Here is a 113,479-nt window from a genome sequence, read left to right as displayed (position 1 = left end):
TGGTCGACACCTTGTACTGCAGGCCGGCGGCCTCGTCCCGGGTGGAGAAGACCATGAGCGTGCTCACGTCGGCCCGCCAGTCGCCGTCCACCTGGATCTGCCGGGGCGGGTACGGCAACGGCAGGAACGACAGCTTCACGATCTCGTCGCTCATCCGGATGTCGGTCACGACATTCGTCACCGGCACGCCCCGGGACAGGCCCGGCGGGGGCGGGAGCGGACCTTCGTCGGTCCGGTTCTCCGCCGAGCCCTTGCGCTCGGTCATGCCGAACTGCTCGCCGTCGAACGTGTCCAGCGCGTAGATGCGCAGGTAGCGGGGCTTGTCGTCGCTGTTGGTGTACGAGAGCACGACGCGCGGCTCGGGCAGGTTCAGCTGGCCCTTCAGGCTCGCGATCGGGTTGGCGATGCTGATCGAGTTCCCGGCGCCGGGGCCCCTGCCGCCGACGCCGAAGGTGAAGAACGACACCGGCTCCATCACCGGCAGCGCGGCCGGCACCAGCACGGCCAGCACCACCGCGGCGAAGCCGATCCGCTTGCCCGACAGCCGCAGGCCCCGCGTGTCGGCGGTCTCCCGCACCCGCTCCGGCTCCTGCCGTCCCCGGGCCGCCGCGCCCGATGGCCGCGGGGCGGCCGCGCGGGTGGTGCGGCGCACCAGCACCGCCCGTCCCCAGTGGCCCACCCGCTCGCGCCCGTCGGCCAGGAGCAGGCCGAGGAAACCGGCCGCGGCGATCACGAACGCCGGCCAGCTGATCGGGTCCGCCAGGATCGTCGCCGGCACCGTGGCCAGCGCCAGCAGCGGGAGCCCGGCCAGCGCCGCCCGCCGCATCCGCGCCGCGAGCAGGTCCACCAGCAGCGCGATGAGCCCCACGCCGCCGCAGGTGAGCAGCGTGATGCCGGTGTTGGCGGGAACCGGCGCGGCGAAGCGCTGGATGTCGCCCCAGCCTGACTCCAGCAGCCGGGCCAGGTGCACGACCGACGCCTTGGTCGGCACGACCCACGCCCACGCCTTGCCGGCGGCGAACGACGCGGTCAGGTAGATCCACAGCGCGACCGCGCCCACCGGGGGCGCCGCCCACAGGGGCAGTGACAGCCGTCCGCTCAGCATGCTCGCGGCGAGGACCGCGAGCACCGCGCCCAGCGTCCCCCAGAACCACGAGCCGCCCTCGAACAGCGGATAGAGCAGGATCGCCGCGCAGAACGAGGCGACCGCCGCCGCGACCGAGAGCCTCATGCCGCACCTCCCGCCGGGCTGAGGGTGTATCTGCCGCGGCTGCCGGCCGCCTGCCACACGGAGGCGATCGACGTGCCCGCGGGCAGCCGCACGATGCGCCAGCCGTAACCGCTGAGCACGGCCTGCACCGCCTGGTAGTCCTCGTTCGAACCGGGCTCGCTGCCGTTCCAGGTGTCCACGTCCAGCAGCACCGCCACGCCCGTGATGCCGCTGTGCCGCACGCGCCCCAGCTCCCGCGCCTCCTCCGGGTCGAGGGAGCCGAGCACGGCCACGACCAGCCCGTCGCCGCCGCCCTGCCGCAGCGCCGAGACCGCCATGTCCAGCGAGCGGACCGGGCTCTGCCGCACCACGGCCAGCGTGTCGAGCAGCGACCAGCTCAGCCCCGTGTCCGTCAGGTGCTCCGCGCCCTGGTCGGTGACCAGGCGCAGGCCGAGGCCCTCATGGGCCAGATGCACGCCGATGGAGGCCGCGGCCGAGACCGCCACCTCGAACGACGAGCGCGGCCCCTCGCCGCGGTGGGCGTGGCGGCGCGTGTCGAGCAGGAGCGCGCCGCGACTCTGCCACTGCTGCTCCTCGCGCCGCACCATCAGCTCGCCGCGCCGCGCCGTGGAGCGCCAGTGGACCCGGCGCAGGTCGTCGCCCTGCCGGTACTCGCGCGGGGCCACGTCGTCGTCGCCGGCCGCGGCCACGCTGCGCGTGCGGCTGTCGCCGCCGCCCGTCCACTCTCCGGACAGCCGTACGTGGGGCAGCGGCACGACCTGCGGCGTCACCACCAGCGTGTCGGCGATCGTGAACGAGCGCGACAGCTCCACCAGTCCGAACGGGTCGGCGATGCGCACCGACAGCGGCCCGATCGTGTAACGGCCGCGCAGGTCGGAGCGGACCCGGTAGTCGATCTCGCGGACCCCCCTGGCCTCGACCTTGTCCAGCACGAACCGGGGCCGCACGCCCAGCGCGTACGGCACGGTGTCCTCGATGAGCAGCAGCCCGGTGGGCAGCCGGGTGACGTTCTCCAGGCGCAGCGTCACGGTGGCCTCCCCGCCCACCTCGGCCCTGGCCGGGTCCAGCCGCCTGGCGCAGCTCAGCCGGTACCGGGTGCGCGCCACCACCATGGCGGCCAGCAGCGGCAGCGCCGCCACCAGCACCCCGATCCGGAACAGGTCGTTCTCCCCCAGCAGGATCGCCATCACCAGCGCCGCGACACCGGAGGCGAGGAACGAACGGCCCCTCGCGGTGAGCGCCCGCAGCCCGGCCCTCACGAGGCTCGTGTCTCCGGCACCGGCACGCGCCGGACGAGGTCGGTCACCACCTGCTCCGGCAGGCGGCGCTGGCCCTGGGCCTCGACGCTCGGCAGCAGCCGGTGCGCCAGCACGGGCACGGCCAGGTCCTGCAGGTCGTCGGGGATGACGTAGTCGCGACCGGCCAGCGCGGCGTGCGCCCGCGCGGCGCGCACGAGCTGCAGAGTCGAGCGCGGGGAGGCGCCGAGCCGCAGGTCGGGGGAGTGGCGGGTGGCGACGACCAGGTCGATGGCGTACTTCTTGACCGGCTGCGACACGTACACGCCGCGCACCGCCTCGATGAGCGCCCGTACCTCGGCCGTCGTCGCGACCGGCTGCAGCTTGTCCAGCGGGGAGGCGCCGCCGTGGACGTCGAGCATCTCCAGCTCGGCGTGCGGCTCCGGGTAGCCCATCGCGACGCGGGCGGTGAAGCGGTCACGCTGCGCCTCGGGGAGGGGATAGGTGCCCTCCATCTCGATGGGGTTCTGGGTGGCGATCACCATGAACGGGCTGTCGAGCTGGTACGTCACGCCGTCCACCGTGACCTGGTGCTCCTCCATGCACTCCAGGAGGGCCGACTGGGTCTTGGGCGAGGCGCGGTTGATCTCGTCGCCGACCACGATGTTGGCGAAGACGGGGCCGGGCTTGAACTCGAACTCGCGCGTCTGCTGGTTGTAGGCGCTGACGCCGGTGATGTCGCTCGGCAGGAGGTCGGGGGTGAACTGCACGCGGCGCACCGGGCAGTCGATGGAGCGCGCCAGTGCCTTGGCCAGCATGGTCTTGCCGACGCCCGGCACGTCCTCGATCAGCAGGTGGCCCTCGGCGAGCAGGACGGTGAGGGTGAGACGGACGGCGTCGCTCTTCCCCTCCACCACGGACTCGACGGCCTCGCGGATCCGGTGCGCTGTGGAGACCAGCTCGTCGAGCTGGGGAGGGACGTCATGGGTAACTGCCACCAGGCCTCCATGAGAAGAAGTGCGACGGTCGTCCCTAGTGGCGGGCAAGCCATTGCGGGAGCCATGCCGTTCCTTTTCCATTGTGTGTACGACCCTACGATGGTGCGGGTTGTGGGGCGACTTTTAACGATTTTCCAGAGAACTTGGACGATGTCCTGTTCTTGTGCCATAGCGGTGCGAATCCGGTGACATCGCGGCTACCATGCGCCCCCCACTTTTCCCCACGCCCGTCCCTCCGCGCGCCGGGCCCCCTTGCCTCCGGTTCTTCCGTGCGTCCCGACACGCCCGTGGCCGTCCACGCCCCCTCCACGCCCCCCACCGCCCCCCACCGCTGTGACCTGCGAAAACGCGAAACGATCAGGCTGTGACATGGGGTTGAATCAGTTGACGGTGGGGAGAAGTGGAGTATGGTGGTGCGCAGTGGAGGGCCGGTGCGCCAGCGTCGAGCGCTTCACTAGGCACGGGAGGTGGGGCCGATGTTCCTCGGCACCCATCAACCGCGTCTGGACGACAAGGGACGGCTGTTCCTGCCGGCTAAGTACCGTGAGGAGCTGGCGGAGGGTCTTGTGATCACCAAAGGCCAGGAGCGATGCCTCTACGTCTTTCCCGTGGAGGAGTTCCAGCGCATTACCGAGGCTCTCAGCACCGCCCCGGTCACCGCCAAGGCGGTGCGTGATTACAGCCGCGTCTTCTTCGCCAGCGCGTCCGACGAGACCCCCGACAAGCAGGGCCGCATCACCATTCCGCAGAGCCTGCGGCAGTACGCCGGCCTGCAACGCGACTGCGCCGTCATCGGGGCCAACACCCGGTTGGAGATCTGGGACGCGCAGGCGTGGGACACCTATCTCATGGCTCAGGAGCAGGCGTTCGCCGATCTGTCGGAGGAGGTGCTGCCAGGGATCTTGTAGAAGGCACGGTCGATCCGTCGGAGATGTCGTTCGGCGAGGTCTCCACCCGCAACCACTGCCGGCCAGCTGATGCACCTTCCCCGGTGTCAGATGGCGGGCGTCCACGAAGAGGGTGCGGATGGGGACCTGGCCGGGCGGCGCCGGGTGGGGACCCAGGAAGGGCCGATAGGATCGCCGACCGCGTCATCCGCGAGCAAGGACGCGAGAGGGGGGTTGGAGATGAGCGACGCCAACGGCACCGGCGGTCACGTTCCGGTCATGCTCGACCGCGTACTGGAGCTGCTGGCTCCGGCGCTGGGCGGTGAGCGTCCCGTGGTCGTCGACGCCAACCTCGGGCTCGGTGGCCACTCGGAGGCCCTGCTCGCCGCGCATCCGGCACTCCACCTGATCGGCATCGACCGCGACCCGTTCGCGATCGACTTCTCCACGCGCCGGCTCGCCCCGTACGCGGAGCGGACCACCCTGGTCCACGCCTCCTCCGACCAGCTCGCCGAGGTGGTCGCCACCACCGGCGCCGCCCTCGGCCGCACCACGGTCGACGGTGTGCTGTTCGACCTGGGGGTCTCCTCGCCGCAGCTCGACGAGGCCGAGCGCGGGTTCGCGTACTCCTATGACGCCCCGCTGGACATGCGGATGGACACCGAGCAGGAGCTCACGGCGGAGAAGGTGGTCAATACCTACTCGGCCGGGGAGCTAACGCGCATCCTCCGTGATTACGGCGAGGAACGGTTCGCACCGCGTGTCGCGGGCCTAATTGTCAAGGAAAGGGCCAAGGAGGCCATAACGTCGACGAAGCGGCTCGCGGAGATCGTCCGGCAGGCGATTCCCGCCGCTACCCGGCGCACCGGGGGCAACCCCGCCAAGAGGACTTTCCAAGCGCTGCGCATCGAGGTCAACGCGGAGCTCACCGCCCTGGAGGCGGCGCTGCCCGCGGCCCTCGACGCGCTGACGCTCGGGGGGAGAGTCGTCGTGCTCTCCTACCACTCCCTGGAGGACCGGCTCACCAAGCAGGTCCTCACGGCGCGAACCAGGGACACCAGCCCACCCGGGCTCCCCGTCCCGCTGCCGGCACACCAGCCGCGGTTCCGCCTGGTGACGAGGGGGGCCGAGCTCCCCGGCGAAGAAGAGCTGGCCCGCAACCCGCGGGCTGCCTCGGCCCGGCTACGGGCGGCAGAGAGGATCCGTGTTGACGACCACGACTGAGCAGGAGACCAGGCGGCGCGCGTCCGCCCGCGGCACCGTGCTCGAGCCCGCCGCGCCCGGCACCGCCACGCCCGGCGACGCGTCCGAGACCGGCGCGCCCGGGTCGGCCGCCTCCGGCGTCGGCGCGTCCGGCCGTGGCGCGTCCAGGTCCGCCGCGTCCGGCGGCGCCTCGGGTGCGGGCGCGTCGGGTCGCGGTGCCTCCGGTTCCGCCGGCTCGGACGCCGACACGCCAGTGATCACGCTGCCCGACTTCACCTCGCCCGACCTGCCGTCGGCCGGTCCGTCGCGGCCGGGCGCGGCGAGGGCCGGTGCGCGCGGCGGGGTCAAGGGCGGCGCCGCCGGCGCGCCCGGCACGGGCCGCCGCAGGCCCGCGCCCGCCCAGCAGCCCAAGAACGGCACCCGCACGCTCACCGGCCCCGCCGGCACGTCACCCGCCGCGCCGCCGGCGCGGCCGTCCGGCGAGCCCACGACGAGACCGGGTCCCGGCACGGTTCCCGGCCAGGAGCCGTCGCCCGCGGCGCGCCCGGTGCCGCGCCCGCGCCCGGCCGCCGAGTCCGCGTCCCGCCGGGACCGGAGCGAGCGCGCCGCCCGTCCCGCGGCCCGGGCCGTCCCGGCCCGCCGCCGTCAGCGGGCGCCGTTCGTGCTGCTCGTCGTCGGGCTGCTCTGCGGCGGCCTGGTGAGCCTGTTGCTGCTCAACACCGTGCTCGCCCAGGACTCGATCACCGCCTCGCGGCTGCGCGGCGAGATCGCCTCCGCCCGCCAGCACAACGACCGGCTCAAGCAGGTCATCGAGCAGGAGACCCAGGCGTCCGTCATCGCCAGGCGGGCCGAGGACCAGGGCCTCCACCTCGACAACAGCATCAACCCGCTCACGCTCGGCGACACGGGCAAGGGTGCCGCCAAGCCCGGCACGGGCACGGAGACCGGCACCCCGGCCACGAACGGCACCGGCACCCCGGCCACGAAGGGCACCACGCCCGGCACGGCCACCACCGGCACGGCCACCACCGGTACGACGACCGGCGGCGAGGCCAGGACGGGCACGGGCGGCACGGCCGAGACCGGCAGGACCGGCACCACGTCCGGCACCACGACGGGCGCCACGTCCGGCACGACGACGGGCGCCACGTCGGGCACCACGGAGGTGACCGGCCAGGCCCGTCCGGCCGGCACGTCCGGGCAGGGCGCCGACGGTGCCCCGGCGGGCACCGAGGCCGACGCCGGGCGGGTGGACCAGACCCGGTGAGGGACACAGGCGGCAGGGGCCAGGGGCCCGGCCGTGGCGGGGGCGGCGCCGGTTCTCAGGGAGGGCCCGGCGCCGCCCGTCGTACGCCCGGCGGTCCCGGAAGGCCGGGCAGAGCGACGGGTTCGTCCCGTTCGGAGGGGACGGGGCGCGCGTCGTCCGACGACCGGCGCGACCCCAGCAAGCGCCAGGACCCGTTCGACCTGCCCTTCGACCTGTCGTCCTCCGGCGGCTCGTCCGACGACGACCCGGACGACCGGCCGCGTGGCCGCACGCCCCGCGGCCGCACGCCCCAGGACCCGCCCCGCACCCGCACGCCACAGGATTCGGCGGGCAGCCGCGCGCGCCGCGACCGTGACGACGACGGGCGGGACGCCGGGTCGCGTGGTCGTGCGGGGCGTGACCGTGATGACGACCTTCGTGACGTGGGGGCGCGTGGCCGCCTGCGCCGCGTCCACGACGAGGACCTGCGGGACGCTTCGGCGGGACGTGTGCGCCGTGACCGCGACGACCTGTCCGCCGCCGCCCCGCGTGGCCGTGCGGGCCGTGAGCGTGACGACGACGGGCGGGACGCCGCTCCCCGGGGACGCCTGCGCCGTGACCCCGACGACGAACCACAGGGCCCCACTCGGGGCCGTACGCGCCGGGACTGGGAAGGTGACCCCCTTGACCTGCCACACGGCCGCGCGCCGCAAGATGGCGCGCGCGGGCGGTCGGGCGGCCGTTCGGCCGACGACCGGATGAACGCCCGCCAGGGCCGGTCGGGCGGCCGGCCCGAGCGCGATTCGGCGGACGGCCGCCGCTCCCGCGCGGACGACGGTGAGCCGTCGGGCTGGGACCCGATGGCCGGATCGGCCCGCTCCAGGCGCGCGGCCCAGGACCACGACGAGCTCCCGCCCTTCACGGGACGCGGCGAGAGCTCGTCGGCTCGCGCCCGCCGCCAGGACGACGGCGACGGTCCGCGTGCCCGCTCCCGCCAGGAGCCCGTGGGACGCGTCGTCCGCGGCCGTCAGGACGACGACTCCGAGCCCGGCCGCGGCCGCGCGGGCGGCGGGACCTCCGCCTCGGGCAGCCGTACGCGGAGCGAGACCGGCGGGCCGGGCGGCCGGGTGCGAGGCGGGAGGGACGACCGAGCGCGGAGCCGTACGGACGGCCGGGTGCAGAACGGGACGGACGGTCGGGGCCGGGGCGCGAGCGACGGCCGGGCCCGCGACGAGGCCGAGCGGCCGTCCGGGTCGTCCGGGTCGTCAGGGCCGTCCGGGCGTGGCCGCCTGCGCCAGGACGGCGCCCAAGGAGCAGGGACGCGCCGGGCCTCCCCCTCACAGGACCCCGACCTCCGCAGCTCCCGCAGCCGCGATCCCCGCGATCGTGACGCGCGTGACCGCGACCGTGACCCGCGCCGCGATCCCCGTGACCGCGATCCTCGTGACCGTGACCCGCGCAATAGCGATCCCCGCGATCGTGACCCGCGCGATCGTGACCCGCGCCGCGATCCCCGCGATCGTGACGCGCGTGATCGTGACCGTGACCCGCGCGATCGCGACTCCCGTGACCGCGACCCCCGTGACCGGGGCAGCGCGCGTGGCCGGGCCGCCGCGCAGGAGCGCGACCCCCGCGGACGCCCCCCCAAGGACGCCCCCGGACGCGCCACCGGCCCGCGCAGGAGCACCCCCCGCCGCGGGCCCGCGAGCCCGCTGGCCCGCGGTCTGGGCGCGCTGCTCTCCCGCATGCCCGGAGCCCCCGGCGCCTGGGGCCGTGACGGCTGGGACCCGGACGGCCGGGGCCCCGGCGGCCGCGACGGGGGAGGGCGCGACGGGGGAGGGCGCGACGGGGGAGGGCGCGGCGGTGGTCCCGGATCGGGGCGCCGGCCGCCGTCCCGTCCCGCCAGGCCGCCCCTCGTGCTGCGCCTCGGCAGCCCGCGCCGGCGCATCAACGTCGGCCTCATCGGCATGACGTTCATCATGTCGATCTTCGCCGGCCGCCTGATCCAGATGCAGGGCCTCGACTCCAAGGTGTACGAGGCGCGGGCCGCCAGTCAGCGCCTGCAGACCCAGCAGATCCCGGCCAGGCGCGGCACCATCACCGACGTCGCCGGCCACCCGCTGGCCGTCACCGCCGAGGCCCGCGAGATCGCCATCGACCCCAGCGTGGTGCCCCCCGCCGCGCGTCCCGTGGTCGCCCAGGCCCTGGCCGCGTACCTCGGCAGGTCCGAGCAGGAGATGGCCGCCAAGCTGGCGGTGACCGGCACCCGCTACCAGCTCCTGGCCCGGGACGTCGACCCCGGCGTGGCCGCCCGCCTGCTCAAGGAGGGCCGCGTGCCCGGCCTGACGTCGAAGAAGACCTACCGGCGCCTCTACCCGGCGGGCGACCTGGCGGGCAGCCTCATCGGGTTCGTCGGCGACGAGGGCAAGGGCCTCGGCGGCATGGAGGCGGCCAAGAACTCCCTGCTGGCCGGCCGCGACGGCGAGCAGCGGGCCGAGACGGGCCGCGACGGCCAGCCCATCCCGATGACCAGCACCCAGCGCACCGCCCCGGTCGACGGCCGCGACGTGCGGCTGACCATCGACCGCGACATCCAGTGGGCCGCCCAGCGGGCCATCGCCGAGCAGGCGAAGGTGGCGGGCGCGAGCAGCGGCACCGTCATCGTCATGGACGTGCGGACGGCGCAGATCGTCGCCATGGCCAACGCCCCCGAGCTCGACCTGAACAACTGGGGCAAGGCCCCGCCCGGCCTGTACGTCAACCGGGCCGCCGCCGACGTGTTCGAGCCCGGCAGCACCAACAAGGTCATCACCGCGGCGGCGACGCTGGAGGCCGGCGTGGTCAGCCCCGACACGGTCTTCCAGGTCAAGGACAACATCAAGTGCTACGACCGGGTGCTGCGCGACGCCCATCCGCACCCGGCGGAGGCGATGACGTTCCGCGAGGCCATGGCGCAGTCCAGCAACGTCGCCACCATCATGGCCGCCCGCAAGATCGGCAGTGAGCGGCTCTACCGCATGCTCAAGGCGTTCGGCTTCGGCGCGACCCCCGGCGGCGGCGTGCCCGGCGCCGGCGCGGGCCTGCTGCCCGACTACAAGACCTGGTCCGGGAGCCAGAGCTGCACGGTCGCCTACGGCCAGGGCGTGTCGGTGACCGCGCTGCAGATGGCCAGCGTCTACCAGACGATCGCCAACGGCGGGGTGAAGATCGAGCCGCAGATCGTGGCCGGCACGACGGACGCGTCGGGGCGGTTCGTCCCGTCCGCCCCGGGCAGGAAGACCCGCGTGGTCAGCGAGCGGACGGCCAAGGAGATCACCACCATGCTGGAGGCCGCGGTGAGCGCCCAGGGCACGGGCGAGCTCGCCGCCATCCCCGGTTATCGGGTGGCGGGCAAGACGGGCACCGCGGACCGCTACGATCAGCAGTTGGGCCGTTACGACGGATACACGGCCTCGTTCGTGGGCTTCAGTCCCGCCGACGCGCCCCGGCTGGTGGTGCTGTCGGTGCTGCAGAACCCGAAGAACGGACACTTCGGCGGGCAGATCGCCGCGCCCGTGTTCAAGGATGTGATGACGTTCGCCATCAAGAGCAGGAAGATCCCGCCCACGGGTTCCACCGCGCCAGCGGTGCGGACTCGCGCGGGACAGTGACCGGGGAAGGTACGCTGCCGCCGTGCGTCCCCCGTCGTCTATGCGTCCAACGACCAGTCCGCCCCGCCCGCTGACCGGGCTGGCGACCATGCTCGACGCCGAGTCAGGCTCGGCGAGGTCGCCCCATGCCGCGCTGACCGGTGTCACCCTCGACTCGCGCGAGGTCCAGCGCGGCGACCTGTACGTCGCCCTGCCCGGCAGCACCGCCCACGGCGCGGCCTTCGCGGCGCAGGCTCTGGCGCGCGGCGCCGCGGCCGTCCTCACCGACGAGGCGGGCCGCGAGCGGGCCGTCGCGACCGGGCTGCCGGTGCTGATCGTGCCCGACCCGCGCGCCCTGCTCGGGCAGGTCGCCTCCTGGGTGTACGGCCAGCCGGCCCACGACGTCCAGGTGCTCGGCGTCACCGGCACCAGCGGCAAGTCCACCACCACGTTCCTGCTGGAGGCGGGGCTGCGGGCGGCCGGCCACACCACGGGCCTGGTCGGCGGCGTCGAGATCCACGCGGGCGACCTGGAGTTCCAGCCGCGGCTGACCACGCCCGAGGCGTCCGACCTGCACGGCCTGTTCGCCCTGATGCGCGAGCGGGGCGTGACGGCGGCGGCCATGGAGGTCTCCAGCCACGCCCTGGCGCTCGGCCGCGTCGACGGCGTCTTCTACGACGTGGCGCTGTTCACCAACCTGTCGCAGGACCACCTGGACTTCCACAAGGACCTCGACGACTACTTCTCCACCAAGGCCCGGCTGTTCCAGCCCGAGATGTGCCGGACGGGCGTCACCAACTTCGACGACCCGTACGGCCGCGAGCTGCTGGCGCGGGCCAAGGTGCCGATGACGACGTTCTCGGCGCTCGGCGACCCGGAGGCGGCCTGGCGGGCGCTCGACACCCGGCTCGGCGCCGACGGCAGCGCCTTCCGCGTGGTGGGCCCCGGCGGGGTCGAGGCCGACGCGCAGATCTCGCTGCCCGGCCCGTTCAACGTCGCCAACGCGCTCGGCGCCATTGTCACCCTCGTCGAGGCCGGCGTGCCGCTCCAGACGGCCGTCCACGGCGTCGGCGCGATGACCGGGGTGCCCGGCCGCATGGAGCGGGTCACGGACGCCGGCGACGACTTCCAGGCCGTGGTCGACTACTCGCACAAACCGGGCGCGGTCGAGTCGGTGCTGCTGTCCCTGCGCGAGGTCACCGCCGGGCGGCTCACGGTGGTGCTCGGCTGCGGCGGCGACCGCGACACGGGCAAGCGGCCCCTCATGGGCGAGGCCGCGGCCCGGCTGGCCGATGTGGCGATTTTCACCAGCGACAATCCTCGTTCCGAGGATCCGCTGGCCATCCTGGCCGCGATGATGGAGGGAGCGCTCCGCGTTCCGCGGCACGACCGCGCTCATGTGATCATTGAGCCTGACCGCGCGGCCGCGATCGAGCTGGCGGTCGGCCGGGCCGGCCGCGGCGACGTGATCGTGGTGGCGGGCAAGGGCCATGAGCAGGGTCAGTACATTTCAGGCGAGGTGATCCCCTTCGACGACCGCGAGGTCGTCACCCGGGCGATCGACGCACGCAAGGAAAGCAGGAAGCACGCATGATCCCGTTGCCTCTGGCCAGGATCGCCGAGATCACCTCGGGGGCCCTGTCGGGCATGGCCGACCCCCGCGCGGTGGTGCGCGGTCCGGTGGTGATCGACTCGCGGGACGTCCGGCCGGGATCGCTGTTCGTCGCCTTCAAGGGCGCGCGCGTGGACGGTCACGACTACGCCGCCCAGGCGGTCCGGGCCGGAGCCGTCGCGGTGCTGGCGAGCCGGGCCGTCGACGCGCCCGCGGTCGTGGTGCCCGACACCGCCGCCGCGCTGGCCGCCCTGGCCACCGCGCAGAGCGCGGCCCTGCCCGGCGCCACCGTGATCGGCGTGACCGGCTCGGCCGGCAAGACGACCACCAAGGACCTCCTGGCCCGGCTGACCACCCGCATGGGGCCCACGATCGCGCCGGTCGGCTCGTTCAACAACGAGATCGGCCACCCGCTGACCGTGCTCAGGGCCGACCACGAGACCCGGTTCATGGTGCTGGAGCTGAGCGCCCGCAACATCGGCCACATCCGCGCGCTCACCCGCATCGCGCCGCCGCGCATCGGCGTGGTCCTCAACGTCGGCACCGCCCACCTCGGCGTGTTCGGCGGCAAGGAGGCCATCGCCAAGGCCAAGGGCGAGCTGGTCGAGGCGCTGCCCCGCGACGGCGTCGCGGTGCTCAACGCCGACGACCCGCTGGTGCGCGAGATGGCCGCGCGCACCGAGGCGCGCGTCACGCTGTTCGGCCGCGCGCCGGAGGCCGCGATCCGGGCCGAGGACGTCACCTTCGACGAGCGCGGCCGGGGCTCCTACACGCTGACCACGCCGTCCGGCTCCGCCCGCGTCTCGCTGCTGCTGTACGGCGAGCCCGCGGTCGAGAACTCGCTGGCCGCCGCCGCGGCGGCCTACGAGCTGGGCCTGCCGGTCGCGACCATCGCCGCGGAGCTGAGCCAGGCGACCCCGAGCAGCCGCTGGCGCATGGAGGTCACCGACCGGCCCGACGGCGTCACCGTGATCAACGACGCCTACAACGCCAACCCCGACTCGATGCGCGCCGCGTTCGCCGCGCTCGGCGCCCTGGGCGGCGGACGGCGGCGCTTCGCCGTCATCGCCGCCCTGCGCGAGCTGGGCGAGGACTCCACGGAGCTCAACACCGACCTGGGCCGCCTGGCGGGCGGCGCGGGCCTGTCCGGGCTGGTGGTCGCCGGCCCCGACGCCGACCCGGTGCTGGAGGGCGCGTTCGCCGCGGCCGGCCGCGCCGGGACCCCGGCCGCGTCCCGGGAGACCCACACCCACCCGGGCGACATGTCGGGAACGGGTGACATGTCCGGAGCGGGTGACCTGCCGATCGTGCACGTGCCCGACGCGGAGGCCGCCGCCGCGCAGGTGTCGCAGTGGCTGCGGCCCGGCGACGTCGTGCTCGTCAAGGGACCCCGCGCGATGAGCCTTGAGAGGACGGCCGAGCTGCTGCTCGGGGGTGCCACCCAGTGAACAACATCATCATCGCCGGCGCGGTGGGGCTCATCCTGTCGATGCTCGGCACCCCCCTGGCCATCCGGCTGCTCTCCCGTCGTGGCTACGGCCAGGAGATCCGCGAGGAGGGCCCGTCCGGCCACTACGACAAGCGCGGCACCCCCACGATGGGCGGCATCGTCATCGTGCTGGCCTCGCTGATGGCCTACGGCGGCTCCCACCTGGCCATGCTGTCGCCGCCCACCGTCTCGGGCCTGCTCGTGCTGTTCCTCATGACCGGCCTCGGCGCGGTCGGCTTCCTCGACGACTTCATCAAGATCTACAAGCAGCGCAGCCTGGGCCTGCGCAGCGGCGCCAAGGCGCTGGGCCAGCTCGTCGTCGGAGCCATCTTCGCGGTGATGGTGACGCAGCAGGCCAACGTCTACGGCATCACGCCCGCCGAGCCGCGCCTGTCGTTCCTGCGCGACTTCGGGCCGCCGCTCGGCATCGTCGGGTTCACCATCTGGGTGCTGATCATGATCGTCGGCTTCTCCAACGCGGTGAACCTCACCGACGGCCTCGACGGCCTGGCCAGCGGCGCGACCGGCGTCGTGCTCGCCGCGTACGTGCTGATCGGCAACTGGCAGCTGCGCAACAACTGCATCGACCAGCTCGGCCCCAACTGCTACTGGGTGCGCGACCCCCTCGACCTGGCCGTGGTGGCCGCCGCGGTGCTCGGGGCGCTCATCGGCTTCCTGTGGTGGAACGCGCCCCCCGCCAAGATCTTCATGGGCGACACCGGCTCGCTCGCGCTGGGCGGCGTGCTGGCCGGCCTGGCCATCGCCACCCGCACCCAGCTCCTGCTCATCATCCTCGCCGGCCTGTGCGTGATCATCACCCTGTCGGTGATCATCCAGGTGGGCTTCTTCAAGATGACCGGCAAACGCGTGTTCCGGATGGCGCCGCTGCAGCACCACTTCGAGCTGAAGGGCTGGGCGGAGACCACGATCGTGGTCCGGTTCTGGCTGATCGCCATGCTGTGCGCCGCCCTCGGCCTCGGCCTGTTCTACGTCGAGTGGATGCCGCGATGACGCACGCGGCGGACCTCGGGCTCACCTGCGTGGCCGGGCTCGGTGTGTCCGGCACCGCCGTCGCCGAGGTGCTCGCCGCCCGGGGGGAGCGGGTCGTGGTCGTGGAGGCCGTCGAGGGGGAGCGGCAGCGCCGCGCCGCCGGCGAGCTGGCCGCGCTGGGCGTCGAGACCCGCTTCGGCGCCATGGACCTGCCCGAGGGCGTCACCCGGCTGGTCACCACCGGCTGGGCGCCCCACCACCCGCTGATCGCCGCCGCGCTGCGGGCCGGCGTCGAGGTGGTCGGCGAGGTCGAGCTGGCCTGGCGGCTGCGTCCGGCCGGCGCCGCCCCCTGGCTCGCCCTGACCGGCACCAACGGCAAGACCACCGCCGTGCGCATGCTCACGTCCATCCTGCTGGCCGACGGCCGCGGCGCGGCGGCCGTGGGCAACGTCGGCGAGCCCGTCATCCGGGCCGTCACCCGCACCGGGGACGAGGCGTACGACACGCTGGCCGTCGAGCTGTCCAGCTTCCAGCTCCACTGGTCGGCCTCCCTGGCCCCGCTGGCCGCCGCGATCCTCAACGTCGCGCCCGACCACCTCGACTGGCACGGCTCCATGGAGGAGTACGCCGCCGCCAAGGGCCGCATCTTCGAGCGCGCCGGCACCGTCGTCTACAACGCCGACGACCCCGAGGCCACCCGGCTGGCCGAGCCGTACCCGCGGGCCGTCGGCTTCACGCTGCGCGTGCCGAGGCCCGGGCAGGTCGGCGTGGTCGAGGACCTCCTCGTGGACCGGGCGTTCGTCGCCGACCCGGTGGAGGCGGCCGAGGAGCTCGCCACGCTGGCCGACGTGCGCCCGCTCGCCCCGCACAACGTCGCCAACGCGCTGGCCGCCGCCGCCCTCGCCCGCGCCGCCGGCGTGCCGGCCTCCGCCGTACGCCAGGGCCTGCGCGACTTCACGCCCGACCCGCACCGCCTCCAGCACGTCGCCCGCCTCGGCGAGGTCGACTACGTCGACGACTCCAAGGCCACCAACCCGCACGCCGCGGCGGCGGCCCTGTCGTCCTACCCGTCGATCGTGTGGATCGCGGGCGGCCAGCTCAAGGGCGCCGACGTGGAGGACCTGGTGCGCCGGGCCGCGCCGCGGCTGCGCGGGGCGGTGCTGCTGGGCGCCGACCGCGGCGTGATCGCCGAAGCACTCGCGCGACACGCCCCGGATGTCCCCGTGGTGGACATCTCCTCCCAAGACACTGGTGCGATGGACGAAGTCGTCACCGAAGCCGCCCGTCTGGCCCGCCCGGGTGACACCGTGCTGCTCTCGCCGGCCGGGGCGTCGCTCGACATGTTCGCGGGGTACCCGGCGCGGGGGGAGGCCTTCGCGCGTGCCGTACACGGGCTGAAGGCCGCCACGTGAGCGCCACCAGCACCGAGGACCGGCCGCGCCGGAGCGCCGTCGAGGGGCCGTCGGGCTGGGCGCGCGAGCAGCTCGCCACGCTCAGGGAGCTGCTGGGCAAGCCGCTGACCACCTACTACCTGATCCTCGGGTGCAGCGCCCTGCTGCTCGCGCTCGGGCTGATGATGGTGCTGTCGGCCTCCAGCATCGAGGCGATGCAGAAGACCGGCAACCCGTTCTCCTGGTTCATCAAGCAGTCGTTCTCGGCCGCGCTCGGCGTGCTGGTCATGTGGGGCTGCTCCCGGCTGCCACACCGGTTCTTCCGGTGGGCCGGATATCCGCTCATGGCGTTGTCGATCATCGCGCTGGTCATGGTGCTGTTCATCGGCTCGTCCGAGCTGGGCGCGCAGCGGTGGATCTACGTCGGCCCGCTGACCATCCAGCCGTCCGAGCCGGCCAAGCTGGGGCTCGCGCTGTGGGGGGCCGACCTGCTGGCCCGGCGGGCCCGGCACGGCCGCATCGAGTGGCGGCACATGCTGATCCCGCTCATGCCCGGCACGGCCATCCTGGCCGTCATGGTCATGCTCGGCCGCGACCTCGGCACCACGCTCGTGCTGTTCATGATCTTCCTGGCGCTGCTGTGGGTGGTGGGGGCGCCGATCAAGCTGTTCGCCGGCATCCTGTCGCTGGCCGTGCTCGCCGCGATCATCATGATCAAGGTGGAGCCGTACCGGATGGCCCGCATCGGCGCCTTCCTCGACCCGTGGGCCGACGCGCAGGGCGCCGGCTACCAGGCGGTGCAGGGGCAGATCGCGATGGGCTCCGGCGGCTGGTTCGGGCTCGGCCTCGGCAGCAGCCGGGCCAAGTGGAGCTGGCTGCCCCACGGCGAGAGCGACTTCATCTTCGCCATCCTCGGCGAGGAGCTCGGCCTGATGGGCACCCTGGTCGTCGTGGCGCTGTTCGGCCTGCTCGGGTACGCGGGGCTGCGGGTCGCCACCCGGGTCAACGACGCGTTCGTCCGGCTGGCCGCCGCCGCGATCGTGGCCTGGATCGCCGGTCAGGCCATCGTCAACATGGGCGCCGTCCTCGGCGTGCTGCCCATCACCGGCATCCCGCTGCCGCTCGTCTCGTACGGCGGGTCGGCCCTGCTGCCCACGCTCGCCGCGCTCGGCATGCTGCTGTCGTTCGCCAAACGCGAGCCCGGCGCCCGCGAGGCCCTCGCGGCCCGTGGCCCCGGACCGGCCGTGCGGGCCCTAAGCTGGCTGGGCCTGGGACGCGCCGCCCGGGCCAGGTCCCGGGCCGGAAGCAGGGCCGGGGCCGGGGCCGGGAGCGGGGCCCGGCGCTGAGGCGCCGCGCGGCGGGGCATGACGTGAGAGACGGGACGCTGGGCACGACGTGAGGGAGTGGACATGAGGGTGGTCCTCGCCGGTGGCGGGACGGCCGGCCACATCGAGCCGGCGCTCGCCCTTGCCGACGCGCTGCGCCGCCTCGACCCGGGCGTCGGCATCACGTGCGTGGGCACCGAGCGCGGCCTGGAGACGCAGCTCGTCCCGGCCCGCGGCTACGACCTGGAGCTGGTGCCGGCCGTGCCGCTGCCGCGGGCCCTCACCCCGCGGCTGCTCACCGTGCCCGGCCGGCTGGCGGGCGCCGTCAACGCCGTCGCCGCCGTGCTCGACCGCGTCGCGGCCGACATCCTCGTGGGCTTCGGCGGGTACGTCGCCACGCCCGCCTACCTGGCCGCCAAGCGGCGCGGCCTGCCGATCGTGGTCCACGAGGCCAACCCGCGCCCCGGCCTGGCCAACCGCCTCGGCGCGCGGCTCGCCGACCACGTCTTCAGCGGCTTCCCCGAGCCGGCCCTGGCCGGCGCCGCCTACATCGGCACGCCGCTGCGCAGGGAGATCGCGACCCTCGACCGGCTGTCCACGGGCGACAAGGCCCGCTCCTGGTTCGGGCTGGAGAACGACCGGCCCACGCTGCTGGTCTTCGGCGGCTCCCGGGGCGCCAGGTCGCTCAACCAGGCGGCGCTGGCCGCCGCCCCCGCCCTGCGCGCCGCCGGCATCCAGGTGCTGCACGTGCTCGGGCCGGACAACGTCCCCGACCACGAGCCGCCGCCGGGCGACCCCCAGTACGTCCTGCTGCCGTACATCGACCGCATGGACCTCGCCTACGCCGCCGCCGACCTCGCCCTGTGCCGGGGCGGGGCGCTGACCTGCGCCGAGCTGACCGCGGTGGGGCTGCCCGCGGCGTACGTGCCGCTGCCGCACGGCACCGGCGAGCAGCGCGTCAACGCCGAGCGCATCGTGGCGGGCGGCGGCGGGCTGATGGCCGACGACGCGGAGCTGTCCGCCCAGTGGATCGTCCACCACCTGCTGCCCATCCTGCGCGACCCCGAGCGGGTCGCCGTCATGTCCGAGGCGGCCGCCCGGCTCGGGCGCAAGGACGCCGATATCATGCTCGCGAGGAAAGTCTTGGAGATAGCCGGATGAGTCTGGTCAAGCTGGTCGAGCCCATCGCCACCGAGGACCTGGGCCGGGTCCACTTCATCGGCATCGGCGGCGCGGGGATGTCGGGCATCGCCCGCATCCTGCTCAAGCGCGGCGTGCGCGTGTCCGGCAGCGACGCGCGCAGCAGCGACCTCGTCGGCGAGCTGCGCCGGCTCGGCGCCACCGTGCACATCGGGCACGCCGCCTCCCACATCAAGGACGTCGACACCGTCGTCGTCTCCACCGCGATCCGCGACTCCAACCCCGAGCTGGGGGAGGCGCTGAGGCAGGGGCTGCGCATCATCCCGCGGGCCGCCGCGCTCGCCTCGGTGATGGCCGGCCGCACGGCCGTCGCCGTCGCCGGCACCCACGGCAAGACCACCACCACCTCGATGCTCACCGTGGCGCTGCAGAAGTGCGGCGCCGACCCGTCCTACTGCGTCGGCGGCCAGCTCGTCACCACCGGGCTCGGCGCCGACGAGGGCTCCGGCGAGGTGTTCGTGGCCGAGGCCGACGAGAGCGACGGCTCGTTCCTCATGCTGGCCCCCGACATCGCCGTGGTCACCAACGTCGAGGCCGACCACCTCGACAACTACGGCGACCCGCGCGCCGTCCACGACAGCTTCGCCCGCTTCAGCGAGCGGATCGGCTCGCTGCTCATCGCCTGCGCCGACGACCCCGGCGCGGCCGAGATGGCCGAGGCCGCGCGGGCGCGCGGGCTGCGGGTGCGCACGTACGGCGAGGCGGGCGAGCTGCGGGTGACCGACGTGCGGCCCGACGGGTTCGGCACGCGCTTCACCGTCGAGGGGCGCGGCGAGGTCAGGCTGGCCGTGCCCGGGGCCCACAACGCGCTCAACGCCGCCGCGGTGATCGCCGTGGCCGACGAGCTGGGCCTGCCGTTCGAGGAGATCAGGGACGGGCTGGCGGCCTTCGGCGGGACCAAGCGGCGCTTCGAGGCCAAGGGCGAGGCGGGCGGCGTCGCCGTGTTCGACAGCTACGCCCACCACCCGACCGAGCTGGCCGCCGACCTGCGGGCCGCGCGCGACGTGGTGGCCTCCTACTCCGGCGACGGGCGGGTCGTCGCCATCTTCCAGCCCCACCTGTACTCGCGCACCCGGTTCTTCGCCGACGACTTCGGCACGGCTCTCGGGCTGGCCGACGAGGTGATCGTGCTCGACGTCTACGGCGCCCGCGAGGACCCCGAGCCGGGCGTGTCGGGGGCGATGGTCGCGGGCCGCGTGCCGCTGCCCGCCGAGCGGGTCGCGTACGAGCCCGACCGCTCCGCGGTCCCGGGCCTGGCGGCGTCCCGCGCGCGGCCGGGCGACATCGTGCTCACCATGGGCGCCGGGGACGTGACGGAGCTCGGCCCCCGGATCCTGGCGGAGCTCTCCGGCCGCTGACGCCCGCACGGGGCGCCTCCGGCCACGCCTCGGACCGCCCGGCAGGGCGGGGACTCCGGGCGGCGGGCGCGCCTCGGGCGGCGTGGGCGGCGCTCGGCGTAGGTTCGGTGCCGTGATCGGGTCGGATGGGCGTGCAGCCGGGAGAGTGATGAGGGCGCGGACGGCGTTGCTGGTGCTGCTGACCGTGGGCGTGGTCGGCGTCGCGGCGTGGCTGGTGTTCTTCTCGCCGGTCCTCGGCGTCCGCTCGGTGGAGATCGTGGGAAATCTCACAGTGCCCGAGGACCGGGTCAAGGAGAAGGCCGCGGTGCCCGCCCTGCATCCGCTGGCCACGGTCGACCTGGAGGGCGTCGAGGCCCGGGTCCTGACCCTGCCGCAGCTCGCCACGGCCAAGGCCGAGCGGGTCTGGCCGGGGACGCTGCGCATCCGGGTCAGCGAGCGGCGGCCGATCGCCTCCCTGCCCGTCGGCGGCCGGGCCGCGCTCGTCGACGCGCACGGCGTGGTGATCGAGGTCAGGGACCTGGCCCCGGCGTGGCTGCCGGTGCTCAAGGTGGACCGGCCGGCCGCGGGCGATCCGGCGACGATGGCCGCGCTCAAGGTCGTCCAGTCGCTGCCCGGCTCGCTGGCGGGCAGGGTGCGCCAGGTGAGCGCCACCACGGCCGAGGGCGTGTCGCTGGAGCTGACCGACGGCCGCACGGTCTTCTGGGGCGGCGCCGAGCGCGGCGAGGAGAAGGCGCGCATCCTGACGCGGGTCCTGGGACGCAAGGCCGACGTCTACGACGTCAGCTCGCCGGACGTCGTCACCCTCAAGTGATCTTATCGCGACGCATCTGGTAATGATCCTTACCGGCTGTCCGCCGGGCGCGTTTCCGCCGTCCGATCAGCGGGGGTGCGAGAGGTTCGCCGCGCCTGTGCGCGCCGGCGGCCCGGGCGTGAGAGCCTGTACGCGGGACGTGCGGCGGAGGAGTGCCCCCGACCTGGCGAGACCACAGAGCGAAACGGACAGCCCGCGACACGCCGGACGTGCTTGCGGCGCGGTTAGTTGACCCGCCCGGAGCGTAACTCCTACTGTCCGTATCAATCCTCAGGTTGACATAAATCTGAATCTCAACTTGAGGTTGAGACTTACCCGAACTGAGAACGCGGAGACATCCGCACCGAAATGGCAAGTAAACGAGCGGAAAGGCCCCTCGTCGTGGCAGCACCGCAGAACTACCTCGCGGTCATCAAGGTCGTCGGCATCGGCGGCGGCGGAGTCAACGCCGTCAACCGGATGATCGAGGAGGGACTCAAGGGCGTCGAGTTCATCGCGATAAACACCGACGCCCAGGCGCTGCTGATGAGTGACGCCGACGTCAAACTCGACGTGGGCCGTGAGCTCACGCGCGGACTGGGCGCCGGCGCCAACCCCGACGTGGGGCGCAAGGCGGCGGAAGATCATCGTGAGGAGATCGAGGAGGTCCTCAAGGGGGCCGACATGGTCTTCGTGACGGCCGGCGAGGGCGGCGGCACCGGCACGGGCGGCGCGCCCGTGGTGGCCAACATCGCCCGGTCCCTCGGCGCCCTGACCATCGGCGTCGTGACCCGGCCGTTCAGCTTCGAGGGCCGGCGCCGCGCCATGCAGGCCGAGGCCGGCATCGAGACGCTGCGCGACGAGGTCGACACCCTCATCGTGATCCCCAACGACCGGCTGCTGTCGATCTCCGACCGGCAGGTGAGCGTGCTCGACGCGTTCAAGGCGGCCGACCAGGTGCTGCTGTCCGGTGTCCAGGGCATCACCGACCTGATCACCACGCCCGGTCTGATCAACCTCGACTTCGCCGACGTGAAGTCGGTCATGTCCGGCGCCGGCTCGGCGCTCATGGGCATCGGCCACGCGCGCGGCGACGACCGTTCGGTCGCGGCGGCCGAGATGGCGGTCTCCAGCCCGCTGCTGGAGGCCAGCATCGACGGCGCCCACGGCGTGCTGCTGTCGATCGCGGGCGGGTCCGACCTGGGCCTGTTCGAGATCAACGAGGCGGCGCAGCTCGTGTCCATGGCCGCGGCGCCCGACGCCAACATCATCTTCGGCACGGTCATCGACGACGCCCTGGGCGACGAGGTGCGGGTCACCGTCATCGCCGCCGGCTTCGACGACGTGCCGCCGCCGGTGGAGAAGCTGCCGCGCCCGCAGAGCCGCCCCGCGGCCCAGGCGGCGCCGCCGGTCTCCTCCCCGGCGCGTCCCAGCGTCGCCCCGCCGACCGTGAAGGCCGAGCCCGCGCCCAGGCCGGAGCCGCGGCCCGAGCCGCGCGCGGAGGTGCGGCCCGAGCCGAGGCCCGACTTCCGGTCCGAGCCCCGTCCGGAGCATCGTCCCGAACTGCGGGCCGAGCCGCGGCCGGAGCTGCGGACCGAGCCGATGCGGCCGGTGGAGAGCGTTCCCGAGCCCGCGCCCGACCCCGAGCCGGTCGTCGTGGCCGAGGAGCCGCCGGGCCCCGTCTCGATCCCGCGGCCCACGCCCGAGCCGGCCACCCCGCCCACCCCGATCACCTCCCGCATGTCGGAGCCGGCCAAGCGCCGCCCGGTCGTCTTCGAGGAGCAGGAGGAGGAGCTCGACGTTCCCGACTTCCTGAAGTGACCGTCGCGCCCTCGCCGCTCCGCTCCCGGCCAACGGGACGGCGGAGCGGCGCCGCTGTGTGCGGGGCCGCACCGAGGGCGTCCCCCCGAGACGGTTGTCGCCGTACGCGCGGCGCCGCCCGTACGGGACGGGCGCGGTGATCGGCCCGGTCGGCGGGGACGGACGGGCACCGGGCATGATGGGGGCCTGCGGGAAGCCGCGAGAGGCCCCATGAATGAGGCGGGACGAACAGGGCAGTCCCGAAGTCCTGAGGGAAAGGGACAGGCGCGATGAGGCGGGACGAGATCGCGGCCGGGCTGGCCGACGTCGAGCGGCGGATCGCGGAGGCGTGCCGGGCGGCCGGACGCGACCGCGGCGAGGTCACGCTGATCGCCGTCACCAAGACCCGCCCCGCCGAGGACGTGCGGATCCTCGCCGAGCTGGGCGTGCGCGACGTCGGCGAGAACCGCGACCAGGAAGCCGCGCCCAAGGCCCACGAGCTGGCCTCCCTGCCCCTGACCTGGCACTTCGTCGGCCAGTTGCAGACCAACAAGGTGCGCTCCGTCGCCGGCTACGCCGACGTCGTCCACTCCGTCGACCGCCTGCGCCTGGCCGCCGCCCTCAGCAAGGAGGCCGGGCGGCTGGGCCGGGAGGTCGGCTGCCTCGTCCAGGTGTCCCTGGACGACGACCCGGCCCGGGGCGGCGCCCTCCCGGCCGACGTGCCGGCGCTGGCCGACGAGATCGCCGCGCTCGGCCACGTCTGGCTCGGCGGGGTCATGGCCGTGGCGCCGCTGGGCGAGGACCCGGGCAAGGCGTTCGCGCGGCTGCGCGAGGTGGCGCAGGCCGTGCAGGAGAACCACCCGCGCGCCACCATGATCTCGGCCGGGATGAGCGACGATCTGGCGGAGGCCGTCGCGCACGGCGCGACACACGTGCGGATCGGTACGGCGTTGCTCGGCCGTCGCAAGCCCTTCGTCAGGTAATGTCCCCTCAAGTGGGCTTCAGGCCCGCGCATCCAGTAGAGGTCGATCAGCGGTGAGCTTCAAGGGGGTACGGCTACCGCCTCGGGCGCTGCGACAGGCCCGAGCGAGTGCGACCATGAGCAGGAGGACGACGTAGCGATGGCCGGCGCGATGCGCAAGATGGCGGTCTACCTCGGTCTCGTGGAGGACGACCGTTACGAGAGGTACGACACCTACCCGGACGAGTACGCCTACGAGGACGAGGCCCCCCGCACCGGCGAGGAGCGGCCCGTGACGGTCCAGGACCGCGACGAGGAGACCGACCCGGGCGTCCCCGCGCCCCGGCCCGCCACGACCGTCCTGGAGCGCCGTACGACCGATCTGGCCCGCATCACCACGCTCCACCCCCGCACCTACAACGAGGCGCGGACGATCGGTGAGCACTTCCGCGACGGCACTCCCGTCATCATGAATCTGACCGAGATGGTTGACAGCGACGCCAAGCGCCTGGTCGATTTCGCGGCAGGTCTGGTCTTTGGCCTACACGGCAACATCGAACGTGTTACCAACAAGGTGTTCCTGTTGTCCCCTGCCAATGTCGAGGTGACCGCCGAGGACAAGGCTCGAATCGCGGAACGCGGGTTCTTCAACCAGAGTTAGAGTCTCTGTATGCCTATCGCACCCGACCGGGTCTCGCCGAGGCCCGCAGGGCACACCAGAAGGGGAGGCGCGGCCAGCCCGTGGCGATCGTAAGTCAGATCTTGGTCGTCGTCCTGTCGCTCTACCTGGTGCTGCTCATCGGCAGGATGATCTTTGAGACGGTCCAGGCGTTCGCTCGCCAGTGGCGACCCACCGGGGTCGTACTGGTGCTGGCCGAAGCCACATACACCGCAACAGACCCACCCCTCAAGTTCCTCCGCCGTTTCATTCCTCCGCTCCGGTTGGGTACGGTGGCCTTTGACCTGAGCTTCACAGTCCTCTTCATCGTGGTCCTGCTCCTGATCCAGATCGTGGGATGGATGGGCCGGTGAGAGGGACCGCGGGGCACCGGTCGAGATCCAACTCGTGTCCGCGCTGAAGTGATTCGGGATCCCCGTCCCTCCGGACAGACTCCAAGCGCGCCAAGGAGACCAAAAGATGCCGCTGACGCCCGCTGACGTGCGGAACAAGCAGTTCAGTACGACCCGGTTGCGACCGGGCTACGACGAGGAAGAGGTCGACGCGTTTCTCGACGAAGTCGAGGCCGAGCTCGACCGCCTGATCCAAGAGAACGAGGAGCTGCGCGCCAAGCTGGGCGAGTGCCTGCGCGGGAAGGTGCCGGGCGGCATGAGCATGCCCATGGCCTCCGCGCCGGTGCAGGAGCAGCCCAAGCCCGAGATGATGGCGCCCCCGCAGCCCGAGCCCATGCGGGCCCCGGAGCCGCAGCCCCAGCCCCAGCCGGTCCCCGTGGCCATGAACATGCCTCCCGCCGAGGACAACATGGACACCGCGGCCCGCGTGCTCGCCCTGGCCCAGCAGACCGCCGACCAGGCGATCGCCGACGCCCGGCGTGAGGCCGACGAGACCGTCACCCGCGCCCGCCGCGAGGCCGACGAGATCCTCACCAAGGCCCGCCGCCAGGCCGAGCAGGTCATCGGCGACGCCCGTGCCCGCGCCGAGACGCTGGAGCGCGACGCGCAGGAGCGCCACCGCCAGGCCATGGGCTCCCTCGTCCAGACCCGCGACGAGCTGGAGCGCAAGGTCGAGGAGCTGCGCAGCTTCGAGCGCGAGTACCGCAGCCGCCTCAAGCTCTACCTGGAGAACCAGCTCGCCGAGCTCAACGTCTCCGCCGAGGGCAGCGGTGCCTTCCCGGTGATGTCGGGTGGTCCGGCGGCCGTCGCTCCGGCCATGTCCCACGCCGTTCCCCAGGGCGCTCAGCAGCCGCTCCCCGGCGGTCCGAGCCCGTTCGGCGGCGACGGCCCGCAGGGCGCTTTCCCCGGCGGTGACGGTCCTCACAACGACCGCCGGTAAAGTAACGGGTCGACCACCAGGCCCGTCACTTCGAAAGAGCCCTCTGTGATCCTCATCAGCGCTGGTTTGGTGCTCGCGGCGGTCGTGTTGCTGATCGCGGGCTTCGTCCTGGCCAAGGTGTACCTCATCATGTGGTCCATCGTGGTCAGCGTGCTGTCCGCGCTGTTCCTGGTGATCGGGGCCTTCCTGCGGCGTCACGAGCTCTTCCCCAGTGGTGGGCGGGCCGCCGAGCCGGCCGCCCCTCCGTTGGGGCACGTGCCGCCCGGCATGCCGTACGGCCAGACCGGCCCGACCGGCGTGCCGCAGACCGGCCCGACGGGAGCGTCGCCGTCCCCGCGTCCGCGGGTGCAGCAGACGGCGACCGTCCCCGCGTCCGCCCCGCGCCGCGCGCCGGCGACGGGGATCACCCCGGACGCGCTCGTCCTGGTGATCCCGGGGCGCAAGCGCTACCACGTCGCGGGGTGCCGCCAGCTGGTCGGCCGGGATCACGAAGAGCTCACCTACGAGGAGGCACGCGAGGAGGGCTTCACGCCCTGCACGACGTGCCTGCCCGACGCCGCCCTCGGCGGACGGCAGCTCCCCCCTGTCGCCGACCCCGAACCGGCGGCCTCCTCCGGAACCACGACGTCGTCCGCCCCCCCGGCGTCGTCCGGTCCGGCGACCTCCAGCGGCTCCGTGGTCTCCACGGGCAGCCGCGCCGAGCCGGCCGGCTCCGAAGAGCCCGACGACTCCTCCGCGTCCACGCGGATCCTGCGCCCGCCGGTCCCCACCGGCACGGGCCGTCCGCCCGCCGCGCCGAAGCCCGCCGCGCCCCCCGCGAAGGCTTCCACCCCCGGCACGGACGCCGCCGACAATCGCGGCCCCGCACGCCCCTCGGAGCCCGCCTCGGGCTCCGCTCCCAAGCCCGGCGCGAAGCCCGGCTCGACCGCCCCCGCCGCCGCCTCCGGTGAGGCCGCCAAGGCGGAGGCCGGATCGGGCTCCTCCTCCGAGCCGTACGCGTGGTTCGCCCGTCCGGCCGATGACAAGGGGCCGACCGGCGCGGGCGCGACCAGCAAGGGCACGCCCAAGAAGACCTCCGGCGACGACGCCTCGGGCGCCTCGGGTGCCTCCGCCGAGGACGTTCCCGGCAAGGACACCCCAGGCGACACGTCCGGCAAGGACGCCACCGGTAAGAGCGCGCCTGGCAAGGGCGCGACCGGCAAGGGCGCGACCGGCAAGGACACGTCCGGCAAGAGCGGGCCCGGCCAGGGCGCGGGAGGCTCGGCCGCGGGCGGGCCGGCCGCGCGGCCCTCGGCCGCCGCTCCCGGCGCGGGCTCCGGCGACGACGAGGACGACGACCAGCAGACCTCTCCTTCGGTGGCGTTCACCCCGCCGGCCGCGCGCGCTCCCAAGGCGCCAGCCGGCCCGTCCGCTCCGGCGGGATCACGGCCGGGCGAGGCGACCCAGATCTTCCCGGTCCGCTCCGAGGGCGCCGCCAGGCCCGCCACGGGCGCGGAGGCCAAGGACCGGGCACTGGAACGGCCTTCGACGGCCGACGACGAGCAGGGGCCGGAGACGCGGCCGCAGCGCGCCGTGTCCGCCACCGGTGAGCCGGTCGAGCCTCCCGCCCGTAAGCCGGGGACACGGGACGTCCCGGTCCGGCCCGCGTCGGCCGCCGAGTCGTCCGCGAAGCCGAAGGGCCCGATCCCGGGCGCAGCCTCCTCGGGCGCGAAGACCTCCTCTTCAGGCGCCAAGAGCTCGACGACCACCGCCAAGAGCTCGACGACCACCGCCAAGGGCTCGGCGGACCGCGACGCCGAGGACTCCACCTCGGACGCGAAGGACTCCACCGCCAACCCCAGGAGCTCGGCCTCCGGCGCGGCCGAGGAGCCTGAGAAGTCGTCCAAGGATTCCAAGGCGGCCTCCGGCGGGTCCACGAACGCTTCCGCCACGGTCAAGGTGATCGAGGGCACGAGCCGCTACCACGCCACCGACTGCCCCCTCGTCCGCGCCGTGGGCGACTCGGGCGTCCTGGCCATGCCCCTCGCCGACGCCGAGGAGGCCGGGCTGACGAGCTGCTCGGTCTGCCGCGAGGACGACGACACCGACGACTGACCGTTCCCGGGCACACCCCGGGAACGCGGAAGGCGGGACACCCCCGAAAGGGTGCCCCGCCTTCGACGTCCGGTCAGACGCGCCGGAGCTGGAAGGTCAGGCCCAGGTCCGCGTCCTCGTGGACCGGCAGGCCGTCCTGCGCCCCCTCCGTGACGGAGGTGGCCAGGACCTCCTCCGCCACCAGCGACCAGCCCGACGTCAGGGCGGCCGCCAGGTCGGCGTTGGCGGACGTCCACCACAGCGCGATCCGGTCCGTGATCGACAGGCCCGACGCCTTGCGGGCCTCCTGCACCAGGCGGATCACCTCGCGCAGCAGCCCGGCCTGGCGCAGCTCGTCCGTGAGCTCCAGGTCGAGGGCGACCGTCTCACCGGTGCCGGTGTCGATCGCGCCCGTCTCCACGGCCCAGCCGGAGCGCGGCTGCTCGGTGACGATCACCTCGTCGGGGCCGAGCGTGACCTCGCCCAGCTCGCCGGCCTCCAGCGTGACGGTGCCGCCGCCGCGCAGCGTGCGGGCCACCGACGCGGCGTCGGCCGCGCCGACCGCCGCGGCCACCACCTTGGTCTGCGAGCCGAACCGCTTGCCAAGCGCCCGGAAGTTCGGCTTCACCGTGTACGACACGAGGTCGGCGCTGAAGCCGGACATGTCCTCCAGGGCCTGGACGTTCAGCTCGTCGGCGATGAGGTCGCGCAGCTCGGCCGGGAGCGCCGGCCAGCCGTGCGCGCCGACCAGGGCCCGCCGCAGCGGCTGCCGGGTCTTGACGCCCGAGGAGGCGCGGGCCGAGCGGCCCAGCTCCACCAGGCGGCGCACCAGCGCCATCTGCTCCGACAGCGCCGGGTTCAGCAGCTCCTCGCGGGTGGCCGGCCACGAGGCCAGGTGCACCGAGGCGGGGGCGTCCTCGCCGCGCAGCACGTCCCACAGGTAGTCGGTGACGAACGGCGCGATCGGCGCCATCAGCCGGGTGACCGTCTCCAGGCACTCGTACAGCGTCGCGAACGCCTCCCGCGAGCCCTGCCAGAAGCGGCGGCGCGAGCGGCGCACGTACCAGTTGGACAGGTCGTCGAGGAAGTCGGCCAGGCGGCGGCCCGCCCGCTGCGTGTCGTACTCGTCGAGCGACGCCGTCACCTCGGCGACCGTGCGGTGCAGCTCGGCCAGCGCCCACCGGTCGAGCAGCGGCCGCTCGGAGGCCGGCGGCGCGGAGGCCAGCATCGCGGGCGACCACGACTCGGCGTTGGCGTACAGCGTGAAGAAGGAGGCGGTGTTCCAGTAGGTCAGCAGGACCTTCCGGACGATCTCCTCCAGCGCGTTGTGGCCGACGCGGCGGGCCGCCCACGGCGAGCCGGAGCAGGCCATGAACCAGCGCAGCGCGTCGGCGCCGTGCTGGTCCATCAGCGGGATGGGCTCCAGCACGTTGCCGAGGTGCTTGCTCATCTTGCGGCCGTCCTCGGCCAGGATGAGGCCCAGGCACAGCACGTTCTCGTACGACGACTGGCCGAACACCAGCGTGCCGATGGCCATGAGCGAGTAGAACCAGCCGCGCGTCTGGTCGGTGGCCTCGCAGATGAACTGCGCCGGGTAGACGCCCTCCGGCTTGCCCCGCGCGCCCCACTGGGCGAACGGCATCGAGCCCGAGTCGTACCAGGCGTCGATCACGTCCGGGACCCGGCGCGCCTCGCCCCCGCAGTCGGGGCAGGGGAAGGTGACGTCGTCCACGTACGGGCGGTGCGGGTCGAGCGCGGAGACGTCGCGCCCGGCGAGCGTGCCGAGCTCCTCCATCGACCCGACGCAGGTGACGTGCGACTCGTCCTCGCCGCACACCCACAGGGGCAGCGGCGTGCCCCAGTAGCGGGAGCGCGACAGCGACCAGTCGACGTTGTTGCGCAGCCACTCGCCGAACCGGCCCCACTTGATCGTCTCGGGGAACCAGTTGGTCTTCGCGTTCTCGGCCAGCATCGCGTCCTTGACCGCGGTGGTGCGGATGTACCAGGACGGGAGCGCGTAGTAGAGCAGCGGGGTGTGGCAGCGCCAGCAGTGCGGGTAGCTGTGCTCGAAGTGGCCGCCGCGGAACAGCAGGCCGCGGGCCCGCAGGTCCTCGGTCAGCTCCTCGTCGGCGTCCTTGAAGAACCGGCCGCCGACCATGGGGACGTCGTCCAGGAAGCGCCCGTCGGGCCCGATCGGGTTGACCACCGGCATGTCGTACCGCTTGATCACCGCCAGGTCGTCGGCGCCGAACGCCGGGGCCTGGTGGACCAGGCCGGTGCCGTCCTCGACCGTCACGTACTCGCCGAGCACCACGTAGTGGGCGCCCGGGATGTCGACCAGGTCGAACGGCCGGGAGTAGGAGGTGCGCTCCAGCTCGCGGCCGGTGAAGCGGGCCACCTCGGTGGCGCCGTCGCCCAGCACCGACAGCAGCGGCTCGGCCACCACCAGCACCTCGCCGTCGGCGGTGCGCGCGGCGACGTAGGTCACGTCGGGGTGGACGGCCACCGCGGTGTTGGACACGAGCGTCCACGGCGTGGTGGTCCAGATGAGCAGCGAGGCGCCCAGCTCGGCCAGCCGCCCGGAGGTGGCGGGCATGCGGACGTACACCGACGGGCTGGAGACGGTCTCGTAGCCGCCCGGCTGGCCCAGCTCGTGGTCGGACAGGCCGGTGCCGCAGCGCGGGCAGTACGGCGTGATGCGGAAGTCGCGGAACAGCAGGCCCTTGTCGAAGACGACCTTGAGCGACCACCAGACCGACTCGATGTACGACGGGTCCATCGTCCGGTAGGCGGTGGACAGGTCGATCCAGTAGCCCATGCGCTCGGTCATCTGCTCGAAGGCGTCGACGTGGCGCAGCACCGACTCGCGGCACTTGGCGTTGAACTCGGCGATGCCGTACGCCTCGATGTCCTTCTTGCCGGTGAGGCCGAGCTCCTTCTCGATGCCGACCTCGACGGGCAGGCCGTGGCAGTCCCAGCCGGCCTTGCGCGGCACGCTGAACCCCTGCATCGACTTGTAGCGGGGGAACAGGTCCTTGAAGACGCGGGCCTCGACGTGGTGGACGCCGGGCAGGCCGTTGGCCGTGGGCGGGCCCTCGTAGAAGACCCAGGCGGGATTGCCGTCGTTCTGCTCGACGGAGCGCTCGAAGACCTTCCCGTCCCTCCAGCGGTCGAGGACCTCACGCTCGAGCGCGGGCAGGTCGACCTGCGCGGGAAGAGAGCGGAAACTAGGGGAAGACATCTGGGGCGCGCCTCCACGCGGTCACTGTCGGACAGGGCTGCGTGAAGGGACGAAGCCGTGCGGCTCCGCGGTACCACCCTTCTTGGCCCCAGGAGTGCGGGACCCACTTCGTTGGTCTGCTGCCGGGTCTAATGAGCTCCGCAGGAGCCGTTCTTCCGGCGGCTCCGGGGTGATATCCCTCACATTCGGGGGCCCCATCGACGCCTTGCAGATTCACACCATAACGCAGAGCGGGGCCCGGGTCTTCCCGGTTTCCCTGGTGAGGCCCCTGGCTCCGGTACTGAAGTCGTAAACGGCGACAAAGTTGCGGGAATGGAGTGCCCGGCGGAGGAGTTGAAGGCGCGCGGCGGGATAGTACGGGAGAGGTAAACGGGGCGGCGGGTCGTTTGCCGTTCCGTTATAGGGCACCTAAGCTGCCCGCACCACTCATGGCCTTGATCAGCATGGAGGCACTCATGGCGGCAGTCACGCAGACCACCACTCCCTCGATGTGGTCGGACGAGGAGCTGGCCGAGGTACGCGGCACGCTGCAGCGCGAGATCGACGAGCTCAACGCGGACATCCGCCGTCATGAGTCCGAGATCGCCTCGGGAGATGTGACGCAGGGGGCCGGTGACGACCAGGCGGACGCCGGCGCCAAGACGTACGAGCGCGAACGCGAGATCGCCCTTACCCTGAATGCGCGCGACCTGGTCGCGCAGAACGAACGTGCGATCGCCCGGATCGACGCGGGGACCTATGGAGTGTGCGAATCGTGCCACAAGCCGATCGGCAAGGAGCGCCTGCAGGCGTTCCCGAGGGCGACGCTGTGCGTGGCCTGCAAGCAGAAGGAGGAGCGCCGGTAGCGAGGCGGCGCGCCCGCCTCGCCGTCATCCTCGTGGCGCTGGCCGTCGTCGTCTACGTGGCCGACCTCGCCAGCAAGACGGCCGTGCTGCGGGCTCTTGAGGGCAAGGCGCCCCTGGTCGTCATCCCGGACGTGCTGCAGTTCCGGGTGTTCTTCAACTCCGGTGCCGCGTTCAGCATCGGCACCGGGATGACGATAGTCTTCACGTTCATCGCCGTCGGGGTCGTGTTCGCGATCATCCGCACGGCCCGCAAGCTGCGCAGCCTGCCGTGGGCGATCACGCTGGGGCTGCTGCTCGGCGGGGCGCTCGGCAACCTGACCGACCGGCTGCTGCGCTTCCCGTCGGGGTTCGGCCGGAGCACCCAGTTCCAGGGGCATGTGGTCGACTTCATCGAGGTCCTGCCCGGGCACTTCCCGGTGATCGACTACTTCCCGATCTTCAACGTGGCCGACTCGTCGATCGTCTGCGGCGGGGTCCTGGCCGTGTTCCTGGCCTGGCGCGGCTACCAGATCGACGGGACGAGGGAGGGCAAGTGAGCGAGCACCGCAGCCTGCCCGTGCCCGACGGGCTGGAGGGCGAGCGCCTGGACGCCGCCCTGTCCCGGCTGTTCGGCTTCTCGCGCACCCGGGCGGCCGAGCTGATCGGCGCCGGCGAGGTGACCGTCGACGGCCGTGAGCCGGCCAAGTCCGACCGCGTCCACGCGGGCGCCTGGCTGGAGGTCACGCTGCCGCCCCCGGTCACCACGCCCATGCCCGTCGCCGAGCCGGTGCCCGGCATGCGGGTGGTGTACGAGGACGACGACATCATCGTGGTGAACAAGCCGATCGGCGTCGCCGCGCACCCCACGGTCGGCTGGACCGGCCCCACCGTGATCGGCGGGCTGCTCGGCGCCGGTCACACGATCGCCACCAGCGGCGCCGCCGAGCGTCAGGGCATCGTGCACCGGCTCGACGCCAACACCACCGGCGCCATGGTCGTCGCCAAGAGCGAGCACGCCTACTCCCACCTCAAGCGCGCCTTCAAGGAGCGCACGGTCGACAAGCGCTACCACGCGCTGGTGCAGGGCCACCCCGACCCGTTCCGGGGCACGGTGGACGCCCCCATCGACCGGCACCCGTCGGGCGACGGCCGGTTCGCGGTCGTGGCGGGCGGCAAGCCGTCGGTCACGCACTACGACACGATCGAGGCGTTCCGGGCGGCGTCGCTGCTGGACATCAAGCTGGAGACGGGCCGCACCCACCAGATCCGGGTGCACATGTCCGCGCTGCGCCATCCCTGCGTGGGCGACCTGCTGTACGGCGCCGACCCCACGCTGGCCGCGCGCCTCGGTGTCGGGCGGCAGTGGCTGCACGCGGTGTCGCTCGGTTTCGAGCACCCGTCGAGCGGCGAGTGGATGTCGTTCCAGACCGACTACCCCGAGGACCTGCAGAAGGCCCTCGACATCGTCAGCGCCGAGTCCTGACCGCGGCACGCCTCCGTCGCCGGGCGTGCTCCCCGCGCGTCAGGCGTGCTTGCCGTGCTTGGCCTTCTTCGGCGTCTTGACCGAACGGCCCGTGCCGGCCGGGTCCACCTGGCCGGGCTTGCCCGACGCCTGCTCGTCGGCCTTCTTCGACTTGCGGGGGGTCGGCTTCCCGGTCGCCTTGCCGGTGGGCTTCGCCGTGGGCTTCTTGCTGGGGCTCTGGGTGGGCTTCCTGGTGGGCTTCGTGGGCTTGGCGGTGGGCCCGGTCGTGGGCTCGCGCGTGGGCCTCGACGCGGGCTCGCGGGAGGGTCCGCCGGTGGGCGCGGTGCCCTGCCGTACGGGCCGCCTGCCGGTGGGGGTGGCCGGCGTGCTCGTCCTGCGCTCGGTGGCCGGCTCCGTGCCCGGCTTCCGGGTAGGCGCGGACGGGACGGCCGAGGAGACGACGGCGGGGACCGTCGCCGGCGTACGGCCGCGACCGGCCGGCTGGTTCGTCCACCACGCGGCGCCGCCCGTGAGGACGGCGACGGCCGCGGCTCCCGCGACGAGCGCCGCCAGCGGCGGCCTGCGCCTGCGGACCGCCGCCGGGACGGGCGCGGGGGGAGTCGCCTCGGCCGGCGGCGCGGGCGGCGCGGCGGCGCCCGCGGCCTCCCTGGGGGGCGTGTCCTGGGCGGCGACGGCGCCGGGGGCGGTCAGGACGCCCGCCGGGATGGCGACCGGGGCCGTCGGCTCGGGCGCGTTGCCCGCGACGACCGCGTGCAGCCGCCACCGCGCCTCGTCCAGGCTCATCCGCTGTCCCGGGTCCTTGCGCAGCAGCCCGAGCAGCACCGGTCCGAGCGCGCCCGCGCGGGCCAGCGGCGGCGGCTCGGAGTGCAGCACGGCGCCCAGCGTGGCCAGCGCGTGCGCCCGATGGAAGGGGGAGTGGCCCTCCACGGCCACGTACAGGGTCACGCCCAGCGACCACAGATCCGACTCCGGCACGGCCTGGCCGCCCGCGGCCCGCTCCGGCGCCATGAAGGCGGGCGTGCCGACGAGGATGCCGGTCCTGGTGACGGGCGCCTCGTCCTCGGTGGTGGCGATGCCGAAGTCGGTCAGCACCGCCCGGCCGTCCTCGGCGAGCAGCACGTTGTCCGGCTTGACGTCGCGGTGCAGGACGCCGGCCGCGTGCGCGGCGCGCAGGGCCTCCAGCAGTTGCAGGCCGATCTCCGCCACCCGGGCCTGGGGCAGCGGGCCGTCGTCGCGCACCAGCTCGCCCAGCGTCCGCGACCGGACGAGCTGCATGACGATCCACGGGTGACCGCCCTCCTCCAGCACGTCGTAGACGGCCGCCACGCCGGGGTGCGCGACCCGGCCCGCGGCGCGGGCCTCGCGGAAGGTCCGCACGCTGAACACGTCGCGCTCGGGCCCGTTGAGGTCCGGGGGCGGGTGGATCTCCTTCACGGCCACGTCACGGCCGAGCACCTCGTCGTGGGCGTGCCAGACCGTGCCCATGCCGCCCTGGCCGATGGTCCTGAGCAGCCGGTACCGTCCACCGACCATTACCGCTGAATCGGACATGCGGGCCGCCTACCCGATAAAGCCCCTCCCAAGCACGCACCTCGCCGGATTAAAACCGGCCGTCAGAGGGTGGCGAAGGTGGCGGTGAACGTGTCGAAGTAGCGGCGGTCGCGGCTCCACCTGGAGTCGGGGGCCTCCCAGTACAGCGCGTACGTCCTGCCCGCGGCGGTGCGGAATCCGCGGTTGAGAACGTGGAGGAGGCCCCCGTCGCGGCGCCGGAGGAACTCCCAGTCGGCCGCCGGCCGCCCGAGGTACGTGGTCGGCCCGATGTCGATCCGGCGGTAGCCGGCGAACTCGTTCCTGCCGAGGATGTCCTTCTCCACGGCCTGCCAGTGCCGCACGGGTCCGGGCCAGGGCCCCTCGGGCGCGGTCCACTCGACGATGAACGCGCCCGGGACGCCGGGGCCGCGCACGGTCACGCTCTCGCGGGTGGAGCTCCTGACGACCGTCCAGCCGCGCGGGACGGCCATCGAGAAGCCGCCCTCCGCGTTGCGGTACGCGCGCCAGCCCGCCGGCACGGCGACGCCGTTCTCGCCGGGGGTGGCCGTCGCGCTCGGCTCGGGGCTCGCGGTCGGTGTGGCCTTCCCGGTCGGTGTGGCCTTCCCGGTGGCGGTGGCGGCCGGGGTGGGCTCGCCCGTCGTGCCCGTCAGGGCGGACGAGCCGCCGTCCCGGCCCGGGAGCCCGCTCGCGCGGACCGCCAGCAGGGTGCCGCCCGCGGCCAGCACCGCGGCCAGGGCGATCGCGGCGGGCACCATGAGCCGCCGCCGCGCGGCCGGGCGGCCGGAGACGGACACGGGGACCGTGTGGCCGGAATGGGCTGAGGCGATCATCCCCAGCAGGTGCGCGGCCTCGCCCGCCGGCATCCGGGCGGCCGGGTCGCGGCGCAGCATTCCCATGATGACCGGGGTGAGCGCGCCCGCGCGGACCGGCGGCGCCGGGTCGTCGCGCAGGATGGCCGCCACCGTGGCCGCCCACGAGTCGCGCCGGTACGCCGGGGCGCCCTCCACGGCCGCGTACAGCGTCGCGCCCAGCGACCACAGGTCGGACTCGGGCCGCGCGGGCTCGCCGTTGAGCCGCTCGGGCGGCATGTACGCGGGCGTGCCCACGAGCCCGCCCGTGGCGGTCAGCCCCGGTTCGGCCTCCAGCGTGGCGATGCCGAAGTCGGTCAGCACCACCCGGCCGTCGTGCGCGAGCAGCACGTTCTCGGGCTTGACGTCGCGGTGCAGGACGCCGGTGGCGTGGGCGGCGCGCAGCGCGCCGAGCACCCGCTCGCCGATGAGCGCCACCCGCTCGACCGGCAGCGGCCCCTGCTCGGCGAGCACCTGCGCCAGCGACCGCGACGGGACGAGCTGCATGACGATCCACGGCCGCCCGTCCTCCTCGACGACGTCGTGGATCACCACCACCGACGGGTGGTCGAGGCGGCCCGCCGCCCGCGCCTCCCGGATGGTGCGGCGGTTGAGGTCGGCCCGCTTGTCGTCGCCGACGCCGGTGTAGCGCACCTCCTTGACCGCGACCGTGCGGTCGAGCAGCCGGTCGTGGGCGCGCCAGACCACGCCCATGCCGCCCTCGCCCAGCGGCTCGATGAGGCGGTAGCGCCCGCCGACCTCCCTCTGCACGCCGGGAAGCCTACTTGCGGGGCTGGAAGGTCGCGCAGAAGCCCTCGAAGAAGTGCAGATCCTTCTTCCAGCGGCTCTCCAGCGTGTGCCAGTAGATGGCGTAGGCGCGGCCGTTGTAGGTGATGAACCCCCGGTTGCGCACCCGCGACGGCCCCGAGTCGGCGTTCCAGGTGAAGTCCCAGTCGGCGGCCGCCTTCTGGTAGTCGACCCTCTTGATGCTGAGCTTCTTGTAGCCGCCGAAGTTGTACTTGGCCGAGGGCTCCTGCTTCTTCCAGTCCTTGTACGGGTCGGAGCCGGGGTTCGGCGCCTCCTCGATCAGCAGGTAGGACTTGGGACCCGCCCCCGGGCCGCGGAAGGTGATCCGGTGGGAGCTCTCACGGACGTGGATGTCCCAGCCCTTGGGCAGGCCGACCGAGAAGCCCATCTTCTTGTCCTTGTACATGTGCCAGCCCTTGGGCAGCGCGTCGGCCGGATCGGGCGTCTTCGCCTCGGTGGGGGTGGGCGACGCGGTGGGGGTGGGCGACGCCGACGGTGACGCGGGCTGCGACGCCGACGGGGACGCGGAGGCGGACACGGACGGCGACGCCGGGGTGGAGCCCTTCGCGGACGCGGTGGGCACCGTGGCCGAGGCGCCGGTCTTCCTGGCCGAGCGGTCGTCGGGGGCCGAGTTCAGGCCCAGGTAGCCGCCCACGCCGGCGACGAGCGCCACGGCGGCGGCCGCCGCGACGACCGGGCCCAGGCGGCGGCCCGGCTCGGAGCGTGACGAGCCGGCCGTGGGATCGTCCGCCTCCTCCGGCTCGGGACCGGCCGCGGTGATGCGCACGCCGGTCTCGGGCAGGGCCGGCTCGTGGCCGGAGCCCTTCGGGCCTCCTAACGCGGAGGTGCGCGGCGCGGGGGACGCCGGCTCGGGCGCGCGCAGGTTGGGGTCGGTCGGCGTGTCGTCCTCGACGGGAGCCGCCGGCTGGACGGGCGTCGCCGGCTGGACGGACGCCGCCGGCTGGACGGGCGTCTGGCGGCCGAAGCGGCGGCGGGGCCGGGTCTCGGCGGGCGGCTGGGCCGGGAGCTGCGCGGTCGCCGCCGGCATCTGCGCCGTGGGGGCGGGGGCGGGCGGCTGCTGCGGCACCGGCGGCGTGATGACCTGGCGCAGCATCCGCGCCGTCTCCTCGTACGTGGGCCGCTGGACCGGCTCCTTGGCGAGCAGCAGGTCGATCAGCTCGGTCAGCGGGCCGGCGTGCGGCGCCGGGTCCGGCGGGTCGGTGAGGACGGCGTGCATGGTGGCCAGCGCCATGCCGCGCTCGTGCGGCGAGCGGCCCTCCAGCGCCGTGTACAGCGTCGCGCCGAGCGACCACAGGTCGGACTCGCGCCGCGCCGGCAGGCCCTTGAGCCGCTCGGGCGCGATGAACGCCGGGGTGCCGGCCAGGCCGGTCACCGTGAGCTGCGTCTCGGTCTCCAGCGTGGCGATGCCGAAGTCGGTCAGCACCACCCGGCCGTCGTCGGCGAGCAGCACGTTCTCGGGCTTGACGTCGCGGTGGAGCACACCCGCCTCGTGCGCGCGATGCAGCGCCTCCAGCACGGCCAGGCCGATCTCGGCGACCCGGCGCGGCTTCAGCGGCCCGTCCTGCTTGATGACCGCGCCCAGCGAGCGCGACGGGACGAGCTGCATGACGATCCAGGGACGGTCGTCCTCCTCGATCACGTCGTGCACGACGATGACATTGGGGTGCTCGAACCTGGCCGCCGCCCTCGCCTCGCGCATCGTGCGCCGGTTCAGGAGCTGCACCTCGTCGCCCAGCGCGGCGGCGTAGCGGACCTCCTTGACCGCGACCTCACGGTCGAGGAGCTCGTCATAGGCGCGCCACACGATGCCCATGCCGCCCTTGCCGATGGGTTCCTGCAGCTCGTAGCGGCCGGCGATGCGGCGTCCGTCCCGTTTGCGATCCGACATCAACGGCCTCAAACCCTCCCTCTAGGCCAAGAAATACTCCCATAGCGAGGGATCAACGGCGACTCGCCTGAAGGACAGTCCGCCATGTGAGAAGCACAGTCCAGCAGGTGGAGGGCGGGTGTAGGGTTTCGGACATGACTTGTCGCCACGCGTTTACCGAGCCGGCTCCGGGAGAGCCGGTCGTGAGCTAGCGACCACCTGGAGTCGGCACCGGCAGAGACGCCTCGTCTCTGCCTTTTTCGTTTCGCCGGCTCCGGCGAGCCGGCCCTGGATGAGGAGCCGAGATGTCATCGACCTTGGAACGCCACGTGGTCACGCTGGGCGGGGCGCGCGTGGGCGCGGGACCCGCGGTGGTGATCGCGGGCCGGATCAGCCTGCGCGCCCGCCCCGCCGCGCGCCCCCAGGACGCGCTCCCTGCCGCGCGCTCTCATGACGCCCGCCCTGCCGGGCGCTCTCAGGACGCCCGTCCTGTCGGGCGTCCCCAGGACGCCCTCCCTGCCGCGCGTCCCCATGACGCCCGCACGGACGGGTGGCCGCCCCGTGAGTCCCGCGGCGGGCCGGCCGGGAGGGTGCCGCTCGTGGAGCCCGCGGGCGCGGACGACCTGCCCGCCGTCGCGGCCGGGGCCGACGGCGTGGTGATCGGGGCGTCCTGGACCCGCGACATCCCGCTGGTGCGCGCCGCGGCGGCCCTGGGGCTGCCCGTGGTGGTGGAGCGGCGCCCCTCGGCGTCGCTGGAGGAGTGGCTGGGGCTGGCCGACTACTGCGCGCTGGAGGGGCGCGGGGAGGTGATCCTGTGCGAGACCGGCCGGCTCGACCTGGGTCTGCTGCGCGCGGCCCGGGAGGCGTCGGGCCGCCCGGTGGTGGCCGACGTCACGGGGCGTCCCGAGCTGTCGGCCGCCGCGGTCGCGGCCGGCGCCGACGGCCTCGTCCTGGGCGGCCTCCCGGCGGCTCGGGGGGCGCACGCGGCCGAGGGCGGTGACGCGTACGGGCATGGCGGCGGTGACGACGCGTACAGGCACGGCGGTGAGGCGTACGGACACGGTGGTGGTGACGCGTACGGGCACGGCGGTGGGGGACCGTACGGGGCGGATGTCGTGGACCCGGAGGAGCTGCGGGCGGCGCGGGAGGCCGTGACGCTCGTGGGGGCGCTGCTGCGGCCCGAGAGGCCCGCCACGCTGCCGGAGTGCCGGGAGGCGATCGACCGGGTCGACGCGGCCCTGGCGACGCTCCTGGAGCGGCGCGCCGCGCTGGCGGGCGTCGTGCAGACGCTCAAGCCGGTCGGCGGCTTCGCGGGCCGCGACATGGAGCGCGAGCGGTCGCTGGTGGCGCGCATGGCCCGCCGCGCCCCCGCGCTGGGCGAGGAGCGCCTGGCGTCCGTCATGAACGCGGTCATCGAGGCGGGTCTCCACCTGGCCGAGGAACGCCGCCGCGCGTGACGGCGTCTCACAGGGCGGGCGTCACAGGGTGCCCCGGTCACAGGGCGGCCCGGTCACAGGGCGGGCGTCACAGGGTGCCCCGGTCGCAAGGCGGGCCGGTCACAGGGCGGGCCGGTCACAGGGCGGGCCGTTCAGCGGGCGGGCCGTTCGGCGGGCGGGCGGGGCCCGCTCACGGCCGGGAGAGGACGAAGTTGTTCAGCGGGCGGCCCGGCCCCGTGACGATCTGGTGGTCGACCAGCTCGGCGAAGCGCCGGTAGCCGGCGCCCGTCGGGTGGAAGCTGCGGCTGTCCACGGTCAGCTCCTCGACGTGCACGACGAGCCGGTTCAGGTACGGCTGCGCCGTGCCCGCCTCGTGGCCGTCGAACGCGTCGTAGGCGTCCACGAACTCCACGCTCCCCGGCCCCCCGAACGCCGCGACCGCCCGGTCGAACCCCGCCGCCACCTCCCGCATGACGTCGTTGAGCCGCCGGGTGACGCGGTTGAGCCAGAGCTGGTCCTCGACGCCGAGGTTGTCCACCCGGTCGGCGGGGCGGGCGGGGAACGGCCTCGGGTAGCCCAGCACGATGATCCGGGCCTGCGGGGCGCGCGACCGCAGCTCCCGCAGCACGCCGAGCAGGCTCGACCGCAGCCCGTCGACCCGCCGCGCCACCTCGGCGTCCTGGTCCACGCACGCCGACGACCAGGGCAGCTTGACGATGCAGGCGGTCAGGACGCGGGCGAACCCGGCGTCGTTGCCGCCGATGGTGACCGTCACCAGGCTGGTCGAGCGGTCCACCCGGGCCACCTGGGGGCGCTGGCCGTGCTGGCCGCGCAGGAGCTGGCCGGTGGTGGCGCCGCTGCACGCCCAGAAGCCCGTGCCGCCGCCGAAGCGGTGGGCGCCCGCGACCAGCGGCACGTACGAGCCCAGCGCCCGGTGGCAGGGGGCCGCGCCCTCTCCGGCCGGCAACCGCCCCGGGTCCGGCTTCCCGCCGGTCCGGCCGTCCTCGCCGCCCTGCCCGGCCGGGGCGTACACGCCCTCGCCGGAGGAGTACGAGTCGCCCAGCCCCGCGTACGAGCCGCTCAGCGCCACCTGTACGGCCGTCAGCCGGGTCATCCGGGGAAGACTCCCCGTGGGTGGCGCCGTGGCCGGACAGCCCGCCTGGAGCGCCGCGCAGGCCAGCCCGCCGTACCACCCCAGGGGGAGCCCCGCGACGGCGACGAGCACGCCGAGCAGGGCGGCCGTCACCATGGGAACGATGCCGACGATCCCGCGCCTTTCCAGCCCTGCCTCCCGAAAGCCCCCGTGGCGGTCGGAACGCCCGATTCGCCGGACCGCACGAGCAGCGTAACCGGCGCCGCGCCGTGCGACACGCCCCCGAACGGAAGGCTGGCGCGAGGGTAGGCGGACTGTCGGTGGGGAGCACTAGAGTCGGAGCGCAAACCATCAGACCGGGAGGCGCCGCTCCATGTCGTCCAGCGACTCGTTCGTCCATCTGCACGTGCACACCGAGTACTCCATGCTCGACGGGGCCGCGCGGTTGAAGCAGATGTTCAAACAGGTCGGCGAGCTGGGCATGCCGGCGATCGCGATCACCGACCACGGCAACATGCACGGCGCCTACGACTTCTACAAGCAGGCGACCGGCGCGGGCGTCAAGCCGATCATCGGCATCGAGGCGTACGTCGCGCCGGAGCTGCGCCACAACAAGAAGCCGGTCCTGTGGGGCGAGCCGCACCAGAAGAAGGACGACGTCTCCGCGGGCGGCTACTACACCCACATGACGATCTGGGCGCGCAACAAGACCGGCCTGCACAACCTGATGCGGCTGTCCTCGCGCGCCTACACCGAGGGCTTCGTCCGCAAGTGGGCGCGGATGGACGCCGACATCCTCGCCGAGCACGCCGACGGCCTGATGGCCACCACCGGCTGCCCGTCGGGCGAGGTGCAGACGCGCCTGCGGCTCGGCCAGTACGACGAGGCGGTGAAGGCGGCCGCGAAGTACCAGGAGATCTTCGGCAAGGACAACTTCTTCCTGGAGATCATGGACCACGGCCTCGACATCGAGCGCCGGGTCCGCGACGGGCTGACCCGCATCAGCCGCGAGCTGGACATCCCGCCCCTGGTCACCAACGACTCCCACTACACCTACGAGTCCGACGCCGCCTCCCACGACGCCCTCCTGTGCATCCAGACGGGCAAGCAGCTGTCCGACCCCGACCGGTTCCGCTTCGACGGCAGCGGCTACTACATCAAGACCGCCGACGAGATGCGCGCCGTCGACTCCTCCGACCTGTGGGCCGAGGGCTGCCGCAACACGCTGCTGGTGGCCGAGAAGGTCGACCCGGCCGGGTTCTTCGAGTTCAAGAACCTGATGCCGACCTATCCCATCCCCGACGGCATGACGGAGAGCGAGTTCTTCCGCAGGACCGTCTGGGAGGGCATGGACCGCCGCTGGCCCGAGGGCTACGACGACGAGCACCGCAAGCAGGCCGAGTACGAGATCGGCATCATCGAGCAGATGGGCTTCCCGAGCTACTTCCTCGTGGTCGCCGACTTCATCATGTGGGCCAAGCAGAACGGCATCCCGGTCGGCCCCGGCCGAGGCTCCGCGGCGGGTTCGCTGGTCGCCTACGCGATGGGCATCACCGACCTCGACCCGCTGCCGCACGGCCTGATCTTCGAGCGGTTCCTCAACCCCGAGCGCGTCTCCATGCCCGACGTCGACATCGACTTCGACGAGCGCCGGCGGGCCGACGTGATCCGCTACGTGACCGAGAAGTGGGGCGCCGACAAGGTCGCCATGATCGCCACGTTCGGCACCATCAAGGCGAAGGCCGCCATCAAGGACGCCGGTCGCGTCCTCGGCTACCCCTACGCGCTCGGCGACCGCGTGTCCAAGGCGTTCCCGCCCGCCGTCATGGGCAAGGACATCCCGCTGTCGGGCATCTTCGACAAGGACCACCCGCGCTACAACGAGGCGGGCGAGCTGCGCAGGCTCTACGAGGAGGACGTCGACGTCAAGGCGACGATGGACCTCGGCAGGGGCCTGGAGGGCCTGATCCGGCAGACCGGCGTGCACGCCGCCGGCGTGATCATGTCGGCCGAGGTGCTGACCGACTACATCCCGATCATGCGCCGCGACTCCGACGGCGCGATCATCACGCAGTTCGACTACCCGACCTGCGAGACGCTCGGCCTGCTGAAGATGGACTTCCTGGGCCTGCGCAACCTCACGATCATCGACGACTGCCTGAAGATGATCAAGTCGACCACGGGTGAGCAGATCGACCTGCTCAAGCTGCCGCTCGACGACCGCAAGACGTACGAGCTGCTCGGCAGGGGCGACACGCTGGGCGTGTTCCAGCTCGACGGCGGCGGCATGCGCTCGCTGCTGCGGCTGATGAAGCCCGACAACTTCGAGGACATCTCCGCCGTCGGCGCCCTCTACCGGCCCGGCCCGATGGGCGCCAACTCCCACACCAACTACGCCCTGCGCAAGAACGGCCTGCAGGAGATCACGCCGATCCACCCGGAGTTCGAGGAGTCGCTCGCCGAGATCCTCGGCACCACCTACGGCCTGATCGTCTACCAGGAGCAGGTCATGGCCATCGCGCAGAAGGTGGCCGGGTTCTCGCTCGGCAAAGCCGACCTGCTGCGCCGCGCCATGGGCAAGAAGAAGAAGGCCGAGCTGGACAAGCAGTTCGAGTCCTTCGAGGGGGGCATGAAGGCCAACGGCTACTCCGCCGCGGCCGTCAAGACCCTCTGGGACATCCTGCTGCCCTTCTCCGACTACGCCTTCAACAAGGCCCACTCGGCCGCGTACGGGCTGGTGTCGTACTGGACGGCCTACCTCAAGGCCAACCACCCGGCCGCGTACATGGCCGCGCTGCTGTCGAGCGTCAAGGACGACAAGGACAAGTCGGCCCTCTACCTCAACGAGTGCCGCCGCATGGGCATCAAGGTGTTCCCGCCGGACGTCAACGACTCCGACTTCGACTTCACCCCGCGCGGCACCGACATCCGCTTCGGCCTGTCGGCGGTGCGCAACGTCGGCGGCAACGTCGTCGACGGCATCATCGCGGCGCGCAAGGAGAAGGGCCGCTTCGGCGACTTCAAGGACTTCCTGCGCAAGGTGCCGGCGATCGTCTGCAACAAGCGGGTGATCGAGTCGCTGATCAAGGCGGGCGCGTTCGACTCGCTCGGGCACGTGCGCAAGGGCCTGGTCATGGTGCACGAGCAGGCCGTGGACGCGATCATCGACATCAAGAAGAACGAGGCCATCGGCCAGGACTCCCTGTTCGGCGCGATCGACGGCGGCGAGGACCAGACCTTCGACGTGCAGATCCCGGTCGGCGAGTGGGACAAGAGCACGCTGCTGCAGTTCGAGCGGGAGATGCTCGGCCTGTACGTGTCCGACCATCCGCTGTTCGGCGTGGAGCACATCCTCGCCTCCGGCGCCGACTGCACCATCGCCGCCCTGCAGGACGAGAGCCGGTCCGACGGCCAGATCGTCACCGTGGGCGGCATCCTCAGCGGCGTCCAGCGGAAGATCACCAAGAAGGGCGACACCTGGGTGCTGACCCAGCTGGAGGACCTCGAAGGCTCGATCGAGGTGATGGTCTTCCCGTCGGCCTACCAGCTCTGCTCCACGATCCTGGCCGAGGACGCGATCGTCTTCGTCAAGGGCCGCATCGACAAGCGCGAGGACGTCGCGAAGGTCATCGCGATGGAGGTGACCGCGCCCGACCTCACCCAGGAGGCGGGCGGACCACTGCTGGTGAGCCTGCCGCTCAACCGGTGCACGCCTCCGGTGGTGGGACGGCTGAAGGAGATCCTCACCACCCACCCCGGCACGTCGGAGGTGCACCTCCAGGTGCACAACGGGCCGAAGACCACGGTCATGCGGGTCGAGGACCGGCTGCGGGTGATGCCGTCGCCGGCCTTGATGGGTGACCTCAAGCAGCTCCTCGGCCCGGCCTGCCTCGGCGGCTGAACCGGCGACGGCCCGCTCACCGGCCGCTTCCTTCGCCGGGCCCTCTCGCGGGCGGCCCGCCCTTCGCGGTGCCGCCCGGGGGGTGACTCCGTCCCACGTCGTGGATGACTTCTGGGCCGGTCGGAGAGGGCCTGCCTCTCGTCACTGACGCCTCTCGGGGCACTGCTGGCGGGTGCTCCTCGTCCGGGGCCTGGGCGGGTCGTGCTGGGGGAGGGCTTGCTCCTCCTCTGGGGCGTTTGGGCGTTTTCCCGGGCGCTCGCGTATAACGCGCCCCTCTTCAGGGCGCTGTAAACGGGGCGCGGGGGTGGGGGCGCTCCTTGTGGGGCGCCGCGCTCAGGGGCGCCGCGCTCAGGGGCGCCGCGTAGGGCTCGCGCCTCTTGGGGGCGCTGACCGGTGGCGGGCCAGGGAGTCACGCCCAGGGGGCCGCCGTGGACAAGGCGCCGCGCGGGCGGACGCGCCGGGTGAGGAAGCGGCGCGCCGCTGAGGCGGGCGCCCGGCCTCGGGCGGGAAGCGCGGGGATGCGGTGGCGCGGCGGGGAGGCTTGCCGTGGCTCCCGCTGTCAGGGTGGGGCAGGATCGAAGGGTGACCGAACCGTACTACCTCACCGCCGCCGAGATGGCCCGCCTGGTGCGCACCCGGCAGGTGAGCGCCGTCGAGCTGCTCCAGGTGTGCCTCGACCGGATCGAGCAGGTCAACCCCCGGGTCAACGCCGTCGTCACCCTGGCCGCCGAGCAGGCCATGGACGCCGCCAAGGCGGCCGACGCGGCCGAGCCGGCCGGGCCGCTGCACGGCGTGCCGGTGGCGCACAAGGACCTGGTCGACACGGCCGGCATCCGCACCACGTACGGATCACCCCAGTACGCCCGGCACGTGCCCGACGCCGACGACCTGATCGTGCGGCGGCTCCGGCGCGCCGGCGCGATCAGCGTGGGCAAGACCAACACCCCCGAGTTCGGCACCGGCTCCCACACGGTCAACGAGGTGTTCGGCGCGACCCGCAACCCCTACGACCTGTCCCGCTCGGCGGGCGGCAGCAGCGGCGGCGCGGCGGCGGCGCTGGCCACCGGCATGGTGCCGCTCGCCGACGGCTCCGACATGGGCGGCTCCCTGCGCAACCCCGCCTCGTTCTGCAACGTCGTCGGCCTGCGCCCCACCCCCGGCCGGGTGCCCGACCCGTCCGACACCGCCGCCTGGTACACGCTGTCGGTCCAGGGTCCGATGGCGCGCACGGTCGGCGACGTGACGCTGATGATGTCGGCCATCGCCGGGTTCGACCCCCGCTCGCCGTTCGCGGTCACGGAGGACTTCGCGCCGGACCCGGAGGAGGGCGTCGCCGGGCTGCGCGTGGCCTGGAGCCCCGACCTGGGGGGCCTGCCCGTGGACCCGGCGACGGCGGCGGTCACGGCGGGCGCTCCCGCCGTGTTCGAGCGGCTCGGGGCGCGGGTGGAGCAGGTGGACCTGGACCTGTCCGACGCCGAGGACGCCTTCCGCGTCTACCGGGCCTGGTACTACGCCCTCGCGTTCGGCGACCTGGCGGGCCTCGGCCCGAACACGCGCTGGAACGTCGAGCGGGGCCGCGAGGTCACCGGCGCCGACCTGGCCCGCGCCGAGCGGCTGCGCAGCGGCCTCTACCAGCGCATGGCCGCCTTCTTCGACACCTGCGACGTGCTGATCGCGCCGGTCAGTCAGGTGCCGCCGTTCCCGGTCGAGCAGCCGTACGTCATGGAGATCGACGGCGTGCCCATGCCCGACTACCTGGCGTGGATGCGCTCGGCGTACTGGATCAGCGTCCTGCACGCGCCGGCCGCGTCGGTCCCGGCCGGGTTCACCGCCGACGGGCTGCCGGTGGGCGTGCAGATCGTGGGGCGGCCGTTCGCCGACGCCAGGGTGCTGCGGGTGGCCGCCGCGTTCGAGAGCGCGACGGGCCACGGGCTACGCCGCCCACCTCTGTGAGGCTCAGCCGAGGTGCGGCGGGTCACCGACCCCATACGGCGTGCGCAGCGGCGACTCGCGGTAGCCGTGCATGCCCTCCATCAGCCCGAAGATCGCCACCGCGCACAGCGGCCAGGCCACCAGCACGCCCCGGGCGGTCAGTTGCAGCGAACCCGCCACCACCTTGGCGCCCGGCGTGGCGGCCGCCTCGACGGTCACCGCCCCCAGCGTGAACGTCGAACCCACCCACAACGTGACGAACGCCGCCAGCGCCCCGCCCGCGCAGAGCCCCAGCAGCACGGGCAGCCGGTCGTGGCGGCTGAGGAACCAGCCGGCGGCCCCGCAGACCACGCCCAGCCCGCCCGTGATCACCGCGAACCAGCCGTCCGCGGCGATCAGCGCCTGCGTGGTCGGGTCGGCCAGCACCGTCCCCTGCTCCGTCACCTGGTACGGCGCACGGGGCGTGAGCGCGGACCACAGCAGCCCGGCGAGCACGGCGAGGGCGGCGACGGCGAGGACGGTGACCGCGAACGCCCGCACTTGCCTCGCCACGCGATCCCCCTCAGATGTGCCACTGAACCGGCTCACCGGAACAGGTCGATGGTATCTCCCGGTTAGGCTCGCTTCGTGAATCACGATGAGGTCTGGCTGATCGATCCTTCCGGCCCGCTGCGCGGGGACGTCGAGGTGCGCGGCTCCAAGAACGCGGTCTCCAAGCACATGGTCGCCGCCATGCTCGGCGGCACCGAGAGCACGATCCAGAACGCCCCCGAGGTGGGCGAGGTCGGCATCACCGCCGCCATGCTGGAGTCCCTCGGCATCCACGTGGAGATCACGGAGAAGGAGATCCGCGTCGAGCGGGGCGCGGAGATCCGGCCGCGCGTGCCCGACGCGTTCACCGGCCTGAACCGGATCCCGATTCTCATGCTCGGCCCTCTGCTGCACCTGGCCGGTGAGGCGTTCGTGCCGCTGGTCGGCGGCGACCCGATCGGCCGGCGGCCGGTCAACTTCCACGTCGAGGCGCTGCGCGCGATGGGCGCCGAGGTCGAGGTGGGCGACGGCGGGATCTTCGCCAAGGCCACGCGGCTGCGCGGCGCCCGGCTGGAGCTGCCGTACCCGAGCGTCGGCGCCACCGAGACGATCCTCATGTCGGCCGTGCTCGCCGAGGGCAAGACCGTGGTGAAGAACGCCGCGATGGAGCCCGAGGTGGTCGAGCTGGCGCTGTTCCTGCAGCGCATGGGGGCCAGGATCGAGCTGTCGCCCGACCGCCGGATCGTCATCGAGGGCGTCGAGCGGCTGCGCGGCGCCTCGATCTGGCTGGCCGGCGACCGCATCGAGGCGTTCTCGTACCTGGCCGCCGGCCTGATCACCGGGGGAGAGGTGCGGGTGCACGGCTGCCCGCAGGACCGCCTGGTCACCGCGATCACCACGCTGGCCCGGATGGGCGCCCGCTTCGACATCAACGACGAGTACCTGTGCGCCACCGCGCCGCCCGAGGGGCTGCGCTCGGCGGCCGTCCAGACCGACACCCACCCGGGCTTCATGACCGACTGGCAGACGCCGCTCATGGTGCTGTTCACGCAGAGCAACGGCATGTCGGTGCTGCACGAGACGGTCTTCGAGAACCGCCTGGTGTACGTGCCGGCGCTGCAGCGGATGGGCTGCGAGATCGAGGTGTTCGACCAGTGCCTCGGCGGGCCCGCCTGCCGTTACCACGACACGAACGCCCGGCACTCGGCCGTGGTGCGCGGCGTGTCCAAGCTCAAGGGCGCCGACGTGACGCTGCCCGACATCCGCGCGGGCTTCTCCGCGGTGCTGGCCGCCGCGGTGGCCGACGGGACGTCCACGCTGCGCGGCGTCCACCACATCGTGCGCGGATACCACAAGCCGTTCGACCAGTTCGTGTCCCTGGGTCTGAACATCCGCCGGGAACAGTAAAGGTGTCGGATCCCCGGGTTTGCCGGGGATCCGGCCGCCGCAGACCGTCTGCGTGAGAGTGTTGCGATGTGTGAGCGCCCTGGGGCTGGTGGGAGCGCTCTGCGGGGTCCTGGCCGCCTCCATGGCCGCGCCCGTCGTGAGCGGTGCCGGGCTCGCCGCCAAGAGCGTCGCGACCACGTTCCAGCAGCTCCCGCCGGCGCCGCGCGAGGAGCCGCTGTCGCAGGTGACGCGGCTGCTCGACCGCGACGGCAAGCCGTTCGCCCAGTTCTACCAGGCCAACCGGCGGGCGATCCCGCTCAGCCGGGTGGCGCCCGTCATGCGGCAGGCCATCGTCGCCATCGAGGACGCCCGCTTCTACGAGCACGGCGGCATGGACGTGCGCGGCACGCTCCGGGCGCTGCTCACCAACACCTCGGCCGGCGGCATCCGGCAGGGCGGCTCCTCGCTCACGCAGCAGCTCGTGAAGAACATCCTGGTCGAGAGCGCCCGCACCGAGGAGGAGCGCGACCGGGCGCGCGCTCCCAACCTCGCCCGCAAGCTCACCGAGCTGCGTCTGGCCCTGGCGATGGAGCAGAAGTACAGCAAGGACGAGATCCTGGAGCGGTACCTCAACATCGCCTACTTCGGCGCCGGCGCGCACGGCGTGGAGGCGGCGGCCCGGCGCTTCTTCTCCACCACGGCCGCCGACCTCACGCTGCCACAGGCGGCCACGCTCGCCGGCGCGGTGCGCATGCCGTACTCGACCGACCCGTCGATCGGCCCGGCGCAGCGGGCGCGGCTGAAGGAGCGGCGCGACCTGGTGCTGGACCGGATGGCCGAGCTGCGCCTGGTGGGCGTGCGGGAGGCCGCCGCCGCCAAGCGGAGCCCGCTCGGCATCCGGCTGCGGCCCGAGCCGGGCGGCTGCGCGCAGAGCAGGTACCCGTACTACTGCGTGTACGTGCAGCGCGAGCTGCTCACCAACGAGGCGTTCGGCGCCACCGCGCGCGAGCGGCGGGCCCGGCTCGCCACCGGCGGGCTGGTGATCAGGACCGCGCTGGACCCGGTGGCGCAGCGGGCCGCCGAGAAGGCGATCCGCGCCCGGGTCGACGCCCGCGACACCGAGGTGGCCGCCGAGGCCATGGTCGAGCCGCGTTCGGGACGCATCCGGGCGATGGCGGCCAGCAAGGACTTCGGCCGCAACCCCGGCGACCGCAAGAACGGGACGCGGACGACGTTCAACCTGGTGGCTGACATGGCCCACGGCGGCGGGATGGGGCTCCAGGCGGGCTCGACGTTCAAGGCGTTCACGCTGGCGACCGCGCTGCAGCAGGGCTGGCGCTTCGACCAGGGCTTCCAGACACCTGGCGTGCTCGTGCCGTCGCAGGGCTACCGCGACTGCCGCGGCCGGGCCGTCAACGCGCCCAGCGTGCGGGTGCACAACGCCAGCGGGGAGGGCGAGGGCGGCCCGTACAGCCTGTCCACCGGCACGTGGAAGTCGGTGAACATCTTCTACATGATGCTGGAGCGCAAGGTCGGCCTGTGCAACGTGGTGCGGACCGCGAGGGCGCTCGGCATCGCCCGGGCCGACGGCCGGCCGCTGCGCGAGGTGCCGACGTTCACGCTGGGCGTCAACGAGATGGACCCGGTGACGGTGGCGGCGGCGTTCGCGGCGTTCGCGGCGCGCGGCCGGTACTGCCGGCCGCAGGCCATCGTGGAGATCACCGGCCGGGACGGCCGGACCGCCCACGTGCGGCCCACCTGCGAGCAGGCGCTGGACCGCAAGGTCGCCGACGCCGTCAACCACGTGCTGCAGGGCGTGTTCGACAAGGGCACGATGACCGGGCAGGGCATCGGCCGGCCCGCCGCCGGCAAGACGGGCACCAACAACGGCTACACCTCGGCCTGGTTCGCCGGCTACACCCCGGAGCTCGCGGCGGCGGTCAGCGTGGGCGACATCCGGGGCTCCTACCGGTACCCGCTGCGCGGGGTGGAGATCGGCGGCGAGTACTACGGGTCGGTCCAGGGGGCGTCGCTGCCGGGGCCGATCTGGGTGGCCTCGATGGAGTCGGCGCTGCGCGACACCCCGGCGGGCGACTTCCATCCCGCGGACATGTCCCGCTTCGGCGGCGGCTTCACGCCGGGGCTGAAGGAGGCCGAGGAGGCGGAGCAGATCCGGCAGATGCTGCACCGGCAGCGGCAGTGGCTGCGGTGGGCGCGCCGCCACGGGCACCAGCTGTGGCCGCCCGGCGGGGACGTGCTGGGCACGCCGGGAGAGCGCCGTCCGCGCTTCTCGGGGCGGACGGGGGTGGCGCCGATGGGGCCGGGCATGGCCGTGTCCGGCGCCGGCGAGCCCGGAGCGGCCATGCCCCAGGCCGTCGTGCCGGGAGCGGTCCCGCCGGTGACCACAGGTCGGTAGCGCGGGGGCGGTGGGGCCGGGGTTCAGCGCTTGGCGATGGGGGAGGTCACGGCGCGGGTGAGTGCGACCAGGTTGGCCGGCGCGGTCTCGATCTGGAGCCCGCGCTTGCCCGCCGAGAAGTAGATCGTCTCGAACTCCAGCGCCGACGCGTCGACCACCGTGGGGAGCTGCTTGCGCTGCCCGAGCGGGCTGATGCCGCCCACGACGTATCCGGTCACCCGCTCCACCCTCGCCGCGTCGGCCATGGCGGCGCGCTTGCCGCCCAGGGCCGAGGCCAGCGCCTTGAGGTCGAGCTTGCCCGCCACCGGCACGACCGCCACCGCGAGCCCGCTCTCGGTCTCGGCCACGAGCGTCTTGAAGATCCGCTCGTACGGCACGCCGAGCGCGTCGGCGGCCTCCTCACCGTACGCCTGGGCGGAGGGGTCGTGGTCGTACGGGTGCAGCGTGAAGTCGGCCTTGGCCCTGGTCAGCGCCACCGTGGCCGGGGTGCCCCCCTGCGCCTTCGCCTTGCCCACGTCTCGACCTCCGGACGATCTCGGAATCTACTTTGTAAAGGCGCTGCGATGGAAACGGCGGTGCAGCTCGCGTACCTCCTCGTCGAGCCCCGGCACGGGACCCTCTACGACGACGCGCGGCGCGACCTCGGAGACCGGCAGCGGACGCACCGGGGGCTCCGGCACGCCCAGCTCGGCCAGCCAGCTCACGAGCTGCGCCGAGGAGGCGACGTAGACGATGCGGCCGAGCCCGACCCACCCGTGCGCGGCGGCGCACATGGGGCAGTGCTCGCCGGAGGTGTAGACGGTCGCGGCGGCCCGCTCCTCGGGCGTCAGATGGGCGGCCGACCAGCGCGCCAGCTCGAACTCCGGGTGCCTCGTGTGGTCGCCGCCGGCCACCCGGTTGTGGTCCTCGGCCAGGACCTCCCCGTCGGCGGACACCAGCACCGAGCCGAACGGCTCGTCGCCCACGGACAGGGCCTCGGCGGCCAGCTCCACGCAGCGGCGCAGATGCCGCAGCTCTTCCTCACGCACCATGACGGCCACCTCCCGCTCGCGCCCGATCCCGGGTCTCGCCCGATCTTCGGGTCCGCCCGATCTTCGGGTCATCGTATCGGCGGGTTCGAGGCTTGACGGGATCCGGGTGTCCGCATGGTGGACGGAACGGGACCCACTGGTCGGACTCCGTAGACTGGGAGGGTGATTTCCCGTATCGACTTGCGCGGTTCCCTGCCGGGGGACCTGCGCGACGTGCTGCCCCGCGCCGAACTCGACGTCGAGGCCGCCCTGGACAAGGTGCGGCCCATCTGCGACGAGGTCCGCCATCATGGGGCCGCGGCCGTGCGGGAGCTGACCGCCAGGTTCGACGGGGTGGAGATCGAGCAGGCGCGGGTTCCGCGCGAGGCGCTGCGCGAGGCGCTGGCCGGGCTGCGGCCCGAGGTGCGCGCGGCGCTGGAGGAGGCGATCCGGCGCACCCGGCTGGTCCACCGCGACCAGCGGCGCGCCGACGTGACGACGCAGGTGGTGCCGGGCGGCACGGTCACCGAGCGGTGGGTGCCGGTCGATCGGGTGGGCCTGTACGTGCCGGGCGGGCGCGCGGTCTACCCGTCCAGCGTGGTGATGAACGTCGTGCCGGCCCAGGAGGCCGGGGTGGCGTCGCTGGCGGTGACGAGCCCGGCGCAGAAGGAGTTCGGCGGGCTGCCGCACCCGACGATCCTGGCGGCGTGCGAGCTGCTGGGCGTGGACGAGGTGTACGCGGTGGGCGGCGCCCAGGCGGTGGCCATGTTCGCCTACGGCACGGAGGAGTGCCCGCCGGCCACCATGGTGACCGGGCCGGGCAACATCTGGGTGGCGGCGGCCAAGCGGCTGCTCAAGGGCCGCATCGGCATCGACTCCGAGGCGGGGCCGACGGAGATCGCGATCCTGGCCGACGAGACGGCCGACCCGGTGCACGTGGCCGCCGACCTGATCAGCCAGGCCGAGCACGACGTGATCGCCGCCGCGGTGCTGGTGACCGACAGCGTGGAGCTGGCCGAGGCGGTGGAGAAGGAGCTCCCGGCCCAGGTGGAGGCGACCAAGCACGCCGAGCGGATCGCCGAGGCGCTGCGCGGCCGGCAGTCGGGGATCGTGCTGGTGGACGGCCTGGACGAGGGCGTGGAGGTGGTCAACGCCTACGCGGCCGAGCACCTGGAGATCCACACGGCCGACGCGGCCGCGGTGGCGGCCCGGATCCGCAACGCGGGCGCGATCTTCGTGGGCACGTACGCGCCGGTGTCGCTGGGCGACTACCTCGCGGGGTCCAACCACGTGCTGCCGACCGGCGGGTGCGCCTGTCACTCCAGCGGCCTGTCGGTGCAGACGTTCCTGCGCGGCATCCACGTGGTCGACTACACCCGCGAGGCGCTGGCCGAGGCCGCCGCGCACGTGTCGGTGCTGGCCGACGCCGAGGACCTGCCCGCGCACGGGGCAGCCGTCCGGGCCCGCTTCGACTGGCGGATCCCCTCATGACCCCGGATGAGCTGACCTTGGCTGACCTGCCCATCCGCGACGACCTGCGGGGCCGGACGCCGTACGGCGCGCCCCAGATCGACGTGCCGGTGCGGCTCAACACCAACGAGAACCCCTATCCGCCCTCTCCGGAGCTGGTCGGCGACCTGGCCGAGGAGGTGCGGCGGGGCGCGGGCGAGCTCAACCGCTATCCCGACCGCGACGCGTCGGCGCTGCGTGCCGACCTGGCGGACTATCTGGGGCACGGGCTCGACGCGAGCCGGGTGTGGGCGGCCAACGGCTCCAACGAGGTGCTCCAGCAGATCCTGCAGGCGTTCGGCGGTTACGGCCGTACGGCGCTGGGGTTCGAGCCGTCGTACTCGATGCACCCGATCATCACGACGGGCACGAGCACCGAGTGGATCGGGGGCGCGCGGGAGGACGACTTCTCGCTCGACCCGGCCAAGGCGGCGGCCGCGGTGGAGGAGCACCGGCCCGACATCGTGTTCCTGACCTCGCCGAACAACCCGACCGGCACCGCGCTGCCGCTGGAGACGATCGCGCGGGTGCTGGAGGCGGCTCCGGGCATGGTGGTGGTGGACGAGGCGTACGCGGAGTTCGCGCGGGAGGGCACGCCGTCGGCGCTGAGCCTGCTGCCGTCGCACCCGCGGCTGATCGTGACGCGGACGATGTCGAAGGCGTTCGCGATGGCCGGCACCCGGCTGGGCTACCTGGCGGCGCACCCGGCGGTGATCGAGGCGCTGCTGCTGGTGCGCCTGCCGTACCATCTGTCGACGCTGACGCAGGCGGCGGCGCGCGTGGCGCTGCGGCACCGCGTGGAGCTGCTGGGCACGGTGGACGCGCTGCGGCGCGAGCGTGACGCGACGGTCGAGTGGCTGCGCGGTCAGGGGTTGACGGTCGCCGACTCCGACGCGAATTTCGTACTGTTCGGCCGGTTCCCGGAGCGCCGTGCGGTCTGGGAGGGTCTGCTGGAGAGGGGCGTGCTCATCCGCGAGGTGGGTCCGCCCGAGTGGCTGCGCGTGTCGATCGGCACCGGCGAGGAGATGGCGGCGTTCCGTGCCGCGATGGAGGGGGTTCTGTGAGTCGGGTCGGCCGCGTGGAGCGTGTGACGAAGGAGACGTCGGTCCTGGTCGAGGTGGGTCTCGACGGCACCGGCCGGGTGGACGTGTCGACCGGCGTGGGGTTCTTCGACCACATGCTGGCGCAGCTCGGCAAGCACGGGCTGTTCGACCTGACGGTCAAGACCGAGGGTGACCTGCACATCGACGCGCACCACACGATCGAGGACACGGCGCTGGCGCTGGGTGCGGCGTTCCGCGAGGCGTTGGGCGACAAGTCGGGCATCCGGCGGTTCGGTAGCGCGTCGTGCCCGCTGGACGAGTCGCTGGCGCAGGTCACGGTCGACCTGTCCGGCCGGCCGTACCTCGTGCACTCCGAGCCGGAGGGCATGGCGCCGATGATCGGCCCCGAGTACGACACGACGATGACCCGGCACATCCTGGAGTCGCTGGTCGCGCAGGCGGCGATCTGCCTGCACGTCCACGTCCCGTACGGGCGCAACGCGCACCACATCGTCGAGGCCCAGTTCAAGGCCCTGGCCAGGGCGCTGCGGGAGGCGTCGGAGCTCGACCCGCGGGCGAGCGGGGTGCCGAGCACCAAGGGCGTCCTATGAGTGACAACACGCTGTCGATCGCGATGATGTTCATCGGTCTCTTCCTGGTCGGCGGGGTGGTCTCGCTGATCAAGCAGGGGCTCAAGGCGGGCGCGGCCATCTGCGCGGTCGGCGCGGCGCTGGCGATCACGGCAGGGGTGATGTGGTGGTGAAGCGCGTGGTGGTGCTCGACTACGGGTCGGGCAACCTGCGTTCGGCCGAGCGCGCGCTGGCCCGGGTCGGCGCCGACGTGACCGTGACGTCCGACCTGGACGCGGCCATGGAGGCCGACGGTCTCGTGGTGCCCGGTGTGGGGGCGTTCGCCGCGTGCATGGCGGGCCTGCTCAGGGTGCGCGGCGAGCGGGTCGTCGGCCGCAGGCTGGCGGGCGGGCGGCCGGTGCTGGGCATCTGCGTGGGCATGCAGATCCTGTTCGCCAAGGGCGTCGAGCATGGCGTGGAGACCGAGGGCTGCGGCGAGTGGCCGGGCACGGTCGAGCACCTGGAGGCCCCGGTGCTGCCGCACATGGGGTGGAACACGGTCAAGGCGCCCGAGGGCAGCGTGCTGTTCCGAGGGCTGGACGCCGACACGCGGTTCTACTTCGTCCACTCGTACGGTGTGCGGGAGTGGGAGCTGCGGCCGGGGCCCGGGTTCGCCGAGCCGCTGGTGACGTGGGCCGAGCACGGGGTGCCGTTCGTGGCCGCGGCTGAGAACGGGCCGCTCATGGCCACGCAGTTCCACCCGGAGAAGTCCGGCGACGCCGGCGCCGCGCTGCTGACCAACTGGCTCGGCGTCCTGTGAGCGGCGGCCGCGCCGCAGCGGCGGCGTCCCGCGCCGTCCTGTCGTGAGGGGCCGTAAGTCCCGTCATGAGGGGCGGTCAGTGCCGTGAGTTCTGTCATGAGGGGCCGTGTGTGCCGTGAGTCCCTTCGTGAGGGGCCGTGAGTAAGGAGCGGGCGCGGCGGCGCGCGGAGCGTGAGGCGGCGCGGGAGCGCTCGGCGCTGCGCAACGAGGAGCGTCAGGCCCGTGCCGCCCGCCGGCGGGCCGTGGTGGCCCGTCTCACGCCCCGCCCGGTGCGCTTCGCCCGCCAGGGCGGCCTGCGCGCCCGCCGCCGCCGTGCCCAGAACGCCGTCGTGGCTCTCGCGTTCGTGCTCGTCCAGGTGATGGTATGGCTCGTGTGGGCCTCCCTCGCCGTCAGCTTCGGCGTCCTGGTCCTGTCCCTGTTGCTCGTACCTGTTGTCGTGACCCTTGCCTTCGACCGGAGGATCTGATGTCGCTCGTACTCCTTCCCGCCGTGGACGTCGCGGACGGCCAGGCCGTACGCCTGGTCCAGGGTGAGGCCGGGACCGAGACCGGCTACGGCGAGCCGCTGGCCGCCGCGCTGGCCTGGCAGGAGGCGGGGGCGGAGTGGATCCATCTGGTCGACCTCGACGCCGCGTTCGGCCGGGGCTCCAACCGTGAGCTGATCACCGACATGATCGGCCGGCTGGACGTGAACGTGGAGCTGTCCGGCGGCATCCGCGACGACGAGTCGCTGGCCGCCGCGCTGGCCACCGGGTGCCGTCGCGTGAACATCGGCACGGCCGCCCTGGAGAACCCCGACTGGTGCCGCAGGATCATCGCCGAGCACGGCGACAAGATCGCGGTGGGTCTGGACGTGCGCGGCACCACGCTCGCGGCGCGCGGCTGGACCGAGGAGGGCGGCGACCTGTGGGAGGTGCTGGAGCGGCTGGAGGCCGACGGCTGCCCCCGCTACGTCGTCACGGACGTCACCAAGGACGGCACGCTGCGCGGTCCCAACCTCGACCTGCTGCGCCAGGTGTGCGCCCGCACCGACAAGCCGGTCGTGGCCAGCGGGGGAGTGTCCTCGCTGGACGACCTGGTGGCGCTGTCGCGGCTCGTGCCGGACGGCGTCGAGGGCGCCATCGTCGGCAGGGCCCTGTACGCCCAGGCGTTCACGCTCGAGAGCGCCTTGGTCGCTGTTCGCGGTTAGATGGTAGGAGGGGCCGTGGTGAGCAGCATGAGTATGGAAAGCACCGGTTCGCGGGTGTTTTCCGGCGGCGTGTGGGAGGAGCGGTACGGCTACTCCCGCGCGGTCGTGGTAGGGGACCGGGTCATCGTGTCGGGCTGCACCGCCACGATCGACGGCGAGGTCCGGCATGTCGGCGACGCCTACCGGCAGAGCCTCACGGCGATGGGCATCGCGCTCGACGCCGTGGAGCTGGCCGGTCTGACCAAGAAGGACGTGGTGATGGTGCGCTACTACGTGGTGGACCAGCGTCACTTCGACCTGGTCGGCCAGGCCATCGGGGAGGTGTTCGGCGACGTCCGCCCCGCCTGCACGGGCGTGCGGGTCGCCGGGCTGGTCGACCCGCGCATGCTGGTCGAGATCGAGATCGAGGCGATGCGCGCATGACCGTGGCCGTCAGGGTGATCCCCTGTCTGGACGTCGACGCCGGCCGGGTGGTCAAGGGCGTCAACTTCGCCAACCTGCGCGACGCGGGCGACCCGGTCGAGCTGGCCAGGCGCTACGACGCGGAGGGCGCCGACGAGCTGACCTTCCTCGACATCACCGCCTCCTCCGGCGAGCGCGAGACGATGCTGGACGTGGTCCGCCGGACCGCCGAGCAGGTGTTCATCCCGCTGACCGTGGGCGGCGGCATCCGCTCGGTGGACGACGTGGACCGGCTGCTGCGGGCGGGGGCCGACAAGGTCTCGCTCAACACGGCGGCCATCGCCCGTCCCGAACTGCTGACCGAGGCGTCGCGGCGCTTCGGCGCGCAGTGCGTGGTGCTGTCGGTGGACGCGCGCCGGGCGCCCGGCACGCCGAGCGGGTTCGAGGTGACCACGCACGGCGGGCGGCGCGGCACGGGCCTCGACGCGGTGGAGTGGGCGGCGCGCGGCGAGGAGCTGGGCGTGGGTGAGATCCTGCTCAACTCGATGGACGGCGACGGCACGCGCGAGGGTTACGACCTGGAGATGCTGCGCGCGGTGCGGGCCGTGGTGCGGGTCCCGGTGATCGCCAGCGGCGGCGCGGGACGGCTGGAGGACTTCCCGCCGGCGGTGGAGGCGGGCGCTGACGCGGTGCTGGCGGCGTCGGTGTTCCACTTCGGCACCCTCAAGATCGCCGACGTGAAGGAGACGCTCCGCACGGCGGGTTACCCGGTGCGCTAAGCGAGGGTTTCGCAGCACGGTCCTCGCATGCGGGGTGCTTCGCGCGACGGGAATCGGGCTGTCAGGGCCTCAAAGCACGGTCCTCGCACGTGCGCGCTTCGCGCGACAAGGCTCGGGCTGTGACAGTGGGGGAGTCGAGCTCCCCCACACCCCCTTGCCGGTGGCCTTCCGGCCCCGGACCCCCGGCGTGGGCGAGCTGCGACACGCAGACACGCCCAAGCCGGGGCACGGTCTCAGATGGGACAGCGGCCTGGGACAACCAGGCGAAACCTACTCGATGACCTGCCTGCCCTGCATGCCTTCGCCGGCGGTTCGCGGTAGCCCAGGCGTTATCCCCCGGTCCGCCACGGGCGGTCGATCACCCGCATTCAGGCAGGTCCGATCCGTTGCCGTGGACCTCGCACGAGAACGTAGACGAACAGGACCGCCATGACCGCCGCGCCCGCCCACATGGCCTGCTGCCAGCCGTCGACGAAGGACTCCCGGGCGGCTCGGGTCAGCGCCTCCGCCTGGGGGCCGAGCCGGTCGGCGGCGGCGAGGGCGTTGGCGACGCCCTCGCGGGCGGCGTGGGCCGCGTCCTTCGGCACTCCGTGGAGCCGGGAGTCGACGGCGCCGCGGTAGCCGGTGGTCAGGACCGCTCCGAGCAGCGCGACACCGAGCGCGGTGCCGAGCTCCCGGGTGATGTCGTTGAGCGCGGACGCGACGCCTTGACGCTCCCGCGGCAGGGCGGTGGTGATGGCCTCGGTGGAGGGCGTCATCGTCAGCCCCATGCCGAGCCCCATGGCGAGCATGCCGGGGAGGATCGACAGGTAGCCGCCGTCGACGGAGACGAAGGCGGCCATGAGGACCAGCCCCGCGACGCCCAGGAAGATCCCTACGGCCATCGTCGAGCGGCTGCCGATGCGCGCGGCCGCCTTCGGGGCGAGGCCGGAGGCGACCATCATCAGCAGCGCCATCGGCATGAGCGCCAGGGTGGAGCGGAGGCCGGACCAGCCGAGCACCGCCTGGAAGTACGGGAAGAGGACCACGAAGATCCCCGCCTGCACGCCGAAGACCGTCAGCAGCGACACGGAACCGCTCGCGAGACCTCGCTCGCGGAACAGGCGGACGTCGAGGAGGGGAGCCGGCCGGCGCAGCTCCCATGCCAGGAACGCGGCGGCGGCGATGACGCCGGCGAGGAGGCTCAGGAGCGTCGCGGGCGCGGTCCAGCCTCGTTCGGGGCCCTCGTGGAGGAAGAAGACGAGCCCGACGACCGCGACCGCGGACAACAGCGAACCGACGGCGTCGAACGCGGGCCCTGCCGCCTCACGCGAGTTCGGGATGGATCGCAGCGCCATGACGACGGCGACGACGACGAGCACGACCGGCAGGACGAAGAGCCACCGCCAGCTCGCCAGGTCGACGAGGACGGCCGACAGGTACATCCCCAGGATGCCGCCACCGCCGGCGACGCCGGTCCACACGCCGATCGCCGTGGAACGTTCCTCGTCCGGGAAGGTCGAGGTGATGACGGCGAGAGTGACCGGCATGATCATCGCTGCGCCCACGCCGCTCAGGAACCGCGCGGCGAGCATGATCTCGGACGACGGGGCGAGGCCGGCCGCCGCGCTCGCTGTTCCGAAGACGAGCAGTCCTGCGAGGAGCACCGGCCTGCGGCCCCACCGGTCGCCCATCGCGCCCAGCGGCAGGAGCAACGCGGCCAGACTGATGGTGTAGATGTTGATGAACCACAGGACCTCGCCCTGCGAGGCGTCGAACGCGACGGTGAGCTGCGGCTGGGCGACGTTCAGCCCGGACACCGACGCGATGACCGCCATGAGCGCGATGCAGACCCCGGCCAGGATCGTGCGTCGTTGTCGTGGGTCGTGGACGGTCGGGTCGGAGGCCGCCGGGTCGGAGGCTGCCGGGTCCGAGGATCGGGTCGTACTCATGGATTCCTCCGGGGACGGCGAGGGGTGTCGGCCGGCCCTGGCGTGGCCGGACGGTGTGATCACCGGCGGCGGGTGGCGCGCACGACGACGTCGTGGAGGGGGACCGCCCGGCCCCCGGGGCCGGTGAGCGTGCGGAGGCGCTCCTCGGCGGTGACGATCTCCCACGCCGTGCCGTTCAGGCGCGCGGTGACGGCCGCGGCGGTGGCCGACGCTTCGGCGGGAGGGTGGTGCCCGTGGCCGGTGGAGCCCGGGGCGTGCAGGTGCCCCACGATGAGCAGCGTGCCGCCGGGAGCCACCCACCCCGCGATGCGGTCGTAGAACTCCAGCTGGGGCATCGCCGGGTGGGCGTAGTGGGTCATGACCAGGTCGAACCGCGTGTCGGGGCTCCAGACGCTCAGATCCGCCTCGACCCACCGCAACCGCTCGGGCGCCCCGCTCGTCGCGGCGCGCTCAGCGGCGTGTGCGAGGGCCTCGGCCGAGATGTCGGCCGCGGTGACGTGCCAGCCCTGCGCGGCGAGCCAGATGGCCTCGGCGCCGCCGCCGCACCCCGCGTCCAGCGCCGTGCCCGGGGTCAGGCCGCTGGTCTCACGAGCGAGGTACGGGTTCGGCGGGTTGCCGCCCATGGACCCGGTGCGCCCTTTTCGCCATTGCCGCTCCCAGTAGTCCTTGTCGAACGCGTGCGTCATCGGTCGTCCTCCTCGTTCGCGAGGATCCCTCTGTGTGGGGCGTTCCTCGGTGCGCGCTCCATGGTGCGGAGGGAGAAGGCGGATGAGCAAACGTTGTTGCCGAATGGCAAAATAGGCGGATGGACGAAGCCATGGACCGCACTCTTGACGCTGTCGGACCGAGGCTGAAACGCCTTCGGCTGCATCGCGACGTCACCCTCGCCGACCTCGCGAAGGAGACCGGGATCTCCGTCAGCACCCTGTCCCGGCTGGAGGCGGGGCTGCGCCGTCCCACGCTGGAGCAGTTGCTTCCCCTGGCCCGTGCCCACGGGGTCACGCTGGACGAGCTCGTCGACGCGCCGCCGACCGGCGACCCCCGCGTCAACCTGCGTCCCGTCCCGTGCGGCGACGGCTCGGTCATCCTGCCGCTGACCCAGCGGCCGGGAGGAATCCAGGCCTACAAGTTCGTCCTCCCGGCCGGAAGCGACGACGCCGAACCCGATCTGCGCACCCACGAGGGCTACGACTGGGTCTATGTCCTCAACGGAAGACTCCGCCTCGTCCTCGGGGAACACGACCTCATCCTCAAGCCGGGGGAGGCCGCGGAGTTCGACACGCGCACCCCGCACTGGTTCGGGGCCACCGGCGCCGACCCCGTCGAGTTCCTGAGTCTCATCGGGAAACAGGGCGAACGGGCGCACGTGCGTGCGGCACCGAGGCGCGGCGCGGCCGGGTGAGGAGGCCCGGGGGCCTCAGGAGAGGTTCGGTGGCTGATCGCGGGGCTCTCGCCGGCGTCCCTGAACGCCGAGCATGGAGCGCACCAGCGCCACGGCCTCGTCAAGGAGGGCGGGCACTCCCTCCGCGGCGTCGGCCCAATCGATCACCATCGGCCCCTCGGGCGCGAGCATCACGTTCTCCGGGTGCGGGTCCAGGTGGAGAACGCGATCCGCCGGCTCGGTCGAGACCCGCGGCAGGAGAGCGGACGCGCGGCGCCGGACACCCTTGGCTGGAGAGGTGGCACATGACAGCCGCCTCGGCGGAGGCGTCACCGCCGTCCCGTCTGCGTTCGAGGAGCACAGGGCGTACGACGATGTGAACCACGACCGGCTCACGGACCCGCGGATCAGCGGGCGTCCTTCCCGATGACGTCGTCGATCCATGACCGGTAGTGGGTGACGTCGGTCCAGACGCCGGCCCCCGGCTTGCCGTCGGGAGTGGTGGCGCAGCCGGCGGAGCCTCCGGTGCGCGGGTCCTTGTCGTCGCCGTCGCGCGAGGTGGCGCCGATCAGCTCCCACCGGCCGGCCACGCGCCGGATCTGCGGGCCGCCCGAGTCGCCGTTGCAGGCGTTGGCCGCCTTGCCGGACAGCGCGCCGGTGCAGACCTCGGTGCCGTGGTCGAGGGACGTGCACCGCTGGTCGGCCAGGCGTACGGTGTCGAGCTCCCGCAGCTGCTGGGGGCCTCCTCCGCAGGTCCGGCGGTACTCGCAGGTCATGCCCCAGCCGATGACGCGGGTCGGCTCGCCCACCCGGCCGGGGCCGTCGGCGATGCGGATGGGCGTCTGGGAGACTCGCCGGTCGAGCTGGACCAGCGCGAGGTCGCCCTCGGGGACCTTGCCCAGGCGGGAGTCGTAGCGGAGGGGATAGGTCATGACGCGCTTGACGCCGGCGACGGAGCCGCCCTTGTCGCGGTCGGAGGAGCCGACGCGTACCCGGGTCTTGCCGGGCTTCAGCAGGCCCTCGCAGTGGGCGGCGGTGACCACCCAGTCGGGGGCGACGAGCGAGCCGCCGCAGTGGTGCGCGGGCAGCGACGGCAGCCGGAGGGAGGCCATGAACGAGTAGGGTTCGCTCGCCGTCCTCCCGCCGATGATGGCGGCGCGGTCGGCGCCCGCCGGGACGGCCGGGGGCGTCGCGTGGAGGGTGGTCGCGGCGGCGGCCGTGCCGGCGGAGATCAGGGCGATCCCGGCGGCCATGCCCGTGGCGAGCAGCGCGGCTCGCTTCCTGGTTGTCGTGAACACGCACATCTCCATGGGGTCCGTCTGGTGGGGGCGGAGGTGTGGCCGGGGGGTTGTGCGGGCCAGGCTACCTGCGGTTTTGTGTGGAAGCGAGGCCGGCGGGGCGTGGTTCGGCCCCGCTCGTCCGCCACGCTCGGCGCAGCCGGGCGTCTCGCCGCGTCCGGGCGGCTTGTGGGGCGGCGGCGGATGCTGCGACCGTGGTGCGATGACCGACATCTTCGACCAGCAGCGTCTGTCGTTCGGTGCGGCGGCGGACGCCTATGACAGGATCCGGCCGTCCTATCCGGTTCAGGCGCTGGAGTGGGCTCTGGGCGTCACGCCGTTCAGGATCGTCGATCTGGGCGCGGGGACGGGGCTGCTCACCCGCCGGTTGGTGGAGCTGGGGCATGAGGTGACCGCGGTCGAGCCCGATCCGAAGATGCGGGCGAAGCTGGCGGAGCGGCTGCCCGGGTGCGCCGTCGTCGCCGGATCGGCCGAGGCGATCCCCCTGGCCGACGGCGAGGCGGATGCCGTCGTCGCGGGGCAGGCGTACCACTGGTTCGATCCCGGACCCGCCCACGCCGAGATCGCCCGGGTGCTGCGTCCCGGGGGCGTGTTCGCGCCGCTGTGGAACCTGCGCGACGAGACGGTCGGCTGGGTGGCCCGGCTCGCCGAGCTCGTCCACGAGCACCGCGACGGCTCGGTGACGGGCTCCATCTCGCTGGACGCGAGCTTCGGAAACGCGTTCGGCCCGGTCGAGTGCCGCGACTTCCCGCACAGCCGGCCGCACACGGCGGCGTCACTGCTCGCCCTCACACGCTCTCATTCCTGGTATCTCACCGCGTCCGAGGAGCGTCGCCGGCGGATCGACGAGACCGTCCAGGCGCTCGCCGCCGACCTTCCGCCCTCGTTCGACCTGCGCTACGTCACCAGGGCCTACCGGGCCGAACGCCGCTGAGCCCCCGAATCTGTGGTCAGGCGTCGAAGCGGCGGCGGGAGTGCTCGATGTGACCGAGGTACAGGTGCGTCCAGTCGCACATCATGTGGACCGTCGCCCGCAGCGCCTGTCCCGGCTCGGTCAAGGTGTACTCCACGCGGGGCGGCACGGTCGGGTGCACCGTTCGCTCCACGAGGCCGTTGCGCTCCAGCATGCGCAGGTTCTGGGTGAGCATCTTGTGGCTGACGCCGTCGATCTCGTTCCGCAGCTCACTGAAGCGCAGCGTGCGTTCCCCCAGCGCCTCGATGATCAGGAGCGCCCACTTGTTGGCGACGTCCGAGAAGATCTCCCGCGCCAGGGAGTCCGCGCGCCGCAGATCCGCCTCGTCGGGCGAGCCGCTGAACTGCTTGGTCACCATACGGTTCCTCAGTCACTGAAAAGTGCGTTCTTCCACGTCAGCGCATACTCTCCTACAGTTCCTCGGTAACCACAAGAGAGTGAAGAGGGGAACGACATCATGACCATCACCCTGGTGAACCCCGGCGGACTGCCGGAGATCGACGCCTACCGGCAGGTGTCGATCGCGACCGGCTCGAGGCTGGTCTTCGTCGCCGGGCAGGTCGCCTGGGACGCCGACGGGGTCACGGTCGGCGCCGGTGACCTCGCCGCCCAGGTCGAGCAGTGCTACCTCAACATCGGCACCGCCCTGGCGGGGATCGGCGCCTCCTTCGAGCACGTGGCCAAGCTCACCGTCCACGTCGTGGACTGGAACCCCGCCAGGATGCCCCTGCTGATGGAGGGGATCGCGCGGGCGGCGGCCAAGCTGGGGGTCACCCCGGTGCCGCCGGCCACGCTGCTGGGCGTCGCCGCGCTGGACGTGCCCGATCACCTGGTCGAGGTCGAGGCCATCGCGGTCCTCGACTGAGCGAACTCCCGGGTGGGGGGATCCGGCGGGAGCCCTCAGTCCTCCACGTAGTTGGCGATCCTCGCGTGGTCCTCCTCGGTGAGCGGAACCAGCCGGCCCGCGTTCTCGCGGACGAAGTCCTCCACGAGCGCGTCCAGGCCCTGGACGGACGCGGTGACGTAGATCGAGGACACGCCGTTGCTCACGTCGACGCCGGCCGGGATCGGGATCGTCATGCTCGACTGGTCGCCGTTCGTCGTCGCGGGGAGGAGGCGGCGGAGGTTGGACACCTGGGCCGTGGTGCTACCGGCGCCCCTCAGGGAGAGCAGGACGATGCCCGTCAGGATCAGACCGCCGACGACGGTGACGACGCAGACCCGCTCCGACCCGCTCACCCTGATGCGCATGTAGGAACCGAGCGCGAATTCCACGTTCGTGGGCTGGTTCGTGGCCTGCGCCTGGATGAGGGTGTCTTCGTCGTCATTGTCAGCTCCGGTGGGATTGTTGGTCTTCCACGGAGTGATGACGAACTGGTCCACGTCCGCCAGGGAATACACGTTGAACGCCAAGGTGATATCGAATTTGCTGAGTTTGGGAAGCAGGAGGTTCTGTCCGCCGGGAGTGCCGCCCATGGCGGCCGGGAAGCAGAGGCCCACGCCGTCCTCGAGTGACTGGTTGACCGCCCAGATGTGGCTGTTCTCGTCCTGCCAGAAAATCACCTGACCGATCTTCTGGTTGGCGCCGGTGCCGGTCGGACCGAAGTGGGCGAACCCGTTGCGTGCCTGAATCGTTCCCGCGATCTTGCCGATCGTCGTGGCGACAGAGAGAGCAGTGTCCAGCCAGCCCATGATGAATTCCTCCAGTGCATTTCCGCGGCGTTTGGCCACCGACTGCGCCGAAGTTATCAACGTGGTCCGGCTTGCGGCCGATTCGCCCCGGGTGGCTGTCGCCCAATTCCAGTAAGATCTTCCTTTTCGTGGCTACGTGTCGCTGTGGCGATGTCATGGCCGATTCCACCCGTTGTGCCTCCGGGGTTCGTCGACCATGGCGTGATTGACTTTCCGTCGTCAATCGACTCCGTTCCGTGAGGAGGGGCGCCATGCCTCTGGATCCCGCACTCGCCAGCCTCCGCGTCGCGCTCGACGCCGATGACTGCCTGGACGCGTTCGCCCGGGGCGTCGACAGCACCCTGCAACACATCTGGCAGACCAGCCCGAACAGCGGCTGGAGTGACGACTGGGTGAGCCTCGGCGGCATGATCGTCGCCGCGCCGACCGTCTTCCGCGACGCCGAAGGGCGCCTGGAGGTGTTCGCCCCGGGCGTCGACAGCGGCATTCGCCACATCCGGCAGCAGGACGACGGCGGATGGGGCGAGTGGGACGACCTCGGCGGCAAGTCGCTCGGCGGCGAGGTGGCGGTGTTCCAGAACGCCGGAGGGCAGTTGGCCGCGTTCATGCGCGGAGCCGACAGCACGCTTCAGTACATCTGGCAGACCAGCCCGGCCGGGGAGTGGGGCGGGTGGAAGGACCTCGGCGGCAAGCTGCGCAGCGACCCGGCGGTGTTCCAGAACGCCGACGGAACGCTGGAGGTGTTCGTGCGGTGGTCCGACGACGCCGTGTGGCACATCAGGCAGAGCGGCGCCAACGGCGGATGGGGCGCATGGCAGAGCCTCGGCGGCAAGCTGCTCGCCGATCCGGCGGTGTTCCGGGACGCCGACGGATGCCTGGAGGTGTTCGCCGCCCACGGCTCCGACGGCGACTCCGACACCAACCTGTGGTGCGTCAGGCAGACCACCGCCAACGGCGGCTGGGGCGAGTGGGCGAACCTCGGCGGGGACGTCCGCGGCGTCCCGGCGGTCCTCCAGGACGGCCAGGACAACCTCGTCGTCCTCGCCCGTGACAAGAACTCCACCGTGTCGTGGATCTCCCAGGCCGGCGGCGCCTGGGGCTCGTGGCAGTCGCTCGGCGGTGAGGCGAGCGCCGACCCGGTGCTGGCCCGCAGCGCGGACGGCCGGCTGGAGGCCTTCTATCTCGGCTACGACTCCGCCGTCTGGCATACGTGGCAGGAGGCGGGCGGCTCGTGGCGGAACGGCTGGGTGTCGCGCGGCGGCAAGATAGCCAACTTCTGAGACCTGTCCGGGCCGTCGTGGCCGCAGCGCCGGCGGAGGGACGCCGCCGGCGCCGCGCGAGGCGTGTCCCGTAGGCCCCTAGGTCCCTGAGACCCCAGGGCCCTGGAAGTCGCCGAGCGCGTGGCGGATGAGGGTGTCGGCGGCGGCGCGGGCGTGGGCGGCCGTGCCGGGGTCGCGGGAGATCGCGGCCGTGGTCTGGGCGCCCTCGGCGAGCAGGACCAGCTGCGGGGCGAGGTGGCCGGGGCAGCCCGCCTCGTGGACCAGCTCGGTGACGCGCCGCTGGAAGGACGCCTTCTGCTCGCGTACGGCCGCGGCGATCCGGTCGCTGTCGCCGCCCAGCTCGCCGAAGACGTTGATGAAGGCGCAGCCGCGGAAGGCGTCCTCGAGGAACCACTCCGCCAGGAAGTCGAAGACCGCCAGCACCTGGTCGCGCGGTGTCCCGGCCCTGGAGACGGCGCCGGTGACGCCGGTGTCCCACTGGTGCGTACGACGCCGGAGGACGGCCAGGACCAGGTCGTCCTTGGAGGGGAACAGGGCGTAGATGCGCTTCAGCGAGACGCCGGCCTCGGTGCGGACGGTGTCCATGCCGACGGCCTGGACGCCGTGGGCGTAGAACAGCCGGTCGGCGGTGGACACGACTCGTTCACGCGCCGTCTCCTCGTCGATCACGGAACCTCCGGTTTGCGCAGAGAACCATCGTTCTCTACTCTAGCGACGGACAGCGAGAGAACGACCGTTCTCCGCAGAAATGGAGCGCCATCATGGGCCGCATCAAGGTCGGTACCGAGAACAGCACCGACATCGAGCTGTACTACGAGGACCAGGGATCGGGGCAGCCCGTCGTCCTCATCCACGGCTACCCCCTGAACGGGCACAGCTGGGAGCGCCAGACCCGCGAGCTGCTGGCCGCCGGCTACCGGGTCATCACCTACGACCGCCGCGGCTTCGGCCAGTCCAGCAAGGTCGGGAGCGGCTACGACTACGACACCTTCGCCGCCGACCTCAACACCGTGCTGGAGACGCTGGACCTGCGCGAGGTCATCCTCGTCGGGTTCTCGATGGGCACCGGCGAGCTGGCCCGCTACGTGAAGAACCACGGTCACGAGCGGGTCGCCAAGCTCGCCTTCCTGGCGTCGCTGGAGCCGTTCCTGGTGGCGGCCGACGACAACCCCACCGGTGTGCCGCAGTCGGTGTTCGACGGCATCGAGGAGGCCGCCCGGGCCGACCGCTACGCCTGGTTCACGCAGTTCTACAAGGACTTCTACAACCTGGACGAGAACCTGGGCAGCCGCATCAGCCAGGAGGTCGTCACCGCCAACTGGAACACCGCCACCACCTCCGCCCCGGTCGCCGCCTACGCGGTGGTGTCCGCCTGGATCGAGGACTTCCGCGAGGACGTGGCCGCGGTGCGCGCCGCGGGCAAGCCGTCGCTGATCCTGCACGGCACCAAGGACAACATCCTGCCGATCGACGCCACGGGACGCCCCTTCCACCAGGCGTTCCCGGAGGCGGAGTACGTCGAGGTCGAGGGCGCGCCGCACGGCCTGCTCTGGACGCACGCCGCCGAGGTCAACGAGGCGCTGCTGGCCTTCGTCGGCAAGTGACCGCGGCGGGGAGTCACCGCGCGCCGACCACGGCGGGGAGTCACTGTGCGCGGCGACGCGGACGCTCGCCGGCCAGCAGCTCCGCGAGGTGCACGGCGCGCACCCGTGACTTCCTGCGCCGCAGGCCCTGGTCGAGCTGGCGGTAGCAGCCGGGGTTGACGACGGCGACGTAGTCGACCCCGGCCGCCTCGATCTCGTCCAGCTTGGCGTCCAGGACCCGCCGGCTGTCGCGGGGCCTGACCAGGGCGTAGGTGCCGGCCGCGCCGCAGCAGGTCCCGGCCGACGGCAGTTCCACGTACGTGCCGACCCGCTCCAGCATCGCCCGCGGCTCGCGCCAGACGTCCAGGCCGTTGCGCAGGTGGCAGGAGTCCTGGAGGGCGATGCGCGGCCGCCCGGCGGTTTCGGCCGGGTCCCCGCCGGGGGTGTCGCGCTCGTACGCGTACTGCGACAGCTCCTTGACCCGGTCGCGGCCGAGGACGGACGACAGGTGGGCCGCGCAGCCGCCGGAGGTGGTCACGATCGTTCCCGGCAGCCGCCGGCCCAGCTCCTCGGCCATCCGGCGGCCCCGGGCCGAGTCGCCGTTGTGGGCGTGCAGGGCGCCGCAGCAGCCCTGCGCCGCCGGGGCGGCCAGCTCGGGGAACAGCCGCCGGGCCGCCCGGCTGACCTTGGGGAACAGGGCGCGTTCGAAGCAGCCCAGCATCAGGGACGGGCCCTGCGGCCCGCCGCGGGTGCGGGCGTGACGGCGCAGCAGCCCCAGCAGCCGTACCCGCCAGCGGGCGTCGACCAGGATCATCAGCAGCCGGGCGACCAGCGGCCGGCCGGTGCCCTGCCACTGTTGGTCGCGCCACTCCTCCAGCAGGTCCCCGTACTGCACGCCGGCCGGGCAGACCGTCTCGCACGCCCGGCAGCCGAGGCAGAAGGCCGCCTCCTCCCGCACCCGCGGGTCGTCGGCGGGCAGGATGCCCTCGTCCAGGGCGCGCATGAGGTCGATGCGGCCGCGCGGCGAGGACGTCTCGTCCTTGGTCAGCGCGTACGTGGGGCAGGCCGGCAGGCAGAAGCCGCAGGCGATGCAGCGGTTGAGCAGGTCGGGGGTGAAACCGGTCATGAGCCGGCCTTTCCGGGATTGAGGATGCCCGCCGGGTCGAAGGCGGCCTTGATCCGGCGTTGCAGGTCGATCTGGGCGGCGCCGAGCCGCTCGGTGAGGTAGGGGAGCTTGGCGGCGCCGACGCCGTGCTCCCCGGTGATGGTGCCGCCGAGCCGCATCGCGGTCCGGAAGATCTCGCCGAAGGCGAGGTGCGCGCGCTCGGCCGCCTCGTCGTCGCCCTTGTCGATGACGCACGTCGGGTGCAGGTTGCCGTCGCCGGCGTGCCCGAACGTGGCGATCGTGACCTCGTGCCGCCCGGCGATGTCGTCGATGTGGCCGACCATCTCGGCGATGCGGGGACGGGGCACGCCGACGTCCTCCAGGATGGTGATCGAGCCGAGCCGGGACAGCGCGGGCAGCGTGCAGCGGCGCGCGGCCAGCAGGGCCTCCGACTCGGCGGCGTGGCCGGCCACGGACACCTCGATCGCGCCGGTGTCCCGGCACAGCTCCGCCATGCGGTCGAGCCGCTGGGCGACGGCCGCGGGCTCGCCGTCGTCGCCGAAGATGAGCAGCGCTCCGGCGTCGCGCCGGAGCCCGAGCCGGGCGTGCTGCTCGACCGCGTCGACGCAGCGGGCGTCGAGGAACTCCAGGGTGGCCGGGACGATGCCGGCGGCGATGACGCGGGTCACGGCGCGTCCGGCGTCGGCCAGGGTGGGGAAGTAGGCCAGGCCGTTGCCGGCGGTCCCGGGGGCGGGCAGCAGCGCCAGCGTGACCTCGGTGATCACGCCGAGGGTGCCCTCGGAGCCGGTGAGCAGCCGGGTGAGGTCGTAGCCGGCGACGTCCTTCCAGAGCCGGCCGCCGGTGCGGATGACCTCGCCGGTGCCCAGCACCGCCTCCAGGCCCAGCACGTAGTTGCGGGTGACGCCGTACTTGAGGCCGCGCAGCCCGCCGGCGCAGGTGGCGACGGTGCCGCCGATCGTGGCCACGCTCCTGCTGCCGGGGTCGGGCGCGTAGAGCAGGCCGTGGGCCGCGGCGGCGTCGGCGAGCGCGGCGGAGGTGACGCCGGGCTGCGACACGGCGAGCAGTTCCTCCGCGCTGATCTCCAGGATGCGGTCGAGCCGGGTCAGGACCAGCACGATGCCGCCCTCCAGGGGGACGGTGGCCGAGCACAGGTTGGAGCCGGCGCCGCGGGGGACGACGGGGATGCCCCGCGCGCCGGCCAGGCGGAGCACGGCCGCGACCTCCTCGGTGGAGGCCGGGTGGACGACGGCGCCGGGCCGGGCGCGGAACAGGGGAGTGGCGTCCCGGGCGTAGGGGGTCACGTCGCCGTCGGCGTGCCGTACGTGCTCGGCGCCGACGATCGCGCGCAGCTCGCGCAGCGTGGCGGCGTCCAGCGGCTCCCCGGTCGCGGTGGTCTTCACGGGCATGTACCGCAAACTAACAGCATTCTGTATAGCGGTCTAGTGTTCCATTGTATGGAATGCCGATCATCATGCGGTTTCGTGCGGTCAGCGACCCGGAGGGTTGACAGTCGCATGCCGGGGTGGTGTCCTATTCCCAATTCAGAACTGCATTCTGCGATACGGAATAGGCGCCATGTGGGAAGGACGACTCCGCCGGGACGCCCGGCCACCGCGCCCGGGCCGCGCGTCACCAGCGAGATCGCCGCGGACGGGACCGCGAGGGAAGAGCGAAGAGCCCGGGGTGGCGCACCTCCTCTCCTGATCGGCGTTCCGTTGAACGGAATGATCATCAACAAAACAGACAGAAGGCTATACTCGCCACTTCAGCGGGCCCTCGGGCCCGCCGTGCTCCGCAAGGGAACAGCCCCATGGCACGCATCGTGTTCATCGGCGCCGGCAGCGTCGAATTCACCAAGAATGTCCTCTCGGACATCCTGACATTTCCAGAACTGGGGGAGTCCACCCTCGTCCTGCATGACATCGACGCCGACCGGCTGGCCACGGCCGAGGCCATGGCCATCTGGATGGTGGGCGCGCTCGGCCTCGGCGCCAAGGTGGAGGCCCATCTCGACCGGCGCGCCGCCGTGGAGGGCGCCGACTACGTGATCAACGAGATCGCCGTCGGCGGCCACGCCGCCACCGTCCGCGACTTCGAGATCCCCCGCCGCCACGGCCTGCGCCAGACGATCGGCGACACCCTCGGCATCGGCGGCATCTTCCGCGCCCTGCGCACCATCCCCGTCATGGTGGGCCTCGGCGAGGACCTGGCCGAGCTCGCCCCGCACGCGCTGCTGCTCAGCTACACCAACCCGATGTCGATGATCCCGCGGGCCGTCTACGAGGGCAGCTCGTTCGACCGGGTCGTGGGCCTGTGCCACTCGGTGCGCGACACCCAGGCCCGCCTGGCCTCCCTCGTCGGCGTGCCGGAGGAGGAGGTCTCGTTCATCACCGCGGGGGTCAACCACCAGGCGTTCGTGCTGACCTTCGAGCGCGGCGGCGAGAACCTCTACCCGGTGCTGGACGAGGTCATCGCGAACGACCCCGAGCTGCGCCGCACCGTGCGGGTGGAGATGTACCGCCGGCTGGGGCACTTCCCCACCGAGTCCAGCGAGCACGGCTCGGAGTACCTGCCCTGGTTCCTGCACCACGACGCCGAGGTGGAGCGCCTGCGCATCCCCGTCGAGATCTACCTGCGGTGGTCGCAGGAGAACGTCGACACCTTCGAGGAGACGCGCCGGCGGCTGGCCGCGGGCGAGGGCGTGGAGATCGAGCCCGCCATGGAGCTGGCCTCCGAGGTCATCCACTCGATCGAGACGGGCACCCGCAGGATCGTCCACGGCAACGTCCGCAACGGCGGCCTGATCGGCAACCTGCCCGACGCCGCCTGCGTCGAGGTGCCCTGTGTCGTGGACCGGGCCGGCGTGCGCCCCACCCGGATCGGCGACCTGCCGCCCCAGCTCGCCGCGCTCAACCAGACGTTCCTCAACGTCGGAGAGCTGACCGTGCGCGCCGCCCTCGAAGGCCGCCGCGACCACGTCTACCACGCGGCCATGCTCGACCCCAACACCTCCGCCACGCTCACGCTCCAGCAGATCCACGACATGGTGGACGAGATGATCGCCGCTCACGGCGACCTGCTTCCCGAGGGGATCCGATGAGACGCGCAGTGACCGCCGCGGCCGCCGCCCTGCTCCTGCCCGCCCTGCTGACCGCGTGCGGCGGCGACGGGACGGAGCAGAGGGCCGGCGGGCCCGTGGAGATCCTCATGTGGCACGGCCAGGAGGACACCTCCGCCAAGTCCATCGAGCGGCTCGTCGCCACGTTCAACCAGACGCACACGGACGTCAAGGTGCAGATCACCTCCGGCGGCGTCACGGCCGACGGCATGCTGCCCAAGATCACCGCGGCGCTCACCTCGGACGCCCACCCCGACATCGCCTACCTGTACGGCTCGTGGGCGCCCAACATCGCGCGCAACCCCAAGACCGCCGACCTCACCCCGTACATCAAGGACCCGGCGGTGAAGTGGGAGGACTTCTGGGCCAGCGAGCGCGCGACGGTCACCGTCGGCGGCAAGATCATCGGCTTCCCCGCGGTGGTCGACAACATGGTCGTCCTCTACAACAAGAAGCTGCTGGCCAAGGCGGGCCTCAAGCCGCCGTCGAAGGACTGGACGTGGGACGACTTCCGCGCCATGTCCAAGCGGGCCACCGACGCCCGGGCCGGGGTCTTCGGCACCACGTGGCCGATCAGCGGCGGCGAGGAGGCGGTGTGGGGCCTGTGGCCGCTGGTGTGGCAGTCCGGCGGCGAGATCCTCACGGCCGACAACAAGAAGGCGGCCTTCAACTCCGAGGCCGGGCGGCGCTCGCTCGACCTGCTGCGCTCGATGGCGGTGGACGACAAGTCCGTCTACCTCGACTCCAGCCCGGCCGAGAAGGGCCAGAAGCTGTTCGAGTCGGGACGGCTCGCGTTCTTCCTGTCCGGCCCGTGGGTGCTGCCCGACCTGCAGGCGGCCGGGGTGGACTACGGCGTGGTCCAGCTCCCGGGCACCGCGGGCAACCACGAGACCATCTCCGGCCCCGACACCTGGACGGTCTTCGAGCACGACGAGCGGCGGGTCAAGGCGTCGGCGACGTTCCTCACCTGGCTCACCGCGCCCGAGCAGCAGCTGCAGTGGATGAAGGACACCGGCTCCCTGCCGATCCGGGCGTCGATCTCGGAGCAGCCCGGCTACGACGACTACCTGAAGAAGTACCCCGGCATCGACGTCATCTCCGGCAACCTGGCCAACGCCAAGCGCGTGCGCCCGCCGACCACGTCGTACCCGCGGATCTCCTCGTTCGTCGCCGACGCCATCGCCCGGACCCTGCTCGGCCGGGCCGACGCCAAGTCGGCGCTGGACGAGGCGGCCGCCAAGACGGACGCGGCGCTCGCCGTGCCGGGCTCGTGACGAGCACCGCGACGGCGCTGAGCCGCGCCTCCCGCCACACCGCGCCACCCGACCGGCGCAAACTGGCCGACAACATCACCGGGTGGACCTTCGCCGGGCCCGCCACGCTGATCATCCTCGGCTTCTCGCTGGTCCCGATGGCGTGGGCGCTCGCCCTGTCGTTCACGGACTCCGACCTCATGTCGCCGGGCCGCGACGTGGGGCTGGAGAACTACCGGGCGCTGGTCGCCGACCCGGTCTTCCACCAGGCGCTGCGCAACACCGCGCTGCTGCTGTTCCTGTACCTGCCGGCGTCGCTGGTCGCGGGGCTGGCCGTGGCGGTGCTGCTCAACCGCAAGGTGCGCGGCATCGGCTTCTACCGCACCTGCTTCCTCGTGCCGTACGTCGCCTCGGCCACCGCGGCCGGCCTGCTCATGGGCTACATCTTCGACCGCGACTTCGGCCTGTTCAACGGCATGCTGGTCAAGCTGGGCCTGCCCGCCCAGGGGCTGTTGAGCAGCCCGTCGCAGGCCATGCTCGTGCTGACCGTGATCTTCTTCTGGACGCGGTTCGGGTTCTCGGTGGTGATCTACCTGGCGGCGCTCCAGGAGATCAGCAAGGAGGTCGTGGAGGCCGCCGCCATCGACGGCGCCGGACGGTGGGCGACCTTCCGGCACGTCATCGTGCCGTCGGTGCGGCACATGACGGTCTTCCTGGCGGTCTGGGGGATGATCGACGTGCTGCAGTTCTTCGACCTGGTCATGACGACCACGAAGGGCGGCCCGGCCAACGCGACGGTGACCATCGTCTACTACGTCTGGCAGCTCGCCTTCACCTACTTCACCGCCGGGTACGGCGCGGCCGTGGCGTACGTGCTGTTCGCCGGCACGCTCGTGCTGATCGTGGCCGGCCTGCTGCTCGCCCGGCGCAGGGGAGCGATGCGATGAGACGGCGCAGGCTTCCCAGCGGCTGGCACCTGGTGCTGGCGCCCATGTCGCTCGTCACCGTGCTGCCGTTCGTGTGGATGGTGCTCAGCTCGCTGATGACCCAGGCGGAGCTCAACCGGTTCCCGCCGCCGATCTGGCCCGACGCCGTCGACCTGGGCGGCTACCAGAGGGTGCTGGAGGGGTCGAACTTCCCGCGCTGGTTCCTCAACAGCGTCCTCGTCTCCGGGGCCATCGTGGTGGCCCAGGTGGTGCTGTGCGGCATGGCCGGCTACGCCTTCGCCCGCATCAGGTTCGTCGGCTCGCGGCTCGTGCTCGTCCTGGTCATCGCCACGGCGCTGATCCCGTTCCAGCTCACCGTCATCCCGACGTTCCTCATCTTCAACAAGGTCGGGCTCACCGACACGCTGGGCGCGCTGATCGTGCCCCAGCTCAGCTCGGCGGTGGGCATCTACCTGATGACGTCGTTCTTCCAGTCGTTCCCCAAGGAGCTGGAGGAGGCCGGCCGCATCGACGGCTGCTCGCGTTTCGCCGTGTTCTTCCGGGTGGTGCTGCCGGTGGCCAAGCCGGCCCTGGCCGCGCTGGCCGTCATCACCTTCATCACGGCCTGGAACGACCTGTTCTGGCCGCTGGTCGTCATCAACTCGGAGGCGAAGTACACCGTGCAGGTGGGGCTGACCACGTTCCAGGGCCAGCACCGCGCCGACTGGCCCGCGGTCATGGCCGGGACGGTGCTCACCACGCTGCCGGTGCTCGGCGTCTTCCTGTTCGGCCAGCGCCGCTTCATCCAGGCGCTGACCGGCGCGGTCAAGGGATGAGGTCCCGTGCGGGCGGCCGGACCGCCCGCACGGGCTCACATGACGGCGAGCTGGCCGCCGTCGATGACGAGCTCGGTCCCGTGCACGAACGCCGCGTCGTCGGAGGCGAGGAACGCGTAGCCGGCGGCGACCTCCTCGGCCAGGCCCGCCCGGCCGAGCGGGATGTGGTCGCGCTCGTACGCCGAGACGAAGCCGCCCTCCAGCCCCGCCGCGATGGCGGAGTTGAGCGGGGTGCGGATGTAGCCGGGGCACAGCGCGTTGACCCGGATGCCGTGCCCTCCCAGCTCGACCGCCATCGTCCTGGTCAGCAGCAGCACGCCGGCCTTGGAGGCGTTGTAGTGGGCGTAGTCGCCCTCCCCGCCGATCCCGTTCGTGGAGGACATGTTGAGGATCACCCCGCCGCCGCCCTGCGCCACCAGCAGCCGCGCGGCCGCCTGGGCGACGAGGAACATGCCGCGCAGGTTGACCGCCATGATCCGGTCCCAGTGCTCCGGCGTGATCTCCAGGAACGGCTCGCGCCAGGCGGTGCCGGCGTTGTTGACCAGCACGTCCAGCCCGCCGAGCGCGGTGGCGGCGCCGTCGACCAGGCCGGTCGCGTCGCTCTCGGAGCTGACGTCTCCGGCCAGGCCGCTCACCTCGCCCAGCGGCGCCAGCTCCGCCACGGCGCGCTCCACCTCGTCGGGGTCCAGCCCGCCGATCACGACGCGGGAGCCCTCCTCGAGGAAGCGCCGGGCGGTGGCGGCGCCGATGCCGCTGCTGCCCCCGCTGACCAGCACCCTCTTGCCCGTAAGTCCACGCATGACGATCCCTTCTCCTGCTCTGTGCCTTTCGCCTGCTCGGCGCTCAGCGCACGGCGCCGCGGGCGGCGACGCGCAGTTCGGTGACGACCCGGCCGTCCTCGACACCGCACGCCACGTCGAACAGGTTCGTGACGGTGCAGGCGTGCCCCGGGATGAGCTGTACCCGGGTGCCGACCGGCAGCTCGCCCTCGCGGGCGTGCTCCGGGTCGAGCCGGGCGACGGCGTGCTCCTCGTTGAGGAAGTCCATGCGCAGCCACGGGATGCCGGCGGCCCGGATCCAGCCGGGCGAGCCCGCGTTGTCGGAGGTGAGGCACTTGGTGCCGGCGTCCAGCACGACGCGGTCGGGCGAGGGGCGGGCGATGACGGTGGCCAGCACGCGCGAGGCCGCGCTGTCCTCGGTGGCGACGCCCAGGCGCATCATGGCGGTGTCGTTGAAGATGTAGGTGCCGGGCCGGATCTCGGTCACCCCGGCGACCCCGGCGACGTGCCGGGCGGTGGGGGTGCTGCCGACGCTGATCTCGCGCAGCCCGATGCCGTCGCGGGCGCACAGCTCGGCGGTGGCGACCAGGTCGGTGCCCTCGCGGCGGGAGACCTCGGCCAACTCGGCGGGCGTGCGCGCGTGGTAGGCGTGGCCGGCCAGGGTGAGCAGCCCGACGACCTCGACGCCGGGGATCGCCGCGATCTCGGCGACCAGGTCGGCGGTGGGGCGTCCGGGCGGGCGGCCCAGCCGGTGCTGGCCGGTGTCGACCTCCACCAGCACCTCGACGGGCGAGCCGGTGCGCAGGCCGAGCCGGCCCAGGCCGGCGGCGATCTCGGGGGAGTCGAGGCTGACGCGCACGGTGGCGCGCTCGCGCAGGGCCTCCAGGCGCCGCAGCTTGGGCTCTCCCCAGACCGGGAAGGCGAGCAGGATGTCGTCGATCCCGGCGTCGGCCATGATCTCGGCCTCGCCGAGCTTGGCGCACGTGATGCCGCGCGCCCCGGCCTCGATCTGCATGAGGGCCAGCTCCGGCATCTTGTGGGTCTTGATGTGGGGGCGCAGCGCCACGCCGTGCGTGGCGGCCACCTTCGCCATCTCGGCCACGTTGGCGCGGACCGCGCCCAGGTCGATGAGGAGTGCCGGGGTGTCGAGCTCGGGATACATGGTGTCCTCTCGGCCGCACGGCGGATACGGCACGAAGCTAGCACTGGTTCCGCTTCATGGTCCAGCGTTCTGTTAGGCGGAACATTGTGGCAGAGGCCACTTTCGGTGGCTCCGGGCGGGTCGTCCGGGGCCCTGCGGGGCCAGGCTTGGCGTCCTTCGCGGGGCGGGCGAGGGTGCGCCGGGCGCCCCCTCCAGGGTGGCGTTCCCGCCTGAGAGGACGGGGTTCCCCTTGACAGGTCGCGAGCGCGGATGATGTCCTGACAGCGATTCAGAATAGCGTTCCATCATACGGAATAACATGAGGAAGTAGGCAGATATGAGGCTAGGAACGGTCCGCGTCGGGGACGGAGCCAGGCTCCCCGCCGTGGAGAGGGACGGGCTCTGGCATGCCCTGGACATCCCGGCGGGCGTCACCCTGGAGGCGCTGCTCGCGCAGGGCCCCGAGGAGACGCGGCGCGCGGCCGCCGGCGCCGTCGGGCCGCTGCCCGGCGCGGTGCCGGTGGCGCCGCTGCGGCCGGGCAAGATCGTCGCCATCGGCCTCAACTACCTCGACCACATCCGCGAGACCGGGATGGACAAGCCCGCGCGCCCGCTGATGTTCGCCAAGTTCCCCTCCAGCGTGATCGGCCCCGGCGAGGCCGTCGTCATCGACTCCGGGCTGACCGGCAGCGTCGACTGGGAGGTGGAGCTGGCCGTCGTCGTCGGCACGCCCCTGCGGCACGCCGGTCCCGCCGAGGCGCTGGCCGGAGTCGCCGGCTACACCGTGGCCAACGACGTCTCGGCCCGCGACCTGCAGTTCTCCGACGGCCAGTGGACGCGGGGCAAGAGCCTCGACACCTTCTGCCCCCTCGGGCCCGTCGTCGTGACCCCCGACGAGCTGGGCGACCCGCAGGCGCTGCGCCTGCGCACCGTGGTCAACGGCGAGACCGTGCAGGACTCCAGCACCGCGGAGATGCTCTTCGGCGTCGCCGAGCTGCTGTCGTTCTGCTCGGCCTCCTTCACCCTCGAACCCGGGGACGTCGTGCTCACCGGCACCCCATGGGGCTGCGGCGCGTTCATGGACCCGCCGCGCTCCCTGAGCCCCGGCGACGTGGTCGAGGTCAGCGTGGAGGGCATCGGCGAGCTGCGCAACCCCGTCGTGGACGGCACCCGATGAGGGCGGTGGTGTTCACCGCGCCGGGCGTCGTCGAGCTGCGCGACGTGCCCGAGCCGGAGCCCGGCCCCGGCGAGGTGCTCGTCCACGTGGCCGCCTCCGGCATCTGCGGCAGCGAGCTGCACGGCGTGCGCACCCCGGGCTTCCGCGTGCCGCCGCTGGTCATGGGCCACGAGTTCGCCGGCAGCACCGACGACGGGCGCCGGGTGGTCGCCAACCCGATCCTGTCGTGCGGGCGCTGCGACCTGTGCGCCGCCGGCCTGCGCAACGTGTGCCGGGAGCGGCGCATCGTGGGCGTCCACACGCCCGGCGCGTTCGCCGAGCGGGTCGCCGTGCCCGCCGGGGCCCTCGTCCCGGTGCCCGACTCGCTCGGCTGGACGGCCGCCGGAGTCGTGGAGCCCGCGGCCAACGCCGTGCACGCCTGGGAGCTGGCCGGCGCCCCGGCGGGCGCCCGGGTGGGCGTGATCGGGGCCGGCGCCATCGGCCTGGCCTGCCTGCTGGTCGCCAGGTCGGGCGGCGCCGCCCGGGTCGAGGTGGCCGACCGCTCCGAGGAGCGCCTGGCCGCCGCCTCCCGGCTCGGCGCCGACGCGGCAGTCTCCCGGCTGTCGGGCGAGTACGACGTGATCTTCGACGCGGTGGGGGCCGCCGTCACCCACGAGCAGTCGCTGGCCCTCCTGCGGCCCGGCGGAGCGGCGGTCTGGCTCGGCCTGGCCGACAGCGACGCCGCGTTCGACGCGGCCGCCCTGGTCCGGGGCGAGAAGCGGGTGCTCGGGTCCTTCGCCTACCGCGACGCCGACTTCGCCGCCGCCGTGGACCTCGTCGGGCGGTGGGACCTGAGCTGGGTGGACACCTTTCCGCTGGAGGAGGGGGCGGAGGTGTTCACCGCTCTCATGAACGGCCGCGCCACCCCGGTCAAGGCGTTACTCGCCCCCTGACCGCGGCAGCCCTCCTCCACGCGTGTCGTCCGCGTGGCGGGCGCGCTCGTGTGCCCGCCCGGCGCCGGGGGAAGGGCGCCGGGCGGAGGTCAGGCGGCGTCGCGGTAGGGGTTGGCCGGGCCGCCCTCGACGGAGGTGCGGCAGCGCAGCAGCTCGCCGCCCGCCGTGCCGTCCCAGGCGGTCGTCACGTACAGGTCGGTGAGGCCGGGGCCGCCGAAGGCGCAGCTCGTGACGTTGCGCACGGGGATCTCGACCGTCAGGTCCAGCCGCCCGTCCGGGCGCAGGCGCAGCACCGCGCCGCCGTCCCACAGCGCGACCCACACGTGACCCCGCGCGTCCACGGTGATGCCGTCGGGCATGCCGCGGGTGATCTCGGCGAACGTGCGCCGCCCCGCGAGCCGCCCGACGGCGGGGTCGTAGTCGAAGACGTCCACCCGGCGGGTGAGGGTGTCCACGTAGTAGCACAGCCGCTCGTCCGGGCTCCAGGCGATGCCGTTGGAGATGCCGACCCCGTCGAGCACCCGCTCCGCGCGGCGGTCGGGGCCGAGCCGGTACAGCGCTCCGGCGCCGGGGGTGTCGTCCTCGGCCTTGGTGCCGGCGAAGAAGCGGCCCACCCGGTCGCAGGCCCCGTCGTTCATGCGGTTGCCGGGCCGCTCGGCGGCGGTCACCGGCGCCACCACCTTCAGGCCGTCCGCCGCCGCTCCGTCCCAGGCAGGCTCGTCCAGCAGCGCGAAGCCGTCGCGCACGGCCAGCGCCAGGCCGCCGGCGGCCCGCGGGACCGCCACCCCGACGGGCTGCCCCACGCCGATCACCGCGTGCGAGCCGTCGGACGGGTCCAGGCGGCGCACCAGGCCCCGCGGGATGTCCACCCACAGCAGCGTGCCGGTGCGCTCGTCCCAGCGCGGGCCCTCGCCGAGCCGCGCCGGCGGCACCGCGACGATCTCGGGCTCGGAGACCCTGGTCATCGGACCCTCCGGTAGCGGGCGGCGTGGCGGGGACACTTCAGGGCAGTCATCCGGACCTCATTCCGTGATACAGAACGATCTTCCATGCAGAGCGGAGACGGGTATGGACGGGAGGGCGCGGCAGCTCAGCCGCAGGCAGGGGGATCGGAACCCGGCGGCGGCCGTGCGCGGGCCGGGGCCGGAACCTGGCGGCGGGTGCGCGCGGGCCGGGGCCGGAACCCGGCGGCGGCCGCGCGCGGGCCGAGGTCGGAACCCGTCAGAACTCGGCGATGGCCTTGGTCAGGGCCGTGCCGATCTCCTCCATGCGGGCCGGCGGCATGCGGTCCTTCAGCGCCGTCACGCTCACCGCGGCCACGGGCGTGGGCTTGCCCATGAACACCGGGGCGGCCACGCAGCGCACGCTGGGCTCGTTCTCCTCCAGGTCGAGCGCGTAGCCGCGCTCGCGGATCAGCGCCATGTGGGCGGCCAGCTTCGCCGGGTTGGTGATGGTGGACCGGGTGGGCGCGGCGAGCGGCGCGTGGCGCTCGGCCCACGCCTTGATCGCCTCGTCGGTGGGGTAGGTCCAGGCCAGCAACGCCTTGCCGACGCCGGTGGCGTGCGCGGCGTTGCGCCCGCCCACCACCGACGTCATCGTGATCGCCCGCATCGTCTCGACCTTGTCGAGGTAGACGACCTCGGCGCCGTCGAGCGTGGCCATGTGCACCGTCTCGGCGAACTCCTCGCTCAGGCGCAGCAGCAGCCGGTGGATCACGGCGCGGACGTCCATGGTCTCGTAGAAGCGGAACGCGGTCGCGAGCATCTCCGTGCCGAGGAAGTACGGCCCGCCGGGATCGGGCTGCGCGGCGAACCCGCGGTGCTTGAGCGCGCCCAGCAGGCGGTGCAGCGAGCTCTTGGGCAGCCCCAGCCGGGTCGACAACTCGTCGATGGTCATGCCTCTGCTGTGCCTGCCGATCTCCTGCAGGATCAGCAGAGCGCGATCGACGCTGGTCACCGGCGACTGCGTACCGCTCACGGTTCCTCCTCGGACGGCCCGGTGGCCGGAGTTTTCCGAATCATGGAATGCTATCGCGTTGCGCGGAATGACGCCACCGTAGATCACGGCCCGCCGGGGCGGGGGTCAGAAGACCTTCATGTGGTGGAACAGCTCGTACGCCTCGTCCATGGCCCCGAACGCCGCCGCCTCCGAGCGTTTGACCGCCAGATAGGCGTCGCGCCGCAGCGGGCCGAGCGCCTCCATGAGCATCTCGTCGGCCTCCAGCGCGTCGAGCGCCTCGTCCAGGGAAGCCGGCAGCCGCCGGTAGCGTCCCGGCCGGGTGTCGGGGTCCACGTCGACCGACTCGCCCGGGTCGAGCTTGCGGCGCAGCCCGTCGAGACCGGCGTGGATGACCGCGCCGAGCGACAGGTACGGGTTGGCCGAGGAGTCGGACGGCTTGAGCTCCAGGTTGGGCTCGCCGCTCTCGCCCAGGGGCGAGCAGATCCGTACTGCCGCCTCCCGGTTGTCGGGCCCGTGGACGGCGTACGCACTGGCCCACGAGCGTGGCGCCAGGCGGCGGAAGGAGTTGACCGTGCCGCAGGTGAGCGCGGTCAGGGCGGGCAGGTGGGCGAGCAGCCCGCCGACGAAGCACTCCAGCTCCTCGCCTCCGTCGGCGAAGACGTTGCGCGAGTCGCGCCACAGCGACAGGTGCAGGTGCGCGCCGTTGCCCGCCTCGCCGGAAAGCGGCTTGGGGGCCAGCGTGGCCCACATCGCCATGCGCATCGCGACGCCGCGCACGGTCTCGCGGTACAGGACGTGGTTGTCGGCGGCCCGCAGGGCGGTGGCGTGCCGGATGGACAGCTCCTGCTGGCCCGGTCCCAGCTCGGGATGGTAGTGCTCGACCCGGAGCCCCTGCGTCTCCAGCGCCCGGATGAGCTTGATCGCGTAATCGTGGGCCGTGTCGAATCCGGTGCCCGCGTAGCAGAGGGTGTCGTCGATCGGCACGATCCGGTCGGGCCCGCCCGCCGGGTCGGGCAGGCGGCGTCCCAGCGTGAACTCCGGCTCGAAGGCCGCCATCAGCGTGTAGCCCTCGGCGGCCAGGGCCGCGATCGCGTCCTTGAGGAAGGTGCGCGAGCAGGCGTCCCAGGGGGTGCCGTCCTGCCGCCGCAGATCCGAGAGCATCGCGGCGGCGCCCGGTGCGTACGGGAGCGGGACGTACGTCGCGGGGTCCGGGACGATGCGCACCTCGCCCACCGGACCCATGTGCTCGACGTCCTGCAACTGGTCGAGCATGTTCATCGCCATCATGGCCACCGTGTGCCCGATCCCCGTGGTGAGGCGCTCGGCCAGCCGCGACCGGGACGCCGCCTTGCCGCGGATCACGCCTCCGTGGTCGGCGTACAGGAAGCGGATGAGCTCGACTCCTTCGAGCTCGGCCCGCTCCAGGATGCGCCGCACGTGGGGATCAGGTTGGTTGATCTTGGAGGCGGTGAGGCGATCTCTCATCCTGTCTGCGTAACACGTTCCGCGGGTACGGGGAAGCGTCTGACGCAGACAGGAGGCCAGCTCACGCTAGAACATTGGTAAAGAAGACGGCCAACTGATTGGCTCCATGGACGATTCCGTCGAACACGCCGTTGACCGCGGACGCGGCCTGGGCCGGCCGGGTGAACAGGTAGAAGATCACAAAGGCCACGAGCACGTACGTGGCTACCTTCTTGACCTGCATGGGGGCCTCCTGCAGTCCATTCCCAGCCGTATATACCCGGATCTGGGCGATCACTGGCATCTTCTATGAAGATGTTCTTGATCCTAACCGGGGGGCTTCCTTCTCACGCCATCAGAATCTCCCGCGGAGGCCGGCGGTTCAACTGGCGAGGGATGGAGGGCGGGAGGGCCGCCAAGGCCTGAGCGAGCCCTGACCTGCCAGGTTCGCGCATCATGGATGTCTTCCCTGCTTTGCCGATGCCGGACCGCTATCGATCGATATCGTGGTCGTCTGATTGCTGAGTGTGAGGAGCGGGTGTGCGCAGGTCGTTCAAGTTCCTGCTGCGTCCCACCAGCAAGCAGGCCCTCGCGCTCACGCAGTGCCTGGAAGACCACCGTCAGCTGTACAACGCCGCGCTGGAGCATCGCCGCACCGCCTATGGCCAGGCCGGTGTCACGATCGGCTAGGGCGAGCAGTCGGCGGAGCTGAAGGAGATCCGCAAGGCCGACCCCGGCGGGCAGGGCCGCTGGTCGGCAGGCTCCCAGCAGCAGACCCTCCGCCGGCTGGACAAGGCGTTCGCCGCGTTCTTCCGCAGAGTGAGGGCCGGGCGGAAGGCCGGGTACCCGCGTTTCAAGGGCCGGGGCCGGTTCGACACCGTGCAGTGGCCCGCCGTCAAGAACGGCGCGACCTGGGACTCCCAACCGCACGAGCCAGTGACGCGCGTCTACCTGCTCGGCATCGGGCATGTGCGGGTCCATCGTCACCGGCGCGTGTCCGGCACGGTCAAGATGATCAGCGTGAAGCGGGAAGGCGCCCGGTGGTTCGTCGTGCTGTCGTGCGATGACGTGCCCACCGAGCCGCTGCCCGCGACAGGCGTCGTGGCCGGGATCGACATGGGTGTCGCATCGCTGGCCACCACCAGCGACGGCGTACACCTTGACAACCAGCGTCACCTGGCCGCCTGCGCCGACCGGCTCGCGGCGGCGCAACGCGATCTCGCCCGCAAGGAACGCGGTTCCACGCGGCGCCGCAAGGCCGTCGCCCGCGTGGCCGCGCTGCACGCCAGAGTGCGGCGACAACGCCTGGACGGCGCGCACAAGGCCGCGCTCGCGCTGGTGCGCGCCTACGACGTGATCGCGCATGAGGACCTGCGGATCATCGGTATGACCCGCTCGGCGTCCGGCACGATCGAGCATCCCGGCCGGAACGTCGCTCAGAAGGCCGGGCTGAACCGCAGCATCCTGGACGCGGGTTGGGCGGTGTTCCTGACGATCCTCGCGAACAAGGCTGAAAGCGCCGGTCGTGAGCTGATCGCAGTCGATCCCCGCAACACCTCCCGCACCTGCTCGCGATGCGGGCACTGTGGGAAGGACAACCGCCTCACCCAGGCCGAGTTCCAGTGCGTGGCGTGCGGGCATGGCGCGCACGCCGACGTCAACGCGGCCAAGAACATTCTCAGGGCAGGGCTTGCCCTTCGTGAGGCCGCGCAAGCGGCTTGGCGAGAAGCCGCTGTCTTCAGGGGAGCGGAGGAGTCATGGTACGGATCACGGGACTGGCCGAGGGGGTATCAGAGTTGTTGCCCCGGTATGCCAGGCGCAGCAGGAGGTACACCGGCAGCCCCACGGGCGACAGCAGGATCGTCAGCACCATGACCGGGGCCATGAGCAGGGGGTGCACGCCCCGCTCCCGGCTGTCGAGGTAGATCCACCGGCCGAGGAAGAGATCCCAGGCGATGATCTGCGCCCACAGGGCGGCCAGCGCCCCGGGAGTGGCGACCAGGGCGGTCAGCCCGGCCAGCGAGGGCCTGGTGACGACCGGCCAGACCTGGCCGAGCACCGGGGCCAGCAGGACGAGGTTCACCGCCAGGGCGGGCAGGACGATGAGCGGCGAGGCCGCCACCCTGCGGGTGACCGACCAGGTCGGGGCCAGGATCATCAGGGCCCAGAACGGCGCGGCGGCGTAGAAGCTCAGGTCGAACAGGGTCGCGGTGCTCATCGGTGACTCTCCGGTCGGGCGGGGGACGGGACGCCGGTCCCGCCGGTGACGGCGGGACCGGACGGTGTGCGGCCGGCGGTCGGGTGACCTCCGCGGCGATGGCGCAGGGTCACCGGGCGGCTTCCGCGGCAGCAGGGGTCGGGGTGGGGACGGGGGTGGTCATGGGGACCTGCCTCGGGGCGCGGGCGCGGGTGGACACCACCACGCCGGCGATCGCCAGCAGGACCAGGACGCCCGCCGCGGCCAGGGTCAGCCCGTCGGGGTGGATCAGCGACTGCCCGCGCTCCGCCTGCCACAGGACCAGTCCGAACACCCCCGCGTACACGAGGCCGGCGGTGACCGTCAGGCCCTGCCGCACGCGCTCGGGGGCGAGGACCGGGAAACGGCTGGACAGGGCCGCGAGGACGAGGGGCAGCAGCGGCAGGAGCTGCAGGGCGTGCATGCCGACGAAGTGCGGCACGCGCAGGTCGCCGGCGACGGTGCTCCAGCCGAGCAGCGGCAGGCCGGGCCCGCCGTCGGGGGCGGCGACGGTGTGGGCGCCGATGACGCCGCCGTCGACGCTCTGGCCGGGCTGCGGGCCGAGCATGAGGCCGCCGCTGGCGAGCCCCAGGGTGGAGATCGCCAGCCCGAGGCGGACCGCCCAGGTGGAGGGCCCGTCGGCCTGCCGGTCGAGCAGGACGGCGACGGCGGCGACGATGTTCGCCACCATCAGCCCGATGATCATCATGCCCATGACGCCGAACAGGATGCCGTCGAGCGGCGTGGTGGCGTTGAAGTGGCTGCGGTGGCCGCGGGCCGCCTGGAAGGTGATGAGCGCGACCTCGGCGACCCCCGCCACGGCCAGGACGGTGCCGGCCCTGCGGCCCCAGCGGCGCTCGCGGCGCTGTAACGACAGCAGCCAGGCCCAGGTGAAGGAGTAGATCGCGAGGGACACGGCGAACTTGAGCGGCTTGGCCCAGACGGACAGGCCGTCGAGCGTCCGGTCGTCCAGGACGAGCGCCACGGCGGTCACCACGGCGAGGACGGACATGAGCCCCGTCGAGACCATCAGCGGGCGGTGCCAGCGCAACATGGCGCCTCCTTTCGGATAGCGGATAGTGCTACTTACTACTATCTATAGCTAAACTCTCCACTGTCCACAAGAGGGGAGTCACAGAAGTGCGCATGGCCGAGCTGAGCACGGACACCGGAGTGCCCGTCCCGACGATCAAGTACTACCTGCGGGAGGGCCTGCTGCCTCCGGGCCGGCCGGTGGGCCGCAACCAGGCCGACTACGGCCCCGCGCACGTCCGGCGGCTCAAGCTGGTCCGGGCGCTGGCCGAGTACGGCGGTCTGAGCATCGCCGCCATCGGCGAGCTGGTCCGGTACCTGGAGGATCCGGGGGTCAGCGACAACAACCTGCTCGGGCTCGGCCAGCTCATGGTCACCTCCCGCCAGGAGCCGCAGCCGGGGCCCCATGTCGAGCGGGCGCGGCGGGCGCTCGACGAGCTGTGCGCCCGTCAGGGCTGGAAGGACATGGGCGAGCATCCCGCGTACACCACGCTGGTGGGGGTGATGGCGAGCCTGGAGGACCTCGGCCACGAGTCCATGCTCGCCTCGCTGCCCGCCTACGCGGAGGCCGCCGAGATGATCGCCGAGGCCGACATGAGGGTGGTCGGCGACCTGGGGGACCGGGAGCGGACGCTGGAGGTGGTGGTGCTCGGCACGCTGATGGGCGACACGATGCTCACGGCGCTGCGCCGCCTCGCCCAGGCGAACGTCGCCCTGCGCCGCTACGGCGCGGACTGAGGCGGGATCGGATCAGATGCCGAGGTGGGCGCTCTTGAGGCGGGAGATCGCCTCGGGGGCGCCCGTGAGCTCCACCCGCGCGTGCTCCTGCCGCCCGAAGCAGAACAGCAGCAGCTCCGGCGCCGGCCCGGTGACCTCCACCTTGGGGCCGATCCTCGGGCCGCCGAGCGCCACGCCGCCGCCCGTCCGGTGCAGCACCACGCCCACCGGCGAGCGGCGCAGCATCAGCCGCCCGCCGGCCGACACGCGCTTCCACATGAGCCGGTCGAGGTCCTCGGGCATGGTGCGCGGCTCCCAGTCGGGCTGGGCCCGGCGCACGTCCTCGTGGTGGACGAACATCTCCAGCGTGTTGACCGCGTCGTCCAGGAACGGCACCAGCCCGTAGACGCCGCCCGGCCTGCGCACCAGCCCGACCAGCTCCGGGTACGGGTGGCGCGCCTTCAGCGACTCCTGGACCGCGGCGGTGTGGCCCGCCAGCGGCTTGAGCGCGATGCCCGCCGCCGCGTCCAGCCGCCGCTCGCGCAGCACGAGGTGGGCGGCCAGGTCGTAGGTCGTCCACCCGTCGCACAGGGTCGGGGCGTCGGGGCCCAGACGGTCCAGCAGGTCGCACAGGGCCGCGCGTTCGCCGCGAGCGTGAGTCACGCTCTCAACCTTACCCGCGGGGAATAACGTGATGATCGGGATTGATTGGGTGTTACGGACATAGCTCTCGCGACGGAAGGAAACCCATCGAGTGGCCAGCAAGGTGACCTCCGCCGTCATGCGCCAGGGAATGCGCGTCCTCGGGGTGGCGATCCGCGCCGAGAAGGCGGTGTTCGCCTCGGCCGTCCTGTCCAGCGCCCTGTACGGAGGCATGACCGTGGGCTCCGCGTGGGCCCTGGGCTGGGCCACCGAGCACGTCGTGCTGCCCGCCTTCTCCACCGGCTCCGCGACCGCCGGGGCCCTGTGGACCGGCGTGCTGCTGATCATGGGTGCCGCGCTGCTCAAGTCGATCGGCGTCGCCGGCCGGCGCATCCTGGCCGGGCTCATGCAGTACCGCATGCAGGCCCGCTCCCGCCGCGAGGTGACCAAGCAGTACCTGCGGCTGCCGCTCGCCTGGCACCACCGGCATCCGACCGGACAGCTCCTGTCGAACGCCAGCTCCGACGCCGAGGCCGCCTGGGCGCCGCTCGCGCCGCTGCCCATGGCCGTGGGCGTGATCGTCATGCTGGTCACCGCCGCCGTCGCGATGGTCCTCACCGACCCGGCGCTCGCCCTCGTGGGCTTCCTGATCTTCCCGGCCATCGCCGTGCTCAACCTGGTCTACCAGCGCCGGCTCAGCCCGCTCGCCACCCGCGCCCAGCAACTGCGCGCCGAGGTCAGCGAGATCGCGCACGAGAGCTTCGACGGCGCGCTCGTCGTCAAGACCCTCGGCAGGGAGGAGCTGGAGACCGACCGGTTCCGGCGGCGCGCCGAGGAGCTGCGTGACGCCAACATCGCCGTCGGCCGGGTGCGCGGCCTGTTCGACCCGATGCTGGAGGCGCTGCCCACGCTGGGCGTGCTCGCCGTGCTCGGCGTCGGCGCCGCCCGGCTCGCGTCCGGCTCCATCGACCCGGGCGACCTGGTGCAGGTCGCCTACCTGTTCACGCTGCTGTCCTTCCCCATCAGGGCGCTCGGCTGGGTGCTCGCCGAGCTGCCGCGCAGCGTGGTCGGCTGGGAGCGGGTGCGGGCCGTGCTGGAGGCGAGCGGCTCCATGGAGTACGGCCGCACCGCCCCGCCCGCGACCTCGGAGCCGGCCCGGCTGGAGACGTCCGGCGTGTCCTACTCCTACGGCACCGGCCCCGAGGCCGCCGCCGTGGTCCACGACGTCTCCTTCGGGGTTGAGCCCGGCCGCACCGTCGCCCTGGTCGGCCCCACCGGCTCCGGCAAGTCGACGCTGGTGCAGCTCCTCGTCCGGCTGGTGGACCCGGCGGACGGGCGCGTGCTGCTCGACGGCGTGGACCTGCGCGAGCTGCCGTACGGCGCCGTGGCCGAGTCGGTCGCACTGGTGCCGCAGCAGACGTTCCTGTTCGACGACACCGTGCGCGGCAACATCACGCTCGGCCTTTCCATCAGCGACGAGGACGTGTGGGCGGCCCTGCGCCTGGCGCAGGCCGACGGGTTCGTGGCCCGGCTGGAGTCCGGCCTCGACACGAAGGTGGGGGAGCGGGGCGCCACCCTGTCGGGCGGCCAGCGGCAGCGGCTCGCGCTGGCCCGGGCCGTCGCCCGTCGGCCGCGCCTGCTCATCCTCGACGACGCCACCTCCAGCGTGGACCCGCAGGTCGAGTCCCGCATCCTGCACGGGCTGCGGGACACGGCCGCCGCCTCCAGCGTGGTGGTCGTCGCGTACCGGCTGGCCACGATCGCCCTGGCCGACGAGGTCGTCTACCTCGACCGCGGACGCGTGGTGGACCACGGGACGCACGACGAGCTGCTCGCCCGCTGCGACGGCTACCGCAACCTGGTCACCGCCTACGAGCGCGAGGAGGCCGAGCGCGCCGCCCTCTCGGCCGAGGAGGAGGAGGCCGCCGCCCGCGGGGCGGCCGGCCCTGGAGCGGCCGATCGGGAAGCAGCAGAGCGGGCCGCCGTCGCGGCCGCCGAGGAAGAGGGGATCAACGCGTGAGCGACGTCCGGGGGATCGGCGCCAGCGCCGAACGCTCCGCGCTGGCCACCATCCGCCGCGGGCTGTCCCTGACGCCCGAGTTCCGCAAGGGACTCGCCGGGACGCTCGCCCTCGCGGTGGTGGCCACGGCCGGCAAGGTCATCGTGCCGATCGCGGTGCAGCAGACCATCGACACGGGCCTGAAGGACTCCACGCCCGACGTCGGGTACGTCACACGGGCCGTCCTGCTGTGCGCGGCGGCCGTCGTGCTGACCGCCCTGGCCGGCTACGTCATGAACGTCCGCCTCTACAAGGCGACCGAGTCGTCCCTGGCGACCCTGCGCGTGCGCGGCTTCCGCCACGTCCACGACCTGTCGGTGCTCACCCAGAACACCGAGCGGCGCGGCGCGCTGGTCTCCCGCGTCACCAACGACGTGGACCAGATCAGCACGTTCATGCAGTGGGGCGGGCTGATGATCATCGTGTCGCTCGGCCAGCTCCTCGTGGCCAGCGTGCTCATGCTCTTCTACTCCTGGCAGCTCACGCTGCTGGTCTGGGCGTGCTTCCTGCCGCTGATGATCGCCCTGCCGCGCTTCCAGCGGTGGCTGTCGGGCGCCTACACCTCGGTCCGCGAGCGCACCGGCGACATGCTCGCCGCCGTGAGCGAGTCCGTCGTCGGCGCGGCCGTCATCCGCGCGTACGCCGCCGAGCGGCGCACCGCCGAGCGCGTCGACAAGGCCGTGGACGCCAACAAGGCGGCCCAGACCCGGGCGCAGACCATCGTCGGCTTCGTCTTCCCGCTGACCGAGATCGTCGCCGCCCTCGCGATCTCCGGGATCGTGCTGCTCGGCGTCAGGCTCGGCCTGTCCGGCGACATCACGGCCGGGCGGCTGGTGGCCTTCCTGTTCCTCGTGACGCTGTTCGTCTCCCCGCTGCAGACCGCCACCGAGGTGCTCAACGAGGCCCAGAACGCCGTGGCCGGCTGGCGGCGCGTCCTCGGCGTGCTCGACACGCCGCCCGACGTCGCCGACCCGGGCGCGGACGGCGTCGAGCTGCCCCGCGGCCCCATCTCCGTCGCCTTCGAGGGCGTCCATTTCGCCTACCCGGGCGGCCCGCCCGTGCTGCGCGAGGTGACGGCCGTGATCCCGCCGCGCTCCCGCGTGGCCGTGGTGGGGGAGACCGGGTCGGGCAAGACCACGTTCGCCAAGCTGCTCACCCGGCTCATGGACCCCGTCTCCGGGCGCGTCACCGTCGACGGGCACGACCTGCGCGGCGTGCGCTTCTCCTCGCTGCGCGAGCGCATCGTCATGGTGCCGCAGGACGGTTTCCTGTTCGACGGCACGCTGGAGGACAACATCCGGTACGGCCGCCCGGCCGCCACCCGCGAGGAGATCGAGCTGGCCATGACCGAGCTGGGCCTGGCCGACTGGGTGGACGGCCTGCCCGCCGGGCTCGCCACGCCCGTGGGGCAGCGCGGCGAGTCGCTGTCGGCCGGCGAGCGGCAGCTCGTCGCCCTGGCCCGCGCCTACCTCGCCGACCCCGACCTGCTGCTGCTCGACGAGGCCACCTCGGCCGTCGACCCGGCCACCGAGGTGCGCCTCGCCCGGGCGCTGGAGGGCGTCACGCGCGGCCGCACGGCCATCTCCATCGCGCACCGCCTCTCGACGGCGGAGAACGCCGACGAGGTGCTGGTGTTCGACGGCGGCCGGCTGGTCCAGCGCGGCCCGCACGACGAGCTCGTCCGGCAGGAGGACGGCGTGTACGCGGCCCTGCACGCCTCCTGGGTCTCCGCCGCCCGCTCCTGAGCGGCCCAGCCGGTGCACCGCTCCTGAGCGGCTCAGCCGGTGCAGGTGGAGAACGTCACGCTGGTCCCGGCGGGTGTGGACACGATGGTCACGTGGTCGCAGAGCAGCCGGGTCAGCCACAGCCCCCGGCCGCCCGTGTCGTAGCGCGACGGCGTCCGCTCCGACCCCATCCACCCCGGCGGCAGGCCCGGCCCCTCGTCGGTCACCTCGCACCACAGCCGGCCGTCCAGCGACCACAGCCGCAGCCGGCCGCCGCCGCCGCCGTGCAGCACCGCGTTCGTGGTGATCTCGTTCACCGCCAGCACGAAGTCCTCCAGCCGGCGGCCCGCCAGCCCCTCCGCCGCGGCGAACTCCGCCACCGCGCGCCGCACCACGGTGATGCGGCCCCGCGCGAAGCTGCGCACCAGCGCCGGCCTACCCACCGTCACCCCGGCGGACCGTCAGCAGCGCGTCGGCCCGCACCAGCCGCAGCACCCGCGCCACGGCCTCCCCGCACACCACGACCGTCGGGCGGCCCTGCCGGGCCAGCGCCGTCGCCGAGAGGAGCTGCGCCGACCCGGCGTCGATGAACCCCATCGCGGTCGCGTCGACGACCACCTCGCCGGGCTCGCGCTCCAGCGGCGCCAGCACCGAGGCCAGCGCCTGCCTGTTGGTCAGGTCCACGTCCCCCGACAGCCGCAGGCCCGGCGGCCGGGACGTCGCGGCGTAGCGCAGCGCCGCCCGTTCCGGCGCGATCGGGTGGACCGACGCCGCCCGCTCCACCGCCTCGCCGGAGAACAGCCGCACGTCGTACTGGCACACCGACGCCAGCCGCCGTTCGCCGAACAGCGGGTTGGACACCGCCTCGCACGTCGTCTGCCGGGCCGGGTCGCGAGCCCCCCACGCCGCGTCCACCAGCGCGTACAGACCGGCGTGGCCGTCCTGCCCCGCCTGCTCGACCGCGGCGCTCAGCCCCTTGAGCACCCGGCCCGGGTCCGGCCGGCCGCAGGTCAGGCTGGTGCCGCCGGCCGGCCGGATCACGACCCGGCCCTCCGCCTCCGCCCGCGCCAGCCCGGGCACGGCCGGGGCCAGCCAGGCCCTGGTCTCCTCGGGCGTGCGGGCGCAGGTGACGATGAGCACCCGGGCCCCGCGCCGCAGGCCGTTCGCGGTGAACAGCCGGGTCGCCGCGATCCGCTCGCCCTCGCCCGCGAACGGCAGGCACACGTGGTCACCCAGCTCCGGGTCCAGGACGGACCCCGCCACGTCCGTCACGGCCCTCCCGGTGCTCGCCGCTCGCATCCCCGCCGACGACGACCGTACCCGGCCAGGCGTCATCACGTAGTGCATTCTTCAACGAACTCAGGGTGACGGGCCGTCGAAACCGGTACGGTGCTGAACACGGGACCGGTCCGCGGGGCCGGAGGGCGTCATGGGGAGCAGGGCGTGGACGTGCTGCGGATGACGCGGCGCAGGCACGGCGACCTGACGGTCGTCAGCCTCGCCGGTGAGGTGGACGTCGACAACTCGGGCCGGATGCGCACCTGCCTCGACGAGTCGGCCAGGGCGCGGGGCTCCCGGCTGGTCGTCGACCTGAGCGGGGTGACGTTCATCGACACGACCGGGCTCGGCGTGCTCGTGCGGGTCCGCGCCGACCTGCGCGAACGGGAGGGGAGCATCGCCCTCGTCGCGCCCGGCGGCCAGGTGCTGCGCCGGCTGCGCCGCACCAACCTCGCGCCGCTGTTCCCCATCTACGCCACGCTCTCCCAGGCCCTGGCCTGAGCGGGCGCTCCGGTGCGGCGGGCGGCCGGCGCGGCTGGTTGAATGGCGGCATGTCCCTCGACCCGAAGGTCGCCGAGCGGCTCAAGCGCAACGGCGACGGGCTGGTGCCCGCGATCGTCCAGCAGCACGACACGGGCGAGGTCCTCATGCTCGCCTGGATGGACGACGAGGCGCTGCACCGCACGCTCACCACCGGCAGGGCGACCTACTGGTCGCGCAGCCGTTCCGAGTACTGGGTGAAGGGCGCGACCTCGGGCAACGTCCAGCACGTCAAGGCGGTGTCGCTCGACTGCGACGGCGACACGCTGCTGGTCCAGGTCGACCAGGTGGGCGCCGCCTGCCACACGGGCGACCGCACCTGCTTCGACGCCGCCCCGCTGGAGGTGTCGGCCGCGCCATGACCGGCCCGCACGACACCGGTGGCCCTGACGGCCCGCGCGACACCGCCCGTGCGGCGGGTCGTGGGCGCGGTCGCGAGCTGTGGACGTGGGTGGGCCTGACGGCGCTCGGCTGCGCCTTGGTGCTGTTCGCCGCGACCCGCGCGTGGATCACCGTGCGCGCCGGGCACCCCGCGGGCGTGCCGGGCGGCGCGGGAGCCGACCCGGCGGCGCCGACGGGCGGCGAGCTCGCCCCCGTGCTGACGCCTCTCGCGCTGGCCGGTCTCGCGGGCGTGGTGGCGGCGCTGGCCTCGAAGGGGTTCGCCCGCCGTGTGGTGGGGGCGCTGCTGACCGTGTGCGGCCTGGGCGCCGGTCTCGCCACCTGGCTGGCGGTCGCCGGTGACGCCCCCGCGGGCTGGCTGCGCGAGCACGACGCGCTGCGCGGCCTCGGCTCGTTCTCCTGGGACGTGGTGGCGGCCTGGCCCGCGCTGTCCGGGCTCGGCGCGGCGCTGATGGTCGCGGGCGGGGTGCTCGCCGCCGTGCGCGGCCCGCGATGGGCGGGCATGTCCGACCGCTACGAACGCGCCCCGGCGGGAGGCCGTCGCGAGGTCGCCGGCGACCGCGCCCTGTGGGACGCCCTCGACCGGGGCGACGACCCCACCTGAGAACCCGCGCGTTGGCGGGTTTCGTGGTGGAACGGCCCCGACTGGGGCGTCTGTCCTGGTCGCGGCTGTCGCGTGGAGGTTACAACTCGCCCTCGGTGTCCCGGCCCGCCGGACCGCTGTTCCTTTTGTCAATAAGCTGCCCCTGCAACGGGCCACGACGACGGAGGATCGACATGGGGTACGGGGACCAGAGCGGCGGCGGCGGGTACGGCGCGCAGCCGCCTGGGGGAGGGTACGGCCAGCAACCCCCGAGCCAGGGCGGCTACGGTCAGCAGTCGCCCAACGGCGGCTACGGCCAGCCTCCGAGCGGCGGCCAGGGCTACGGCCAGCAGCCCCCGAGCCAGGGCTACGGCCAGCAGCCTCCGAGCCAGGGCTACGGTCAGCAGCCCGCCGGCGGCTACGGCGGGGGTTACGGCGGCCAGCCGGGGAGCGGCGGTTACGGGTACGGCCAGCCCGGCTCGGGGGCGCAGGGCTACGGCCAGCCGGGTTCGGGGCCGCAGGCGTACGGCCAGCAGGGCTACAGCCAGCCGAACCACGACCAGCAGGCGTACGGCCAGCAGGGCTACGGCCAGGCGTACGGGCAGGCCCCCTACGGCGGGTACGGCCCCCCGCAGCAGCGCAGCACCAACGGCCTGGCGGTCACCTCGCTCGTCCTCGGCATCGTCGGCCTGGTGTTCTGTGGTCTGACCAGCATCCCGGGCGCGATCGTCGGCCACATCGCGCTCAGCCGCATCAAGCGCACCGGCGAGGAGGGGCAGGGCATGGCCATGGGCGGCCTGGTCACCTCCTACATCACGATCGTGCTCTGGCTGGTCCTGTGGCTGTTCTTCGGCGGCATGTGGCTGGCCCTCATCGGCGTCACCACGGCCGCGAGCACCTCCGGCTCGTACTGACGACCTGCGGGTCGTCCTGACCGGTTCAGTGCTGTTCGGTGAAGCCCGCCGGTTGGTCACGGAGACTTCCGGTCTGATCACAAATTGTCCGCAAAGTGGACGTATTTCCACGTCCCGGGTGGTTTCTCGCTAGGCTGCCGCGCGCAACTCGCCAGAGATGGACACTTGAGGAGTCACAGCATGAGCTACGGGAACCAGGGCGACGGCGGGTACGGCGCCCAGCCTCCGGGCGGTGGCTACGGCCAGCAGCCGCCGAGCGGTGGCGGTTACGGCCAGCAGCCTCCCAGCGGTGGCGGCTACGGCCAGCAGCCCCCCAGCGGCGGTGGCTACGGCCAGCAGCCGCCGAGCGGTGGCGGCTACGGCGGCGGTTACGGTCAGCAGCCCCCCGGCGGCGGCTACGGCCAGCCCGGCGGCTACGGCGCCCCGCAGACCCCGCCGGACAACCACCTGGTCGCCGCGATCCTGACGACGCTCTTCTGCTGCCTTCCCCTGGGTATCGTCTCGATCGTGAAGTCGTCGCAGGTCAACTCCAAGTGGCAGGTCGGCGACTACCAGGGCGCGGTGCAGGCGTCCGAGGAGGCCAAGACCTGGTGGAAGCGTTCGCTGATCGCCGGCATCATCTGGTGGGTCCTCGTGATCATCGGATACGTGCTGCTGTTCGTGATCGTGGCGGCCAACGCCCCGAGCTCGACGTACTGATGGGCATGGCGGACATCGAGCGGCGCGGCTCCGACCGGCTGCGGTCGGTGCTCGCGCCGCTCGGCGTCGCCGCCGCCGCGGGCGTGGTCTTCGCCGTGGTGGGCACGATCGACCCCAACGAGCCGGGGCACTACCCCACGTGCCCGTTCCTGTGGGCCACCGGCCTGTACTGCCCGGGCTGCGGCACGCTGCGCACCATCCACGCGCTGGCCCACCTCGACCCGGCCGCCGCGCTGGGCCTCAACCCGCTCGCCGTGGCGATGATCCCGTTCCTGGTGTTCTGGTGGGGACGCTGGCTGGTGCGCGCCCTGCAGGGCCGGCCGCGCCGGACGGACCTGGCGCACCCGGCGTGGCTGTGGGCGTTCCTCGCGCTCGTCCTCGTGTACTGGGTGGTCCGGAACCTGCCCTTCGGCGCGTTCCTCGCGCCCTAGCCGGGGCCGGTGGCGGAGCGACGCCGCCGGGGCCGATACCATCGCAGGGACAGGCCGGGAGCGGACGCGACGCGAACTTCCTGCCATCCCCTACTGCCGACCGGAGGGATCCCAAGCGCGTGAGTGAGCGGACGGAAGGACCGAGCGTCCTCGACGACATCCTCGACGGGGTGCGTGCCGACCTCGCCGCACGCCAGCAGGACGTCTCGCTCGACGAGCTCAAGCGGCGGGCCGAGCGGGCTCCCGCCCCCCGCGACGCGCTCGCGGCGCTGGGCGGCGACCGGGTCTCGGTGATCGCCGAGGTCAAGCGCTCCAGCCCCTCCAAGGGCGCGCTCGCCGCGATCGCCGACCCCGCGGCGCTGGCCGCCGACTACGAAGAGGGCGGCGCCCACGTCATCAGCGTGCTCACCGAGCGCCGCAAGTTCGGCGGCAGCCTCGACGACCTCGCCTCGGTCCGCGCCCGGGTCGACATCCCGATCCTGCGCAAGGACTTCGTCCTGACCTCCTACCAGCTCTGGGAGGCCCGCGCCCACGGCGCCGACCTGGCACTGCTCATGGTCGTCTGCCTGGAGCAGGAGGGGCTGGTCTCGCTGATCGAGCGGGCCACCTCCATCGGGCTCACCCCGCTGGTCGAGGTCCACACCGAGGAGGAGCTCGACCGGGCCCTGGCGGCGGGCGCCCGCGTCATCGGGGTCAACGCGCGCAACCTGAAGACACTCGAGGTCGACCGGGATGTCTTCGCCAAGATAGCGCCGAAGATCCCGGATAATGTCATCAAGATCGCGGAGTCGGGCGTGCGCGGCCCGCACGACCTGCTCGCCTACGCCCGCGCCGGGGCCGACGCGGTGCTGGTGGGCGAGAGCCTGGTCACCGGCAAGGACCCGCGCAAGGCGGTCGAGGCGCTGGTGACCGCCGGCGCCCACCCGGCCACGCGCCCCGACCACGGAGCAGAGGGACAGCAGTGACACACGACGGCTCCATCCTGACCGCAGCCGACCTGGCCGGCAACGGCGTCCACGGCGACGATCCCGACCGGCACGGCAAGTTCGGGATCTTCGGCGGGCGCTACGTGCCCGAGGCGCTGATCCCGGCGCTCGACGAGGTGGCCTCGGTCTACGAGAAGGCCAAGAACGACGCGCAGTTCCTGCGCGAGTTCGACCACCTGCTGCGCACGTACGCGGGGCGGCCGACCACGCTGACCGAGGTGCCGCGCTTCGGCGAGCAGGCCGGCGGCGCGCGGATCATCCTCAAGCGCGAGGACCTCACGCACACCGGCGCCCACAAGATCAACAACGTGATCGGCCAGGCGCTGCTGACCAAGCGGCTCGGCAAGAAGCGCGTCATCGCCGAGACCGGCGCGGGTCAGCACGGCGTGGCCACCGCCACCGCCGCGGCCCTGCTCGGCCTGGAGTGCGTCATCTACATGGGCGCGGTCGACTGCGAGCGCCAGGCGCTCAACGTGGCCCGCATGAAGCTGCTCGGCGCCACCGTGGTGCCCGTCCACAACGGCTCGCGCACGCTGAAGGACGCGATCAACGAGGCGTTCCGCGACTGGGTGACCAACGTCGACACCACCCACTACCTGTTCGGCACCGTGGCCGGGCCGCACCCGTTCCCCGAGATCGTGCGCGACTTCGCGCGGATCATCGGCGTCGAGGCGCGCCGCCAGACGCTGGAGCTGACCGGCCGGCTGCCCGACGCGGTCTGCGCCGCCGTCGGCGGCGGCAGCAACGCGATCGGCATCTTCCACGCCTTCATCGAGGACCGCGACGTCCAGCTCCACGGCTACGAGGCCGCCGGCCACGGCCTGGAGAGCGGCGAGCACGCGCTCACCCTCACCGCCGGCTCCGTCGGCGTGCTGCACGGCTCGCGCACCTACGTGCTGCAGGACGACGAGGGCCAGACCATCGACTCCCACTCGATCTCGGCCGGGCTCGACTACCCGGGCGTCGGCCCCGAGCACGCCTGGCTGAAGGACACCGGCCGCGCCACCTACCACGGCGTCACCGACGACCAGGCGATGGCCGCCTTCTCGCTGCTGGCCAGGACCGAGGGCATCATCCCGGCCATCGAGTCCTCCCACGCGCTCGCCGGCGCGCTGGAGCTCGGCCGCGAGCTCGGGCCCGAGGCCACGATCCTGGTCAACCTGTCCGGTCGCGGCGACAAGGACATGGGCACGGCCATGAAGTACTTCAACCTCTGACCCAGGGCACCGAGGCCCCTCGCCCTGACGCCGGGGCCCTCCCCCGCCGGGACCGCGTGACGGCCCCGGCGGCACGGCCCCGGTCCTGGCCCGGGCGCACGCGTCGGCGGCGGCGCGATGACGGCACGACGGGCCCGATGACGGCATGATGGGAAGGGCGGCGGCGAAGAGGCCACCGACCACCAGGAACGGACGATCATGACTACTCTTCAGACGGTGTTCGCCAAGGCGAAGGCGGACAACCGGGCCGCGCTGGTCGGCTACCTCCCCGCGGGCTTCCCGTCCAAGGACGGCGCCATCGCCGCCGCGACCGCCCTCGTCGAGGCCGGCTGCGACGTCATCGAGATCGGCCTGCCCTACTCCGACCCGCTCATGGACGGCCCCACCATCCAGGACGCCGTCCACCGGTCGCTGACCAACGGCACCCGCATCGCCGACGTCATGCGCACCGTCGAGGGCGTGGCCGCCACCGGCGCGGCGACGCTCGTCATGACGTACTGGAACCCGATCGACCGCTACGGCGCCGAGCGGTTCGCCCGCGACCTGGCCAGCGCCGGGGGCGTCGGCACGATCACGCCCGACCTGACGCCCGAGGAGTCGGGCACGTGGCGCGAGGCGTCGGCCGCGGCGGGCATCGACACGGTGTTCCTCGTGGCGCCCAGCTCCACCGAGGAGCGCATCCAGGCGGTCGCCGACTGCTGCACCGGGTTTGTGTACGCCGCCTCGCTCATGGGCGTCACGGGGGCCAGGGAGTCGGTCAACGTCGCCGCCGAGGGGCTGGTCAAGCGCACGCGCGCGCACACCGACCTGCCGGTGTGCGTGGGGCTCGGCGTCGGCACGGGCGCGCAGGCCGCCGAGGTGGCCGGCTACGCCGACGGCGTCATCGTGGGGTCGGCGTTCATCCGCCGCCTGCTGGACGCCCCGGACGAGGCCGCGGGCCTCGCCTCGATCGCCGAGCTGGCCCGCGAGATGGCGCAGGGCGTCCGCTCCCGCGGCTGATCCCCTCCGACACGGGCACGCCCGGGTTCCCGCACGGGGCCCGGGCGTGTGTCGTTTCATCCTGATGGGGATGCGTATTGACGCATAAGTCTTGCGAGATGTCAGTATCGCGGCGAGAGTCGGAGTTCCCGACGAAGGACACGTATGCGCCGTCCCGCCGCGCTCGCAGCCTCCCTCGCGTTATCCCTCCTGACTCCCTTCGCCCCGCCCGCGCAGGCCGCGCAGGCGTCCGCCTCCCTTGGCCCCGTGCCGCCCGCCACGGTCGCGCAGGGGACCGCCCCGCCGCCCACGCCTGACCCCACCCCGGCGCCGCCGTCCTACGACCTGGCCTCGCCGGACCCGCGGCCCACCGGGGCCCCCGCTCCCACGCCCACCGCGCAGGCCATCGCCCCCGAGCCCGTCACCGTCGCCGAGCCGCTCACGATCTCCTCCGACCGGCTCACGGTCGATCTCGACCCCGCCTTCCCGCGGATCCTGCGCTACACCGACCGCGCCACCGGCGCCACGCTCGGCGGCAGCACCGGCGTGCCCGCCGTCGTCCTCAACGACCGGCCGTACGAGGTGACCGTCCGGCAGACCGGCCACGACGCCGCCGGTGCCCGCTACCGCCTCGGCTTCCCCGCCCTGCCCGGCGTGAGCCTGGAGACGAGCGTCCGCGTGCGGGGCCGGGTGACGACGTTCGCCGTCGACGGGGTCGCCGACACCGCCGCCTTCCGCGTCAACACGATCGACCTGCCCGGCCACGACCTCGTCTCCGTGGCGAGCGACGAGCCCGGCGCTGCCACCGCCTTCACCCGGCTCGACCCCAACTCCACCCGCACTGCCGACGTGTTCGCCGCCGTCACCGAGCGGACCGCGCCCGACCCCGCTCCGGTCGGGGCCACGTACGCGATCGTCAACACCTCAAGGCTGGCCGCCGCCGTCGAGTCCGACTCCACCTACGACCGACCGGCCGGCCCCACCGACAAGGACGCCGCCCGCTTCTGGCACCAGGCCAGGAAGGAGCCCGGCGGCACGGTCAGGGTGGGCGTGTGGAGCGGCCAGTGGACCCACCGGGCCACCGGCTCCCCGTTCACCGAGGAACGCCCCTGGGCCAAGGTCGTCGTCACCCCCGACGCCAACGGCGACGGCACCCTCGACTGGCAGGACGGCGCGCTCGCCTTCCACGAGATCGGCGTCAAGGCGCCCGGCGCGGACGCCACCAAGGACCGCGTCGTCACCCACATCCCGTTCAACTTCTCCAGCCAGGCCACCCACCCGTTCCTGCGCACCCTGGACGACGTCAAGCGCGTCTCGCTGGCCACCGACGGCCTCGGCCAGCTCGCCATCCTCAAGGGCTACCAGTCGGAGGGCCACGACTCGGCCCACCCCGACTACGGCGGCCACTACAACGACCGCGCCGGCGGCCTGGCCGACCTCAACACGCTGCTGAGGACGGGCCGGCGGTGGAACGCCACCTTCGGCGCCCACGTCAACGCCACCGAGGCCTACCCCGAGGCCCACGCCTTCAGCGAGCAGCTCGCCGACCCCAAGGCCAAGGGCTGGGACTGGCTCGACCAGGCGTACCTGATCGACCAGCGCGGCGACCTGACCCGGGGCACGCTCGCCGCGCGGCTCAGGCGGCTGCGCGAGGAGACCGACCCCAACCTCGCGCTGCTGTACGTGGACGTGTTCCGGCCGTTCGGCTGGGTCGCCGACCGCACCGGCCGCGAGCTGGCCGCGCAGGGCTTCCAGGTCGCCACCGAGTGGTCGGACAAGCTCGAACGCACCTCCCTGTGGGCGCACTGGGCGAACGACCTCAACTACGGCGGCGCCACCAACAAGGGACTCAACTCGCAGATCATCCGGTTCATCCGCAACGGTGAGAAGGACGTCTGGAACGCCCACCCCATCCTGGGCAACGCCCGGATCGTCGAGTTCGAGGGCTGGACCGCGGAGAACGACTACACCGCGTTCTCCCGCAACATCTGGCAGCACAACCTGCCCGCCAAGTTCCTGCAGCGCCACCGCATCCTCGACTGGAACGCCGACGAGATCGTCTTCTCCGGCGGCGTCCGCGGGACCTCCTCCGGAGGCACGCGGCGGCTCTACGCCGACGGCCACAAGATCCTCGAAGGGGATGCGTACCTGCTGCCGTGGGACGGCCGCCTCTACCACTACAACGCCGCCGGGGGCGAGACCACCTGGGACGCCGACCGGCCGCTGACCGTCTACCGGCTCACGGACCAGGGACGGGTGCGGACCGGCGTCGTCACCCCGGCCGGGGGCCGGATCACGCTGCGCGCCGAGGCCGGCGTGGCCTACGTCCTCTACCCCGGCGCCGCGCCCGCCGTGCCCGACCCGCGATGGGGCGAGGGGAGCGGCGTGCGCGACCCCGGCTTCTCCGACGACCGGCTGCGCGGCTGGACGGTCACCGGGCCCGTGAGCGTCGAGACCAACGCGCTCGGCCACCGCGTCGCCCTGCTCGGCGCCTCCCCCTCCGCCTCCGCGTCCCCCTCCGCCTCCGACGGCGACGGCGCGCCGGCGAGCCTCGAACAGCGGTTGACGGGGCTGCGGCCCGGACGGCCGTACACCGTGTCGGCCGCCGTCGAGGTCGAGCCCGGTCGCGCCCGCGCGACCACGCTGGAGGTGAGCGCGCCCGGCCTGCGCGAGAGCGTGACCCTCACCCGCTCCACGGCCAGGAACTACATCGCCTCCGACGAGAAGCACGACACGTTCTTCCAGCGCGTGCCCGTGCGGTTCACGCCGCGGGGCTCCACGGTGACGTTCCGGATCGCCGCCGCCGGGGGGACCGGGCGGGTGCGCGTGGACGACGTGCGGCTCATGCGGTCCGCCGCGCCGGAGACCGTCGGGGCCTTCGAGTCGCCGGAGCCGGGCTGGGGACCGTTCGTCAAGGGCGACGCCGGAGGCGCCTTCGACGCGCGCACCCATCTGGCCGAGCGGCACGAGCCGTACACGCAGGCGGGCTGGAACGGCAAGACCGTCGACGACGTCATCGACGGGCGGTTCTCGCTCAAGGCGCACGAGGAGCGGCGCGGCCTGGTCTACCGCACGCTCCCGTGGACGGCGCGGTTCGAGCCGGGGCACGCCTACGAGGTGTCGTTCCGGTACCAGAGCGGCCTGGCCGGCGCGTACGCCTGGGTGACCGGCTACGACAAGGGCGGCGACACCGTCGAGACCCGCGCCACGCCGCTGCCGGAGCGGCGGGCGACCACCCGGTTCGCCGAGCGCGTGGTCGCGGGCTGCGGCGACGTGTGGGTGGGGCTGCGCTCCCTCCAGGCCGAACAGGAGGGAGCCGACCTCGTCCTCGACGACTTCGCCGTCCGGGACCTGGGGGAGTCGCCCGAGGCCCAGGCGTGCGCGTCGCTGACCGTCACGCCCGCGTCACCGGTGTTCGAGCAGGGAGTGGCGGGCGACGTGGGCGTGACCTTCGTCAACCGCGAGGACGTGCCGGCCGTGGACGTCGTCGTGACGCCGGCCGTACCGGACGGGTGGACCGTCGCGGGAGGCGGCGGCCCGGCCACGGTGGAGCCGGGAGGCACGCTGAAGACCGCCTGGAAGGTGACGCCCCCGGCCGGCGCGCCGTACGACGTCTACGAGATCGGGGCGACCGCCTCCTACACCGCCGCCGGGAGCCCCAGGACCGTCGCGGCGGCGGCCTCCGTGCGCACCCTCCCGCCACCGCCCTCCGGCGACGCCTGGGCGAGCGACCTCGACTGGGTGAGCGCCGACAACGGCTGGGGACCGGCCGAGCGCGACCGCTCCAACGGCGACTCGGCGCCCGGCGACGGCCCGCCCCTGACGATCGGCGGCCAGGTCTTCGCCAAGGGCCTCGGCACGCACGCGCCCGCCCGCGTCCGCTACTTCCTCGGCGGCTCCTGCACGGCGTTCACGGCCTCCGTGGGCGTGGACGACTCGCAGGGCACAAGGGGCTCGGTCCGGTTCACGGTGCTGGCCGACGGCGTGGTCAAGGCGGCCAGCGGGGTCCTGCGGGCGGCCGACCCGCCGTACGAAGTGGCGGCGGACGTGAGCGGCGCCCGATATGCCGAGCTTGTCGTGGACGACGGCGGAGACGGGGTGGGAAACGACCACGCTGACTGGGGAGACGCCCGTTTCCGCTGCTAGCCTGGGTCTCACCCGGGAGGTCGTGAAACGCCAGGCGGGGCACTCTTTTCCCGCCTTAACCGACGCTTATCGGCTCCGTGATCGGATGGTCTCCGGGTAACTGTGCGCATCCCAGCACAGAGACAAGGAGAAGGCCCGTGATCGCGTCGTCTGCGTCACTGCCCGGGAGGGCAGCGATACCCTTGGTGACGACCGTCGCCCGGCTCGTGCTGGGCGGAGTGCTGATCGCGGCCGGCTGGCTCAAGATCGGCAACCCGTCCGACAGCGTCGTGGCGGTCAAGGCGTACCAGCTGCTGCCCGACTCGGTCGCCACGACCGTGGGCTACGGCCTGCCGATCATCGAGATCGTGGTCGGCGTGCTGCTGGTGGTCGGCCTGATGACGAAGGTCGCCGGGGTGATCGCGGCGCTGCTGATGCTGGCCTTCGTCTTCGGCATCGGCTGGGCGTGGGCCCACGGCCTGCGCATCGACTGCGGCTGCTTCGGGGGCGGCGGCGAACTGGGCGTCGGGCAGGAGCCGTCCTACCTGCTCGACATCCTGCGCGACTTCGGCCTCGTGCTGCTGGGCGTCTGGACCGTCCGCTTCGCGCCGGGCGCCTTCGCGCTCGACTCGGCGCTCGGCCTGGCCGGCGACACGGGGAGCAGCGGCCCGGCCGGCGACGACCACGACGACGACGGCGACGATCACGACCAGGGGACACGGGCATGAGCAAAGGGGAGCGGATGAAGACCGCACGCGAGAAGATCAAGCAGCAGCAGGCCGCCGAGCGCCAGCGCGAGCAGCGCAGGCGTGTCGTGACCTACGCGGCCGTGGGCGTCGTCGCGCTGGCCGCCATCGGGGGCGGCTGGCTGTACGCGGCGAGCAGGTCGCAGTCGGAGGAGGCGGCCGCGGGCGACCAGGCGCCGGTCACCGTGCAGTCCGACGGCTCGGTGGTGATGGCCAAGGCCGGCGTCGAGAAGCCCGTCCTCGACATCTACGAGGACTTCCAGTGCCCCGCCTGCAAGCAGCTCGAGACCGTCAGCGGGCAGACGTTCAAGAACCTCGCCGCCGAGGGCAAGGCCAAGGTCGTCTACCACCCGATCTCGATCTTCCAGCGTGAGCCCACCCGCGGCAACTCGCTGCGGGCCGGCGCCGCCGCCCGCTGCGTCGCCGACGGCCGGCAGTGGCTGGCCTTCCACGACCTGCTCTACAAGAACCAGCCGTCCGAGACCGTCGAGGGCTTCAAGATCAACGATCTGGTCGGCTGGGGCAAGGAGGCCGGCGTCACCTCGCCCGACTTCGAGCAGTGCGTCACCTCGCAGAAGCACGCCCAGGCCCAGCTCTCCTACGCCGACAAGGTCATCAAGGCGCAGAAGATCGAGGGCACGCCCACCGTGAAGCTGAACGGGGTGGACCTGGAGGGCAATGTCGCCTTCACGCCTCAGCAGCTACGCGATCAGGTCACGAAGGCGGCCAAGTAGCCTGGCGTCCGCTACCCTCACCGACATGCCCCTTGCCTCGATTCCCAGCCCTTCCCAGGGGGTCTGGTACCTCGGATTCATCCCGGTCCGGGCCTACGCCCTGTGCATCGTCGCAGGCGTGATCGTCGCCGTCTGGCTGAGCGAGCGCCGCTGGCGCGCCCGCGGCGGCCAGAAGGGCACGATCATCGACATCGCCGTGCCCGCGGTGATCTTCGGCCTCATCGGCGGCCGGCTCTACCACGTCATCACCGACTGGCAGATGTACTTCGGCCCCCGGGCCATCAAGCCGGCCTACAAGGCGCTGTTCATCTGGGAGGGCGGCCTCGGCATCTGGGGCGCGATCGCCCTGGGCGCCGTGGGCGTGTGGATCGCCTGCCGCCGCCGCGGCCTGTCGCTGAGCGCCGTGGCCGACACGGTCGCCCCCGGCATCGCGTTCGCCCAGGCCATCGGGCGCTGGGGCAACTGGTTCAACCAGGAGCTGTACGGCGGGCCCACCACGCTGCCGTGGGGGCTGCAGATCGACCAGCAGCACGGCGGGGAGCCGGGGGTGCTCTACCACCCGACGTTCCTGTACGAGTCGCTGTGGAACGTGGCCCTCGGGTTCCTGCTGCTCTTCGCGGGCAGCAGGTTCAAGCTGCGCCACGGGCGGCTGTTCGCGCTGTACGCGGCCGGCTACACGCTGGGGCGCTTCTGGGTCGAGGGGCTGCGCATCGACCCCGTGGGCGGCGTGGACCACGCCGTGACGTTCCTGGGCATGCGCCTCAACCAGTGGACCGCCCTCGTGGTGTTCGTGGGGGCGGTCGTCTACTTCTTCGCCACGCGTAACAAGGACACCGTGGAGCACGTGGTCCCGCCGGGGGTCCAGCCGCTGGTCGAGGGCGACGGGGTGGCCGTGGACCCGGCTCACCCGGCCGACCAGGCCGACGACGAGGAGACCTCCGGCGCGGCCCGTACGGAGCCCGATCCGGCCCGTACGGAGCCGGACGCGCCCGCCGCCGAGTCCGGTACGTCCGCTGAGTCCGGTACGTCCGCCGAGCCCGGTGCTTCCGCTGCCGGCGCTGACGCGGAACCCGCGGGGGCCGCGGAGGCCGAGGCGGGTCCGGAGAGTACGGTGAAGGCGGAGAGCACCGCGCAGGCGGAGGGCGAGCCCGAGGCGGAAGGGGCGGCCCGGGCGCCCGGTGAGCACGCCACGGCAGAGGAGAAGCACGCGCGATGACCGGACGCGCGGAGATCCACCACCAGCATCGCGACGTCACCGGCGGCTGGCTGCGGCCGTCGGTGTTCGGCGCGATGGACGGGCTGGTGTCCAACTTCGCGCTCATCGCCGGTGTCGCCGGCGGCACCCCCGACGCCAAGGTCGTGCTGCTGGCCGGCGGCGCGGGCCTGGCGGCGGGCGCGTTCTCCATGGCCGGCGGCGAGTACGTGTCGGTGGCCAGCCAGCGCGAGCTGGCCCTGGCCGAGATCGCCGTCGAACGCCGCGAGCTGCAGCGCAATCCCGAGGCGGAGCAGGACGAGCTGGCCCAGGCCCTCGTCGACAAGGGCGTCCTGCCCGAGACCGCGGCCGAGGTGGCCGCCCAGATCTCCCGCGACCCCGAGCGCGCCCTGGAGGTGCACTCCCAGAACGAGCTCGGCGTCGACCCCCACTCCCTGCCCTCGCCCAGGCTGGCGGCCGTCTCGTCGTTCCTGTCGTTCGCGGCCGGCGCGCTCCTGCCGCTCGTGCCCTACCTGCTCGGCGCCACGAGCCTGGTGCTGTCGGCCGTGGTGTCCTGCGTGTCACTGTTCGCCGCGGGCGCCCTGGTGTCCACGGTGACGGCCCGCAGCTGGTGGTTCTCCGGCCTGCGCCAGCTCCTCGTGGGCGCCCTGGCCGCCGCGCTCACCTTCGCCCTGGGCAACCTGATCGGAGCGTCCGGCCTGTGACCACCACCAGGCAGGCGCCGCGCAAGCGGCGCCGTCCCCCGCGTTCGGACTGGCAGTTCCCCGTGCTCACCGACCTCGGGGTGGCACCGAACCGCCAGAAGCTCATCGTGATCGTCGCCACGGTCATCGGCGTCGTCGCCGGCGCCTGCGGCCTCGTGTTCGCCATCGCCTCGCTGGGCAGCTTCACCCCCGACCGCGAGGCCGGCGGCACGGTCGGCGGCAATGCCGTGCTGCCCGCCACCTACAACGGCTGGTCCTCGCCGAAGCTGTTCGAGCCCGTCCTCGACCGGGCCAAGGACGCCAAGCCGCTCACAGACAAGGAGGTCTTCGCCCAGAAGACCCTCACCGGCGACAAGAAGCTCACGCTCAAGCTCGCCGCCCGGCAGATCGACGCCGACTGCTCGGCCGCCGTATGGGGCGAGGAACTGCGCGCCAAGGTCGCCGACGCCGAGTGCAGCCAGGCCGCCCGCGGCTTCTACACCAGCTCCGACGGCCGTTACATCGGCCAGTACACCCTGCTCAACCTGCGCGACGGCCAGGCCGCCGCCGACCTCGTGGAGTCGCTGAAGCTCGGCTACCGGGGCGGCTGGGTGCAGGCGCTGCCCGCGGGCTCGGCAACGTTCCCCCGGGGCGGCTACTCCGAGGGCGCCGGCTACGCGCTCGGCCACTACGTCGGCCTGGTGTGGCTGGGCAGGGCCGACGGGTCGGAGCCGACCGCCCGGGACGACTTCGTGGGGCTCGCGCTGACGCTGCGCGGCGCCGAGAAGGCCGTCTACCGCCGGGTCGTCACGATCACGGGACCGAAGTCCTGATGCCGCCGACCGCCACCATCCGCGGGACCGGAGTCCTCATGCCGTCGACCGCCACCATGACAGGAGCGCAGACCTGATGCCGCGCCGTCTCATCGTCGCGCTGGCGGCCGTGGCCGGGCTCGCGGCGGCCGCCGCCGGGGCGTGGTTCTGGCTCGGCGGCGACGAGCCCCGGCCGGCCGCGCTCCGCAGCGAACGCACCTCCGCCCTCTACTCCCTCATCGACACCCGCCAGGCCGACTCCCGGCCGCTGACGGTCGACGAGGTCTTCACCGGCGGCACCGCCACGCTGGGCCCGCTGCGGCGGGTGTCGGCCGAGCAGCTCGACGGCTGCGAGGACGCGCTGTGGGGCGCCTCGGCCGCCGGCTGCACGCAGGCGTTGCGGGCCACGTACGAGGGGCCGGCGGGGGGCGCGGGCCAGTTCGTCATCTTCAACCTGGCCGACGGGCGCGCCGCCGACGCCCTGGTGACGGCGCTGGGCAGGGACGGGTTCGTCCGGCCGGCGGTGTCCCTCGACGCCGCCCACAGCCGGGCCACGGTACGCGCCATGGGCCACTATGTCACGGTGAGCTGGGCCGGCGCGCCGGGCGGGGGCGGGAGCGACCTGGTGACGACGCTGATCGAGCTGGACAAGCTCGGCCAGGTGGTGCAGGCCAGGGTCGTCGCGGCCACCTGAGGCCGTCCGCGTCCCTCGCGAGAGGTCTCACGGGCGTGGCTCTCCCTCAAAAGGGAACCTCCGATTCGGGGAGGGAGAGCCGCGCTCCGAAGAGAGACGCCCGTCCTCAGGAGGAGCCGCCCTCGCAGGGGCGTTCGGGCGCGCCCGGACGCCGGGTCTCACGAGGGGTCTGATGAGAGTTCGCGCGTGAGGGCGTCGAGGTCGGCGAGCCGCTGGGCGGCGTCGAGGCGGGCGGCCGTGGCGACGAGGACGAGCTCCGTGACCGCGATCTCGTGGGTGAGGGGCGCGATCGGCCCGGCCGCCTCGCGCGGCAGCCGTACCAGAACCTCGGCCTCGTCGGCCAGCGGCGACTCCCACGCGTCCGTCACCAGGATCAGCCGTGCCCCGCGTCCGCGCGCGGCCCGGACGAACCTGGCCGTGCCGGGGGAGTAGCGGCGGAAGTCGTAGGCGACGACCACGTCGGACGGCCCGAGGTCGAGCAGGGCCCGGGCGCGCGCGGGCGGCGTCTCGGGCACGCGGCGCGCCCCGGGGCGGAGACCGGCGAGCTGGCGTACCAGGTAGTCGGCGGCCAGCTCGCTCAGCGGCCCGCCCAGCGCCCACACCCCCCGGGCCTCGGCCAGTCGCGCGGCGACCGCGTCCAGCAGGGGCCCGGTCACCGCGGCCAGCGTGCCCTCCAGTCCGGAGCGCAGGTCCTCGGCCGCCTGACCGGTGTCGGGCGGCCGGGTGACGAACTCCCGCAGCCGTGACCGGTCCGCCTCGCGGGCGCCCGCCCGTACCGCTGCCTGGAAGTCGGCGAAGCCGGCGAACCCGAGCCGCCCGACCAGCCGGGAGGCGGTCGGCGGGCTCACACCGGCGCGCTCGGCGAGCGAACGCAGCGAGCCGAGCGCCGCGAACGGGTAGTCGTCGAGGATCACCCGGGCGATCGCCCGTTCGCCAGGGGGAAGCTCGGGATAGACCGCGCCGAGGCGGGCCGCCAGCGTATCGGGCTCCATGTTGACAGATGTTACATCGTTTCGGATTTGACCGCATGTGCGAAACGAATGTTATGGTCCGGGGCATGAGCACCTGGCATGGCCTGATCGACAGCGCGTACCGGCGCTGGCTGCCCGTCACCGACGACACCCCCTCCGTCTCCCTCCACGAGGGCAACACGCCGCTGCTCCGCTCCGCCCGCCTCTCGGAGCTGACCGGCTGCGACGTGTGGCTGAAGGTCGAGGGCGCCAACCCGACGGGATCGTTCAAGGACCGCGGCATGACCATCGCGGTCAGCCGGGCCGCCCAGGCGGGCGCCGAACTCGTCATCTGCGCCTCCACCGGCAACACCAGCGCCTCGGCCGCCGCCTACGCCGCCCGCGCCGGGCTCGCCGCCGCCGTCCTCATCCCGCGCGGCGCCGTCGCGCTCGGCAAGCTCGGCCAGGCCGTCCGGTACGGGGCGCGCATCGTGGAGATCGACGGCACCTTCGACGACTGCCTGCGCGTGGCCCGCGACCTGGCCGCCCACCACCCCGTCGCACTGGTCAACTCGGTACGGAACGAGCTGCGGCTCGCCGGGCAGCGGACGGTGGCGTACGAGATCGTGGACGCCCTCGGCGACGCGCCCGACCTCCACTGCCTGCCGGTGGGCAACGGCGGCAACATCACCGCCACCTGGCACGGCTACCGGACCTACGCCGCCGAAGGCCCGGCCACCCGTGTCCCGCGCCTGTGGGGCTTCCAGGCGGCCGGCGCCGCCCCCCTCGTCACGGGCGCGCCCGTCGCCGAGCCCGCCACGGCCGCCAGCGCCATCCGCGTCGGCAACCCCGCCACCTGGGACGGCGCCGTCGCGGCCCGCGACGAGTCCGGCGGCCTGATCGCGGCGGTGACCGACGAGCAGATCTTCGACGCGTACCGCATGATCGCCCGCCACGACGGCGTCTTCGCCGAGCCCGCCTCCGCCGCGGGCGTCGCCGGCCTCCTCGACCAGCACGAGCGGGGCAACGTCCCCGCGGGCTCGCGCGTCGTCGTCACGCTCAGCGGCGACGGCCTCAAGGATCCGGACGCCTCCCTGCGGGACGGCTACACCTCCCTGCGGACGGCGGCCGCCACGGGAGAGGTGGCCAGGGCCCTGAACCTGGCCGCCTGACGATCACCACGGGAGAGAACATGAGCAGGCGCGCATTTTATTCGCCTTCCCGTGTCGGCGGACAGGGCGAGGGGAGGATTCCCGGCGCAGCCACGCACGCCTGAAGGGAATGCCGCCGTGGGCCAGAACGCCGATCCACTGATCATCGTGCCCTCGCCCCCGCAGTTCCTGGACGCCACCGGCATCTCCTGGTGCACGATCTCCGACAGCGACTCCGGACTCGTCGTCTCCGGCTTCAGCGACGACGGGAAGGAGGCCGGCAGGCTGACGGCGGGATTCTCGGGCGGCATCGAGCTGGACCTGGCCGCGGGGGCCGAGCAGGTGACCTTCAAGGGCAGCATCTCGGCGTCGTCCGAGTACGGCTACGAGGTCGTGGGCCAGGAGGTCGGGCAGGCCGGGCACTTCGTCATCCACGAGAGCGACTCCACCGGTAATCCGGACTTCACCCAGCTCACGCAGAACTGGGCGGCCCTGGCCGATTCCCTCATCACCGTCGGATACGCGCTCGACAACGGGGCCGGGGACGGCAGCGACCAGCGGCGCGCCTGCTGCCGGACACTCGCCGCGGGCGTCCTCCTGGAAGGCGTGAATTACCTCAACGATCCCAGCTCCCAGGAATGGAGCAGGCTGGGGGACGCCGCACTGGCCTATCTCAGCGACGATTGCGGCTCCGCCTCGGCGTGAGAGAGGGGCGGAACCAGCGATGAAGGGGTACGACTTCGAGGGACCGGCGCTGGAGCTCGGGGCCCTGGTGCGCGAGGACGGCACCGCCGACCCCTCGGAGCCGATCCGGATCCCCCTCAGCATGCTCAACCGGCACGGGCTGGTGGCCGGCGCCACCGGGACCGGCAAGACCAAGACCCTCCAGCTCATGGCGGAGCAGCTCGCGGCCCAGGGAGTCCCGGTCTTCCTCGCCGACGTCAAGGGCGACCTGTCGGGGCTGGCCTCGCCGGGCGCCGCCTCCGACCGGGTCACCCGGCGAGCCGCCGAGGTCGGGCAGACCTGGTCGCCGGCGGCGTGCCCGGCGGAGTTCTACTGCCTGGGCGGGCTGGGGTCCGGCGTCCCGATCCGCGCCACGATGACGGCCTTCGGACCGACGCTGCTGGCCAAGGTCCTCGGGCTCAACGAGACGCAGGAGTCGTCACTCGGGCTGATCTTCTATTTCGCCGACAAGAACGGCATGCCGCTGCTCGACCTCAAGGACCTCATCGCGGTCATCCGGTACCTGACCGGCACACCCGAGGCGCTGAGCGGGATCGGCGGGCTCTCGGCGGCCACGGCCGGGGTCATCCTGCGCGCCCTGACCAACTTCGAGGCGCAGGGCGCCGACGCGTTCTTCGGCGAGCCGGAGTTCGACGTGCACGACCTGCTCCGGGTGACGCCGGACGGCCAGGGCATGGTCTCCATCCTCGAACTGCCCGCCGTGCAGGACCGGCCGCAGCTCTTCTCCACCTTCCTGATGTGGCTGCTCGCCGACCTCTTCCACGAGCTCCCCGAGGTGGGCGACCTCGACAAGCCGAAGCTCGTGTTCTTCTTCGACGAGGCGCATCTGCTGTTCGACGACGCGTCCAAGGCGTTCCTGCAGTCGATCGCGCAGACCGTGCGGCTCATCCGGTCGAAGGGCGTGGGCGTCTTCTTCGTCACCCAGACGCCCAACGACGTGCCGGCCGACGTGCTCGCCCAGCTCGGGGCGCGCGTGCAGCACGCCCTGCGCGCCTTCACCCCGCAGGACGCCAAGGCGCTCAGGTCCACCGTCTCCACCTTCCCCGCCTCCGCCTACGACCTGGAGCGGCTGCTCACCGAGCTCGGCATCGGCGAGGCCGTCGTCACGGTCCTGTCGGAGACGGGCGCGCCGACGCCGGTCGCCTGGACGCGCCTGCGCGCCCCTCGCACGCTCATGGCGCCGTCCAGCCCGGACGCGATCGCGGGTGTCATCGCCGCCTCGCCGCTCCAGCGGAAGTACGGCACGGCGGTGGACCGGGATTCGGCGTACGAGATGCTGTCGGCGAAGCTGGCCGCCCCGCCGCCCGCCGAGGCTCCCACACCCGCCGAGGCTCCCACCCCCGCCGAGGCCCCTCGCGAGCGGGAGACCCGCGAGGAGCCGGAGGCCGAACCGTCGATGCTGGAGAGCGTGCTGGAGTCGAAGGAGTTCCGCTCCATGGCGCGGTCGGCGGCGTCCGCGTTCGGCCGGGAGATCACCCGATCCCTCTTCGGCACGGCCCGCCGCGGGCGACGCTGAACCCCTGCCTCGCATCGTGACGTACGCTCGGCGAAAGATCACGAAGGGCGCCCGTCGCGCTCTCCCGAAGGAGCGGTGACGACCGCCGGGCCCTTCGGTGGCGGCCGAGGAGGTGCGGGTGCGGGCCCACGTTCCCCGAGGAGCTCTTCGTCGTCGTCGACGCGGGGCTGTGGTCCCTCGACCTGCTGGGCGAGGCGGCGCGCTGCGGCGGCTCCATGCTCGCGGTCCTGCACGAGGAACACGCCGCCGACCTCCGCTCGCTGGAGAAGGAGTGGAACAGCCCCTGGAACCGGGGCGCGGGCTCGGTCTCCGGGGATGAGCTCATGGCGGCGCGCGAGTCCCTGGAGCTGGTCCGGTGACTGCGGCGTGAGGCGGCCGAGCGTGAGGCGGCCGAGCGTGAGCGCGCCCGCCAGGGGACGACCGCCTGCTAGATGTATTGATCACGGACGTTGTTAACAGTGGGGGTTGATCATAGGAGAGGCCTCCGGTGTGGTGTAGGTGTCGAATCTGCAGCACACGCGGAGGCCTCGTGTCCCACCGTAACGCCCGGCTGACCGTTCATGGTCGCCGTCTGCTCGTTCACCGCGTCCTGTCCGGCCGCCCGGTCGCGCATGTGGCCGCCGAGATGGGCATCTCCCGGCCCACGGCCTACAAGTGGGTACGTCGATGGCGCGACCATGGCGAAGCGGGCTTGCACGACCGCTCCAGCCGGCCCCATACGACCCCGCACCGCACCGCGG

The 113,479-nt window shown here is 73.0% G+C and carries 103 protein-coding genes and 1 pseudogene (1 of these 104 cut by a window edge); 72 read left to right on the top strand and 32 right to left on the bottom strand.

The features are described from left to right. The 3 genes in view from HTZ77_RS07400 to HTZ77_RS07390 are tightly spaced (each overlapping or abutting the next) and all read right to left on the bottom strand, a layout consistent with a single transcriptional unit that may run on beyond the window. Positions 1 to 1,231: the 5' portion of a transglutaminase family protein gene (locus HTZ77_RS07400; protein ID WP_175588725.1), read on the bottom strand. The gene continues 1,268 nt to the left of window position 1, outside the view; the window shows 1,231 of its 2,499 coding nt (coding positions 1–1,231); the start codon lies at positions 1,229 to 1,231; its stop codon lies off the left edge, out of view. Further along, positions 1,228 to 2,490, bottom strand: coding sequence for a DUF58 domain-containing protein (locus tag HTZ77_RS07395; protein ID WP_175588724.1), 1,263 nt, complete (start codon positions 2,488 to 2,490; stop codon positions 1,228 to 1,230). The genes HTZ77_RS07400 and HTZ77_RS07395 overlap by 4 nt, the downstream gene beginning before the upstream one ends. Beyond that, a complete protein-coding gene (locus HTZ77_RS07390; RefSeq protein WP_175588723.1) occupies positions 2,487 to 3,464 on the bottom strand; it encodes an AAA family ATPase in 978 nt (325 codons plus the stop codon). Before HTZ77_RS07390 ends, HTZ77_RS07395 begins: the two co-directional genes overlap by 4 nt. A gap of 476 nt (positions 3,465 to 3,940) precedes the next feature. On the opposite strand from HTZ77_RS07390, the gene mraZ reads away from it, so the two are divergent. The 18 genes from mraZ to HTZ77_RS07300 all read left to right on the top strand — a co-directional run bounded on the left by mraZ (position 3,941) and on the right by HTZ77_RS07300 (position 27,450). Beyond that, on the top strand, positions 3,941 to 4,372 hold the full coding sequence (gene mraZ / locus HTZ77_RS07385) for a division/cell wall cluster transcriptional repressor MraZ (protein ID WP_175588722.1): 432 nt from the start codon (positions 3,941 to 3,943) through the stop codon (positions 4,370 to 4,372). Between the two features lie 219 nt (positions 4,373 to 4,591). Further along, positions 4,592 to 5,575, top strand: coding sequence for a 16S rRNA (cytosine(1402)-N(4))-methyltransferase RsmH (rsmH, locus tag HTZ77_RS07380; protein WP_175588721.1), 984 nt, complete (start codon positions 4,592 to 4,594; stop codon positions 5,573 to 5,575). Further along, a complete protein-coding gene (locus HTZ77_RS07375; RefSeq protein WP_175588720.1) occupies positions 5,559 to 6,821 on the top strand; it encodes a hypothetical protein in 1,263 nt (420 codons plus the stop codon). Before rsmH ends, HTZ77_RS07375 begins: the two co-directional genes overlap by 17 nt. Positions 6,822 to 8,716: 1,895 nt before the next feature. Next, positions 8,717 to 10,450 (top strand): peptidoglycan D,D-transpeptidase FtsI family protein, encoded by a 1,734-nt coding sequence (locus HTZ77_RS48930; RefSeq protein ID WP_456237985.1) that lies wholly within the window; start codon positions 8,717 to 8,719, stop codon positions 10,448 to 10,450. A gap of 40 nt (positions 10,451 to 10,490) precedes the next feature. Continuing rightward, positions 10,491 to 12,023 carry a UDP-N-acetylmuramoyl-L-alanyl-D-glutamate--2,6-diaminopimelate ligase gene (locus tag HTZ77_RS07365; protein ID WP_175588719.1) on the top strand — a complete coding sequence of 511 codons (1,533 nt, stop codon included), beginning with the start codon at positions 10,491 to 10,493 and terminating at the stop codon, positions 12,021 to 12,023. Next, the gene (locus HTZ77_RS07360; protein ID WP_175588718.1) at positions 12,020 to 13,489 is read left to right on the top strand and encodes a UDP-N-acetylmuramoyl-tripeptide--D-alanyl-D-alanine ligase; all 1,470 of its coding nucleotides are present in this window, start codon (positions 12,020 to 12,022) and stop codon (positions 13,487 to 13,489) included. The genes HTZ77_RS07365 and HTZ77_RS07360 overlap by 4 nt, the downstream gene beginning before the upstream one ends. Then, a complete protein-coding gene (gene mraY, locus HTZ77_RS07355; protein WP_175588717.1) occupies positions 13,486 to 14,541 on the top strand; it encodes a phospho-N-acetylmuramoyl-pentapeptide-transferase in 1,056 nt (351 codons plus the stop codon). Before HTZ77_RS07360 ends, mraY begins: the two co-directional genes overlap by 4 nt. Continuing rightward, on the top strand, positions 14,538 to 15,932 hold the full coding sequence (gene murD, locus HTZ77_RS07350; RefSeq protein ID WP_175588716.1) for a UDP-N-acetylmuramoyl-L-alanine--D-glutamate ligase: 1,395 nt from the start codon (positions 14,538 to 14,540) through the stop codon (positions 15,930 to 15,932). The genes mraY and murD overlap by 4 nt, the downstream gene beginning before the upstream one ends. Next, positions 15,929 to 17,257, top strand: coding sequence for a putative lipid II flippase FtsW (gene ftsW, locus HTZ77_RS07345; protein ID WP_175588715.1), 1,329 nt, complete (start codon positions 15,929 to 15,931; stop codon positions 17,255 to 17,257). Before murD ends, ftsW begins: the two co-directional genes overlap by 4 nt. 63 nt (positions 17,258 to 17,320) lie before the next feature. Continuing rightward, positions 17,321 to 18,397, top strand: coding sequence for an undecaprenyldiphospho-muramoylpentapeptide beta-N-acetylglucosaminyltransferase (gene murG, locus HTZ77_RS07340; RefSeq protein WP_175588714.1), 1,077 nt, complete (start codon positions 17,321 to 17,323; stop codon positions 18,395 to 18,397). Continuing rightward, complete coding sequence (murC, locus tag HTZ77_RS07335; protein WP_175588713.1) at positions 18,394 to 19,794, top strand: UDP-N-acetylmuramate--L-alanine ligase; 1,401 nt, start codon at positions 18,394 to 18,396, stop codon at positions 19,792 to 19,794. The genes murG and murC overlap by 4 nt, the downstream gene beginning before the upstream one ends. A 148-nt stretch (positions 19,795 to 19,942) precedes the next feature. Further along, positions 19,943 to 20,605, top strand: a complete 663-nt coding sequence (locus tag HTZ77_RS07330) for a cell division protein FtsQ/DivIB (protein ID WP_175588712.1) — start codon at positions 19,943 to 19,945, stop codon at positions 20,603 to 20,605. Positions 20,606 to 20,986: 381 nt separating this feature from the next. Further along, a complete protein-coding gene (gene ftsZ / locus HTZ77_RS07325; protein ID WP_175588711.1) occupies positions 20,987 to 22,405 on the top strand; it encodes a cell division protein FtsZ in 1,419 nt (472 codons plus the stop codon). Between the two features lie 269 nt (positions 22,406 to 22,674). Then, a complete protein-coding gene (locus tag HTZ77_RS07320) occupies positions 22,675 to 23,367 on the top strand; it encodes a YggS family pyridoxal phosphate-dependent enzyme (protein ID WP_175588710.1) in 693 nt (230 codons plus the stop codon). A gap of 138 nt (positions 23,368 to 23,505) precedes the next feature. Further along, a complete protein-coding gene (locus HTZ77_RS07315) occupies positions 23,506 to 24,006 on the top strand; it encodes a cell division protein SepF (protein ID WP_175588709.1) in 501 nt (166 codons plus the stop codon). 80 nt (positions 24,007 to 24,086) lie between these two features. Further along, positions 24,087 to 24,377: a YggT family protein gene (locus HTZ77_RS07310; protein WP_175588708.1), complete on the top strand. Its 291-nt coding sequence runs from the start codon at positions 24,087 to 24,089 to the stop codon at positions 24,375 to 24,377. 106 nt (positions 24,378 to 24,483) lie between these two features. Further along, positions 24,484 to 25,356 (top strand): DivIVA domain-containing protein, encoded by an 873-nt coding sequence (locus HTZ77_RS07305; protein ID WP_175588707.1) that lies wholly within the window; start codon positions 24,484 to 24,486, stop codon positions 25,354 to 25,356. A gap of 45 nt (positions 25,357 to 25,401) precedes the next feature. After that, the gene (locus HTZ77_RS07300; protein WP_175588706.1) at positions 25,402 to 27,450 is read left to right on the top strand and encodes a hypothetical protein; all 2,049 of its coding nucleotides are present in this window, start codon (positions 25,402 to 25,404) and stop codon (positions 27,448 to 27,450) included. A 73-nt stretch (positions 27,451 to 27,523) separates the two neighbouring features. Here HTZ77_RS07300 and ileS read toward each other — a convergent pair whose 3' ends face one another. Beyond that, positions 27,524 to 30,670 carry an isoleucine--tRNA ligase gene (gene ileS / locus HTZ77_RS07295; RefSeq protein ID WP_175588705.1) on the bottom strand — a complete coding sequence of 1,049 codons (3,147 nt, stop codon included), beginning with the start codon at positions 30,668 to 30,670 and terminating at the stop codon, positions 27,524 to 27,526. Between the two features lie 455 nt (positions 30,671 to 31,125). Between ileS and HTZ77_RS07290 the strand changes: the two genes are divergently transcribed. The 3 genes from HTZ77_RS07290 to HTZ77_RS07280 are packed head-to-tail and all read left to right on the top strand — an operon-like array spanning position 31,126 to position 32,977. Continuing rightward, a complete protein-coding gene (locus HTZ77_RS07290) occupies positions 31,126 to 31,515 on the top strand; it encodes a TraR/DksA family transcriptional regulator (protein ID WP_175588704.1) in 390 nt (129 codons plus the stop codon). A gap of 32 nt (positions 31,516 to 31,547) precedes the next feature. Beyond that, positions 31,548 to 32,051, top strand: a complete 504-nt coding sequence (gene lspA / locus HTZ77_RS07285; protein ID WP_328808468.1) for a signal peptidase II — start codon at positions 31,548 to 31,550, stop codon at positions 32,049 to 32,051. Further along, on the top strand, positions 32,048 to 32,977 hold the full coding sequence (locus HTZ77_RS07280; RefSeq protein WP_175588702.1) for an RluA family pseudouridine synthase: 930 nt from the start codon (positions 32,048 to 32,050) through the stop codon (positions 32,975 to 32,977). Before lspA ends, HTZ77_RS07280 begins: the two co-directional genes overlap by 4 nt. Before the next feature lie 39 nt (positions 32,978 to 33,016). On the opposite strand, the gene HTZ77_RS45890 is transcribed toward HTZ77_RS07280, so the two are convergent. From HTZ77_RS45890 to HTZ77_RS07265, 3 genes are all read right to left on the bottom strand, one after another. Beyond that, the gene (locus tag HTZ77_RS45890) at positions 33,017 to 34,510 is read right to left on the bottom strand and encodes a serine/threonine protein kinase (RefSeq protein ID WP_235994440.1); all 1,494 of its coding nucleotides are present in this window, start codon (positions 34,508 to 34,510) and stop codon (positions 33,017 to 33,019) included. Between the two features lie 80 nt (positions 34,511 to 34,590). After that, entirely contained in the window at positions 34,591 to 36,147 is a 1,557-nt protein-coding gene (locus tag HTZ77_RS07270) for a serine/threonine-protein kinase (RefSeq protein WP_205302287.1), read from the bottom strand. A 10-nt stretch (positions 36,148 to 36,157) separates the two neighbouring features. After that, positions 36,158 to 38,092 carry a serine/threonine-protein kinase gene (locus tag HTZ77_RS07265; protein ID WP_175588700.1) on the bottom strand — a complete coding sequence of 645 codons (1,935 nt, stop codon included), beginning with the start codon at positions 38,090 to 38,092 and terminating at the stop codon, positions 36,158 to 36,160. A gap of 284 nt (positions 38,093 to 38,376) precedes the next feature. Here HTZ77_RS07265 and HTZ77_RS48085 point away from each other — a divergent pair, with 284 nt between their 5' ends. Beyond that, the gene (locus tag HTZ77_RS48085) at positions 38,377 to 39,528 is read left to right on the top strand and encodes a chorismate mutase (protein WP_175588699.1); all 1,152 of its coding nucleotides are present in this window, start codon (positions 38,377 to 38,379) and stop codon (positions 39,526 to 39,528) included. 169 nt (positions 39,529 to 39,697) lie between these two features. Here the strand turns inward: HTZ77_RS48085 and HTZ77_RS07255 are convergent, their stop codons facing one another. Then, positions 39,698 to 40,756: an SGNH/GDSL hydrolase family protein gene (locus HTZ77_RS07255; protein WP_175588698.1), complete on the bottom strand. Its 1,059-nt coding sequence runs from the start codon at positions 40,754 to 40,756 to the stop codon at positions 39,698 to 39,700. Positions 40,757 to 40,973: 217 nt separating this feature from the next. On the opposite strand from HTZ77_RS07255, the gene dnaE reads away from it, so the two are divergent. Together dnaE and HTZ77_RS07245 are read left to right on the top strand one after the other, a co-directional pair. Continuing rightward, a complete protein-coding gene (dnaE, locus tag HTZ77_RS07250; RefSeq protein WP_175588697.1) occupies positions 40,974 to 44,501 on the top strand; it encodes a DNA polymerase III subunit alpha in 3,528 nt (1,175 codons plus the stop codon). Between the two features lie 582 nt (positions 44,502 to 45,083). Then, a complete protein-coding gene (locus HTZ77_RS07245) occupies positions 45,084 to 46,454 on the top strand; it encodes an amidase (RefSeq protein ID WP_328808467.1) in 1,371 nt (456 codons plus the stop codon). Between the two features lie 3 nt (positions 46,455 to 46,457). On the opposite strand, the gene HTZ77_RS07240 is transcribed toward HTZ77_RS07245, so the two are convergent. After that, positions 46,458 to 46,985, bottom strand: a complete 528-nt coding sequence (locus HTZ77_RS07240; RefSeq protein ID WP_175588696.1) for a hypothetical protein — start codon at positions 46,983 to 46,985, stop codon at positions 46,458 to 46,460. Positions 46,986 to 47,060: 75 nt separating this feature from the next. Here HTZ77_RS07240 and murA point away from each other — a divergent pair, with 75 nt between their 5' ends. Continuing rightward, a complete protein-coding gene (murA, locus tag HTZ77_RS07235; RefSeq protein WP_175588695.1) occupies positions 47,061 to 48,371 on the top strand; it encodes a UDP-N-acetylglucosamine 1-carboxyvinyltransferase in 1,311 nt (436 codons plus the stop codon). 70 nt (positions 48,372 to 48,441) lie between these two features. Beyond that, positions 48,442 to 50,766 (top strand): transglycosylase domain-containing protein, encoded by a 2,325-nt coding sequence (locus HTZ77_RS07230; protein ID WP_328808466.1) that lies wholly within the window; start codon positions 48,442 to 48,444, stop codon positions 50,764 to 50,766. A 23-nt stretch (positions 50,767 to 50,789) separates the two neighbouring features. Here the strand turns inward: HTZ77_RS07230 and ybaK are convergent, their stop codons facing one another. Continuing rightward, positions 50,790 to 51,281, bottom strand: a complete 492-nt coding sequence (gene ybaK / locus HTZ77_RS07225; protein ID WP_175588694.1) for a Cys-tRNA(Pro) deacylase — start codon at positions 51,279 to 51,281, stop codon at positions 50,790 to 50,792. 27 nt (positions 51,282 to 51,308) lie between these two features. Further along, positions 51,309 to 51,797: a nucleoside deaminase gene (locus HTZ77_RS07220; protein WP_175588693.1), complete on the bottom strand. Its 489-nt coding sequence runs from the start codon at positions 51,795 to 51,797 to the stop codon at positions 51,309 to 51,311. A 162-nt stretch (positions 51,798 to 51,959) separates the two neighbouring features. Here HTZ77_RS07220 and hisD point away from each other — a divergent pair, with 162 nt between their 5' ends. The 9 genes from hisD (at position 51,960) to hisF (ending at position 58,087) form a co-directional block, all read left to right on the top strand. Further along, a complete protein-coding gene (gene hisD, locus HTZ77_RS07215; protein ID WP_175588692.1) occupies positions 51,960 to 53,267 on the top strand; it encodes a histidinol dehydrogenase in 1,308 nt (435 codons plus the stop codon). Then, entirely contained in the window at positions 53,264 to 54,349 is a 1,086-nt protein-coding gene (locus HTZ77_RS07210) for a histidinol-phosphate transaminase (protein ID WP_175588691.1), read from the top strand. The genes hisD and HTZ77_RS07210 overlap by 4 nt, the downstream gene beginning before the upstream one ends. Further along, on the top strand, positions 54,346 to 54,939 hold the full coding sequence (gene hisB / locus HTZ77_RS07205; protein WP_175588690.1) for an imidazoleglycerol-phosphate dehydratase HisB: 594 nt from the start codon (positions 54,346 to 54,348) through the stop codon (positions 54,937 to 54,939). The genes HTZ77_RS07210 and hisB overlap by 4 nt, the downstream gene beginning before the upstream one ends. Continuing rightward, complete coding sequence (locus tag HTZ77_RS07200) at positions 54,936 to 55,091, top strand: hypothetical protein (RefSeq protein ID WP_175588689.1); 156 nt, start codon at positions 54,936 to 54,938, stop codon at positions 55,089 to 55,091. Before hisB ends, HTZ77_RS07200 begins: the two co-directional genes overlap by 4 nt. Beyond that, positions 55,085 to 55,717, top strand: a complete 633-nt coding sequence (gene hisH, locus HTZ77_RS07195; protein WP_328808465.1) for an imidazole glycerol phosphate synthase subunit HisH — start codon at positions 55,085 to 55,087, stop codon at positions 55,715 to 55,717. Before HTZ77_RS07200 ends, hisH begins: the two co-directional genes overlap by 7 nt. Before the next feature lie 137 nt (positions 55,718 to 55,854). Then, positions 55,855 to 56,184 carry a hypothetical protein gene (locus HTZ77_RS07190; RefSeq protein ID WP_175588687.1) on the top strand — a complete coding sequence of 110 codons (330 nt, stop codon included), beginning with the start codon at positions 55,855 to 55,857 and terminating at the stop codon, positions 56,182 to 56,184. Next, positions 56,184 to 56,906, top strand: coding sequence for a bifunctional 1-(5-phosphoribosyl)-5-((5-phosphoribosylamino)methylideneamino)imidazole-4-carboxamide isomerase/phosphoribosylanthranilate isomerase PriA (priA, locus tag HTZ77_RS07185; RefSeq protein WP_175588686.1), 723 nt, complete (start codon positions 56,184 to 56,186; stop codon positions 56,904 to 56,906). Before HTZ77_RS07190 ends, priA begins: the two co-directional genes overlap by 1 nt. Positions 56,907 to 56,933: 27 nt before the next feature. Next, a complete protein-coding gene (locus tag HTZ77_RS07180; RefSeq protein WP_175588685.1) occupies positions 56,934 to 57,329 on the top strand; it encodes a RidA family protein in 396 nt (131 codons plus the stop codon). Next, positions 57,326 to 58,087 carry an imidazole glycerol phosphate synthase subunit HisF gene (gene hisF / locus HTZ77_RS07175; protein ID WP_175588684.1) on the top strand — a complete coding sequence of 254 codons (762 nt, stop codon included), beginning with the start codon at positions 57,326 to 57,328 and terminating at the stop codon, positions 58,085 to 58,087. The genes HTZ77_RS07180 and hisF overlap by 4 nt, the downstream gene beginning before the upstream one ends. Before the next feature lie 368 nt (positions 58,088 to 58,455). Here the strand turns inward: hisF and HTZ77_RS07170 are convergent, their stop codons facing one another. Next, a complete protein-coding gene (locus HTZ77_RS07170) occupies positions 58,456 to 60,018 on the bottom strand; it encodes an MFS transporter (protein WP_175588683.1) in 1,563 nt (520 codons plus the stop codon). Positions 60,019 to 60,077: 59 nt separating this feature from the next. After that, on the bottom strand, positions 60,078 to 60,704 hold the full coding sequence (locus HTZ77_RS07165; RefSeq protein ID WP_175588682.1) for a class I SAM-dependent methyltransferase: 627 nt from the start codon (positions 60,702 to 60,704) through the stop codon (positions 60,078 to 60,080). A gap of 119 nt (positions 60,705 to 60,823) precedes the next feature. Here HTZ77_RS07165 and HTZ77_RS07160 point away from each other — a divergent pair, with 119 nt between their 5' ends. Then, positions 60,824 to 61,420 carry a helix-turn-helix domain-containing protein gene (locus HTZ77_RS07160; protein WP_175588681.1) on the top strand — a complete coding sequence of 199 codons (597 nt, stop codon included), beginning with the start codon at positions 60,824 to 60,826 and terminating at the stop codon, positions 61,418 to 61,420. 15 nt (positions 61,421 to 61,435) lie between these two features. Here the strand turns inward: HTZ77_RS07160 and HTZ77_RS07155 are convergent, their stop codons facing one another. Continuing rightward, on the bottom strand, positions 61,436 to 61,591 hold the full coding sequence (locus HTZ77_RS07155; RefSeq protein ID WP_175588680.1) for a hypothetical protein: 156 nt from the start codon (positions 61,589 to 61,591) through the stop codon (positions 61,436 to 61,438). A 215-nt stretch (positions 61,592 to 61,806) separates the two neighbouring features. Further along, positions 61,807 to 62,697 carry a S1 family peptidase gene (locus HTZ77_RS07150; protein ID WP_205302282.1) on the bottom strand — a complete coding sequence of 297 codons (891 nt, stop codon included), beginning with the start codon at positions 62,695 to 62,697 and terminating at the stop codon, positions 61,807 to 61,809. A gap of 202 nt (positions 62,698 to 62,899) precedes the next feature. On the opposite strand from HTZ77_RS07150, the gene HTZ77_RS07145 reads away from it, so the two are divergent. Next, entirely contained in the window at positions 62,900 to 63,631 is a 732-nt protein-coding gene (locus HTZ77_RS07145) for a class I SAM-dependent methyltransferase (protein ID WP_175588678.1), read from the top strand. A gap of 16 nt (positions 63,632 to 63,647) precedes the next feature. Here the strand turns inward: HTZ77_RS07145 and HTZ77_RS07140 are convergent, their stop codons facing one another. Continuing rightward, a complete protein-coding gene (locus HTZ77_RS07140) occupies positions 63,648 to 64,028 on the bottom strand; it encodes a winged helix-turn-helix transcriptional regulator (RefSeq protein WP_175588677.1) in 381 nt (126 codons plus the stop codon). A gap of 99 nt (positions 64,029 to 64,127) precedes the next feature. Between HTZ77_RS07140 and HTZ77_RS07135 the strand changes: the two genes are divergently transcribed. Then, positions 64,128 to 64,535 carry a RidA family protein gene (locus HTZ77_RS07135; protein WP_175588676.1) on the top strand — a complete coding sequence of 136 codons (408 nt, stop codon included), beginning with the start codon at positions 64,128 to 64,130 and terminating at the stop codon, positions 64,533 to 64,535. A 35-nt stretch (positions 64,536 to 64,570) separates the two neighbouring features. Here the strand turns inward: HTZ77_RS07135 and HTZ77_RS07130 are convergent, their stop codons facing one another. Next, positions 64,571 to 65,362, bottom strand: a complete 792-nt coding sequence (locus HTZ77_RS07130) for a hypothetical protein (protein WP_175588675.1) — start codon at positions 65,360 to 65,362, stop codon at positions 64,571 to 64,573. A 251-nt stretch (positions 65,363 to 65,613) separates the two neighbouring features. On the opposite strand from HTZ77_RS07130, the gene HTZ77_RS07125 reads away from it, so the two are divergent. Further along, positions 65,614 to 66,642: a hypothetical protein gene (locus tag HTZ77_RS07125; RefSeq protein WP_175588674.1), complete on the top strand. Its 1,029-nt coding sequence runs from the start codon at positions 65,614 to 65,616 to the stop codon at positions 66,640 to 66,642. Between the two features lie 78 nt (positions 66,643 to 66,720). On the opposite strand, the gene HTZ77_RS07120 is transcribed toward HTZ77_RS07125, so the two are convergent. After that, positions 66,721 to 67,311, bottom strand: a complete 591-nt coding sequence (locus tag HTZ77_RS07120) for a TetR/AcrR family transcriptional regulator (RefSeq protein ID WP_175588673.1) — start codon at positions 67,309 to 67,311, stop codon at positions 66,721 to 66,723. Between the two features lie 92 nt (positions 67,312 to 67,403). Here HTZ77_RS07120 and HTZ77_RS07115 point away from each other — a divergent pair, with 92 nt between their 5' ends. After that, positions 67,404 to 68,246 (top strand): alpha/beta fold hydrolase, encoded by an 843-nt coding sequence (locus tag HTZ77_RS07115; RefSeq protein WP_175588672.1) that lies wholly within the window; start codon positions 67,404 to 67,406, stop codon positions 68,244 to 68,246. A 40-nt stretch (positions 68,247 to 68,286) separates the two neighbouring features. Here HTZ77_RS07115 and HTZ77_RS07110 read toward each other — a convergent pair whose 3' ends face one another. Continuing rightward, on the bottom strand, positions 68,287 to 69,351 hold the full coding sequence (locus HTZ77_RS07110) for a (Fe-S)-binding protein (protein WP_175588671.1): 1,065 nt from the start codon (positions 69,349 to 69,351) through the stop codon (positions 68,287 to 68,289). Further along, positions 69,348 to 70,757, bottom strand: a complete 1,410-nt coding sequence (locus tag HTZ77_RS07105) for an FAD-binding oxidoreductase (protein WP_175588670.1) — start codon at positions 70,755 to 70,757, stop codon at positions 69,348 to 69,350. Before HTZ77_RS07105 ends, HTZ77_RS07110 begins: the two co-directional genes overlap by 4 nt. A gap of 404 nt (positions 70,758 to 71,161) precedes the next feature. Here HTZ77_RS07105 and melA point away from each other — a divergent pair, with 404 nt between their 5' ends. From melA to HTZ77_RS07085, 4 genes are read left to right on the top strand one after another with little or no spacing between them, the layout of a single operon-like run. After that, positions 71,162 to 72,451, top strand: coding sequence for an alpha-glucosidase/alpha-galactosidase (gene melA, locus HTZ77_RS07100; protein ID WP_175588669.1), 1,290 nt, complete (start codon positions 71,162 to 71,164; stop codon positions 72,449 to 72,451). Further along, positions 72,448 to 73,743, top strand: coding sequence for an ABC transporter substrate-binding protein (locus HTZ77_RS07095; protein ID WP_175588668.1), 1,296 nt, complete (start codon positions 72,448 to 72,450; stop codon positions 73,741 to 73,743). The genes melA and HTZ77_RS07095 overlap by 4 nt, the downstream gene beginning before the upstream one ends. Continuing rightward, positions 73,740 to 74,669, top strand: a complete 930-nt coding sequence (locus tag HTZ77_RS07090) for a carbohydrate ABC transporter permease (RefSeq protein WP_175588667.1) — start codon at positions 73,740 to 73,742, stop codon at positions 74,667 to 74,669. Before HTZ77_RS07095 ends, HTZ77_RS07090 begins: the two co-directional genes overlap by 4 nt. Next, complete coding sequence (locus HTZ77_RS07085; protein WP_175588666.1) at positions 74,666 to 75,484, top strand: carbohydrate ABC transporter permease; 819 nt, start codon at positions 74,666 to 74,668, stop codon at positions 75,482 to 75,484. Before HTZ77_RS07090 ends, HTZ77_RS07085 begins: the two co-directional genes overlap by 4 nt. Before the next feature lie 35 nt (positions 75,485 to 75,519). On the opposite strand, the gene HTZ77_RS07080 is transcribed toward HTZ77_RS07085, so the two are convergent. Next, positions 75,520 to 76,284 (bottom strand): SDR family NAD(P)-dependent oxidoreductase, encoded by a 765-nt coding sequence (locus HTZ77_RS07080; RefSeq protein ID WP_175588665.1) that lies wholly within the window; start codon positions 76,282 to 76,284, stop codon positions 75,520 to 75,522. Positions 76,285 to 76,327: 43 nt separating this feature from the next. Continuing rightward, positions 76,328 to 77,425, bottom strand: coding sequence for an alanine racemase (locus HTZ77_RS07075; RefSeq protein ID WP_175588664.1), 1,098 nt, complete (start codon positions 77,423 to 77,425; stop codon positions 76,328 to 76,330). 364 nt (positions 77,426 to 77,789) lie between these two features. On the opposite strand from HTZ77_RS07075, the gene HTZ77_RS07070 reads away from it, so the two are divergent. Both HTZ77_RS07070 and HTZ77_RS07065 read left to right on the top strand, forming a co-directional pair. Continuing rightward, complete coding sequence (locus HTZ77_RS07070; protein ID WP_205302280.1) at positions 77,790 to 78,581, top strand: fumarylacetoacetate hydrolase family protein; 792 nt, start codon at positions 77,790 to 77,792, stop codon at positions 78,579 to 78,581. Beyond that, entirely contained in the window at positions 78,578 to 79,513 is a 936-nt protein-coding gene (locus HTZ77_RS07065; protein ID WP_175588662.1) for a zinc-binding dehydrogenase, read from the top strand. Before HTZ77_RS07070 ends, HTZ77_RS07065 begins: the two co-directional genes overlap by 4 nt. Before the next feature lie 89 nt (positions 79,514 to 79,602). Here the strand turns inward: HTZ77_RS07065 and HTZ77_RS07060 are convergent, their stop codons facing one another. The 4 genes from HTZ77_RS07060 to HTZ77_RS07045 form a co-directional block, all read right to left on the bottom strand. Further along, on the bottom strand, positions 79,603 to 80,478 hold the full coding sequence (locus HTZ77_RS07060; RefSeq protein WP_175588661.1) for an SMP-30/gluconolactonase/LRE family protein: 876 nt from the start codon (positions 80,476 to 80,478) through the stop codon (positions 79,603 to 79,605). Positions 80,479 to 80,734: 256 nt separating this feature from the next. Next, entirely contained in the window at positions 80,735 to 81,490 is a 756-nt protein-coding gene (locus HTZ77_RS48080; protein ID WP_175588660.1) for an IclR family transcriptional regulator, read from the bottom strand. A gap of 105 nt (positions 81,491 to 81,595) precedes the next feature. Next, a complete protein-coding gene (locus tag HTZ77_RS07050; protein ID WP_175588659.1) occupies positions 81,596 to 82,957 on the bottom strand; it encodes a glutamine synthetase family protein in 1,362 nt (453 codons plus the stop codon). Between the two features lie 61 nt (positions 82,958 to 83,018). Next, positions 83,019 to 83,180, bottom strand: coding sequence for a hypothetical protein (locus tag HTZ77_RS07045; protein ID WP_175588658.1), 162 nt, complete (start codon positions 83,178 to 83,180; stop codon positions 83,019 to 83,021). Between the two features lie 296 nt (positions 83,181 to 83,476). Here HTZ77_RS07045 and HTZ77_RS45880 point away from each other — a divergent pair, with 296 nt between their 5' ends. Together HTZ77_RS45880 and HTZ77_RS07040 are read left to right on the top strand one after the other, a co-directional pair. Further along, entirely contained in the window at positions 83,477 to 83,626 is a 150-nt protein-coding gene (locus HTZ77_RS45880) for a helix-turn-helix domain-containing protein (protein ID WP_328808464.1), read from the top strand. An 18-nt stretch (positions 83,627 to 83,644) separates the two neighbouring features. Next, positions 83,645 to 84,607: pseudogene (locus tag HTZ77_RS07040) on the top strand (RNA-guided endonuclease InsQ/TnpB family protein); the annotation flags it as partial. A gap of 67 nt (positions 84,608 to 84,674) precedes the next feature. On the opposite strand, the gene HTZ77_RS07035 reads toward HTZ77_RS07040, so the two are convergent. Beyond that, entirely contained in the window at positions 84,675 to 85,154 is a 480-nt protein-coding gene (locus HTZ77_RS07035; RefSeq protein WP_175588657.1) for an ABA4-like family protein, read from the bottom strand. A gap of 109 nt (positions 85,155 to 85,263) precedes the next feature. Next, entirely contained in the window at positions 85,264 to 86,226 is a 963-nt protein-coding gene (locus HTZ77_RS07030) for a hypothetical protein (protein WP_175588656.1), read from the bottom strand. Positions 86,227 to 86,318: 92 nt separating this feature from the next. Between HTZ77_RS07030 and HTZ77_RS07025 the strand changes: the two genes are divergently transcribed. Next, a complete protein-coding gene (locus HTZ77_RS07025; RefSeq protein WP_205302278.1) occupies positions 86,319 to 86,942 on the top strand; it encodes a MerR family transcriptional regulator in 624 nt (207 codons plus the stop codon). A 12-nt stretch (positions 86,943 to 86,954) separates the two neighbouring features. Here HTZ77_RS07025 and HTZ77_RS07020 read toward each other — a convergent pair whose 3' ends face one another. Continuing rightward, a complete protein-coding gene (locus HTZ77_RS07020) occupies positions 86,955 to 87,584 on the bottom strand; it encodes a TIGR03085 family metal-binding protein (RefSeq protein ID WP_328808463.1) in 630 nt (209 codons plus the stop codon). Positions 87,585 to 87,702: 118 nt separating this feature from the next. Between HTZ77_RS07020 and HTZ77_RS07015 the strand changes: the two genes are divergently transcribed. Both HTZ77_RS07015 and HTZ77_RS07010 read left to right on the top strand, forming a co-directional pair. Beyond that, a complete protein-coding gene (locus tag HTZ77_RS07015; protein WP_175589145.1) occupies positions 87,703 to 89,583 on the top strand; it encodes an ABC transporter ATP-binding protein in 1,881 nt (626 codons plus the stop codon). Beyond that, complete coding sequence (locus HTZ77_RS07010) at positions 89,580 to 91,367, top strand: ABC transporter ATP-binding protein (protein WP_175588653.1); 1,788 nt, start codon at positions 89,580 to 89,582, stop codon at positions 91,365 to 91,367. The genes HTZ77_RS07015 and HTZ77_RS07010 overlap by 4 nt, the downstream gene beginning before the upstream one ends. A 32-nt stretch (positions 91,368 to 91,399) precedes the next feature. On the opposite strand, the gene HTZ77_RS07005 is transcribed toward HTZ77_RS07010, so the two are convergent. Both HTZ77_RS07005 and HTZ77_RS07000 read right to left on the bottom strand, forming a co-directional pair. Next, entirely contained in the window at positions 91,400 to 91,795 is a 396-nt protein-coding gene (locus tag HTZ77_RS07005) for an ATP-binding protein (RefSeq protein WP_175588652.1), read from the bottom strand. Beyond that, positions 91,782 to 92,618, bottom strand: a complete 837-nt coding sequence (locus HTZ77_RS07000) for an MEDS domain-containing protein (RefSeq protein ID WP_175588651.1) — start codon at positions 92,616 to 92,618, stop codon at positions 91,782 to 91,784. Before HTZ77_RS07000 ends, HTZ77_RS07005 begins: the two co-directional genes overlap by 14 nt. Before the next feature lie 171 nt (positions 92,619 to 92,789). Between HTZ77_RS07000 and HTZ77_RS06995 the strand changes: the two genes are divergently transcribed. The 16 genes from HTZ77_RS06995 (at position 92,790) to HTZ77_RS06920 (ending at position 108,378) form a co-directional block, all read left to right on the top strand. Next, positions 92,790 to 93,125 (top strand): STAS domain-containing protein, encoded by a 336-nt coding sequence (locus tag HTZ77_RS06995; protein WP_175588650.1) that lies wholly within the window; start codon positions 92,790 to 92,792, stop codon positions 93,123 to 93,125. A 50-nt stretch (positions 93,126 to 93,175) separates the two neighbouring features. Beyond that, positions 93,176 to 93,526, top strand: a complete 351-nt coding sequence (gene hisI, locus HTZ77_RS06990; protein WP_175588649.1) for a phosphoribosyl-AMP cyclohydrolase — start codon at positions 93,176 to 93,178, stop codon at positions 93,524 to 93,526. Then, positions 93,523 to 94,167: a Trp biosynthesis-associated membrane protein gene (locus HTZ77_RS06985; protein ID WP_175588648.1), complete on the top strand. Its 645-nt coding sequence runs from the start codon at positions 93,523 to 93,525 to the stop codon at positions 94,165 to 94,167. The genes hisI and HTZ77_RS06985 overlap by 4 nt, the downstream gene beginning before the upstream one ends. Before the next feature lie 173 nt (positions 94,168 to 94,340). Beyond that, positions 94,341 to 95,060: a DUF4190 domain-containing protein gene (locus tag HTZ77_RS06980; protein WP_175588647.1), complete on the top strand. Its 720-nt coding sequence runs from the start codon at positions 94,341 to 94,343 to the stop codon at positions 95,058 to 95,060. A 180-nt stretch (positions 95,061 to 95,240) separates the two neighbouring features. Further along, the gene (locus tag HTZ77_RS06975) at positions 95,241 to 95,759 is read left to right on the top strand and encodes a CD225/dispanin family protein (protein ID WP_175588646.1); all 519 of its coding nucleotides are present in this window, start codon (positions 95,241 to 95,243) and stop codon (positions 95,757 to 95,759) included. 5 nt (positions 95,760 to 95,764) lie between these two features. Beyond that, positions 95,765 to 96,190 carry a DUF2752 domain-containing protein gene (locus HTZ77_RS06970; protein ID WP_175588645.1) on the top strand — a complete coding sequence of 142 codons (426 nt, stop codon included), beginning with the start codon at positions 95,765 to 95,767 and terminating at the stop codon, positions 96,188 to 96,190. A 119-nt stretch (positions 96,191 to 96,309) separates the two neighbouring features. Further along, complete coding sequence (gene trpC, locus HTZ77_RS06965; protein WP_175588644.1) at positions 96,310 to 97,155, top strand: indole-3-glycerol phosphate synthase TrpC; 846 nt, start codon at positions 96,310 to 96,312, stop codon at positions 97,153 to 97,155. A 17-nt stretch (positions 97,156 to 97,172) separates the two neighbouring features. Continuing rightward, positions 97,173 to 98,393, top strand: a complete 1,221-nt coding sequence (gene trpB, locus HTZ77_RS06960; RefSeq protein WP_407940485.1) for a tryptophan synthase subunit beta — start codon at positions 97,173 to 97,175, stop codon at positions 98,391 to 98,393. Positions 98,394 to 98,591: 198 nt separating this feature from the next. Continuing rightward, positions 98,592 to 99,392, top strand: coding sequence for a tryptophan synthase subunit alpha (gene trpA / locus HTZ77_RS06955; RefSeq protein ID WP_175588643.1), 801 nt, complete (start codon positions 98,592 to 98,594; stop codon positions 99,390 to 99,392). Between the two features lie 144 nt (positions 99,393 to 99,536). Then, positions 99,537 to 103,517, top strand: a complete 3,981-nt coding sequence (locus HTZ77_RS06950) for an endo-alpha-N-acetylgalactosaminidase family protein (protein WP_175588642.1) — start codon at positions 99,537 to 99,539, stop codon at positions 103,515 to 103,517. 185 nt (positions 103,518 to 103,702) lie between these two features. After that, positions 103,703 to 104,224, top strand: coding sequence for a MauE/DoxX family redox-associated membrane protein (locus tag HTZ77_RS06945; RefSeq protein WP_175588641.1), 522 nt, complete (start codon positions 103,703 to 103,705; stop codon positions 104,222 to 104,224). Positions 104,225 to 104,238: 14 nt separating this feature from the next. Further along, positions 104,239 to 104,976 carry a DsbA family protein gene (locus HTZ77_RS06940; RefSeq protein ID WP_235994438.1) on the top strand — a complete coding sequence of 246 codons (738 nt, stop codon included), beginning with the start codon at positions 104,239 to 104,241 and terminating at the stop codon, positions 104,974 to 104,976. 25 nt (positions 104,977 to 105,001) lie between these two features. Then, complete coding sequence (gene lgt, locus HTZ77_RS06935) at positions 105,002 to 106,192, top strand: prolipoprotein diacylglyceryl transferase (RefSeq protein ID WP_175588639.1); 1,191 nt, start codon at positions 105,002 to 105,004, stop codon at positions 106,190 to 106,192. Beyond that, positions 106,189 to 106,893, top strand: a complete 705-nt coding sequence (locus HTZ77_RS06930; protein WP_175588638.1) for a VIT1/CCC1 transporter family protein — start codon at positions 106,189 to 106,191, stop codon at positions 106,891 to 106,893. The genes lgt and HTZ77_RS06930 overlap by 4 nt, the downstream gene beginning before the upstream one ends. Further along, the gene (locus HTZ77_RS06925; RefSeq protein ID WP_175588637.1) at positions 106,890 to 107,705 is read left to right on the top strand and encodes a hypothetical protein; all 816 of its coding nucleotides are present in this window, start codon (positions 106,890 to 106,892) and stop codon (positions 107,703 to 107,705) included. Before HTZ77_RS06930 ends, HTZ77_RS06925 begins: the two co-directional genes overlap by 4 nt. A 76-nt stretch (positions 107,706 to 107,781) precedes the next feature. Continuing rightward, positions 107,782 to 108,378, top strand: a complete 597-nt coding sequence (locus HTZ77_RS06920; protein WP_175588636.1) for a hypothetical protein — start codon at positions 107,782 to 107,784, stop codon at positions 108,376 to 108,378. A gap of 158 nt (positions 108,379 to 108,536) precedes the next feature. Here the strand turns inward: HTZ77_RS06920 and HTZ77_RS06915 are convergent, their stop codons facing one another. After that, positions 108,537 to 109,370 (bottom strand): MurR/RpiR family transcriptional regulator, encoded by an 834-nt coding sequence (locus HTZ77_RS06915; RefSeq protein WP_175588635.1) that lies wholly within the window; start codon positions 109,368 to 109,370, stop codon positions 108,537 to 108,539. 65 nt (positions 109,371 to 109,435) lie between these two features. Between HTZ77_RS06915 and thrC the strand changes: the two genes are divergently transcribed. The 5 genes from thrC to HTZ77_RS06890 all read left to right on the top strand — a co-directional run. After that, complete coding sequence (gene thrC / locus HTZ77_RS06910) at positions 109,436 to 110,500, top strand: threonine synthase (protein WP_175588634.1); 1,065 nt, start codon at positions 109,436 to 109,438, stop codon at positions 110,498 to 110,500. Between the two features lie 117 nt (positions 110,501 to 110,617). Further along, positions 110,618 to 111,184: a hypothetical protein gene (locus HTZ77_RS06905; protein ID WP_175588633.1), complete on the top strand. Its 567-nt coding sequence runs from the start codon at positions 110,618 to 110,620 to the stop codon at positions 111,182 to 111,184. Between the two features lie 19 nt (positions 111,185 to 111,203). Beyond that, a complete protein-coding gene (locus tag HTZ77_RS06900) occupies positions 111,204 to 112,739 on the top strand; it encodes a helicase HerA-like domain-containing protein (RefSeq protein ID WP_175588632.1) in 1,536 nt (511 codons plus the stop codon). Between the two features lie 215 nt (positions 112,740 to 112,954). After that, positions 112,955 to 113,098, top strand: a complete 144-nt coding sequence (locus HTZ77_RS06895) for a hypothetical protein (protein ID WP_175588631.1) — start codon at positions 112,955 to 112,957, stop codon at positions 113,096 to 113,098. 170 nt (positions 113,099 to 113,268) lie between these two features. After that, a partial coding sequence (locus HTZ77_RS06890; protein ID WP_175588630.1) for a helix-turn-helix domain-containing protein occupies positions 113,269 to 113,479 on the top strand: 211 nt, incomplete at its 3' end.

Source organism: Nonomuraea montanisoli (genome assembly GCF_013363975.1).
Taxonomy (GTDB): domain Bacteria; phylum Actinomycetota; class Actinomycetes; order Streptosporangiales; family Streptosporangiaceae; genus Nonomuraea; species Nonomuraea montanisoli.
This window is presented reverse-complemented; position numbering and strand designations above follow the sequence as displayed.

What these genes read in the sequence shown, in the direction of transcription:
- mraZ (WP_175588722.1), top strand. Translation starts at nt 3,941, where the DNA reads ATGTTCCTCGGCACCCATCAACCGCGTCTGGACGACAAGGGACGGCTG.
- rsmH (WP_175588721.1), top strand. Translation starts at nt 4,592, where the DNA reads ATGAGCGACGCCAACGGCACCGGCGGTCACGTTCCGGTCATGCTCGAC.
- HTZ77_RS07365 (WP_175588719.1), top strand. Translation starts at nt 10,491, where the DNA reads ATGCGTCCAACGACCAGTCCGCCCCGCCCGCTGACCGGGCTGGCGACC.
- HTZ77_RS07360 (WP_175588718.1), top strand. Translation starts at nt 12,020, where the DNA reads ATGATCCCGTTGCCTCTGGCCAGGATCGCCGAGATCACCTCGGGGGCC.
- murD (WP_175588716.1), top strand. Translation starts at nt 14,538, where the DNA reads ATGACGCACGCGGCGGACCTCGGGCTCACCTGCGTGGCCGGGCTCGGT.
- murG (WP_175588714.1), top strand. Translation starts at nt 17,321, where the DNA reads ATGAGGGTGGTCCTCGCCGGTGGCGGGACGGCCGGCCACATCGAGCCG.
- murC (WP_175588713.1), top strand. Translation starts at nt 18,394, where the DNA reads ATGAGTCTGGTCAAGCTGGTCGAGCCCATCGCCACCGAGGACCTGGGC.
- HTZ77_RS07330 (WP_175588712.1), top strand. Translation starts at nt 19,943, where the DNA reads ATGAGGGCGCGGACGGCGTTGCTGGTGCTGCTGACCGTGGGCGTGGTC.
- HTZ77_RS07320 (WP_175588710.1), top strand. Translation starts at nt 22,675, where the DNA reads ATGAGGCGGGACGAGATCGCGGCCGGGCTGGCCGACGTCGAGCGGCGG.
- HTZ77_RS07315 (WP_175588709.1), top strand. Translation starts at nt 23,506, where the DNA reads ATGGCCGGCGCGATGCGCAAGATGGCGGTCTACCTCGGTCTCGTGGAG.
- HTZ77_RS07305 (WP_175588707.1), top strand. Translation starts at nt 24,484, where the DNA reads ATGCCGCTGACGCCCGCTGACGTGCGGAACAAGCAGTTCAGTACGACC.
- ileS (WP_175588705.1), bottom strand. Translation starts at nt 30,670, where the DNA reads ATGTCTTCCCCTAGTTTCCGCTCTCTTCCCGCGCAGGTCGACCTGCCC.
- HTZ77_RS07290 (WP_175588704.1), top strand. Translation starts at nt 31,126, where the DNA reads ATGGCGGCAGTCACGCAGACCACCACTCCCTCGATGTGGTCGGACGAG.
- HTZ77_RS45890 (WP_235994440.1), bottom strand. Translation starts at nt 34,510, where the DNA reads ATGGTCGGTGGACGGTACCGGCTGCTCAGGACCATCGGCCAGGGCGGC.
- HTZ77_RS07265 (WP_175588700.1), bottom strand. Translation starts at nt 38,092, where the DNA reads ATGTCGGATCGCAAACGGGACGGACGCCGCATCGCCGGCCGCTACGAG.
- HTZ77_RS48085 (WP_175588699.1), top strand. Translation starts at nt 38,377, where the DNA reads ATGTCATCGACCTTGGAACGCCACGTGGTCACGCTGGGCGGGGCGCGC.
- HTZ77_RS07255 (WP_175588698.1), bottom strand. Translation starts at nt 40,756, where the DNA reads ATGGTGACGGCCGCCCTGCTCGGCGTGCTCGTCGCCGTCGCGGGGCTC.
- dnaE (WP_175588697.1), top strand. Translation starts at nt 40,974, where the DNA reads ATGTCGTCCAGCGACTCGTTCGTCCATCTGCACGTGCACACCGAGTAC.
- HTZ77_RS07220 (WP_175588693.1), bottom strand. Translation starts at nt 51,797, where the DNA reads ATGGTGCGTGAGGAAGAGCTGCGGCATCTGCGCCGCTGCGTGGAGCTG.
- HTZ77_RS07210 (WP_175588691.1), top strand. Translation starts at nt 53,264, where the DNA reads ATGACCCCGGATGAGCTGACCTTGGCTGACCTGCCCATCCGCGACGAC.
- HTZ77_RS07200 (WP_175588689.1), top strand. Translation starts at nt 54,936, where the DNA reads ATGAGTGACAACACGCTGTCGATCGCGATGATGTTCATCGGTCTCTTC.
- priA (WP_175588686.1), top strand. Translation starts at nt 56,184, where the DNA reads ATGTCGCTCGTACTCCTTCCCGCCGTGGACGTCGCGGACGGCCAGGCC.
- HTZ77_RS07180 (WP_175588685.1), top strand. Translation starts at nt 56,934, where the DNA reads ATGAGTATGGAAAGCACCGGTTCGCGGGTGTTTTCCGGCGGCGTGTGG.
- hisF (WP_175588684.1), top strand. Translation starts at nt 57,326, where the DNA reads ATGACCGTGGCCGTCAGGGTGATCCCCTGTCTGGACGTCGACGCCGGC.
- HTZ77_RS07170 (WP_175588683.1), bottom strand. Translation starts at nt 60,018, where the DNA reads ATGAGTACGACCCGATCCTCGGACCCGGCAGCCTCCGACCCGGCGGCC.
- HTZ77_RS07165 (WP_175588682.1), bottom strand. Translation starts at nt 60,704, where the DNA reads ATGACGCACGCGTTCGACAAGGACTACTGGGAGCGGCAATGGCGAAAA.
- HTZ77_RS07160 (WP_175588681.1), top strand. Translation starts at nt 60,824, where the DNA reads ATGGACGAAGCCATGGACCGCACTCTTGACGCTGTCGGACCGAGGCTG.
- HTZ77_RS07155 (WP_175588680.1), bottom strand. Translation starts at nt 61,591, where the DNA reads ATGCTCGCGCCCGAGGGGCCGATGGTGATCGATTGGGCCGACGCCGCG.
- HTZ77_RS07145 (WP_175588678.1), top strand. Translation starts at nt 62,900, where the DNA reads ATGACCGACATCTTCGACCAGCAGCGTCTGTCGTTCGGTGCGGCGGCG.
- HTZ77_RS07140 (WP_175588677.1), bottom strand. Translation starts at nt 64,028, where the DNA reads ATGGTGACCAAGCAGTTCAGCGGCTCGCCCGACGAGGCGGATCTGCGG.
- HTZ77_RS07135 (WP_175588676.1), top strand. Translation starts at nt 64,128, where the DNA reads ATGACCATCACCCTGGTGAACCCCGGCGGACTGCCGGAGATCGACGCC.
- HTZ77_RS07130 (WP_175588675.1), bottom strand. Translation starts at nt 65,362, where the DNA reads ATGGGCTGGCTGGACACTGCTCTCTCTGTCGCCACGACGATCGGCAAG.
- HTZ77_RS07125 (WP_175588674.1), top strand. Translation starts at nt 65,614, where the DNA reads ATGCCTCTGGATCCCGCACTCGCCAGCCTCCGCGTCGCGCTCGACGCC.
- HTZ77_RS07115 (WP_175588672.1), top strand. Translation starts at nt 67,404, where the DNA reads ATGGGCCGCATCAAGGTCGGTACCGAGAACAGCACCGACATCGAGCTG.
- HTZ77_RS07110 (WP_175588671.1), bottom strand. Translation starts at nt 69,351, where the DNA reads ATGACCGGTTTCACCCCCGACCTGCTCAACCGCTGCATCGCCTGCGGC.
- HTZ77_RS07105 (WP_175588670.1), bottom strand. Translation starts at nt 70,757, where the DNA reads ATGCCCGTGAAGACCACCGCGACCGGGGAGCCGCTGGACGCCGCCACG.
- melA (WP_175588669.1), top strand. Translation starts at nt 71,162, where the DNA reads ATGGCACGCATCGTGTTCATCGGCGCCGGCAGCGTCGAATTCACCAAG.
- HTZ77_RS07095 (WP_175588668.1), top strand. Translation starts at nt 72,448, where the DNA reads ATGAGACGCGCAGTGACCGCCGCGGCCGCCGCCCTGCTCCTGCCCGCC.
- HTZ77_RS07085 (WP_175588666.1), top strand. Translation starts at nt 74,666, where the DNA reads ATGAGACGGCGCAGGCTTCCCAGCGGCTGGCACCTGGTGCTGGCGCCC.
- HTZ77_RS07080 (WP_175588665.1), bottom strand. Translation starts at nt 76,284, where the DNA reads ATGCGTGGACTTACGGGCAAGAGGGTGCTGGTCAGCGGGGGCAGCAGC.
- HTZ77_RS07075 (WP_175588664.1), bottom strand. Translation starts at nt 77,425, where the DNA reads ATGTATCCCGAGCTCGACACCCCGGCACTCCTCATCGACCTGGGCGCG.
- HTZ77_RS07065 (WP_175588662.1), top strand. Translation starts at nt 78,578, where the DNA reads ATGAGGGCGGTGGTGTTCACCGCGCCGGGCGTCGTCGAGCTGCGCGAC.
- HTZ77_RS07060 (WP_175588661.1), bottom strand. Translation starts at nt 80,478, where the DNA reads ATGACCAGGGTCTCCGAGCCCGAGATCGTCGCGGTGCCGCCGGCGCGG.
- HTZ77_RS07050 (WP_175588659.1), bottom strand. Translation starts at nt 82,957, where the DNA reads ATGAGAGATCGCCTCACCGCCTCCAAGATCAACCAACCTGATCCCCAC.
- HTZ77_RS07045 (WP_175588658.1), bottom strand. Translation starts at nt 83,180, where the DNA reads ATGCAGGTCAAGAAGGTAGCCACGTACGTGCTCGTGGCCTTTGTGATC.
- HTZ77_RS07035 (WP_175588657.1), bottom strand. Translation starts at nt 85,154, where the DNA reads ATGAGCACCGCGACCCTGTTCGACCTGAGCTTCTACGCCGCCGCGCCG.
- HTZ77_RS07030 (WP_175588656.1), bottom strand. Translation starts at nt 86,226, where the DNA reads ATGTTGCGCTGGCACCGCCCGCTGATGGTCTCGACGGGGCTCATGTCC.
- HTZ77_RS07025 (WP_205302278.1), top strand. Translation starts at nt 86,319, where the DNA reads ATGGCCGAGCTGAGCACGGACACCGGAGTGCCCGTCCCGACGATCAAG.
- HTZ77_RS07015 (WP_175589145.1), top strand. Translation starts at nt 87,703, where the DNA reads ATGCGCCAGGGAATGCGCGTCCTCGGGGTGGCGATCCGCGCCGAGAAG.
- hisI (WP_175588649.1), top strand. Translation starts at nt 93,176, where the DNA reads ATGTCCCTCGACCCGAAGGTCGCCGAGCGGCTCAAGCGCAACGGCGAC.
- HTZ77_RS06985 (WP_175588648.1), top strand. Translation starts at nt 93,523, where the DNA reads ATGACCGGCCCGCACGACACCGGTGGCCCTGACGGCCCGCGCGACACC.
- HTZ77_RS06980 (WP_175588647.1), top strand. Translation starts at nt 94,341, where the DNA reads ATGGGGTACGGGGACCAGAGCGGCGGCGGCGGGTACGGCGCGCAGCCG.
- HTZ77_RS06975 (WP_175588646.1), top strand. Translation starts at nt 95,241, where the DNA reads ATGAGCTACGGGAACCAGGGCGACGGCGGGTACGGCGCCCAGCCTCCG.
- HTZ77_RS06970 (WP_175588645.1), top strand. Translation starts at nt 95,765, where the DNA reads ATGGCGGACATCGAGCGGCGCGGCTCCGACCGGCTGCGGTCGGTGCTC.
- trpA (WP_175588643.1), top strand. Translation starts at nt 98,592, where the DNA reads ATGACTACTCTTCAGACGGTGTTCGCCAAGGCGAAGGCGGACAACCGG.
- HTZ77_RS06950 (WP_175588642.1), top strand. Translation starts at nt 99,537, where the DNA reads ATGCGCCGTCCCGCCGCGCTCGCAGCCTCCCTCGCGTTATCCCTCCTG.
- HTZ77_RS06940 (WP_235994438.1), top strand. Translation starts at nt 104,239, where the DNA reads ATGAAGACCGCACGCGAGAAGATCAAGCAGCAGCAGGCCGCCGAGCGC.
- lgt (WP_175588639.1), top strand. Translation starts at nt 105,002, where the DNA reads ATGCCCCTTGCCTCGATTCCCAGCCCTTCCCAGGGGGTCTGGTACCTC.
- HTZ77_RS06930 (WP_175588638.1), top strand. Translation starts at nt 106,189, where the DNA reads ATGACCGGACGCGCGGAGATCCACCACCAGCATCGCGACGTCACCGGC.
- HTZ77_RS06920 (WP_175588636.1), top strand. Translation starts at nt 107,782, where the DNA reads ATGCCGCGCCGTCTCATCGTCGCGCTGGCGGCCGTGGCCGGGCTCGCG.
- HTZ77_RS06915 (WP_175588635.1), bottom strand. Translation starts at nt 109,370, where the DNA reads ATGGAGCCCGATACGCTGGCGGCCCGCCTCGGCGCGGTCTATCCCGAG.
- thrC (WP_175588634.1), top strand. Translation starts at nt 109,436, where the DNA reads ATGAGCACCTGGCATGGCCTGATCGACAGCGCGTACCGGCGCTGGCTG.
- HTZ77_RS06900 (WP_175588632.1), top strand. Translation starts at nt 111,204, where the DNA reads ATGAAGGGGTACGACTTCGAGGGACCGGCGCTGGAGCTCGGGGCCCTG.
- HTZ77_RS06895 (WP_175588631.1), top strand. Translation starts at nt 112,955, where the DNA reads ATGCTCGCGGTCCTGCACGAGGAACACGCCGCCGACCTCCGCTCGCTG.